Origin of the sequence: Candidatus Chromulinivorax destructor (genome assembly GCF_003366055.1) — a bacterium.
GTDB lineage: Bacteria > Babelota > Babeliae > Babelales > Chromulinivoraceae > Chromulinivorax > Chromulinivorax destructor.
Map to the genome: position 1 here is coordinate 865,073 of NZ_CP025544.1, position 115,343 is coordinate 980,415.

The window sequence follows — 115,343 nt, forward strand, 5'->3', positions numbered from 1 at the left end:
AAGAGTTTGTTAAAATGGTAGAAAAGCATCGTAATTCTAAAAAAATTACTGATGAACAAGCCAAAGAGATGATAGCTTTTTATAAGAAGGACAATAAAATTGAGTAAAAGTCATTGTTTTTAGTTGTGTACGTAAGTTGTAAAATATTTCAAGGTAGGAAAATTAAAAAGATCCTACCTTTTTTTGCGGCCTGATTCTTTGCCAACCATTGCTATTTGTCTTTTGTTTTTGATATTTTTAAATAAATTAAAAATGCTATTAAAGTAAAAAAGGACAAAGCATGAAGTTAAAACAAGTGATAATGCTCGTCTTGATTGGGTTGCCTTTAGATGTATATTGTCCAGCTGAACCGGCAGCTCAACATGAAGTTTCTTATTCTCATGAAACAAAATCATCGGCATCGCATACAACTGCAGCAGAAAAATCGCAACAAGCTGAGCAACAAAAAGCTCAAGATCAAAAAGCAAGTCAAGAAAAAAGCAGTCAGACTGATACATCTGCAGTTCCTGTTAAATCAAGTTTAAAGTCGAGTTCTACTAGCAATAAATCTAAATCGGTTTCTTTTGGAGATGATTCGACTCAAACTTTTACTGTAGAAGAACCAACTGCTCAAGATGTCCAAGATCAAGATTATGATGCAGGTACCCGTATTACTGATAAACAGATTAATTCACCTTATGATCAAGCAACTGATGATAATAATTTTCACAATCAATTTACGACTCATCTTACTGCTGAAGAATTTTCTAATTTAACACTTGATGAGCAAAATGAGTATTTATCAAATGCTAATAAAAATCTTTGGGAAGGTGAAATTGCTTCGTATAAAGCTGTTATGAAGTCTCAAAAAGATGCAGCTATCAAGTTGGCAAAAGATCTTGAAACTGAAGCAAAGTCTGCTAAAACAGATGAAGACGTAAAAATTATTATTAAAAAAATTGACCCTCAAGGAAAACTTACTCCTGAAGTTATAGATGAAGCTGTTCAGGCTTCAAAAATATGGAGAAATCCTTTTAATGGCTCTGCATGGGAGCGTTTTGTAGAGGTTTTAAGCAGAACTGTTTCTTATGCAACTAAAGGAAAGCCTTTTAGTAAAGAGTCTGTAGAGTCTCTTAAAAAATTAGTTACTGACCATGCTGATTCAATTAAAATTGATAAAGATGCAAAGCATGCAGAAGAAGTAAAGCAGGCTAAAATACAAGAGTTAGATAATCAAATTGCTGTAAAAAATGATGATTTAGAAGCAGTAAATAAAGATATTTCTGATATTCAGACCCAAATAACAATCAAGCAAAATGATATTGAAACTCATGTTCAAACAAATTATATAATTAAAACTAGGTCGTTAGGTGATTCACAAGCTGTTATAGAGCTTGAAGCTCAAATAACTCAATTGCGTAGTAAATTAATTGAATCTCAAAAAGAAGCTTCAAAGCTCTTGCAAGATATGCGTCAATTAGAAGATCAAAAAAACTCTATGAGTTCTCAAGAAGAGCTTTTTAAAGAATCAGAATCATCGGATGTTTCAACTTCGTCTGAAAAAGAAGAGTCTTTGTGTGATACGGTTGAGGCATGTGTTGAAAGAATAAAAGATCCAAAAGATTCTAATTCTTTGTCTAAAATTCTTACAAGAGTAGGAGAGTTAGCAAAAAATCCTGATGTTATGAAGAATTTAACGCAGGATCAAATAGATGCAGTTAATTTTTTCGTAAAAAATGGGGATAAAATTATTAACAATTTTAAAAGTTTAACATGGTCTGAAACGTATAGTTTAATGAAATATAAAGATTCATTACCTACACTGAAAGGTTCTAAGCCTTTAGATACTTCTGTGTTGATAAGCAAAAGTAGCAAAGAGTCTGAGCTTGTAAAATCTGAACAGCAACAAATTATAACACAATCTTCATCTTCGTTGTTTGCATAAAAGAAATTAAAAAGGAATGGAAAATGAAAATTAAAAAAATAGTTATGTTGATGAGTGTTATGATTGGATTTTGTTCATGTCATATTGATGCAGCGCCTGTAGATGGTGATGTAAGAATGAAATCTGAAGACGTTCAATCGGGTGTTCATGATGTTCATAATGAAGTGCCAAAATATGAAAAATCACAGAGTGAAACTGAAGCAAAACTAAATCGTGATAAAAAAAATGAAGACAAATCTTTAAAGTCTCATGATAAAAAAGATGAATCGAATGTTGCAAAATCTATAGATTTAGGTGATTTTTCAGAGCAAGAAGGTTTTGTAGTTGATTCAGGCAAGGATGCAGTTCAAGATAAAGCATTGATGCAAAAGATGTATGAATACGTTAAAAGTATTTTTGATCAAATTGGAATTGCGTTGAAAGATGTTATGTCATCGTGGTCAAAGATGACACCTAAACAAGTTGATAAACTTGTATCAGATATTGATGCAATAACCACTATTGATGCAATAGCAACTTCGCAGAGTAGATTTCCAGGAAGTAAAGCTAAGGCAGATGCTTTTTTAAATGCATCTAAAAAAGCATCTCAAGATATTAACACTTTGTTTGAGCTAGATAATAAAATTGAAAATATGCCAGAAGGCCCAGATAAAGTGCAGATGCAGGAAAGTATTGATACAGCACTTGCTATCGTTATTAACGACATTGCTAATTTAGTTTATTTTAAGCCTGAATCAGTAGATATTTCACCAGTATTGGCTGATTTGCCTGAAGAGGCCAGAGATGCTGTAGATAAACTGGTAGATTGGAAATCTCAAGAAGCTGCAAAAAAAGCAACATATAATTCTCAAGAACCAGGTGCTTTTGACAGATTGTTAAAAGAGCAACAAAAAACTGCTGATGAAATAGCGTCTAATCATGCACATAAACTTCAACTTAATAAGACAATTGCAGCTGAAAAAAAAGTTGAGTCTGATATGAAAGAAAAATCAAATTTGTTTGAGCAAGCTGATACGCAAGTAGATTTTAGTGCAGTATCTGCAAATGCAAAGCCATCTTCTATTTCAGGAGGAGATATTGGTGGCAGGTCTGATCAGCCTGAAGTTAACGTTGCTAATGAGTCGCCCAAGTCGGCACCAAAATTTTTAAATGATGTGGTAGCAAAAGGTCAGTCTGGTTTAAAGCCTGTGGTTAAATCAGTTGAAAGACCCGTTAGCCAATCTAATTTGGGAAAAAAATTAGCTGAAAGAAGAACTAATATTGAATCAGATGATGTTGAAAAATTAGATATGGAAGATGAATTATTGAATGAAAATTTACCATCTCCAAAATCTGTTTCTAAGAAAACGGAATCGAAATCTTCATCGCCATCTCAAAGTTTGCCATCTTCACCTCGAGGGGTCGATGTTTCGCAAGTAGAATCTGGATTTAATACAGGTCTTCTTGATAAAGCAAAAAAAAATAACATCGATTTGTCAGTAAAAGAAGAAGATTCTGATACAACAGATGATGAGTGGGAATAGTATTATTTTTTAGAAGTGAAAAGAGGAGGAGTGTCGTAAGTAACACTCCTCCTCATCATATTTAGAGAACAGATTTAATGAATTGTTCCATTTGAAGTTTGTATGCTTCTTGATGTTTTAAGTGATGAGCTGCATGTGTTGATTCTTTGATAAACCATGAAGTAGGTTTTTTTGCTTGTGATACTAAAGAATGCACATGATGAATTGGAATGTACGTGTCGTTTTCACCGTGAATAAACAAAATTGGTTGATCGATTTCACCCATCGCCTGGGTGATTGGTTCTTGCGAACAGTGGTATTCTTTAAAGAAGTAATTATAAATCCCAACAAGGCTCCAACTGAGGTAGGGTGCACAGCAAGAAATGTTGCAATCAGAGCATCGCTTACAAGATTCTGATGTGAGTGTAGTTTCAGCAATTGATGGAACGCTTGGCCATCCGCTATCAAATATAATTCCTTTTACACTATCGTAAGCAAGTGTGTCATGTTGCCGTAAGTAATTCATTGCTTTGATGGTGTGAAATGCCCCTGAACATAAACCATGAACGATAATATTTTGTTCAATGTTGTGCTCAATGTTGTATTGCACCATGAATTTGACTGTTGCAACAATGTCTAAGTAGTCAAATTCACCGTAATGTTTGATTCCTTTGTAGGTTAAAAGCTCCCCTTCACTTTTTCCATGACCTCGCATGTCTAAAAATAAAAAGTTGTACGGATTTTCTTTGAGCATTGCGTACAGTGTTGTCATGCCCTCTTTTGCGCCTGGAACAAATCCTGGGCAAGAAATGAGCGTTGCTTGCACATGTTTTTGTGGGCTTTTATCAAGAATCGTTGCCGAAAGTTTTAGTTTATCTTCTGTCATGATCTCTACATCAAAAAAACCTTCTTGTCGTAGAATTTTTTCTACTGCAGGGCTGTTGCGTAAAAATGTTGTGTTGTAAAAATCTGTTGCAGGATCAACTTTTTTTGAGTTGAAGTAGTATGCAGCACATAAGCTGCTGAGAATAATAAGTGCGATATATTTTTTCTTCATGAGTACTCGAGTTTTATAAAGATAGGTTTATTGATGTCTATAATTAATTACAAAGTATCGATTTTTAACTGTTCGCGCCTTGTTGGACTAAATAGGTTTCTATGAAATCCATTAAATCACCATCTAATACTAAATCGGGTTGAGGACTTTCGCAATCGGTTCTATGATCTTTTACCATTTTGTAGGGATGAAGTACATAAGATCTTATTTGAGATCCCCATTCATTTTTTTGTTTGTCAGTTCGTGTCTTTTCAAGTTCTTCAGCATCCTGTTTTTGCTTGAGTTTAGACATGAGCATTTTCATTGCAACTTCTTTATTTTGATGTTGCGAGCGCTCGTTCTGGCATTGAACTACAAAATTTGTTGGCAAATGGGTGATGCGAACTGCTGAGTCAGTTTTATTGACGTGTTGACCGCCAGCCCCGCCAGCACGGAAGGTGTCGATGCGAAGGTCTTTTGGGTCAATTTCAATTTTTTCTGCAGGTGGTAATTCTGGAATGATGGTCACTGCTGCAAATGAAGTGTGTCGTCGCTTGCTTGCGTCAAAAGGAGAGATTCGTACAAGTCTATGAACTCCGTGTTCAGATTTTAATAACCCAAATGCATTGTTACCTTTAATGTATAAAGTTACGGCTTTGATGCCAGCTTCTTCACCGTCTTGGCGTTCAATAATCTGTACGGTAAAGTTATTACGCTCGCAAAATCGAATATACATACGGCATAAAATGTCTGCCCAGTCTTGTGATTCGGTTCCACCAGCACCAGAGTTTATAGTGAAAAAGCAGTTTGATGCGTCATTTTCATTATGGAGTAGTAAGCTAACTTTGAAATTTTTAGCCTGTTTTGCCAGAGCGATGATATCAGGTTCTATTTTTGCAAGTTCTTGTTCGTCATCTTCAAATAAAATCAGGAGGTCTTTCATTTCGTGGTAAGTTGTTGTAATAGATAAAAATGCTTCCCGTTTAAGCCTGACTTGTTGAAGCTTTTGTGATATTTCTGTTCTGTTTGGATTCTGCCAAAAAGATTCTTCATTGCTTTGTGATTCAAGCTGTTGAAAGAGCTTTTCAAGCTCAGCAGTCTGCCAATAATTTTGAATGATCGTGATATTTGGTTCTAAGTCTTTAAGTCGTTGTTTAAGATCGTCAATAATCATAAGTATAGATTTCCTTTTCCTTATATGTTTATACTAAGATAATACTAAATTAATAACTACAATGAAAATAATTGCTTGAGGATCTAATACGTGGAAAAACAACATGGCAAGCTATTTATAGTTTCTGGACCTTCTGGAGTCGGTAAAACAACGGTCGTTACTCAGTTTTTAGATCAGCATCGACATCTGTTTGATATTGATAGAGTTGTTACGTTTACAACAAAACAGCCGCGATCAACTGAAGTGCATGGAGTTGATTATCACTTTGTTGCTCAGCATGATTTTGATGCAAAAGCTCAAGAAGGCTTTTTTTTAGAAAAAAGTGGTGAGTATGGAGCGTCGTATGGAACCCCTATACATATAATGTATGAATTGCCACGCGGGAGCTCAAAAATATTGGTTATTGACAGAGTTGGTGCAGCTCAAATTATGCAAAAGCATCCTGACGTTGTTCTTGTTTGGATAGAGGTCTCCTCATTGTCTGTCTTAGCAGATAGACTTTCTAAGAGAAGTACTGAATCAGTTGAGCAGGTTAAGCACCGGTTGCAGTTAGCTGAAAAAGAGATTCAAGCTGAAAAAAATGCCCCTATGTATCATCATTATATAGAGAATGATAAGCTAGATAATGCTATTACAAAGCTATTTGATATAGTTGCATCATATTGTGATAATAAAACTACATTAAATATGTAGTTTTATACTGATTTCTTGTTGACAATGTTAGTTGTTCAGGTTATTATTTAAACATGATTTAAGTTTGAAAGTAGCAATCACCAATTAAAAGCAATCAACTCATTGAGAGGTTCTTTTAAGAGTGTGAAAATAAATTAAAAAGTTTTAAAAAAAGTTTGCAATTTGTTTTTATCTGGTGTAATCTTGTTTCACATGGCAATCATGGTTTAAGTTTGAAAACAAAAATGCAGTCGATCGGTTTTACAGCTCTTTTTAGGGTCTGCAAGTCGAAAGAATCATGTGTCTGAAATTAAAAAGTTTTCTTTGCAATTCTCTTTCATTTGTTGTATGATAGTTTCTCTGGTTCGGAGGTTTGGTTACCTTTCGAGTTAGAGCTTAAATTTATCTTTGAAATTTCATAAGAAATTTGGTAATAAAATTTCCAAGTTTAGGATTTTTTGTCAATTTTAAAATATCACAGAAAATTTTGTGATGAAGAGTTTGATCCTGGCTCAGAATGAACGTTGGCGGTGTGCTTAACACATGCAAGTCGAGCGAGAGAGTCTCTTCGGAGATGAGTAAAGCGGCGAACGGGTGAGTAACGCGTGAGGATCTGCCTTTAAGTGAAGGATACCCTTGAGAAATTAAGGTTAATACTGCATACGTCCGTCATTAACATGACGGAGAAAGATGGCTTAGGCTGTCGCTGAAAGATGAACTTGCGTTCTATTAGCTAGTTGGTGGGGTAAAGGCCTACCAAGGCGATGATGGATAGCCGGCCTGAGAGGGTGAACGGCCACATTGGAACTGAGAAACGGTCCAGACTCCTACGGGAGGCAGCAGTGAGGAATATTGCACAATGGGCGAAAGCCTGATGCAGCGACACCGCGTGAAGGATGAAGGTCTTAGGATTGTAAACTTCTGTTAAGTGGGAAAAAAGAATCGCTTCAAATAAAAGCGAGAGATGATGGTACCACTAGAGAAAGCACCGGCTAACTTCGTGCCAGCAGCCGCGGTAATACGAGGGGTGCAAACGTTATTCGGAATTACTGGGTGTAAAGGGTACGTAGACGGCATATTAAGTTAATTGTTAAATTCCCCAGCTTAACTGGGGGTAGGCGGTTAAAACTAATAAGCTAGAGGATGAGAGAGAGAAGTGGAATTCTCGGAGTAGCGGTAAAATGCGTAGATCTCGAGAGGAACACCGATGGCGAAGGCAGCTTCTTGGCTCATTTCTGACGTTGAGGTACGAAAGCGTGGGGAGCAAACAGGATTAGATACCCTGGTAGTCCACGCTGTAAACGATGATCACTAGACGTTAGGCTTGCTTGCAGGCTTAGTGTCGCAGCTAACGCGATAAGTGATCCACCTGGGGACTACGGTCGCAAGATTAAAACTCAAAGGAATTGACGGGGGTCCGCACAAGCGGTGGAACATGTGGTTTAATTCGTCACTACGCGAGAAACCTTACCTAGGCTTGACATGCTTTTGACTGCTGCAGAAACGTAGCTTTCTAGACTTCGGTTTAGACAATTGCACAGGTGCTGCATGGCTGTCGTCAGCTCGTGTCGTGAGATGTTTGGTTAAGTCCTCTAACGAGCGCAACTCCTACCGTTAGTTGCTATTCCGTAAGGAAGCACTCTAGCGGGACTGCCTGGGAAACCAGGAGGAAGGTGGGAACGACGTCAAGTCATCATGGTCCTTATGCCTAGGGCTACACACGTGTTACAATGGTCGGTACAGAGAGTTGCAAACTAGTAATAGTAAGCTAATCTCTTAAAGCCGATCTAAGTTCGGATTGAGGTCTGCAACTCGACCTCATGAAGTTGAAATCGCTAGTAATCGCGCATCAGAACGGCGCGGTGAATTCGTTCTCGGACCTTGTACACACCGCCCGTCACACCATGAGAGTTTTTCATACCCGAAGGCATCTTAGCTAACCATTTATGGAGGCGGATGACTATGGTAAGGGAAGCGATTGGGGTGAAGTCGTAACAAGGTAGCTGTAGGAGAACCTGCGGCTGGATCACCTCCTTTCGAGGGAGATAAAACAGTTTGTTTTTATATTGGTGTGCAAAAATTTAACAAAAAATTCTAAACTTGGTACTAAACTTTTCTGGGCCTATAGCTCAGGTGGTAGAGCGCTCTGCTGATAACGGAGAGGTCAGTCGTTCGAGTCGACTTAGGCCCACCATTTGATTATAGGTGTCAGTGTAAGGGGATGTAGCTCAGTTGGTAGAGCATCCGCTTTGCAAGCGGAGGGTCAGCGGTTCGACTCCGCTCATCTCCACCAATTAAAAATTCTTATGAAATTAGTAAAAGACGTTCGTGTTGGTAAATGGAGTATAAAAAATTTTCTTGTGATCTTTGAAATATTTGTAAATGTAGTTAAGGGTAACTACAATTTCGACTTAGATAGTAAAATATCGAGTCGCTTTAGTTTGTATAATATTTAATATTGTATAATAAATTTTGACTAATTGAAAAGGGCATTTGGTGGATGCCTTGGTATCAGGAGGCGATGAAGGACGTTATAGCCTGCGATAAGCTTCGGGGAGCTGGCAAATGAGCTTTGATCCGAAGATTTCCGAATGGGGAAACCCTTCTTGGCAATCCCAAGAAATCTTTATCTGAATATATAGGGTAAAGAAGCGAACGGCATGAACTGAAACATCTAAGTAGTGCCAGGAAAAGAAAATGAATATGATTCCCGTAGTAGTGGTGAGCGAAATGGGAAGAGCCTAAACCCATGTCATGTTAAAGCTTGTATGCGTTGTGATGTGGGGGTAGTGGGAATATATGTCCGAAAGATACAAATTTCGGCTTGTGGTTGCATACGTCAGTAGAACAGCTCTGGAAAGGGCGGCCATAGAAAGTGACAGCCTTGTAGACGAAGGCCTATGCAAAACAAGATTATATATCCCGAGTATCATGGGACACGTGTAATCCCGTGAGAATCAGTCCAGACCATTGGATAAGGCTAAATACTACCTGATGACCGATAGTGAACAAGTACCGTGAGGGAAAGGTGAAAAGAACCCCGGGAGGGGAGTGAAATAGAAACTGAAACCAAATGTCTATAATCTGTGGAAGCGATGTATACGTACGCGCAACCATGTGCCTTTTGCATAATGAGCCAACGAGTTATTCCTATGTTGCAAGATTAAGTTTAGAAAGAACGAAGTCGTAGCGAAAGCGAGTCTGAATAGGGCGTTTAGTAACATGGGATAGACCCGAAACCAAGTGAGCTTTCCATGTCCAGGATGAAGTTTTAGTAAAATAAAATGGAGGTCCGAACCGGTGTAGGCTGAAAACTGCTCGGATGAGGTGTGGAAAGGGGTGAAAGGCTAATCAAACTTGGAAATAGCTGGTTCTCCCCGAAATATATTTAGGTATAGCCTTGCGCGATGAATTATAGGGGTAAAGCACAGTTGAGATTTTGGGGTCTTCACGATTACCAGGTCTTTACTAACTCTGAATACTATAATTTTAGAACGCAGGAGTCAGACTGTGGGAGATAAGTTCCATGGTCGAGAGGGAAACAGCCCAGATCGTTAAATAAGGTCCCTAAGTATTCGTTAAGTGTGAAAAGAAGTGGAGACGCACTGACAGCCAGGAGGTTGGCTTAGAAGCAGCCATCCTTTAAAGAAAGCGTAATAGCTCACTGGTCAAGTGTTTCTGCGCTGAAAATAAACGGGGCTCAAACGAATCACCGAATTTGCGACTTGCACTTTACTGTGCAGGGGTAGGGGAGCGTTCATTGATAGATACAAGCTTGACCGTAAGGACAGGTGCCGTGATCAATGAAGTGAGAATGTTGGCATAAGTAACGAAAAAATAGGTGAGATTCCTATTCGCCGAAAATCTAAGGTTTCCGTGAGATCGGATTATCCACTCAGGGTTAGTCGGCCCCTAAGTCGAGGCCAATTGGAGTAGACGATGGGAAACAGGTTAAATATTCCTGTACCGCTAAAAAGCGTTTGAGTGATGGGGTGACGCAGGAAGGTAGGCTGAATTGATGTATGGATGTCAATCTAAGCACAAAGATAGGTCTTGTTGGCAAATCCGCAAGATCGTTGATTTGAAGTGTTATGGGCATTCTGATCCCTAGTGGAGATGTGTGTTCAGCTGATCCTACGCTGACTAGAAAAACCTCTAGCGAGCTTTATTAGCGACCGTACCGCAAACTGACACAGGTAGATGGGTAGAGTATACTCAGGCGTTGAGATAACTATCATTAAGGAACTCGGCAAAATAGCCCCGTAACTTCGGGAGAAGGGGTGCCTGCGGCGTGAAAGCGCTTGCAGGTTTCAATAAAATGGACCAACCGACTGTTTAGCAAAAACACAGGGCTCTGCAAACTCGTAAGAGGAAGTATAGAGTCTGACACCTGCCCAGTGCTGGAAGGTTAACAGGATGGGTTATCCGTAAGGAGAAGCTCAGAATCGAAGCCCCAGTAAACGGCGGCCGTAACTATAACGGTCCTAAGGTAGCGAAGTACCTTGTCGGGTAAGTTCCGACGCGCATGAATGGTGTAACGAGTTGGACGCTGTCTTGATGATAGACTCAGTGAAATTGTAGTTCCGGTGAAAATGCCGGATACCCGCGACTGGACGGAAAGACCCCGTGCACCTTTACTATAACTTGACATTGATCTTTGGATAGGTTCGTGTAGGATAGGCGGGAGACTGTGATACTATGGCGCCAGCTGTAGTGGAGTCATCCTTGAAATACCGCCCTTATTCGTTCGAAGATCTAACTTTAAATTTCCGTAATCCGGATAAAGGACATTGTCTGGTGGGTAGTTTGACTGGGGTGGTCGCCTCCTAAATTGTAACGGAGGCATTCAAAGGTTCCCTCATGACGAATAGAAATCGTCTGTAGAGCGCAAAAGTATAAGGGAGCTTGACTGCAAGACATACAGGTCGAGCAGGTGCGAAAGCAGGATTTAGTGATCCAGTGGTTCTGTATGGAAGGGCCATTGCTAAATGGATAAAAGGTACGCCGGGGATAACAGGCTAATCTCTTCTGAGAGTTCATATCGACGAGGAGGTTTGGCACCTCGATGTCGGCTCATCGCATCCTGGGGCTGAAGAAGGTCCCAAGGGTTTGGCTGTTCGCCAATTAAAGCGGTACGTGAGCTGGGTTCAGAACGTCGTAAGACAGTTCGGTCCTTATCTGTCGTGGGCGTAGGGTATTTGAGAGAGGCTGTTCCTAGTACGAGAGGACCGGAATGGGCAAACCTCTGGTGTTCCAGTTGTTCCCCAAGAGCAACGCTGGGTAGCTAGGTTTGTAAGAGATAACCGCTGAAAGCATCTAAGTGGGAAACTCGTCTCAAGATAAGATACCCCGTTATAGTCGCAAGACTATAACATTAAGATTCCTTGTAGACTACAAGGTTGATAGGCTGGATGTGTAAGCACAGTAATGTGTTCAGCTAACCAGTACTAATAAATCGAATGTTTTAGCCAATCTATAAAAAAAGCTAAAGACGTGTAGTTATTTAACAACAACATTTACAAATATTTCAAAGCATCCAAGAAAAAAATTATTAAAAATTTCTGGTGCGTATAGCTTTGGGGCAACACCCGTTCCCATCTCGAATACGGTAGTAAAGTTCAAAGCGTCGATGATACTTGGCTGGAGACGGCCTGGGAAAGTAGATAGCGCCAGGATTAAATTTTAGGACTTCATACCTCAAAATATGAAGTCCTTCTTTCTTTAAAATCATCCATCCAGCATACATTTACACAATATTTTAAAACACACATGCTCAAAAGTTTGATTATCAAAAATTTCCGGTGCGTATAGCTTTGGGGTAACACCCGTTCCCATCTCGAATACGGCAGTAAAGTTCAAAGCGTCGATGATACTTGGCTGGAGACGGCCTGGAAAAGTAGATAGCGCCGGGATTATAAATTACACAAAAAAGAGCTCCATAGAAATATAGAGCTCTTTTTTTTCGCCTTTTTTAAAAAATTCAGTTATTTTTTATACAAATTATATCGTGCATTGATAAATTAATTTACTATTTCGTTCGTTATATCGCATGTATGAAATTATTTATAATTAATAACTATCAAAATTAAGCAATATAGAATATATTTTTAAAATAGTCTTGTTAGCAATAAAAAAATTCTATATTTTTCATCTCTCTTTTTAGTAAGATATGCAACACCTATACAATTAAATATATACTATGTACAATTATTACGATCTAATGGAACAGTTATGCGCGCTACATTATATACATTAATGTTATTATTTTTGGTATTTTTAAATTTTTCTATTTCATTTGCTATGTCTGATCAAGCAAATAAACGTGTTATGTTTCAAGGCCAGCAGTACTACATTATGCACTTACTTATTAAAGGTTGTCGTCATAAATCACATCCATTTTCAGCAACACCTGTTATAAGAAAAATAGATAATGCGTTTTGCTATAAGAGTCAAGATGATGTGCATAATTTGACTGCAGATGATTTTATAGATATTCATAAAGGCAATTACATATATATAGACAATTGTACAGTACATACTACGCGTTTAAGTCAAGGAAAGATTGTTCCAATAAGTTTACTTGTTCTTGGAACCAATGATGAAAATGATTTAGAGTTGTTTGAAACGTCTTATGACCCAAGTAAAATAATTCTTGTTGATAACAAGAGTATTAAAATACCATTATCATAATTAGAGTTAGTCGATAGTTTATATTTCAATATATAATATAATTTTTCTATGTAAATAAAGGGTTTTGATATGAAAAATAGTTTGTTTTTGGCTTTTTCTTTGTTATGTATTTCACAATTATCTCTAGCTTATGTAGAATCAAAAAATACAGAAGCATATCAAACTCATTTTTTTATGGGTTGTTTAAAATTTAATGATAATAATGAAAATCGCAAGGCAGCTGACATTTTTAGTCAAATTTGCGATAATCAGGAAGAGTTAGATGCGATAAGAGTATTATCAAAAGATGTTGATATAAGATTATTTATGCATAATATTAATTTGATACTATTATTAGAAGATTTAATTCATAATAATAAAGAATCAGTAGGGCAAGATAACGTAAATATTTTATCTTTCCTTACTCAATCAATCAAAGAATCTTATGTAGATAAGCTTGAAGATTCAAAGCAATTTTAAAAGAATGCACTTATTTTAAAAAACAAAAAGCAGCGACTTTATAAAAAGATCGCTGCTTTTTTTATATTTAATACGATAGCGTATTAGCCAACTTTTGTTCCAGGCGCAACTTGTTCAACTAGGCCAACAATTTTAAGCCCTGATAATTCATCAAGAGCAAACAGCATCATGCCATGCGAATCAAAACCCATCATTTTACGAGGTTTTAAGTTTACAACAAACAAACCTTGTTTGCCTTTCATCTCCTCTGGGCTGTAATGTTTACGGATTCCAGAAAGAACTTGGCGCATACCAAGAGGTCCAAAGTCAACTTGAGACTTTAATAATTTATCTGAACCAGTTACAATTTCGCAATCAATAATAGTACCAATGCGTAAATCTAATTTTATAAAATCTTCAATACCGATATTTTCTGTACCATTTTCTACTGGTTTAGCTGCAGGAGTTACACTTGCTTGTGTTACTTCTGGAGTTTTTATAACAGCTTGTTGAGCAGGCTTTACTTGTGGTTGAGCTGCTTGAGTAACTTCTTCAATATCTTCTTTTTTAATTTCTGACTTTGCAAACAACGTTGCAATTTGTTGAATAATAAATGAATTTTTCCACGACATAGTTTTCATGCTTTCTTTATAATTTATAGATGTATCAAATGGACAGCCTAAGCTATTAAGCATAAGTTCCATTTTTGCTGGCATCACAGGCCATAATAAAATGCCAATAATTTGTAAACTATGTACAGTTGCAGACATAATTTCTAAGAATTTTTCTCGATCATGTTTGATAACTTTCCAAGGCTCATGCTCATGAAAATAAGCATTTACCAAGTTAATATAATCCCAAATGCGAGCAACTGCACGATATAACATTCCTTGATCGACAAGTGACCATACATCATCACAGATAATTTGACACTGTTTTTGTAGCTCTAATGATGAATGAGACCATTGTGCAGGTGGGTTAAGATGTGTTGCTTCATTTTTAACAACAAGTGTTGCCATTCGGTTGAGTAAGTTACCAAAAGCATTTGCAAGCTCTGCGTTAATCGATTGTGATATATCTTCGAATTTAAATTCTGAGTCTTGGGTTATTGCCATTTTTCGTGTCAGGTAATATCGCATTTCATCAACACCATAATCTTGCGCAAGTTGCATTGGATCAATAGCATTTCCAAGTGATTTTGACATCTTTTGATCACCGACTTTAATCCAACCATGAACCAATAATTTTTTAGGCATTGCTAAACCAGATGCCATTAAAAAAGCAGGCCAGTAAATAGCATGGAATCGAACAATGTCTTTACCCATAATTTGTAAATCTGCAGGCCACCATTTGGCTAATTCTTGTGCGCGCGAATCATCACCATAACCAATTGCGGTGATATAATTATTTAACGCATCAGCCCATACGTAGGTAACGTGTAGATTATCATCAGGAAACGGAATGCCCCAAGAAACTGTTGTACGAGAAATGCTGAGATCTTTTAAGCCACCTTTAACGAAATTGACAATTTCAGCCATGCGTTCTTTTGGGGTAATAAAATTTGGGTTTTCTTCATAGAATGCAAGTAAGCGATCTTGGTATGCAGAGAGTTTAAAGAAATAACATTCTTCAAATACTTCACCAGTTAACCGTGAACAATCTGGGCAGGTAAGAGCTTTACCTACTTCAGTTTCTTGGCTATCTTTTTCGGTAACAAACGATTCACATGGAGTACAATACCAACCCTTATATGATCCTTTGTAGATATCGCCTTGCGCAATTAATCGTTGCAACCATGTTTGAACGCCTGCGATATGTTGCTGATCAGTAGTTCGTATAAAATAATCATATGCAATATTGTATGTATTCCATACTGATGTGTAATCATCAATAAAACTATCAGTAAACTCTTTTGGTTTCATACCAGCTTTTTCTGCTGCTTGAGCTACTTTTTGCCCATGTTCATCAGTACCAGTTAAAAAAAATACTTCTTGACCAGCTACTTTATGGTAACGAGCTGCAACATCAGCAAGTAAGGTTGAGTATAAAGATCCTAAATGTGGTCGAGCAGTCACATAATAAATAGGTGTGGTTACATAAAATTTATTATGCTTTTGATTGCTATTTTGCATAGTAATGAATTCCTAAAAAGATTTAAATGCGATCCAGATGTCATTAATTTGTTTTTGAGTTAATACATTGGGAAAAATTTGTAATTTTTTAAAGTTTTTCTGCCCAGGCAAGCAGTCTTGCACGCCAATATATTCTTGTGGTAGCTCTTCTAAAACATCTTTGACCGTAGGCAAAAGACAAAATTCTTTGCAACTCAACATCATCATTTCATGGTTATAGATATAGTTAATGAACTGATAAACTAAATCATCTTTTTGCGATGAAGCACAAATAACAATATTACTAATCAATAAAAGTGTCCCTTCATCGGGAATCGTAAAAGCAAGATCATTATCAGTAAGCATTTCACGAACAATACGTTCTCTTTGCCCTACAACAAGTGGATAGGTTTTAGATGTTAAGAAATATCCTTGTTGAAAATCTGTGTATGCTCCAACCCAAGATTTTTGTGCAAGAAATAATTCTTCAATTGTTTGTAATTGTTGTGTATTGAGTTGAGTGCTGTTCCATCCTAAATATTTTAATGATAGGAAAATTGCTTCTCGTGAATCATCAACCATGCTAATTTGCTTGCAAGGGACTTGCTTTTTATTAAATATAAGATTCCATGAATTAGATGGTAAACCATCTTGAAAATAACTATGAGTGTAGCCAAGACCAAGAACATCCCAGTAGATTGGTAAAGAGTATTCATTTGCAGGATCAAACGACATATTCATAAACTCAGGATATAATCTATCGATAAAATCACATCGAGAATGATCTATTTTTTTAAGAAACCCTTGTTGAATTAAAGGTTGAATGATGTATTCTGATGGCAAAATGATATCACAATTGAGGTCTTTTGCGATTTCAAATTTAGTGATAAGTTCTTCATTACTTTCGTAATAATTAACATATATTTTAATACCCGTGTCTTTTTCAAATTTTTGAAGTATTGATTCATCGATTTTATCTGACCACATGTAAATTGATAATGAACGTTGTGGTACAAAGTAGTGTGATACGTAGGAAAGTAGTATAAATCCTGTAATGCAAGATAACCAAAACAAAATAAATAAAAGCCGAATGTTAATTTTCACAAAAGATAAAATATAACTTTGTTTTTCAGAATTGTTATGAAATTTTTTCATCATGTGCCGCCAATCGAGCTTGTAATAATGATATAGCTAATACAAAAAAACTACTGATTAATAACATAATTGTTGAAAGTGCATTAACTGTTGGTGATATGCCAGATCGTATCATGGTAAAAACATACAATGATAATGTTTGAGCTGATGAACCTGCACAGAAAAATGATATAACAAAATCATCAAAAGAAACAATCATAACGAGCAATGTTGAAACTAAAATTGCAGGATATAAAAAAGGCATAACAACATGACGGAAGGTGTACCATGATGAAGCCCCTAAATCTAATGAAGCTTCTACTAAGCGGTGATCAAGTTCATCTAATCGTGCTTTTAAAATTGGAATAGTAAACCCAAGGCCAAGCAGTGTGTGACCTATAATTAACGTGATAACACCAAGTGGTATCATAAAATAAGAAAATAGACTGAGCATTCCTACAGCGATAGCGATATCAGGAACTAATATATTGCTATAAAAGAAATAAGAGACTTTGGTTCTCATTTTTTTAGCTCCATATACCAGCATAAGACCAAGCAATACGCTTAAGCAAGCTGAACTAATTGCAACCGTAACTGAATTTTGAAAAGCTCTCCATATTTCAACCGAATGGAATAGTTCGTAGTACCAACAAAATGATGCGCCTGTCCACTGAGCAGGAAAACCACCCTTGTTAAATGAATACATGGTGAGAATAATAATTGGGAGATACAAAAAAATGCAAAAAATTCCTACATACAAAGGTAGAAAAATTTTTTTTAGTCTTAATTCCATAGCAAACCCTAACGCATAATTTTGGACTGCAGAGTTATTTTATTAAACAACCAGTAATAGGCAAGAGCCGATAAAAACAACATCCCGCAACTTAAACAAATAAATGCTGCTCCAAGATGCCAATCTTTTCCAATAAAAAAATATTCCGAGATTAATGTTCCTACAAAAAAGAGTTTCATACCACCAAGTAATGATGGAATTACATATTCTCCAAATGAAACAACATACACTAAAAAGAATCCTGCTTGAACACCTGGCATAGAGAGTGGTAATATAATACGCCAAAATGTTGTACGAAATGAAGCACCTAGATCATATGACGCTTCAATTAGCTTGGTATCAATCTTTTCTAAGGATGAATATAACGGCATGATCATGAATGGTAAATAAACATGAAACATAACTAAATAGATTGCAAAATAACTATTTAAAAAATTAAGTGGTTTTTGTATAACGCCTAAAAACATGAGTGTATGATTAATCACACCATTTTTCTCGAGGATGAAAAACCATGCATACACTTGCACTAAAAGATTAATCAAAAATGGAATTGATAATAAGAACAAGAAAAAAAACTTAAATCGTTTTACGTACAAAGCTAAAAAATATGCAATTGGGTATGCAATTAAAAGACTGGCGATTGCAGTTGTACTTGCAAGCATAATTGATCGCAAGATAATTCGTATATGTGATAAATCAATTATTTCATAAAAATTATTAAGCGTAAATGATTGGACCAGTTGAGATCCTTGACCTTGCGATAAGCTTAAAATAAGAACAAAAATAAGTGGTAACACTAAAAAAGCAAATTGCCAAATAAAAGCAGGAGTTACAAGAAAAAAGTATGTTTCGGCTTTTATTAATTTTTTAATCTCTTCAAACATTATGACCCTAATTTTTTAACAAGACGCTGTTTTCCTTTTGCCAGTACACGTTGACTATTTCATCATAGTCGATAGTCTCTTTTGGAAAATGTTCTTCATTTTGCTCAAAGACTTGCATAACGCTTCCATTAGGCAGTGCTATGTTGTACTGAGTTGATCTTCCATGATAAATAATTGCGCTGACGGTTCCTGTTACATGGTTAGAAAAACCAACTAATAAACGCTTACTAATTTCAACTTTTTCAGGTCGAATGCTTAAATAAACTCTTTTTTGCTGCAAAAGATCTTGCCAGTTTCCAACCATTGGGACCAATACACGATTAAATTCATCGATATACAAATACAATTCTTCTCGTTCTAGCACAAGATGTCCATGAAGAATATTTGTCGACCCAACAAAGCGTGCAACCATGGTTGATTGAGGGAATTCATAAATTTCTTTTGGTGTTCCAACTTGTTCTATTTGGCCATTTTTGCCCATAATAGCCATTTGATCAGCAACCGTTAAAGCTTCTGTTTGATCATGGGTAACATAAATAAATGTCATACCAAGTTCTTCTTGAAGCTCAATAAGCTCTACTAAAACTCTTTCACGTAAACGTAAATCTAATGCTGCTAAAGGCTCGTCAAGTAGCAATACATCAGGTTCGTTAATAACAGCGCGGGCAATTGCAACTCGTTGCTGTTGTCCACCAGATATTTGACGAACTGATTTATGTTTTAACTGTTCAAGCCCAAACAATTTTAACATTTTAGCAACTTTACGTTCGATTTCAGCTGCTGGAATTTGTTTAACTCTCAATCCATACGCAATGTTATCAAACACATCAAAGTGAGGGAATAAAGCATAATTTTGAAATACAGTGTTTACTTGTCGTTGATTAATAGGTAAATGAGAAATATTTGTATTACCTAAAAAAACTTGCCCTTGATCAGGTTCTTCAAAACCTGCAATCATGCGCAAAACAGTTGTTTTACCACAACCACTTGGTCCAAGTAATGCAAAAAATTTACCACTAGGTATCTCAAGATTAAAGTTATTTAAAATTAAGTCAGACCCAAATGATTTTGTTACATTTTGTAGCTTTATGCTTTTCATAATCTCACTCCACTGTGTTATATATTGCAAACCTTTTTCTTTTCTGAGAATTTTGCAAAAAATATTGGTGCTATGACATCAGCTAAAGTGCATGGCAAAACAACAGCAATAATCATTAACAAAAAGAATAGTCCAAAGTGTGAGTAAAAATCTGACAATCCATGACCAACTGCATAAAAAATAGAAGCCATTGCGCTAATAAAAGTATGCAAAAAGTGTAAAAGTAATGAATTTTCTTTTGTTCTAAATTCTGGTAATTGAGACATCACCCAACCATTAAATAATCCAACAAAAAGAAATGGTAAAATATTTGGTAGCTCTGAAGCAAAACAAATATGAAGATCCATTTCGATACCTAACATAAGACCTGCAGCATAAGGAAGCAAGACATCAGACAATGTACAAAAAATCATTGATGAAACTGTTCCAACCATTAAACCAATCCATACTCTTTGTGAATATCTGCGGAAGGTTACAATTGTACCGCTTGTTGCAAATAGAATATGAGCAAAATGGAACGAATGGAAAAGAACATCTAATCCTGCTGTCTGAGTTGTTACTTCATGATGTCCACCGCAACATGTTGATGCTACCGTAGCAATAGCTTCTGGATTTGAATAAAAAAGAACATGAATCATGGTTAAAAGCATTAATGCTAAAGCAACAGACATTGTTGCATAAGGAAAATGATGCAAAAGTTCATGATAAAAAGATTGCCACATTGTTCTTTTTTCATGATTATGAGTTTCTACGCACATAGTAGCCTCCATAAAATTATTAATATTTCTTGATTTTTATACTTATAAGTATAGCAAAAAAATTCAATTTTAATAATAAATTAAAAATGGTTAATATTGCTATATATGTATATTATTTTTATTTATATACTAATAAAAAATCTAGGCATTATTCTAACTTTTTAGAATCTCATAGTAAGGAAATTGTTATGGCTCATAATAAAAATTATATACCTGGAAGTTTTTTACAATTTTCTCCAAGTATTGTTTTTGTCTTTACTTTTATGCTGTTATATCTATTTTTTGCATCCTATTATACATCAATTTTACCCATTATTCTTATGAGTTTGCCTCTTTGCACTGTTTTAATAACAACGGCATACGCTTTTTTTACTTTCAAAAAAACAACTTCAGTATATGAAAAAATAAGAATTTTTTTAGTGGATCAATTAATCAGTCAACATCATATTTTTATGCTAGTTTTATTGGCTCAGCAATATTTTGCCATGCTCTTGCCATAACTGGTGGAATTGTTACGGCAATTAATCTTGGCGTTCTTGTATTACCAGCTCAATGGATACTACCAGTCATGTTTTTAATTGCAATTGGGTTATCTATGGTGATTAAGTCGTGGACTGTATCTGTTGTTGTATTTATGCCAATCTCTTACGGCATTGCTCAGTGCTTACAGATCGATGTAGCTTTAATGGCATCAACTATGCTGAGTGGAATTATCTGTGGATATCAGCTATCAATGTTTTCAGGGGTTATGAATCAGTATGAAAAAATAAAAGAAATTTTGTGGCTTATTGTTCCTGCAGTTGGTGGAACATGTATTGTATTATGCATGTATCGTTATCAATTATTTGACCATTCATTTTATCAAGCATTAAGATCATCTTTATTTGTGCAAGATTACATAACTATCGTACCGCTTTTATTCTTTATAGTTGCAGCAACATTACACGCAGATCTTATTATGAACATATTTGTTTGTTCTTGTTCATCGTTGGCCATAGGCATTTTTCAAAATAAAATATCATATGCAGATGCTGTTATATCACTGTTTGAAGGGTACTATTCTCAGCCAGAGATGATTAAATTAATGATTTTATGCATTTTATTATCAGGTCTTACTAACATTGTTAATTATAATCATGGATTTCATTATCTTGTTGATCTTGTTAAACAGAAAAATAAAAATGGATATGTACGACAATTTTTTATGATTTTTATTTTAATAATTATTAGTACAACTATTGGTTTAGATACGGTATCAATTAACGTTTTAATGCCGATGATGAAAAAAATAAGTGACCGATATGCTGTATCATACCAACGAGCGTTGGCACTCTTATATGTAATCAGTACGACCGTTTGTTGCTTTTTGCCATACGCATCTTGCATGTTGCTAGCTAGTTATCTTGGAAGAGCTTCTATCATGAGCATGATTCAGTATATGTTGTATCCTGCATTCATAATTGCATGGTCTTTTATTTCAGTATGTATCGGTAGCTATCAAAAAACATCTAAAAAATATTTTTATCGATCAATAAATTAAATAATTTGTTATATACCGTTATCAAATGTTTACCTATTCTCAATTAATTTTTTTATAAAAATAAGTGTTGAAATTACGATGATTACATTTGTTAGAATACTAAAAAAGAATTGAAGTAGTATTTTATACGATAAAGGGTTTGTTATGTCGATGCACCACTATACCCAGAAAGAAATATCACAGATAAAGCGCAACTGGCTGCAAGCTTTGTATATATTTTTTGGATGGGATTGTATCAGTATATTGTTTAATATTACAACAGAGATAGTTAATGAATATTCTTTCATTCGGGCTTTGTGCATTGCAGTCATCGCATATAGTTTGTTGTTTTTTTTCTATTGGTTAAGTTACTATTATGGATATAAAAAACCATGGAATAGTTTTTTACTTGTTAGTGCATTGTTTGGATTTTTATTTTCGGTGTGTGGTATAATCTTAAAACTCTCTCAAATTGGCATGATAATTATCGAAGGATCATCTTTCGATGGAATATTGCTTATTAATGTATTGAGTTCATTATCTCTTTTTGCAGTGCGAATTTATTATTATTATATGAGCTATAAGCTTTATTGTGTTTATGATTTATTTAAAATGTCGAAAATAGATATATTTACAATAATTAAGTAAAAAAAGGTGAGCGTAATGCTCACCTTTTTTTATATCTTGAACAAATGTTCAATTACTCAATGATTTTGTTATCACGGATTAATTCAGCATTTTTGTTACCAACATAGATCGCAGCGATTAACCAAATAGCAATAAAGCCAAGGCCAATCATTATTCCAAGTGCCATTAAATTAGCAACTTTAAACGCTTGTTTAGCACCAACGTTTAATGAATTGTTAATTGCAGAACCAGCAGCTTTACTTCCACGTGATCCAACAGTATCAGTAATACCTTTTATTTTGAATTTAGCGTCGTTGCTTGTTGGAATGTGCATCATTATTTATTAGCAAGTATCAAAAAACATCTGAAAAATATTTTTATCGATCACTCAGTTAAACAATCTTTGATACCTGAAATGGGCAATTCTTTTTTCGATATTTTTTGTAAAAATAAGTATTGAAATTACGATGATTAGATGTGTTAGAATGGTAAAAAAAGAATTTTAAAATTATCGTATATGTTTTAGGAGTTTTTATGTCAATGCATCATTATACTGACAAAGAAATATCTCAGGCAAAGCGCAACTGGTTGCAAGCTTTATATATACTTTTTGGATTCGCTTGTGTGGGTATATTATCAGAGACATTTAATAATTATTCTGGTCTACTGACTTTGAGGACTGAAGCAATAGCCTATATTGGATTGTTTTTATCATATGGATTAACTTATTATTATGGATATAAAAAACCATGGAAAAGTTTTTTATTGGTTAATACAGTATTAGGATTTGTAGTCTTGCTGTGTAATATTGGTATAAAAATTTATAATATAAGCAGCATGTTTATGCAAGGATCACGACTTACTACATTGATTTTGATTACATTGAGTTCATTATTCTTTTTTGTAGTAAAAATTTATTACTACTATATGAGTTATAAACTTTATTCTGTCTATGACGCTGTAGACTCTCAAAAATAAAATAATCTGTACAAAAAAGGCTCGAAATTTTCTCGAGCCTTTTTTATTTTTATAGCGGTTATTTTTTATAAAAAATATTAAAAATAACAATTACTCAACATCAAGATTATCTTAAGTAATTTTTGTTATATAAATTAAATTTAATTCACTATCGTTATAATCAAACGGCTGAATACATGCTTTATTGTCAGGCGGCAGTACAAATGCTTTTTCTTTTTCTTGAAGAATAATGGTTCCGGCTTTGCGTCTATCAATTTCATGAAATTCTATGAATGATGCTGCAAGTTCTTTATACATATCATCATAACCTTGAGTGATATTGGTAGGAATTTTATTGATAATTCTTATACTTCCGAGAGAACATTCAGCAATTGTAGCAGGTTGCAAAGATGCAAAAGATAGTTGATTGATAAGGGCGAATAAACAAAATAATAGTATTTTTTTCATGAGACTTTTTTTTAAGAATGTTGTTTATAATTTTTAAAATAAAAGAAGGTGAGCATCAAGCTCACCTTCTTTTATATATCTTGAACAAATGTTCAATTACTCAATGATTTTGTTATCACGGATTAATTCAGCATTTTTGTTACCAACATAGATCGCAGCGATTAACCAAATAGCAATAAAGCCAAGGCCAATCATTGTTCCAAATGCCATTAAGTTAGCAACTTTTAATGCTTGTGTAGCACCAACGTTTAATGAATTGTTGATTGCAGAACCAGCAGCTTTACTTCCACGTGATCCAACAGTATCAGTAATACCTTTTACTTTGAATTTAGCGTCGTTGCTTGTTGGAATGTACATCATTTCTTTTGTTGGGTTGTTAACTGCGTATGAAATTGCAGTTACTAACATCATAACGCCAAAAGTAGCCCATAGTAAGCTTTCTGGAGATGGATTTGTTAGCGAGTAAATGTACAATGAAATTAATGAAATACCAAACATAACTGGGTATAACATAATACAGAATTTTAATCCGTATTTTTTCATGATGTAGCTTGTACCAAGTAAAGCCATTGCAAATGCTAATAGATTTGTCATGAAACCAAACCAACCTAAGAACACGTCAAAGTTAAGACCTGGAATAACTGAAGCTTGTGATTTCATTTGGAAATCAACGATAGTTTTAACAATTTCATAGAATGTTGAAACTATGAATACAGCTAAAAGATAAGGTTTTGTTAATAAAAGACGAACACCAGCCATAATATCAGGCTTTTGTTTCTTTTCAATTTTATCGCTTACTAATTGAGAAGCTGGAATTTTAGTTACGATTTGGTTAATCATTACCATTACTAAAATAGTAGTTACTGTACAAAGAGCATAAATAGCCCAGCTTGGAATACCAAACACAAGTAAAGAAGAACCACCAATAGTACCGATTTGAGCAACTGCAATCATGAAAGGGAATGCTCTTTTAGCTTCATCAGTTCTATTGCAACTTACAGCAAATGACCAGAATAAAGCAATAACTAAAGAACCAAAACTTTCTGTAGCAAAATATACAGCAACACCAAGTGCAGCTAAAGGATATGCTCCAATGTACGCTGGACCAAAGTTTTTAAGAGTAAATAATGCAATAGATGTTAAACCAAACAAAAATGCATAAAATGAACAGAAAACATAGAATAATTTATGCTTTTCCATAACATCAAGTAGACGAGTGTAAAGAACTACAACCGCAGCTACGATGAAAGGAGTAATCATTTTTAGTGTTGGAACAAGATCTTTACCGTATCCATCAGCCCAACCTAAAGATGTAGGGAATGCGATTTTGAAAACTAAAGAATCTTTTAGTAAACGTAGCGCCCAATATGAACCAAGAATGAAGAATAAAGCTACAGCAAAAAGACTGAACTTTAAAACTTCTTCCTTCTTAATATCAGGATAAAAAAAACGAACAATCGAACTTACCATATAAGTACCTTATGTTATGGTTAAAAAATGATTTTATTAATATAATAGACCAAATATTACTGTATAATAAAAAACTATTTTCGTATAGGCTTATTTTTTCTCCATATAATTGTTAGTAATAATGATATCACCAAAAAGAACTGATAATACAGATAGGGTAGCAAAGATATTGTTGATACATGTGCCATTGATGCTGCTAAAAGCAGTTGAGGCGTGTAAGGCAATAATCCTTGTATTGTACATGATCCTATATCAAGGATGCATGCTGTCTCTGCATTATCAATTGCATAATCTTCACCAATCTCTGCTGCTATTGGTCCAGCAATAATAATTGCAATTGTATTAATTGCAATTGTAATATTAATGAATACAACAAGAAGCAGCATTGCAAGTTTTGCATAACCAGGGCTTGATATTTTGTGTCGAAGTTTATTAATAATATAATCAACACCACCATTGTAGGTAATAATGCTTGATAAACCTGATAACAAAAGAACAAGAATAAATACGTTGACCATTCCTTTTGAATTATAAAATCCATCAAAAAGAAGATTAATTGCTGCCAGGATTGTGATATTTTGTAAAATTACTCCTAGACCTAAGGCAAAAATAATTCCTAAAACAAGTACAATCATGATATCAATGCCAGTCAAAGCAAGATAAAAAGTTGCTACATATGGCAAAGTTTTTATGATATCTATCAAAGAAACAGCCGCTCTATAATGTATATCTATAGCTGGCACCATGACATAATTTTTATACGCTAATATAAAAAGAGAAGCAACAAAAGCAGGTAATGCAATTTTACTATTTAAAAGAAGCTTTTTTGTCATCGTTGTATTCGTAACTTTGACTGCTGCAATAGTTGTATCTGATAATATTGATAAATTATCTCCAAACATAGCACCACAAACAATTGTTGCTGCCATAAGAGCAGGGTCTAATGTTAGATGAGTAGCAATGTTAACTGCAATTGGCATAAATGCTGCAATTGCACCCATAGAAGTACCAACAGTAAATGAAAATAGTGATGATACTATAAACATTCCTGGCAAAATGCACCACGTTGGAATAATTGATAAACAAATGCTGACTGCTGAATCTATACCACCAGTAGCTTGAAGAATCGTTGTAAACACCGTGCTTAATAAAAATATATAACACATGTGAATAACGATTGAATTACTTGAACCGTGTACAAAAATTTCTACTTTTTTATTCCATGATTCTTTTTTTCTAAAAGTGAAAAATGAAGATATCAAGGCTATAAAAGCAGCGCAGATAGCAAAGTTATCTCTGATAATTCCATCGGCACTATACACTATGTTTAAAAGTGCAAAGATTGCTAAAAAAACAATAAATGGAAGTAATGAACTAAATTTTGGTTTCATATTTTCTCTTATTGATTTGTTTCAGGGTCAAGATGTAATTTATAATCACATGTTTTTTCTGAGCAACTAATATTAGTTCCAGCTTTCGTTACTTTTTTCAACAGATACGGTGCTTTGCATGTTGGGCATGGTTTATTTTCGATATCAGCAAAAATTGCAAATTTACAGGTTGGATATGAAGAACAACCCCAGAACTTTCCACCACGCCATTTACGTTCAATAACATTACCTGCGCATTGAGGGCAAGGGAAAGGTGCAATATTTTGTTTAATATACTTACATGTTGGGTAACCAGAGCACGCAGTAAATTCTCCAAAGCGACCTTTCATGAGTCGTAAGTGACTGTTGCATGAAGGACAAGTTTCTTCAAGTAATTGGGGTCCTTGAGCTTCTACTAAAGAAAGTGTGCCATCTTCAGAACGAGCAAAATTGCTGGTGAACTTACATTCAGGATAACCTGGACATCCAATAAATTCGCCTGTTTTACCAATACGAATAACTAATTTGTGAGCATTGCATTGAGGGCACGTAATATCAGTCGGTACAACATTTTTACGAGTTGTATCTTCTTGAAACTTTGTTAAATCTTGCGAAAATGATGTGTAAAATTCACGCAATAAAACGTCACGATCCATGTCACCATGAGCAACTTTATCCAGATCTTCTTCCATAATAGCAGTGAATCGAGTATCCATAATTTTAGGAAGATTTTCAGATAACATTTCTGTTACTCTGCTACCAAGCTCTGTTGGTGTAAATCTTTTTTTATCAATAGTTACGTAGGTACGAGCTTGAATAGTCGTTAAAATTGTTGCATAGGTACTTGGCCGACCAATTCCTAATTTCTCAAGTTCTTTAACCAGTGTTGCTTCAGAGTAGCGTGGAGGTGGTTGTGTGAAATGTTGTTTAGGGTCAATTTTTGTCAAATCTAAGCTATCTTTTTCATTGATGCTTTGTGGAATTTTGACATTTTTTTCAGACTCTTCTTCATCATCAGTTTGATACGCTTTTAAAAACCCATCAAATAATAAAGTTGAACCCGTCACTTTAAAGGTGTACTTACCACCAGTAATCACAACTTGGCGTTGGGCGTAGAGAGCAGGTTTCATTTGGCATGCAATGAATCGAGTCCAAATTAAGTTATATAATTTGTAAATATCTGATTCAACGTATGGCTTAATGTCTTCTGGCTTAACATTGACATCAATTGGACGAATTGCTTCGTGGGCATCTTGTGCGGCATTTTTTTGTGAATACATATTTGCTGATGCAGGTAAGTATTCTTTACCGTAGGCTGCAGGAATAAATTCACGAGCTTGATCGATTGCAGTTTGAGACAGTCTTGTTGAATCTGTTCTCATATAGGTAATTAACGCAACAGGGTTTTTTGCATCACCAAGTGCGACACCCTCATACATATTTTGCGCAAGTGACATAATTTTTTTAACAGCAAAGTTTAATTTATTAGCACCAGCTTGTTGTAAAGAACTGGTAATAAAAGGAGCAACTGGATTTTTAGTTCTCTTTTTATCGTTAATGCTATCAATTGCAAACTGTTCTTGTTTAAGAGCTTGAATAACTTTATCAACTTTTTCTTGCGATTCAAGTTCGATGGCTTTTTTATTAATATGTGTTAATAAAGCGGTCATGGTGTCATGAGTAGGAGTTTTAAATGTTCCTTCAATTGACCAATATTCTTCAACCTTAAAGCTTCTAATTTCTGTCTCTCGTAAACAAATAATTTTAAGAGCTACCGATTGTACGCGCCCAGCAGAAAGTCCTTTGGTAATTTTTCTCCATAAAATAGGAGAGACTTCATAACCTACCCATCTATCTAAGATACGACGAGCTTGTTGTGCAGCAACTTTCTTAAGATCAACTTTTGATGGATTATTAATAGCTGCAGTAATAGCGGGTTTAGTAATCTCGTTAAAGCTGATTCTATGAATATGTTCAGGTTTAATTACTTTTAAAATTTCTTGTTCTACGTGCCACGCAATAATTTCACCTTCACGATCAGGATCTGGTGCCAGATACACTTCGCTTGAATTTTTTGCTTCTTTAACAAGGTCTTTAATAACTTTGTCTTTTTTATCAATTGCAACATATTCAAGTTTAATGGTATCGCCCATGGTAATACCAAGATTTTTTTTAGGTAAATCTTTAATATGCCCGACTGTCGACATGATAGTAAAATCATTGCCAAGAAATTTTGCAATGGTTTTTATTTTTGCAGGTGACTCAACTATGAGTAATTTTTTTTTCATTTTTTGTTGTTTTTAAGCACCTAAATAGTTGTTTTCAATATTGTAATCATAGTTTATTTTTTTAAGATACATGGTTTTTAGAAAAAAAGTCAAATCAATAGATCTTTCAATTTATAATATTTCATGATAGATTACTCGATATTAACTAACTATCAGTAAGCAAAATATTAAAAAAGGAGCAGCCCCTTGCATCTACTTTTTAGATTTGCGTATGCACATTGGTTATACATCGCAATTCCTCTTTTTATTCTCATTATACTTATCAAAAGATACTATACGCGTCAGACGCTGTATCAATATCCTCTTGTAAATTTCATTATACATCACGCTCAAAAGGTATCATTATTACCTGTTAAAATTCTATATATGGTAAGATTTTTAATTTTATCGCTCATGATATTATTATTAGCAAAACCTCAACTCGTAGATCAAAAATCAAAGGTCACTGTTGAAGGAATTGATATTATGATGGTGCTGGACGTTTCAGGTAGTATGAATTTTTTTGATGATATTAAGGATAATAGATCTCGTCTTGATATTGCAAAACAAGAAGCGATTAATTTTATAAAAAAACGTCATAATGATGCCATTGGTATTGTTATTTTTGGTCAATATGCAATGACTGCATGTCCGTTAACTCTTGATAAAAAGATACTTGAATCAAGTATATCATCTCTTTTTATTTCTCAACATGATTCCATTCATAGTGGTACGGTGATTTCGCAAGCAGTAATTACTGCAAGTCGACGTTTACAAAAATCAGAATCAAAAAGTAAAATTATCATTTTATTAACTGATGGTGATCCTTCTGAATACGATTTCCCTATTGAAGATAGTATTGAAATAGCAAAATTACTTGGTGTTAAAGTGTATACGATAGGAATAGGAAGTCGCGGTGTTGCCTATCTAAAAGGGCCATTTGGAATGACTTCTGTGCCTAATCAATTTAATATAGAGCTGTTAGAAAAAATTGCTGAAGAAACAGGCGGTAAATGTTTTAGTGCAAAAAAATCACAAGATATTGCAAAAATTTATAATGAAATTGACGCTCTAGAAAAAAGTAAATTTCAAAGTGATATCTATACAAAGTATTATGACTATTTCATTCCAATTGTTTTTGGATTGTTATGTTTGATACTAGCAGAGTTACTAATATCAACATGTATATGGGCTATATTATGACGACAACAATATGGGGAATTAATTTTGCAGCAATTGAAAATATTTTTTATTTTTATTATCTGATACCTTTATTTTTTTTGTTGCTTTATCAGTTACATTCTTATCGCAAAAGATCAAATTTGTTAGTGCATCCTCTGTATAGATCAAATCTTTTACGTAACTATTCGTATCAGATGAAATTATGTAAGATGATACTCCTATGTATAGGAATGGTTGCTATTTTTATAACATTACTTCGTCCCCAATGGGATAAAAAAGAAGAAAAAATTTCTCAACAAGGTCGCGACCTTTTAATAGCTATCGACATTTCTCGTAGTATGCTTGCGCAAGACCTTAAGCCAAACCGCCTTGAATTTGCAAAAGAGAAAATAAAAAAACTCTTATTTAATCTTTCTTGCGAGCGAGTTGGTCTTATCATTTTTTCAAGCTCTACATTTATGCAATGCCCACTTACAACAGATTATGGAGCATTTCTTATGTTTCTTGATAAGTTGGATGCTGATACAATTTCAAGTGGCACAACAGCTATAGATCAAGCAATTAAAGAAGGATTACGTGTTTTTGAATCAAATCCAACACAAAAAACAAAATTACTTGTTGTTTTTACTGATGGGGAAGATTTTTCTACAGATCTTCAAGGTGTTAAAAATCAAGCTGCTCAAAATAGATTATCAATATGTACTGTTGGTATTGGAACACCTCATGGAGCACCCGTACCGATTATAGATAATCATGGAAAGCAAACTGGTTGGGAAAAAGATGAGCAAAATAATGTTGTTATGTCTCGCTTGAATGAAGATCTCTTAATGAATATTGCTCATCAAACAGGTGGAAAATATGTCAGAGGTGTTCAGTCTGATGATGATATTATATCTTTAATTCGCATGATTAATAAATTTGAAAAAGATTCATTTGAGGATAAAAGCTTTGATGCATATCAAGAGCAGTATCCCTATTTTATTGCGATAAGTTTCCTATGTTTTGCCTTGGAATGGATTTTATGAAAAAAATATATGTAGCGTTATTGTGCTTTTCTATTTCTTTTTCTTTAGATGCCGGTATTGATACATGGCAAAAAAATCGTAAAGCTGTTGAATTGTATAGAGCTCAGAAATATGAACAAGCGCTTGAACTTTATAATGAGTTGATTGTCAATGATCCTTATAATGCAGTGTATAACTACAATATTGCAGAAATTTTATACAGACAAAATCAGTATGAACAGGCAGCTCAATCGTACAAGCGAGTGCCAATGTACGCATTGAAAAAAAAACAGCTTGCAGAGTATGCATGGTACGGAGCTGGAAATAGTTTTTATCAGCTCAAGCAATGGCAAAATGCTATTGAAATGTATGAACAAGCGTTAAAAATAGATCCTGAAAATGAACAAACTCGCCATAATCTTTGGCTTGCTCAGCAAGAATTAGCAAAAGAGCAATATGAAGACCAGCAAGATGATTCAAATAGCTCTGGAGATGAGTCGAATGGTACTAAAGATCAATCAAAGCAAGATCAAAATAGTAAAAATTCTAAAAAAGAAAATTCTAGCGATAAGGCTAAATGGAAAGATGATCATGAATTAAATAAAGGATCTTCTCCAAGTGAAGAATCATCTAGTTCTGAAAAGCAATCATCAGGAGATGATGAAGATAGTGATAATGATTCGTCTGAAGCATTTGAAAAAGGCAAATCATCACAAGAAAAAAATAGTGATGCAGGTGATGAAAAACAGAATGAATCTTCTGAGAGCCAAGGCCAACAAGATGATGTAGATTCACAGGGTGAAAAGTCATCTGATGAAAAAAAATCTCATCAAGAAAAAAATGGTAAACGAGAAGAACGAGATCAACTTGATGAAGAAAATGCATCTGCTGAGAAAACAGATAATGGAACAAGCCAAAAGGGCCAAGACAAAGATGTATTGCAGGATGCTCAAGAAAAAAATTTGGATGAAAAATTACAAGAACATCAACAAAAACTTGATGATGTAGCTGCTCATGTTGAAGAAAATATTACACCATCGCAAAATGAGCAAGCAGGGCTAGAAGAAAATAGCAATAATTTAGAGCATGAGCAGAGCAAAGAAAATGCATCATCTCAATCAGAAGATTTGCAAGATTCTACACAGAATAGTGAATTAAAAAAGCCAGCAAGTACGGGTTCTCAAAAACAATCATTAAAAAATGATTTGCAAGAATTGTATGAATCAAAAAGCTCAGAAGATGACAGGTTCAATTCACATTATGCAGAAATTATGCAAGCACTTGAAAATCACGAAGAGCAAATACAACGATACGTTATTAAAAATAAAGTTGCAGAAAAAATGGTGGGGCAGCATGGAAAAAAAGGTTGGTAGCTTTATAGTATTTTTATTATTACTTTGTACATCAATTGTTTATGCATCAAATCAGTCAATTGTTGTATCTGTGTATGATACGCATAATAATTATTTACAGCAAGCAATGGTACAAACTGAATTTGTTATACAAGTTGTTGTACATAATATTTCGATGGGTAATACTATACCAGCTCTAAAAGGTCTGGATCAATTTCAATACTCTTTTCAAGGCAGGTCTTCAAATTATTCGATGCATAATGGGCAATCGAGTAATAAAACTATCTATAAATTTATAGCAAAAGCTTTACATCATGGTGTGTATACACTTGGTCCTATTACTTATACTGATTCATCAGGAAATATTTTTACATCAAATTTAGTAGAAATTGTTGTTGGTGATCAGCAGATTAAAAAACAGCAGCATGGAAGTAAAGATAGATTTCAGTGTTCAGTACAATCTGATGCATACGAAGTATTTGTGGGTGAAAAAATTCGCTTGCAAATTGATTTTTTAGATTACGTTGGAATCAATCAATTCACTCCAAGCTTACCTACATTTCAAGATATCATAGTAACAGATGTGACTCAAACAAAAAAACAAGAACGATCTTTTGATAAGGACAATCAAGAACATCTTCATACGCAATGGGTGCTTGATTGTTATCCAAAACAAGTTGGCTTTTCTGTTATACAAGGTATCAAAATTAGATTAATAGAGCCTAATGAACGAAATGATTTTTTTGGATTTATGAGTTCTATGATGAGTGCTGAAAAAGAATTAGTAGCTGAACCTATCGGTATAAAAGTTTTGCCATTACCGCATTGCCAAGATCTTGAAAATATACAAGCTGTTGGAGAATTTTCAAAAATAACTTTATCAACAAATATTGATACTGCTGAGCAAGGGCAAGGATTTACCTTGCGAGTTGATATTTTTGGCAACGGTAATTTAGAAATGATAGACTCATTTTCTCTTGTATTACCGCAAGAATTTAGTAGTTATACTACGCACGCAGGCAAAATAGATAGAGATCGTACATCAAAGAGATTTGAATATATTATTCAAGCTCAAGAATCTGGCACATACGAAATTCCAGCTCAAAATTTTACCTATTTCGATCTTAATTCTGGTGATTATGTAACATTGCAGAGCAACCCTAAGACAATGACTATTACAAAAGGCACACATACCTATAGTGATCAATATAAATTGTATGAAGAAAATGAATTAGATACAGAAAGTGAAAATCAAATAACCGTTTCTGCGTATACTATTTTAGATACTTATGATGAAAGAAATTATTGGAAAGGTATTTCGCTTTCGTTATATGCCTTGGCGATACGAGTTATTTTTTTACTATTTTTATTCATGATAGGGTATCGATATTTTTTGAAAAAATATGTTTTATCTCATGACAAGCTTCAACATTTTTTACTATTTTTAAAAGCTCATAGAGCATTAAAAATTGCTGAAAAAAAAGAAAATATTGCGACTTTATACAATGTATTTATAACGATTTTTGTCGGTCTTAACGTTGGCAGACGTGGAGAGATTAATGAAAATCTTATTGAAGGGTATCTACAAAAAAAATGTTTTTCTGTAGATCAAATAAAAAAATGGAATATTTTTTATCATAAATTATTACAAGCATCATTTTCTCAGGGTGATAAAAAAATGAGTTTATTACTTGTGCAAGAAGCGTTTGTTTGGCTTTCTTTATTAAAAAATAGATCATGAATATGTTCAAGCAAAAGATATGTTTATTGAACGTTATTGTATATTTTTTTCTTGTAACATCAAACGACTCTATGTATGCAACAAATTTTGATATGCATGTATTGAATGTTTCTTTAAAAGATATGAATTATTGTACTATTGACCAGATAAAACGACAAACACCATGTATATTGCAAATAGATTTTATATCTGATAAAGGGGGCGAAAAAGAGTTTGATCTTAAACCTATTACTGGGTTAGATAATTTTAAGCATTCTCATTATGAAAAAACAGTTATTATATTCATGGATAATGGAAAATTATGTTATAAACATATCTATAAATATATTTTAGAAGGTCATAGAAAAGGAGTTTATTCAGTCGGACCCTTTATTGTAAAAAATTCATTGGGAAATATTTTAAAATCATCTCGAATAAGCGTTGTCATTGGAGATGAAACTCTTGTTTGTGCCGATCAGGTTTGTGCCGTAAAATATTTTACGCAAGCTGAACTTGCAGCAAAGAGCGTATATTTGTATGAAAAAAACATTTTGAATATACATTTTTTTGATCGCATTGGGGTTGCTGGCACAGAAATTGTTTTTCCAGATTTTAAAAATATAAAAATCGTAGACGTCCAAAAAACTAATATTGCTGCCATTGAATCTATTGATGGGTACGATTATGTTAAAACAACATGGACTGTTGAATTTTATCCTATTGATCAAGGTATTATCCCTATCGATGAAGTTAAAATTAAATTTTTAGATCAACAATTAGAGAATAAAAGTCATGCTCGTGGAGCATCCAGACGATTTGGTTTTATGATGAAAGTAGAACGATCGGTACCTGCTCCTTTCGTACATCTAGCAGTTAAACCATTGCCTTTATCTCATTATCAATTGCAAGGCATGTCAGCTGTCGGTCAATTTTCTCAATTAATGATTACTACTGATACATCAACAATATTGCAAGGACAAGGTATTGCACTGACCTTAAAGTTATGTGGTTCAGGTAATTTAGAAATGATCGATTTTAATAGATTAATATTACCAAAAAGTTTTCAATATTATCATGCTGATACCAAAGAATCCACGTATAATAAAAATTGTAAGCAGTTTGAATTTATAGTTCAGGCAAATGAGCATGGTATGTATCAAATACCTTGCCAAGAATTTTTTTATTTTGATCCAGCTGATGCTACGTATAAAATATTAAAAAGTAATGTAATTGATATTATGGTTACATCTCATTATCTAGATAAAGATAAAGAATATGAAAAAAAAACTATGCAAGATGACGGTTGTATTGCATTTGATTGTACAAATATTAACGATTACATCTTTTTAGATGAAACACCTGGTCAATCTTCTATCATGAGCATTTCTTTAGTATGGTATGAGCGTTATTTGCATCTATTGCTATTGTTATGCATGATGACTGGGTTGTATGGATATGTTTTTAAGCAGTATCTGTTTACACATGATACATGGAAACGATATTTTTTATTTTTAGTTGCGTATAAAAATTGTAGACGCGCTCAGTTGAAAAATAATGCAGGTGGATTGTATGCTATATTTTTAAATCTATTTATTGCGTTAGATTATGCTCACATGAGTATTATGAATGAAGAAAGAATAGAAAAATATTTAGAAAAACATCATTTTTCTGAGCAAGAAATTATACGTTGGAAAATTTTTTATAGTAAGCTATTGCAGGTATCATTTGCTCAATCTACTACCTTAGATTCTAAGATTTTATTTCAAGAATCTTTTATGTGGTTACAACAATTGAAAGAAAAAATATGATAGTAAAAAAAATATTGGTAATGTTTTTTATGTTTTATGGAATGCAAATTCAATGTGTTCAAGATGATGTAAATCTTTTTTTACGTGCAAAAGAATTATTTAGCCAAGAACATTATCAAGATGCTTTTAATGTTTTTCAACGAATTGAAAATAAAAGTTTTGCTGTTTTTTATAACATGGGACTTTGTTGTTTACGACAAAATAAAAAAGCAGAAGCTTTACTTGCTTTTAAACGAGCTGAAAAAAAAGCTTTATCATATCAAGAACATACTCTTGTTCAATCTGTTACAGATTTTGCTTACGGCAAAGAAAGCGAAGATATAAGCTGGTATGACCAGATAGCAGTTTTTTGTAAAAAGAGTATACTTTCGACTCCCATATTACTATTTCAGCTCTTGATTCTTTTTGGATTAATATTTTTAATGGTTTCTTGGTATAAAAGGTGGTATGAAAAATATAAGGTGAGTTCATGTATCGCATTGGCATCTTGGTTTCTTCTGTACTTTATGTATTGTTATAAAGTTGATGAAATAACCAAACAGTATGCTGTGGTAATAAAAGAAACAACACCCATATATTCTGGCCCAGATAGTTCATTTCATAAACAATTTGATCTTGAGCAATCTCAATTAGTAGATATTATGGCTGAATTAAATGGGTTTTTAAAAATTAAAGTAGATAATCATGTTGGTTGGATAGACAGCCAAAGTGTCGAACTTGTATAATGCATAAAATCATTGGAGTTTGCAATTAATATATTTAACCGTAATTTTGAAAAAATATTATTTTTATTTTTATCCTTTGTTCTCTCTTCTATTTTTGTGGTATTGGTAATTCAATACAACTTTTTTATGGCTGAAGCTGAAAAAATGATCTTAGTCCGACAAGAGTATCAACAAGTTATTGGTATGTTAAAACAGACTCTGCAAAATAAAAACTCTGATGAAATAACTGACGACTTAGATTCTTTAGATGAGATTAAAAACGAAATAGATACAAAAGATAGTGAGCAAAATATTGTTTTGATTGATGAAGATATCGATGATGATGTTGAACATGTTAAAGAAGATGCGCCAGAAGAAGTTGAAGAACTTGAAGATGAAGAATCCAAAGATTTTCAGTTTATATCAGCAGAAGATGAAAAACAGTTAAAAGATTTACGTAAGCAAACTCGCCAAAAAGTTCAAATTGCTAAAAAAATAAAAAAGAAGCCTTTAGCTCAAAAACAGATTAACCAACTTAAAAAAACAACCAAACAAACATCTATTCAAGATTTTACATTTCATTGGCCTTTAGAATTACATCATTTTTGGATTAGTTCATTGTTTGGTGCTCGTAAGAAAGCAAATGGCACTCCAGGATTCCACTATGGCATCGATCTAGCTGCAATGAAGGGGACAACTGTCAAGGCTGCAGCTGCGGGCGTTGTGATTCAAGCTCAGTACCTTCCTGGGTACGGTAATAATATTTTAATTCAACACAATAAGTATTATAGAACAAGGTATGCTCATTTACATACAATGAATGTTTGCGAAGGTCAAACTATAGCGATTGGGCAAAAAATTGGGACAGTGGGAGCCACTGGCTCAGTCCGTAAGAGTGGTCGTGATGCATCGCATTTGCATTTTGAAATTTATCATAATGGCAGCCACGTTAATCCACTTCGCTATTTATTTAATTAAGGTTATAACAAGACATTTATATATCATGTTTAAGAAAGGTGAGTTTGTATGGTACAAAGAATTATTGCATGGTATAAGCGACCAAATAAGTCGTTTATTGCAGATACGCTTGAATCTTTGCTGGTAATTATTCCTATTGTTTTTTTAATTAAAACATTTGTTTTTGGATTATACCAAGTTCCAACTTGCTCAATGGAGCCGACAATGTTAGTAGGAGAAAGATTTTTTGCTGAAAAGTTTACGGTATTTTTTCAACCTCCAAAGCGTGGCGATATCATTGCTTTTAATAACCCAGTGTATCGATATTCTAAGAGCCCAGTCGTTAATCTATTTGAACGTTATGTATCATGGAAAGTAGTAAGCTGGACTAAACGTGTTATTGGTGTTCCTGGAGATCATGTACAAGGTAAGGTTGAAGGCGGAAAAACAGTTGTGTATCTCAATGGTCAAAAACTTGATGAGCCATATGTTAATCAATATCCGATTATTGAGCTATTCAAGAAAGAATTGGTTGTAGGCGATAATATTTATTCAGGTTTATGTCGCAGAACATTTGACCCATCAAAAAAATGGAATGAGCAGCCGTTTTACAGAATAAATCCTACAGAAATTATACGGGCAAAAGAATTTTGTCCTAAAAATATTTTTTACCCATATGAGCCAACAAACAAAGATATTTTTGATGTGCAACTTGGGGAAAATCAGTATTGGGTTATGGGCGATAATCGTCAAGGTAGCAGCGATTGCAGATCGTGGGGAGCTCTTGATGGTAAACTTATTCATGGCAAAATTGTATTGCGTCTTTGGTCATCTGACAGTGATGAATCATGGTGGATGTCTGATTTGTTAAAACATCCAATTGATTTCTGGAGTCGTATGAGATGGTCAAGATTCTTTAATTTTGTCTATTAAATTAGTAAATATATATTCTAGGCTGTGTTAATTAAATATTTATATTGATATAAAATTACGTTACAGAGCCTAGAAAAAAGTAAATTTGAAAATAAAAGTATAAAAAAGTTGCATGAAAAGCATTTTATGGTAAATTTTATAGTAAGAGCAGTTAATTTAAAAACAGTTTCTTTGATATCGTTTTGTTTGCTATCATTAGTTGGATGTAATTTTTCAAGCTCAGCGCAAAAAAAACCACAGTTAATTGTCATCAATGTTCTTGATAAACAAGAATTTGATGATTGCCATATTGCAGGTTCAATTAACATTCCATTTGCTGAATTTGAAAATAAAGTTGCATCATTTGATAAAAACAATCATTATGTTCTATATTGTGCAGATTATGCGTGCATGTCGAGTGGTTATTGTGCTAAACTATTACGAGATCAAAATTGTAAATATGTTTGGGAATATGCTGGAGGCATGGTTGACTGGTATAAAAAAGGTTATCCAACGCAAGGTCCTGCTCAAGAAGAATATTTGAAATCTGAAAATATTAATTACAATGATGAAGAAGATACATCTCATACAATTACAGCTGAAGAGTTGCTTGTTAAGATAGAAGAGTTTTCATCACGTATCTAAAAAAATTATAGGGCGGCATGGCCAAGTGGTAAGGCGTGGGTCTGCAAAACCTTTATCCTCGGTTCGATTCCGAGTGCCGCCTCCATATTTTTATAGATATTAAGTATATTAATTATAAAAAATTTGAAATTAAAAAATTTATGCATTATTATTAATAACGTATAAATTTAACTTTGAAAAAAATATTGATGCCGAGGTGGCGAAATTGGTAGACGCAAAGGACTTAAAATCCTTCGAGCTTTACGCTTGTGCCGGTTCGAGTCCGGCCCTCGGCACCAAAAAAATATATATTTATCAGAAATTTAAAAAAGTTTCTTGACAAATATTCAGTACTGACTAATTTAACCATTAGTATAAGTTTTTTGGCCTTAGTAAATATAAATACTTGAGGAAGTTATATGAATAAGGCGCAAGTTTTAGAAAGTATGGCAAAGCTAACAAAGATGTCTAAATCATCTTGTAAGCTCGCTCTAGAAGCTTTTGTATCAACAGTTGGCGGAGCTTTAAAACTCAATAAGTCAGTTGTTTTAACAGGTTTTGGTACTTTTGTAGTTATGAAGCGTAAAAGCCGTGTAGGTGTAAATCCTGCAACTGGAAATAAAATGCAAATACCTGCAAAAAAAGTTCCAAAATTCAAGCCTGGAAAAGCTTTAAAAGACTTAGTTGGCTAACGGTTAAGTTTCAAAAAGTTAAAAAGGATGTCTTTCAAGGCATCCTTTTTCTTTATGCATTTCTTCTTGATTTTCCTTTGTAAAGTTTCGTATACTATCAATAGAAGAAATAAAAGGGAGAAATGTAATGCGCAATTTTAAAGCAGCTGCCTTTGAAAAAAAAAATCAATTAGAGATATGGCTACATGATCTTAATTTAAAATCATCAGATTTTATTCGTTTAGCTTGTTCTTTTGGAATTGGTTTCTTATTCGGTCTTATAGTTAAGCGATGGTGTAAATATATTGTTTTAATAACTATTTTTACTATTATTTTATTAGCTGTTCTTCAAAATTGTGCAATTATTACTATTAACATTACAACAATTCAAAAAATCACGGGGCTGCAAGGTGTAACAAATCTAAGCAATCTGTTTTTTGCTCTCGTTCAAGAGTCAAAAAAACATGTATTGATTTTTAGTTGCAGTGGCGTAGGATTTTTTTTAGGTTTTAAAACAGGATAGGGGACGATCATGAAAAAAGATGTTTCATTTGTTCAGCGGTTAACAACTTCGTTACTTGCAAATCAAGCTATTACACAAAAAGAAGCTGATTCTCTGGTAGCGATGTTTCATGATCGTGCAAAAGGAAGAGTCGATAGTTTTTTACTTGATGAAGGTATGGTAGAACGAGAAGATTTATTAAAAGCTTTAAGCGCTATGTACCAAGTGCCGTACTTTGATGTTAACGGTTATTTTTTTGAAAATGAATTATTACAAACATTTCCACGAGATGTCTTAATCAACAAAGGTATTATTCCTTTGCAAGTAGATGAAGATATTTTAATTATGGTAGCAAGTAACCCAGAAGACCCTGAGCTGCTTGATATTATTGGAAATTCAGTTTCATATGATGTCCAGTTTAACGTTGGTTTAAAACGAGATATCATGGATGCTGTAGAAGAATACTATGATCCTTCGATTCTTCTTGAAGATGAAGATCAATTTGATGATTACGAAGATGAAGATCTTGAAAACAATGGTTATCAAGAAGAAGATATTTTTGGCGATGAATACTAATCGTCAATAGGTATGTAGATGTAAAAAAAGCCGCTTAAAGATAAGCGGCTTTTTTCGTAAGATAGATTCTAATTTTAAATTAGCTGTTCTGATTTTTGTCATCAGATTTTTGATCTGAAGAATTATTTAAACTGTTTTCTTCTTGAACTTGTAAAGCTTGTATAAGAGCTTTAATACGTTCTTTCTCTTGAGCTGAAATATCGTATATACTTTTTGTGCTTATAGGATTTGTAGTACGGCAAACTGGGGTTTCAGTTTTTACCGGTATAATTTTTTCAGGAGTTAGCTGTTTTTCTATCGGAGTGTTTTTTGGTTTACATGTGTTTTCTAGGTGACGATTACCATTCATTGATTGTAGTAAATATATGAGCGTTGCTTCATTAAAATAAATGACTCCATTCACATCGCAACCATGGAAATAACAGTCGCATTTTACGTGGCCTTGCAAAGAAGGTGTTAATTGTTGCAATTTTTCTTTTTCAGATTTTTTAAACGATGCTGTTCTTTGGTCGCAAAGATCCTGCAATGTTGTAATTTCTTCAAGTTTTGCATATTTCGAAATGTTTTGAGGTCCTGTTTTTATATAGCTTGCTAATTGCGAATGTGCATCTTTTTTATCAGCATATAATCCTCGACCGACTATTTTAGCTTTATATTTACCAAGAAATTCTGTTGATTCTTCTATCGTTATGACAAGCTCATTAGGAGTTATTGCAGCACCGTTATAAATCATTGCAGATGCAATAGCTAGGGGATCATTCCACCCAAAAGATTTACTTTGGCTTAGAATGGTATGAATATTTTTGTTTTCAGCTACAAATTCAGAAATAGAGCTCATAGGTCTCTTACTTGTTAATTTTAATCGAGGGTTGTTGTCAATTTCTTCATCAATTTTGATAATTTTTGTTAAAAGCCCTGCTAAGTATCGATCATCTTCACTGTCAGAAAATGGCTGTGGTGTTATAGGAGCAAACTGAAGGGCTATAGTTGTATCTTCTGGCGACATTTTATTTTCATGTCTGTTTTTTGCATAGGTTACAGTTGTGTTGATCAGTAACAGAGCAGATAAGGTTTTTTTATAGTATGTATTCATAATTTTAATTTCGTAAAAAATAGAGTAATGTTGATTATTATTTTTTAGATAGAGTATTGTTCATATGCATTCTGACTAATTCATCAGTTAATGGTTCTCGAGCATGTGAAATTTCTTCATTTGTATAGCTTTTTCCTTCTAGTGCTTGTAATTCCATGTTAGCTAAATTGTCTAATTTTACTTTTAATAATTGTTTTCTTTTTCGTTCAAAGTCTGTTTCAGTACTATTTTTTAATAGGTTTACATTTTGATGAGATTGTAACGGTTGCGAATTTTTTCTATTACATTCAATTGTATGGCTTGGCGCTATTGGAAGATCTAATTGAGACTCAGGCTTAAAAACTTTTTGCGGCGAATGTGAATTTTTATTTTGAGCCAATTTTCTATCAGCTATTTCAGACATAACATCTATTTGGTTTATTGTATTATTATGCTTTGCAGTTAAGAAAGCAGCAAAGCTTTGCATAATTGACATAGATTTTTGATCTTCTGCTTTTTTTGCATGAGCGTGATGAATATGTTGATTAATTTCTTGTCTTGAAATTTGACTTGTCATATCGTGTAGATAACTATGTACATGATCTTTTTCTACTGGTTTGTATGCCACGTGTGATGAGTTAGCTGCAAAAATCCATTGATACCATGATAATTTTTTTGCATTCATTTTATTTTGATTTTGTACCTGTTTTCCTATGTAGGCAGATATTTCTTCTGGTGTTTGTACAGGAGGGTGCATAATAATAAAATCTTTTGGTTCAGATTGTTTTTCTTTTGGGTTTATAACTCTAAAACCATTGAGTGTTGCAGGTGCATGTTTATCATCAAGATTTCCATAGGTAAACCCTTGAGTTTTTCCTAATTTTTTAGCAGGTGTATTGGTGATGATTTGTATCTGAGGGTTTTGTTTTCGTATTTCAGTTAAAGCTTGTGCGACAGTTCCTTGATATAAATTATGAGCTTGCGCCATTTGTGGACTATAAACAGGCTTTTCTAGTTCATTTTTATTAAAATCAATATACACAGTTGCAGTTTGACCTCGAGGTGTTTTTTTAGATATTTCAGAAATAGTGGTTTGCAATGATTTTAAATCTAGTTGAGGTTCAAGTTCATTTCTTCTAATTCTAAAATAATTGCTATGAGATGCACGTGCTTGCGCTTGAGCAAATAATACTGCATCTTCTTCATTTGTTTGGTCAAGGTGCATATGTGGTTTTTGGTTGTTATTTTGCTTTTGACCAGATAAAGCAGTATTAATATTTTTTTGTATAGAACGTGATCGTAGTTGCAAATATTCATCATTGTTGAGTTCTGATAAAGATATAGATTCAACACGATATTTTGATGGTGCTTTTGAGCCGTTGAGCATGTTGTTCATGTACTCATTTGCAGATTTAGAAATCATATTACTCATTATATTTAAAGAAATATTGGTAACAATTTGCATAACGATTGGAATAATTTTGTCTGGCCCATAAGGTCCATTATTATTGTCAGAAGTTACAGATAGCGGCGTATAACAGATAGCTATTGCAAAAAATAGCGTTAATTGTGTGTGTTTTTTCATAAGTATAAGTTCTTTTTGTATGTAAGAATAAAACTATATATGGTACTTCACAGAGTACACTAATTGAGATTTTAATCAACCGCGACAATGCTTTATATTTCTATTAGGATATGTATCGCGATAGCACTGTTTTGATATATGTGACTGCATAGATACTATGCTTAAGCCATTAAGTTATAAAATTAATGAGTTATTTTTTTAAAAAAATAAAAAGCCGCTTATTTTTAAGCGGCTTTTTTCGTAAGATAATTACGACTTTTTAAATGACTTGTTTTTAGTATTCGTACTATATTATTTATTTTGAATTTTAAAAGCGTTAAGAGCATTTTCTATTCTTTTTTTATCTTCAAGAGAAATATTATACATATCGTCTGTTTCTTTTTTTTCTTCTTGATTATGTATGTTTAAAATTGCTTGTAATGGATCTTTTGTTTCTATGCTTTTTTCTACGAGCTTAGATTCTTCGTTTTTTAATAATGTATTGAATTTTTGTTTTTCAGAGACTATTTGGCCAGATTCAACTCTTGTCACAGTATTGTTTTTATATCGAGCGCTATTTTGTTGTTGAAGCAGATATGCAAGCACTATTTCATCAAAATAAATAACACCTTGAATATCGCACCCATGCGCATAACATGTACAGGTAATATCACCTTGTAGTGACGGCGTTAATTCTAAAAGCTTTTTTTCTGCTAATGCTGGCTGAGAAATAAAATTATCAAAGCTCATGATATCTTCTGTTCTTGCATATTTTGACATGCTTGTCGGCCCTGATTTAATATATTCAGTTAGTTGGCGATGGGCTTTTTTACTGTTTGAATATAAACCTTTACCTTGAATCGTCGCTTGGTATTGACCAGGAAACTCAGTAGATTTTTTTATTTCAATCGATAATTCATTGGGAGTTTCAGGCGTGCCGGTGTATACTACGGCGCTGATAATTGCCAATGGATCATTCCAGCCAAAGGAATGGTCTTTGCTTTTTAAAAAATAGCAGGAATCTTTTTTATCCTGAGCTATAAAATTTGTAATCGATTGATTTTGGGGTAAGGTAAGATTATGAATTTGAGACTCAGTTGGAGAAAATTTTTGAGTTTGAACTTTATTTTGATCTTGTGATTGCACTTGAGTTTTTTCGTCAGATTCAGCATAAGTTTCACCTCCTGACTGTACTATTTTTTGATTTTGCAACTGTTCTTTGGTAATAGTTGGGCTTTGTTCTTTCGACTCATGGATAACGATTACCTGTTTTATTTGTCGGCTGACCTCTTGGTCAAGTTGAATGATTTTAGTTAAAAGTCCTGCAAAATATTGATCATCTTCATTGTCAGAAAATGGCATTGGCATGGTAGGTGCAAATCGCAAACTTAAAATTTTTTGTTGTGGTGTTGGCGTTGCATGTGCAGCAGCTGAATATATACATAGGACAAGAGATAGTATTTTTTTATAGAATGTAGTCATAATTTTTATTTCTTTATAATAATTATTAATTTTATGCTAGATCGACGTGTGCAGGAGCTTTTAGTTTTAGTTTTTCGATATTTTTTTTCTGTTCATATCTTTTTGCCATGCTGTAAATATCTGTTATTGGTTTTGCTTGAGGCCCATTATTCGGAATATCTTTTGCCGCAGCTTGCACCATGTTATGAGGCTGAACTTTTCCAAAAGGTGCTGTTATCGTAAGTTCTTTTTTTTCAGATGGATTTTTAGGATTGTAATCAATTGTTGTCAGGCTAAAAGTACGATTTATAAGATCTACTTTATATGTAGAATCATTATTTGTAGCATGTTTTTTCATCCGTTCAATTTGCTCTAACTTATCTCGTCGAGCATCTTCAGTTATTTCATTTAATTGTCGATATCGCAAGCCATTGGTAACTGCTACAAATTTGTTAATTTCTTTCTCTGTGGCATGAGCTACGTCCCAATTTACAACCGGAGTATGATACCCTTGCGATTGTAAATTTGCAGCTTGTACTCGTTTATTCCATGTCGATACCCACTTACTTGGCCAAATGTATGCAGATAAAGAATGAGGAGTTATCATTGCAATTTTATCGTCGTGTTCTTTTTTGCAAGCATCATGCATTGCGTTAGTAACTAAAAATGTATCGGTAAGAAATTTGTTGCGATTCTTTTGATTTTTTTTTGATGCCGTTTGAAACTCGGCATGTTTTGTACCTTGATTTTTAAGATGAGCCACGCATGTTGTCGTGAGAAAAACTTTTCGAGCAACATCATTAGGTGCTTGAACGTTGATAATATGTGCACGTTCATTTGCTATTGCACTATTAAATGGTTTTCCATCTTGTCCATAGTTTGAGCATGCAACAACGCGAACTTTTGGATAATTTTTTTCAAGATCCTGCAATAAACTTTTCCATGTGTTTTCGTTCATACCATGTTGAACAGATTGAATTTCGTTACCGGTTGATAATCCAAACTGTTTTCCAAATTCTTCAAGATGCAGGGTAGAAACTGTTCCATCTTTTGTTTCATCAGCTATGCGTTGAACGTAATAGCGTAAAAAACGAGCAACAGTTGCATCTGAATAATTATCAAAATCTCTTTGATGTATATGATAGTAATTACCTTTTGTATACAATGCAATCTGCTGAGCTATTGTAGTTTTTCCGGTTCCCGGTTTGCCATACAGCAGGAGCATCTGATGCTCACCAGTTCCACTTATTTCTTCTTTGTGTAAAACTGATTGAACTGCTTCTGGAAGTGATGCAAGCGTATCGATATGCAAATCTGGGCGCAATTTTAATTGTTCATGTGTTATGGTTGCAAGCTTTGGTTTTGATGCAGTAAAATATTCCCAATAACTTTCACTGCTTTTTTTACTTCGTCTCCAGCTTTCAACAAATTCAGTCGTTATAATATGAGATACTGCTGCAATAGTGGATGCTTTTAAAAAAGTTACGATTGCAGGAATAAGTTTTGCAGGTGATCCGGCTCCATTATCATTATCTGATGCTATAGATAGAGATCCGTTCAGGATAACTATTCCAAAGATGAGTCTTAATTTTGTATGTTTTTTCATAGATATAAGTTTTTCGATATATGATAATAAAATTATACAGATAAAAGACTTGGTTGAGTGAATCAAATTTTTACGAAAGAGGCTTGCGCTACGTTTTCTACAAAAATTCTGGGAATTTGCTGACCGGTGAGCCTGATACACTTTTTATTTAGATAAAAAAGCGTAAAGTGGCCGCCGCCACCAATATTTCCTGAGATGAGCACAGCGATATCGTATGATTGAAGAGTACTTTTAAATTTGGTTTACACAGCTTTAGTTGTTTATGATATATTATAAATGCATTGTATAGAATATATGTTGTAAAAACTTAATCAAGGTCGTTGGTTACTTATATTTCTATGAGAAAGGTTTTGTTTGTATGAAAATTTTATATATCAGTTTGCTTTTGAGTTCTTTTAGTTGTATGTATGCAGGTACTTTACCAGCAGATTTTCATTTTAAACCTGCAGGCAATAAACGTACAAGTTTTATAACTCAATATAAAGAATATGAAGAAGACAAAGTAGAGCATCATAACGAGCTTGAAGCTTTTGAAGTAGTAAAACAAGAAGCTACGGATATTGATCAATATGACGCTCATGAATTGAGTTTATTTGAAAAATGTAAAAAACTTATTGTTGAATTCATTGCTTTTTTATCAATTAAACAAAATTAGTCTGATTATTCCATTCAAATGGCATTGTCCGTGTTGTTTAAAAAATAAAAGCTCTCAAGAATTATATTTCTTGAGAGCTTTTGAATAGAATTAACAATTATTTACAGTCTATTGATAGATTATGACACCTTCTTTTGTAGATTAGGTAGCATGTATTCTACACTCTTCAGCGCTTCCTCTACCCATCCGCGATTATCACTTACTGCTTCACCAACTAAAAAAATATGTGAATGTGGATAGCGTGTTTTTACTAACTGATTCATTTTATGTTTGTATAAAGCTTTTCTCACATCTTTTTCTTGCATAAAATGGGGGATAATATCTTTTGAGTGCGGGGGTAATAAATAATGTGTTCCTTCTTCCCAGTTAAAGCATTGTATTTTTTCTAGGCTATCTTTTAAGCTGCCAGTGGGCATATGGAAATTTTTTTCAATTTCTTGTTCAAAATATGCATGATTTTTTTCATTATTTTTACAATATGCACTGAGCATGTCAGCATCATCATTGTCGCTGCATGCTAAAAGATAAACACCCTTATCAGCATCCATTGGAATAACATAATGGAGTGGTGAAAACACAATAGAGTGGTGTGGAATATATTGTTTTAATAATTCACGAACGGGATGTTTAAAGTGTCCATACACGCGTAAAAAATTTTGTGGGACAATGTATTCAATTGGTTCAAGTACTGTTTGTAGAGTAGGAGAATTTTTTAATATAGAATTGTAGGCGTTCATAGGCAGTGCAAAAATTATATTTTTTGCAGTAAAGATTTGTTCTTTTTTGTGGTCATTTAAGACAACAATTTCAAAAAGGGGATCTGATGTTTTTTGTATCATATTTACTTGAAGAGCAGTATTTTTTTGTTTTATATGGTTCATACCTATTGCATGCGTAAGCGCTTCATGGAGTTTATCCCATGATAATTTTATTGCAGTCCAACCTTCTTTATTATCTTCCATGCCATAATAAAAAAGTACCTCGTGGGCATCTTCTTTTTGGTAATCTGTATATCCAGTTGCGTGAATAAAGTAGTTATATTTTTCAGGGCCAAGTATGCGTGTTGCAAATTTTTTAAATGTGGGAAAGTTGAATGATTCTTTTTTTTCTAAGGCTTCATGCATGTGTTGTATATATTGCTCCTGCAAATATATTGTTGTGTTCATAATAAAATTGGGATCTGCATGGTTAAAGTCTGGTGTGTAATGATATTGTACAGTAAATAATTTATGAGCAACATTGAGTTCTTGTATCAGATTATATAAAAGAGTATCTTTTCCGTGCCTGCCAACATGTGCGGCTTCTACAATTTCAGTCCCGCCAAAAAAGCTGGTGTTTGTACGTCCGCCCATCTCTGCATTTTTTTCTAGAATTAAAAATGATGTTTTTGGATTTTGTTTTTGTAATTTGTATCCGCTATATAGCCCTGAAATACCTCCACCAACAATGATATAATCATAAATCATTTGTTTTTTTCCTTTTTTTGATAATGCATTTTTTGTCAGTCTATACACGGTGTCATGAAAAAAAGCAATACATACAATAGATATAACATGATAATTCATCAGCAAATTGGCATAAAGCTCAAAAAGATTTTGCTATTTTTGTCCAACAAATTATGTAGTTTTAGAATAAGCTCTTACGATGAAATTGAGTTCATGAAATCTGAAAGCCTTTTTGTTTTTAGGCTTTTTAAAAGTTGTATTGTATACTTAAAAATAAAAAGGTCTTATGTCTCCTATGTTATCTTTACAAAATATGACTGTTTGTGTTGATCAAAAAGTCATATTACATCATCTCAATTTGCAAGTTTCTCCTGGTTGCTTACACGTGATTATGGGACAAAATGGTTCGGGAAAAAGTAGTTTTGCACATATGCTCATGGGGCATCCGTTGTATGAAGTGACCGAAGGGTTAATTTTGTACCAAGGTCATAATTTAGCAGAAATATCTGTTCAAGATCGTAGTAAACGTGGAATATTTGTAGCATTTCAGCAATCAATTGCAATTCCTGGGGTCACGGTTTTTCAGTTTTTAAAAGAAATTTATGCAGCAGCAGGCAAACCGTTATTACCGGCTATTGAATTACAAGAACTTTTAGAATCTTTATTGCAGCAAGTTGCTTTAGATATATCATTTTTACAACGAGGCTTGCATGAACATTTTTCTGGTGGCGAAAAAAAACGGCTTGAAATTGTTCAGATGCTTTTATTGCAACCTCAATTAATTGTTCTTGATGAGATCGATTCTGGTTTAGATGTTGATGCGTTAAGAATTATTGGTTCAGTTGTTCAAAATTATCTTCAACAAAATTCTCAGGCTTCATGCATTATTATTACGCATTATCGAAGAATCTTAGATTATTTAAAACCTGATTATGTTCACATTATGCATCAAGGTACTATCGTTCAAACTGGTGACGTACAGTTGTCGCATGACGTAGAAGAAAAAGGATATGATGTCTATTCACGATGATGTAAAAAAAGATGACATATTCAAAGCTTTTAAATCTGAAAAAGGTTTAAATAAAAAAATTGTTACTGATATTTCTGAGCGTAAAAATGAACCAGCATGGATGCTTGAGTATCGTTTAAAAGCATTAGAAATTTTTGAACAAAAACCTATGCCAACATGGGGCGCAGATTTATCACATCTTGATCATCATGATATTCATTATTATGTTCAGTCTGTTCAAGGCAAACATTCATCATGGGAAAATGTCCCTGACGATATAAAAAATACGTTCGATAAATTAGGTATACCGCAAGCAGAACGAGAAATGCTTGCAGGTGTAGGTGCTCAATTTGAATCTGAAGTTATATACAAACGATTAAAAGATAAGTGGGCAAAAAAAGGGGTAGTTTTCTTAGATACCGACTCTGGTCTTAAAGAATATCCAGAATTATTTAAAAAATATTTTGCAACGGTAATTCCCGCGCATGATAATAAATTTGCAGCACTTAATTCTGCGGTGTGGAGTGGTGGAAGTTTTGTGTATGTTCCACCTGGTGTCCAGATTGATTTACCATTGCAAGCATATTTTAGAATAGAATCATCTCAAATGGGCCAATTTGAACGAACATTAATTATTGCAGATGAGGGAAGTTCTATCCATTATGTGGAAGGGTGCAGCGCACCTGTATCGCGTAACAATTCATTGCATAGTGCTGTTGTAGAATTGATTGCGTTGCCAGGTTCTCATATTCGTTACACGACAATCCAAAACTGGTCAAATAACGTGTATAACTTAGTGACTAAGCGTGCAATTGCTCATGAACGAGCATCAGTTGATTGGATTGATGGAAATTTTGGAAGCAAAGTCACGATGAAATATCCAGCAATTATTTTAAAAGGTGAGCATAGTCGAGGGCAAATTGTTTCAATTGCTATTGCAGGAAAAGACCAACAGCTTGATGCCGGGGCAAAAGTCATTCATTGTGCGTCAAATACCAGCTCAAACGTTGTTTCAAAATCAATCAGCAAAGATGGTGGCAGGACTACGTACCGAGGACTACTTAAAGTACTCAAAGGGTTGCATAACATTACCTCTCGAGTTCAGTGTGATGCATTGCTGATGGATGGATTATCACGAACTGACACGTATCCAACAGTTGATATAAAATCTGATCAGGTAGATATTGGACACGAAGCATCAGTGAGTAAAATTAATGATGAGCAGCTATTTTATTTGATGTCTCGAGGCTTGTCATCGCAACAAGCTCAGGCAATGATTGTAAATGGATTTATCGACTGTTTTGTTAAAGAATTGCCAATGGAATATGCAATCGAAATTAATCGACTTATTGCAATGGAAATGGAAGACTCAATTGGGTAGTTAAGTTAGCCTGTGTAAATCAAATTTTTACTTTAAAGATTTACCCTGTGTTTTCTACCAAAACTCCGGGAATTTGCTTGCCAGTGGGCTTCATGTACTATTTCTTTACATAAAAAAGCGTAACGAGGCAGCAGCCACCACTGTTTGCCAAGATGAGCGAAGCGATATCGTAGGTTTTTGTGCACATATTTTTTTGTTTCAATTAATTATTGTTATCATCATAAGTTTTGTTATGCATTGAAAGTAATTTTCTTAATTATTGACTATCTGAACTTTTTTTCTGTATCATTAATAAAAAAACATACATACAATTAAAAAATTCAAAAGAAAGTTCATTCTATGAATAAAATTATTATACATGTTTTCGCATTACTATTTTTATCATCTAGTATGTATGCAAGTGTTGATGAGGCTGCTGCAAAGAGAATTTTGAGTAAAAGAAAAAACAATTCTCAACATTCTTCTTTAAAAAGAACTAAAACGTATCAAATTTTACATACGATTGATAATGATAGTTCTTCTGAGGAAAATGGGCTTATAACATTTAAAGAGTATCTTGATAGATTAGTATATGCTGATTTTTGTGAGGCATTACGAACTGCAGATACTAAGAAAATTACTGCATTAATAGAGCAAGGCGTTGATGTTGATAAAAAATATGAAGATGTTATACCATTGCATCTTGCAGTTAATAGGGGCGATCTAGATCTTGTTCAGCTTTTACTTGCGGCTGATGCAAATCCGAATATTCAAAATTCAGACGGTCATTCTCCATTACATATTGCAACAGCACAAGAATCTGCAAAGATAGTCCGTGTTTTATTAGAGCATGAAGCAGATGCTAACATTCAGGATAATGAAGGCAAGACTCCACTTCATATTGCAGTAGAAGATGATTTGCATGAGATAGCTGAATTACTGATAATAGGAAATAGTAAAACTGATATTGAGAATAATGAAGGCAAGACGCCACTTGATCTTGTTCAATCAAAAGAAATGAGAGATATTTTAGCTTAATTACAGTTGTGTTTGTAGGTGTAATTTTAAAATTACACCTACAAACTTATGATGTTACTGAGAGCTCATCTTGAAAAATATGTGTGGCAGCTGCCACTTTATATTACAATATACAAATACACATGAATTGCTTAAAATTATTGTATCGTACAATTTTAATTGCCTAGGAATTTTATTAATAATTTATGCACAAAAGTTGATCATGTTCTTTCTGTTCATACAGCTTTAGATGTGACTTTGCAAGACCAACAGATTACAGAATATACGGTAACAGAATCTTCATATTGTTTTATTGCTCCACAAGGAATTACAGCAACAATGACATTGCTGATCACAACATCGATTGCAAGCAATATACATATACAATGTGGCAACAACAGTAATGTAACTGTGCGCTTTATTATGTTATTTCCGGATATAGCAGATATCACGGTGCATACCTATGTATGTGCTGATAATGCTCAGGTAACAATTCTTGGTATGTATGCAATTACCGATCAGCAATCAGTATCTTTGCGTAGCAAACAAATTCATTGTGGTAAAAATTCTACGAGTAAATTTATTATACAAGGTCTTGTAGCTCAACAAGCTAAGTTTTTGTATGATGGAACAATTCGTATCGAAGAGTCTGGATCAGGGACGTATGCTATGCAGCATAATAAAAATATTTTATTGTCCCACACCTCCAGTGCAATTTCTATACCAAATATTGAAGTTTTAAACCACGATGTGCAATGTTACCATGGAGCTGCAGTTGGTAAATTTGATAAACATCAGATACAGTATATGCAGAGCCGTGGTCTTGATGATGCAATAATTCAACAGTTGTTGATAGAGGCTTTATTTCAAGAACCATTGCAAGGGTATGAAAATAAAGAATTAATCCTTCAACGTGTTTATAAAAAAATATGAAAAATTTAGCTCAGTTACGTTTAGATTTCCCAATATTTGACCAAATAATTAATAAGTATCCGCTCATTTATTTTGATTCTGCAGCTACCGCACAAGTTCCTTTGGCTGTAGTCGATGCAATGTCATCATTTTACATGACCTATAAATCAAATGTTGATCGCGGTTTATATTCATTTGCAGAAAAAACAACGTCAGCTTATGAGCAAGCTCGCCAATCTATTGCTCAATTTATCAATGCATTGCCAGAAGAAATTGTTTTTACGAGTGGAGCAACCGATGGAATTAACATGGTTGCAGCAATTTGGGCAGCTTATCAGCTGGAAGAAGGGGATGAAATTATTATTTCTCAAGTTGAACACCATTCAAATTTTTTGCCATGGCAACAACTTGCCTTACAAAAGAAATTAATCTTAACAATTATTCCGATTGATGAAACAGGCGTGCTTGACATGCGAGCTTATTTTGCAGCATTATCATCAAAAACCAAGCTTGTAGCGATTGTACATACTTCAAATATTTTGGGTACAAGCAATGATATTGGGTTAATTGTTGCAGCGGCGCATCAAGTTGGAGCAAAAGTTTTAGTCGATGCTGCACAATCAATTGCTCATCAAAAAGTTGATGTGGTTGAATTAGGCTGTGATTTTTTAGTTTTTTCTGGTCATAAACTCTTTGGCCCAACTGGAATAGGCTGTCTTTTTATGAAGAAAAATATACAGAAAGACTGTCAGCCATACCGCTTTGGTGGCTCAATGGTGTATAGTGCAGGGTATGATGAATCTTATTGGAAAAATGCTCCCTACTGTTTTGAAGCAGGAACACCACCAATTGCACAAGCCATCGGTCTTGGAGCAGCTGTTGAGTATGTACAAAAAAATATCGATTTTGATATAACAAAAGAGCATGAAGAATCACTTGCTGTCATGGCAGCTACAGGTTTACAAGAACTTGGATTTCATCTTTTGCAACCAACTGGTTCTGGCCATATTGTAACTTTTTATGATGAAGAAATTCACGCTCATGATATTGCAGCATATCTTAATTCTTATGGTATTGCGGTCCGTGCAGGTAATCATTGTGTTCAGCCATTTCATGAAAAAAGAAATATTGAATCGACAGTTCGTCTAAGTTTTGCTTTTTATAATACCGTCAGCGAAGTCCAATTTTTCTTGGATATTATGAAACTTTTATAAATTTTATTTCAATCCCGCTATAAATTTTAGCCTGTTTTATCTATATCCAGATATGACAGGCTAATTTTATTGACTATTTGAAACGTTTTAATGTATCGTTGATAAGGTGCATCGTGTGTATTGTATAAATTTACGTAAGGTTATTGGTATGAAAAGTTTAAAAATATCGGCTTTGTTTTTTATGATGATATGGAGCTTTTTGTATGATTCAATCTATGGAGCAGAAAAAACATTCAAATTATCAGATAATAAGTTTGTTATTGCTCAACAAAATAAGCCATTTTATGAGGTAAGTCCTTTATCGTTAGAGGCGGTAGAAAAAGAAGCACAAAGATCTCAAGAAATTCAAGATATTATAATTCATTTTCCATGGGTTGAAGAGGGTTTTAATCTGTTAAGAAACCAAGAAGTTGCAATTGAATCTTTTTATGAAACCTTTGATAGGCTACTTGTTATCGACTTGCTTGATAGTCAAAATAGAGTAATTGGTCGTCAAGGCCTTGCTTATAAAGATGTCATGCAGAAAGTTATTCAAGAGTTATTTGATGCTATGAAAGAGCCTTTTATTAATACATTATTTGATGCTTTAGGAACTTATCAAAATGAATCGTATTTTAATTGGGCTACTTTACATTACATGTATCATCATCCTAATCAGATGTATGATACAATATTTCATTATGTTCTCAAATATAAAGATAGGTATTTACAAGATGAGCTTAATCAATGGTTTGATGAGTTGCTTAATAATCCTATAATATATCAAACAATAGACTTTCAAACACTATATAAATTTGTATTTTTGCTAAATGCTTCTATAGATAAACAGATAATAAACCACTCTGATGATCAAGGGTTAACATTTTTAGATTATGCAATAATGGATAATAATGTAGCGTGTGTAAAATATCTATTACAAAATGGAGCTCAAGTTCTTGAAAAAGATGGATTTACGAACGTTTTGCATATCGCTGTTTTGCATGGCTATCAAGAAATTGTGTATCAGTTACTGTTGAGTAATCCTCATATTGTTAATAGTTTAGATGCTCAGCAAAAAACGTCTTTACATCTTGCAGCTGGGTATGGTTTTTATAATATTGCAAATATATTGCTTAAAAATGGTGCAAATCCAAATATATCTTCAGATGATGATGGTGTAGAAACACCACTTTTAAGTGCAATACAAAATAATCCTGTTTCAATTAAGATGATAGAGTTGCTTTTGGATTCTGGTGCAAAAATAAATAATCGTGTTGATCATCAAGGAATTTCTCTTTTGGGTTATGCTATAAATTACCCTGAAATTGTAAAATTATTATTACAAAGTGGCGCAGATGCAAATCTTCCTGATCTGGATGAAGATGGCTTAATTAAAATACCTTTATTGCATAAAGCTGTTCTTAATCAAAATGTGTCGGTTATGAGAATATTATTAGATTATCGTGCTGATATTAATGCATTAGGTGGGATTACTGGTGGAACAGCTCTTCATGAAGCCGTTGAACTTTGTAGCTTGAAAATAGTAGATTTTTTATTGCAATATGATGCAGATAAAAATATTTTAGATGATCAAGGTGTGACACCATATGAACTAGCAAAATATAAATTAGATGATCTGCATAAAGATTTAGATAAAGCTCGTAAGATGAAATCTTCTAGTCAAGTAATTACTCAAGTAGAAGATGAAATTAAAGAAATTTTAGCCATTATAGATCGGTTATCATAAAAAAAGGGACTTTCTAATGAAAGTCCCTTTTTTATGTATGTTTATTTATACTTGAATTTTATGTTTGCCTAATTCAGTTTTTAGCTGAGATGCGCTTTGCCCTTGAATAAGCACTGATGTCATACCAATTGTTTTAGCGCCTTGTACGTGTTTCTTTTCTGTATCAATTACTAAACATTCTTTTGGGTTAACATTACAATGACAAACTAATGCGCTGTAATATCCATCATTAGGTTTTAGTTGTTGTAATTTGTTTGAGAAAATACAATTTTTGGTATCAATTGATAATTGAGTTTGTAACAATTTAATTAAAAATGGTTCAGACTCTTTATCCCAGTTTCCAATAATACGAACCGTATATTGACTGCTTTGTAATAATTTTTGAATCATTTTAGCAACATCTTTTTTTACCAGCTGGGTACCAACGAAAGTTTTTGGTGTTACCATCATCGTTGCAATGTTTTTATAAATTGTTTTTTCAATGTTTGATAATGAGCTTTTTGTCAGGTGGTTAAAAATAGTAGTTTTGACCGTACTATTTGTCTGTAAGCCAAGTAACCAATCACATAATATTGGTGGCATAACAAGATCTTCATTATACGTTTGTTGATCAGATTGCGCAGGGCAATTTTTTAATGATTTAAAGTAATCTGCTTTGTTTGGAGTTTTTCCCATGTAGGTTGTGTATTTCGTGCTATCCCAAATTCCAACTTCTTTTGTTGCAGCTTTGGTGCAGGTTTCGAGCAATAAATTAACATCAACAAAGATGTTTGTAATTTTTGCATCAAGGTTATACGAAAGAGATAAGAATAAAAGAGCAGCTATTTTGTTTTTCATAAACATTATTTCCTTAGATAAAATATACAATATACAAGAACTGGTTGTCAGCTCATATTGTAATATACAATTAATAGACCATAGAATTTCTAGAAAAAATTTAATTTTTTTTACATCAACATTAATATTTTAGCTAATAAAGCTTATTTTAGACTGCTTTTACAATTTTATGATAAAAAAGCAGCAACATAAAATTGTTGATGCTTACGCTTGACCTGTTGGAATGTGTAATTCGCGAGCTGTATTGTGATGTAAAATTCCATAAAGAACAAGCTCGTTACGAACATGAGCTAAATCAAAATTAGAGCATAAAATTGTTTTAGATATACCAGCTGCTTGTGCTCCATCTAAATTATCTTGTTTATCATCAATAAATACACAATCACTTGGTTGTAAATTATACTGTTGAGACAAATAAGTAAAGATTTGAGCATCAGGTTTTTCATAAGGAGTCAGAGAGCTAATAACAATATCATCAAAAAAGCTAAACAAGGAAGCAATTTCTGGTTCTTGTTTAATGCTTTCATAACGGGCAACTGACATATTAGATAAAACAAAAAGCTTATGTCCTGCAGCTTTGCATGCTTTTAAAAGAGCAAGTGTTTCTAAAAAATTAATAACAAGCATTGATGAAGTTGATTCAGGGTTGCGGGCTAGTTGTTCTGCATTTTTTTAATTAAAAGAACGCCGCTTAAATCAAAAATGATAGATTGCGTACGTTGTTTTTGCACCGGAGCATGGGAATTACTGCTAATAGTTTTTTTCATCATGAGCTATCTTTCTTTACAAGGTAGAGGCTTCATGCTTTTTTTATTATGTGCAGAAGCGATATTTAAATTTAAATTTTATAAAACTTTAATTTATATTAGTATATCATAAAAATAGTAGATTTATTTTGAATTTATAAAATCAGTTCAATAGTAAGGATAGATCGATGTTAGATAAATCAAAAATAGTTGCAGCCTTGCAAGGAGCATCTAAAGATCTTTTTGTTGGATTTATCCAAGAAGTCGATATTGTTAGTAAGGTTTGGGAAAAAATAGCTACTGATGATACGTTTTTAGCAAAAGTTCATGCTCGTAAACAGCCTATTTTGGTTCCATTGTGGAAAGGGTTGCTTGGTATAGTTTTTGACATTACACTGCAGACATCAAACTATTCAGTTCTTTCTGTTGATGGTTCTCAAATATATTATGATAAACATCAAGGGCCACCATGCTTTTTAATTAATATTGGTTTTATTCAATTGCGTTATGGCCTTTCTGGTAAAGCCGTTGCGTATGGTTCTCATCCTATTTTAACAACACAGCTAGGCGCTGAAAATGATTATGGTTCACCAGATTTTGTAAACATGCAGCGAGAATCTCATGAATTTATAGCAGCTTTTGAGCAGATGAAGCAACTACAAACTGAACTTGGATCACATGATTCAGTTTGTTTATTTGATGGATCCCTTATATTTTTTCATCTTGATACCAAAGACATGGAATTAAAAGAACAATTTTTAGATGAATATTGTCAGGTTCTACAAAAGTTTCATGATCACAATATGCTGGTAGCAGGGTACATGAGTTTGCCTCGGACAAAAGAGCTTGTTAATTTATGTAAATTAGAATTAGCTCAGTTTGATGCTGCAACACTTGAGCATACTTCATTAATAGACCGTCTTACTGACGTTGATATTGTAGATTTATATCTTAAAAAAGGTCAACGATCAATAATTTTTAAGAGCTTAGCGTCAATTAGTTATTTATATCCAGAAAATTTAAAACCTTATTTTTGTTATCTGCATGTAGGGAGCGAAATAGTTCGTCTTGAGTTTCCTGCATGGATTGCTTTATCAGATGAGTTAGTTAATAAAGTGTGTTCAATTGCATTTGACCAAGCTCAAAAAGGGCATGGCTATCCAGTTTGTTTATTTGAAGCCCATGAACAGGCTGTTATTAAGTCAATTGATCGTGAATTTTTTTATCGAATGATCGAAAAATTAAGTCAAAAACAAGCGAAAAGTTATCTGATTTCTCAAAAAAGTATAAAAAAACAGCAACCAATATTGTAGTGATCTTACTTACGATTTTAGGCTGTGTGAACCAAATGTACATGTGGATAAAAACCTACGATATCGCTGCGCTCATCTCCGGAAATAGTGGCGGCGGCCACGTTACGCTTTTTTAGTTTTGAAAGGCCCACAGGCAAGTAAATTCCCGAATTTTTCATAGGAAACGTAGAGCAAAACTGCCTCGTAAAAATTTGGTTCACAGTATCTAAGTTTTTTAATAAAAATTTTTATAGAGCATGTTAGCCTATGGTTTTTACAAAACTTCCGGAATGTTCAAGCCTGTGTGCCTGATGTATCTTCCTATGGGATTTGTATTTCAATCTTTTTTACATTGAAAAAGCGATTTGCGGCCGCCGCCGTCACGTTTTCGGAGATTTTGTGATAACAAAATCGTAGGTCTATTTTATTTTGTAAAACCTATAAGCGTAAAATTTTTGTTGTATGAGCTAAACTATACTTTTTTGTTGAGTTTGGTACCTTTGAACAAATTTATAATTCTTTGGTTGTCTATCATAAGGTATGATCATGAAAAAAATATGTATGAGTCTTGTTTGTATGTTTTCTATGTTGCAGCTGTCTGCAAGTCAAGATAATTCTATAGTCTCAACAATGGTATTTACGACTTCTGTTGCTTTTATTGCATGGATACAGCAGCCTGTATGGGTAAAGCAGTTAGCAGCAAGTATAGAAAAAACATTTGAAAACAATGATACAATAATGAACGTTGAGCAACTAAACGTAGATGATACTGATAAAACCCTCTTAACCAGTCAAGATCAAGAAATTGAAATGGATGCTGTACCTCATCAACAAAAAAGTGATGATGAAAGTCAAAATTATTTATCGAATCATTGTGCTGGTGATGATGCTTGTTTGAATTTTAAAAATCAAAATTATCTTGATTATGATGAAGAAGTACATTCTTTATTATCATCGTCAATGGTATATGTTACGCCTTCACATTATTCTGAAGATATTCGCTCATAAGCTTATTATTAAGAATATATTGTTTATTTGTCATGTTTGTTATATAAAATTCAATAGTAATAACTCATAATCTATTTTTTATTACTATTGAATTTTATTTTGGAAGAAATATGATAGTAGCCGGAGTAGGGATCTTATTATAAAAAGGATTAAAGTCATGAGAAAAATGCTGTTTTGTTTGTTGAGTACATGTTGTTTTTCTGGTCTATTTGCTGCGCCAAGCCCAGCAGCGACTAATTTGATTGGGCAAAAAGAAGTAATGGCTGCATGTGCAGTTAGCTTTTTATGTAAGCATCCTGATCAACCATTAACTATCAATAATTTATTAGCTGATAAACCAACATTAGCGCGTACCGTATCAGGAATTATTGCAGCGACTGATAATTTATCATTGCATACAAATGAGCAACAGCTTATTCATCTTTTAGCCCCAGAAGATTGTCCTGTTCCAACAAGTCCAAAAGTAAAAAGAAAAAAAATAATGATTGCTCCTGCAGATTGCCCTGTTAAAAATACTCCGCCACCATCTCCAAAAAATAAAAGAAGTAAAATTGGACCAGATCCTGTAGAAATAGCATCAGGTAAAATCAATAGACTTCATCGTCAATGGAAAAACAGATGGAGCAGCGACGGTGATTTACAAGCAATGGTTGATCAATCAATACACCATAATGATTCTCCGGTAAGAAAAAGAGCGACTTCAAGTTCTCATTAAAGACGTTATAAAGATATAAAAAAGAAGGAGCCTGTTGTATAAAAAGACAGGCTCCTTCTTTTTTGTTTAAAATAGTATTGCTGCATTGTGTAATTCAGGTAGACTTACTTATGAAAGTTTTTTTAAATAAAATTCAAAGCTGGTAATAAAAATTGCCAGCTTTTTTATTCTCATAAGGTTTTTTTTATGAACAAAACAGTATTCTTTGTATATGTCATATTGTACACAACTGCGCTTGTAGCTAAAATTGATATTCCTGTACAAAATAATTTAGAGATTATTTCGTTTGATTATCAAGCAGCTGATTTTAATGACGATGATACTATCCCGACTGAAGAAGAGGTTGATTCAATTCTTGAGCCTAGCATAGTAGAACATAGTGAACGATATGAAACTCAAGAGGTCATTGGGCAAGGAGAAGGTCCAGATGCTTTGAATCCTGTCAATCCTAACTCATTAAATAGGTCGAGAGCAGGTTCTTTTACGGATCAAATAGCTACGTATCATAATCAAACAGTTCATCAAAATCCTATTGTCATATTTCAAGATCAAGAAGATGAAGAAATGGAAGTAGAGGATAGTTGTTATCATAGGTATGTTTCTGAGCAAGAAGACTATCTTGATTTACATGGCCGCTACCAAAACGATGAAAGTAATGAAGAAAATGAAATAGGGTGGGACTATAGTAATTACTATAATTCCAACCATAGTGATCTGCGTGGATAAAGTTATAATAACGTTATGAAGAGGGGGAATGTACATTCCCCCTTATTTTTTTAGCCTAAGAATTTTTTGAAAAATGAACTGATAAATCCATCTTCGCTTTTGGTTTCTGTACCAACTGCATCAGAATAGTTTTTTAAGAGTTCTTTTGCTTGATCATTCAGCTTTTTTGGAATTTGGCATTGAGTAATAATTACTAAGTTACCAGATCCAACGCCGCGTAATTTTGCAAATCCTTTGCCATGAATAATAATTTTTTCACCAACTGGGCATGCTTTTGGAATTTTGATCGATTCTTGTGTTCCATCAATCAACTCAACATTAATTTGGCATCCAAAAACAAGTTGCGGATATGTTAACATAACGGTGCAAACAAGATTATCATCTTCACGGGTAAATTTCTTATCAGGTTGAATGATAATATGTAAGAATAGGTCACCACTTGGTCCACCATATACACCAGCATCACCTTTACCTGGAACACGAACGTCTGCATTATGGAATATTCCTTTAGGAATAGAAACCGTAACCATTTCTTGCTCTTTACGACGAGATTGACCTTGGCAATCTGTGCACGGAGTTTTAATTTTAAAACCTTGGCCTTGGCAATCTCTGCATGGTTGTGCAAATGAAAAGAAACCTTGTTGTACTTGCACTTGGCCGTATCCATGACATTTTTGGCACGAAACAATATCAGATTTGTTTTTAGCGCCTTGACCTTTACAGGTCGTACAGACAAAATAGTGAGAGTAAGAAATCTCTTTTTTAACGCCAAGGTATGCTTCTTTTAAGGTAATAGAGACATCTTTTTGCAAGTCTCTACCTTTTTGAGGAGCTGGTCCGGATGGTTGCTGGCTGCGAGATGATCGTTGACCTTGACCATTAAACATATTGTTAAATAAGTCATTAAAGATATCAAAATCCATGCCGCCGCCATGACCATGGCCACCGCCTTGTTGCATGTTTTCGTACGTGTCATGACCAAATTGATCATACTTTTTACGTTTTTCAGTATCAGAAAGTACTTCGTATGCAGCTGCAGCTTCTTTAAACTTAGCTTCAGCTTCTTTGTTGTCTGGGTTTCTGTCTGGATGATATTTGAGTGCAAGCTTATGGTATGCTTTTTTGAGTTCTGCTGTTGTTGCAGTTTTCTCAACACCTAGAATTTTATAATAATCTTTTTTGCTCATATATATTCATTATTTAATTTAAAATGTTGATATTATATTAGATTTTTTAGGTACATAGTTAAAACATTCTATACTCAACTGACTAAAAATAAGCTGCAATTATGTCAGAAAAATTATTATAAAACAATTTTCTGTATGTTTTTATAAAAGTTCTGGAGATCAGTATGATGTGTATATTTGATACATTTTTTACTATATACCAAAATTGTATCGTACATGTCAGAAACTATATTTTTGCACATATTACATAACGATATTGCAAGCTTTTGTTTTTAATATTGTTTGTATAGTCTAGGTTGTGTGAGCCAAATTTACACTTTAAAGTTTTACCCTACGTTTTCGATGAAAACTCCGGGAGCTTGCTGGCCGGTGGGCTGATACACTATTTCTTTATATAAAAAGCGTAACGTGGCCGCCGCCATCCATTTTCCGGAGATGAGCGAAGCGATATCGTAGGATTGCACGCTATTTTTTAATTTGGTTTACATAGCCTAAGACTATTTTAGCATAATTTTTGGATATTTTGATTATCTATTTTTATTTTAATATACCACAAAAAGATAGATTTTAAAAATCAGCTCTTTTTGTGGTATGTCATGTATCTAGATTTCAAGTTTTCCTGGTCGATAGTAACCATACGAATCACTTGTTGGAGCAAGCCATGAAGAAGGCATAGAAAAAGGGGCTTCAATATATTTAGGAATCGGCGGGCAGTCACCTAAGTATTGCAATACACTCATATGAAAGTCGTCATAACTTTGCACGCCAGAACTTTGTGAACGAACAAGTGTTACTTTTCCTGAGCGCTCAATAACCATCACAATAATACTATCACGTACAGGTATTTGATCTTTCTTTAAGATATATTTTTCAGGGTATGAGTTCCATGCATTTTTATGCATAGTTCCTACTTGATTCATATAACTTGCACGTTTTAATCCCATAGCATTATCATGTTCAGCATTTCCATCGCTTGAAAATTCTGCATTACCTTTTCGCACAAATTCAGAGAATCCTTTTTGCATGTTAAGATCTTGCAATGAAAATTTTTTCTTTTGCGGAATAACATTTTCAGCAACATCTTTATTTAATTCTAGCTTTGACTGGTTGATTTTTCCTACTTCAATGGGGCGATGTTTTTTTGAAGCAACTCTTGGTAACGGTTGTTCAGCTATTTTTTTTGCTAGTGCCAATACAGCCATTTCGGGTTGTTTTTTTGATGGGATTATACCAGTTTCTTGCAATCGATTAAACTCTTGTAGAGGTTCTACTTTTTTTGATCAACTTCTTGCATGGTGATATTTTTGTCTCCTGAAATTTCAGGAGTATCTTGTATAGCTTGCTCCACAATTTCTTGTGTTTGAGCAGAAGTATCATCCATATCAGTAATTTGAGCTGCACTGACTTTTGCTTGAATGGTAACATCAGCTAAAGGTTGATCTTCAATTGTTGTTAAGTCTGTTAAACCTTTTTTAAATTCATCCGTTAATGCTTTGGTTGCAACATCTAAAGTTTTATCTTGCGGAGTTATTTCAGCAAGGTCATCTTCATGATCTTGCGCTGTATCAGTCAAGCTTGTTTGATGTGGTGACAGATGATCGAATGATCCCTGATCGCTATTACCAGTTGTTGATCCTTGCGTTTTTTTTGCAAGTTCATACGGTTCAACTTCGTCATTGTCGTCAGACGTTGGTTGTGCAAGTTCAGGTGTATCTGTTAAAAAAATAATTTGAGTAGGATCAATCTGCGGTAGGGCAGGATCAGGTTCGGTTAATTGAGATGAGCTGGGTTTAATTGTAAGCATGATGATCACCAATAGTAAATGTAGTAGTAATGAAATATACAGCCAGATAAAATAGTATTTTGCTTCGTTTTTGTTTTCCATAAGCTCCCTTGAATATCAGAGAGTATGGAAATTTTATTTGAAAATTCATAGATTTTTATCAATTTTTATTAATTTTTCAATCGAGAAGTAATTTTTATCTTTTTTTATCAGGCAATTTTGATACAAAGTGTGTTTATTCTTGCTGCTTTTTTTTAAAAACCTCATAATTTCGTTGAACAATTTTTGGCTTGGGGTAAAAGAAATACCACACATAATTAAAAGTCGTAATAAGATATTTTGTTGTGCAACGGTGTGAGTATCTAAAAAAAGTGCAATATTAATACCTTGAGGAGTTGTCATGGTTTGCATGATTTTGCAAGTTTGTTGTTCTATAAAATCATGTGCAAGTGATAATTGCGACATCGTCGAAGTTAAATTTTTTTCAAATCGATTGTCAGTTGCATGAAGAGCTGGGATCACATGATTACGAATTCTATTTCGTAAGTACGCATCGCTTGTATTTGTTTGATCAGTATAGTAATTCAGGTTGTTTTCATGCAGATACTGCATGATTTGATTTTTTGACCAGTGCAAAAGTGGACGAATATATAAACCATCTTTTTTTTGTATGCCCGTAAGTCCTTTCAGTGAACTTCCACGAAGTAATCGAATAAAAAATGTTTCGTGTTGATCTTGTTCATGATGAGCAAGCGCTATTGCATGAGCTTGATACTGTTGCGCAACTGATTGAAAAAAATGACGACGCATAAGACGTCCAACTTCTTCTTGTGAACCGTTCCATTTTACATCAAATTCAAGCTCAGATAGTTTTTTAATGACTAAATCTACACCTAGATTGTTACACATGTTTTTGCATAGCTCTGCGGCAATTTTTGAGCTTTCTTGCCATTCATGGTCAAGGTGTGCTGCAATAATTTGTAGATTAAGTTCTTTTTTTTGTGAGCATAGCACATGAAGCAAACATACTGAATCAGGTCCGCCTGAAAGGCCAACTATGATTGTTGTATGAGGTTGAATAATAGAATTGGGATCAGGAGGTAATGGATCGCTCACGTGTCTTCTAGATAAAATAAGGGGATAATGTGTGAATTATTACTAATTTTTAATGTAACAAACTTCTTGTAAATGTAAATAAAAAATTGCATCTCAGATCTTAATTGGCTGAGATGCAATTTTTATTGAATTGAAATTGAACGAACTTTTTTATTTCGTTCAATGAGTTCTTAATTTATTTTTGTTCTGGAAGATTTGCATATATTGTATCAAATGATTTTGTTGTGTTTTCAAATCCTAATGCTTTCTCTTGCATTTTTATAATCTCTTGTTGTGTGGCTATTACTTTTGTTTTTTTAAGTAATTGTGATGTTGCATGAGTAACTAAATCATGAAGTTGCTTGTTTTGTCTTATAAGATCAGCATTTTGTTTTTGCAAAGTAGCAACGTCTTGATATGAATATTCTGTTTGAGTTGTTGCATTCAGGGTGTGAGCATTGAGTATTTTTAATTGCTTATTTTTTACAGTTTGACTGCTTGAATTGCTAACTTTTGGTGTATTATTAAGAGGTTTTTTAGCTGGTTGCATCCAGCGATACATACCATACAAAGTTGCAGCACTTGCAACTGCAATTGTTGTATACACAGCAACGTCTTGTGAATTAAGTGTATTAAAACTTGGTAATTTCCATGCGTGAGTTTGCATGCAACTATACTGAGAAAAAAAAGATAACGGTATCCATTTTTCACTGGTGTGAACAGCTTGAGTTGATAGTAAAATGATAAAAAATGTGCGCAATACAGACGATATTTTCATGGTATTTGTTCTTTTTTTGTGAAAAGTATGATTTCTATCTGTAATCATAGCAGCTGTTTGAGCAATATAAAAGATCGTTTTACAATGTTTATGGGTTGTACAATGATCTTTTTATTTAATCTTGCTTGTTATAAAAATTAGATAGTGCTATGGATATAAAATTTTTATGCAGGTACATGATTTTATTTTGATAAAATTTTTATTAATTTGTTGCGAACTGGAGCAATATCTTGAGGATTACAATGGATTGTATTCATTTCAAGATTGTCAGCAGCTTGAATGTTTTCAATGGTGTCATCGATAAAAATTGCATGTGCTGGTGTGATATTAAATTCTGTTAAGCATTTTTCAAACATAGAGCGTTCAGGCTTTAAGGTTCCAATTTTTCCTGAAATCATAATGCCATCAAACATATTTTCATCATTATGGATAAAAATTTCTGGAAATTTTTTCTGTAATAAACTAAAAGATGCTGCATCCCAGTTTGATAATACATACAGTTTATAACCAGCTTTTTTTAATTCATGTAATAATGCAACACCTGCGGGAATTGTTTTTCGTGTTTTAATAAATTTTTCTGGATTGGTCATCATAGCAGTTGTCTGGAGCAATAAATTTTTTTCAGCATCAGAAATTGCAGAATTTTTAATGTGACGATTCATTGCAAGTTGTATAGAAAGAAGACTTTGCGATGAGCATTGCCAATCGACCATAATTTGTGGCATTAAAATGCCTTGATTATATGCTTGAAACTTTGACTCAGCAGGTACGCTTTCAAGAATTTGAAAAAGACGAGCTTGTGATGGCAATTGCCAGTTCGTTGCAACATACTGCAGTATAGTTGCCATGCCGATTTCTTGAAAAGCTTGTAACTTATCAGTTGTCAGCACCACGCCATCAAGATCAAAAATAATTGCGGTATCATTGCTGGAGCTAGGAATTGTGTCAACTATTTGATTCTGCCAAATATATGAAGAGATATAGGTCATCATGGTTTGATATTCAGATATATGGTTTTCTTGAGCTTGCAATGGTGATACATAGTTTATATTAATCAGTAGTATTGCAAAAAATATAAAGTTTTTCATGAGCTTTTTCGTAAGTAAAAGTAATATAAACTAACTATAAATTTTTTTTTGGTATTCGTAAAATGCTAAATATTTTTTTATTGTAACTAGTGAAAAAATAATATGTATTTTAGGCTGTGCAAACCAAATTTAAAAGAACGATACAATCTTATGATATCGCTCCCCTCATCTTTCCAAATAGTCGCAGCAGTCGCAACTTTACCCTTTTTCATGTGAAAAAGAGCGCATCAGGGGCCAACCGGCAAGCAAACTTTCGGAGTTTTCATACAAAATGTAGGGCAAGACTCTCTTGTGAAAATTTAGTTTACTCAACCTAGAGGAATAAGTTTGAGCGCTTTATAATTGTTTCTATTTGAGTAGTGTTGTAAAAAGTACTTAATTTAAAACTAAAATTTATTTTGTATAATTTTTTCAAAATTTAAATTATTCTATTAGTCCATTACATTTTGTGAATATAAGGTACTAATATAACATCGAAAATATAAAATTATGATGACTTTGAATAAATATACTTTACTGTTGATATTGTTTCAGTTTAGTTGTGTTTACCCTATGAATTTAGGGCATATTATTAATTGCCATGTGTATAATGGTGATAAAAAATATACTGATATTGTTAAAAATTCTGAAAATGGTGTTATAAGTGCAGTAAATATGCATCACAGAAAAACAATATTTCCAGAAACAATGAGAAAAAATAGTTTAGAAAAGGACTTGTTATATACTTGGCAGCGCGGTGAAGTATTAGCTGAAACACCTACTATAAAATATATACGTCGCCCATATTCAAATCTTGTTATTGGTATGGCAAAAAATTCATCAGGCAATATTGTGACTGCTTATCCTGTTTTGAAATATATCCCATTAAGTTTCATGCATGGTGCTAATAAAGATTTGCCAATATATATTGCAACTGTTTACGATGAAAATAACAAGAAAGCAAAGAATGTATCCAGTAAGGTTAGTGAAATTGAGAAAATATGCCCGCAAGGAGTCCTTGTTGGGTTTCGCTGGACAACAGATAATGAGGGAATTGGAGTTATGGATATTTCATCATATTATACAAACGAAATATTTTCAGGAATTGAAAATGAGCGAGGTTCAATTTTAGTAGAAGTTGAATGTATACTTATAAAAGAAAATTTAGTTGAGATAAAAAAAGCGCCTTGAAATTCAAGGCGCTTTTTATGTACTCATTAATTATATAATCAAGATTTAGATATCAAGATTTTTAACGAATTTACCATTTTCTTCGATAAACTGTTTTCTACCAAGAACGCTATCACCCATCAAGTTACTAAACCAAGCGTCAGCTTCTAAGCCGTCTTCGATTTTAACTTGTAAGAATAAACGAGTTTCTGGATCCATAGCAGTTTCCCACAATTGTTCAGGGTTCATCTCCCCAAGACCTTTGTATCGTTGAATATACATGTATGGTTTGCTTAATTGACCAATAGCATACCCCATGCGCAAGATACCTTGATCTTCGATGCCCTTTTCTCTGTTGCCAAGGAACAGTACCCATCTATTTTTTTCAAGCATAAATAATGGGCTCATCGTTGCAACAAGTTCAACTACTTTTTCTGAAGTAAAGAATTCAAGTGGCAGCGTCCATGAAATATTTGATTTAGTAAAAATCAGAGATTTTTCTAAACCGTCTACTTTTTTGTATTCAGTTTCTACTTCATCTTCTTGAATGATTTCATGTTCTGTATGCTTGATGTCATGTTGAATAACATTTTGCACAGGCGCCATATCAGGTGCTTGTAACGTAATTGCAAAATCAGGGAAGAATGGTTGTAGTTGAGCAATAAGTTTTTCTGAATTATCAAGTTCAATATTCTGTTCTTGATGCATGAATAGTGCTAATTGATGGCAATGTTTGTATTCAAGGTTAAAGTTAACGCTGATTGCATGATTTTTAGTTTCATATACTAAGACATCATCTAAAAGTTTATGCAGATCAGTTGGGCTTTCTGTTTTATTAACAAAAGCTAATGAAACGTTATTTTTAGCCCAATCAAAAACAAAAGTTTTTAAACTGTTATCATCACTTAAATACTGAGATTGTTTGCCAATTTTAACTTTATACAATGGTGGTTGCGCAATGTATAAGTAACCTTGTTCAATTAATGGGCGCATGTAACGGAAGAAGAATGTTAATAATAGTGTGCGAATGTGTGATCCGTCAACGTCAGCATCGGTCATTAAAATGATTTTATGATAACGAGCTTTGGTATGATTGAATTCTTCTTGGTTTTCGATGCCACAACCAACAGCAGAAATTAAAGCTTTAATCTCTTCGTTGATTAACATTTTATCAAGACGAGCTTTTTCTACGTTTAAAATTTTACCTTTTAATGGCAAAATTGCTTGTGTGAATCGATCACGCGCTTGTTTTGCAGATCCGCCCGCTGAATCTCCCTCAACGATGAATAGTTCAGATAATGCAGGGTCTTCATTTGAACAATCTGCTAATTTACCTGGTAAAATTGTGCTTTCTAGGGCAGTTTTACGACGAGTTAAATCACGAGCACGTTTAGCTGCATCGCGAGCACGACGAGCCATTTCAGCTTTGAGTAAAATCTTTTTAGCTATTGCAGGATTTTCTTCAAAGAACGTATCAAGTGCACCAAATGCCCATGAATCAACAATACCTTTTACTTCGCTGTTACCAAGTTTTGTTTTTGTTTGGCCTTCAAATTGAGGTTCTGGGGCTTTTAAACTGATAACAACAACAAGACCTTCACGAACGTCTTCGCTGGAAAAACTATCACCGCTTTTAATCATGTTCATAGCAAGAGCACGTTTGTTACATGCTTTTGTGAGTGCAGATTTAAAACCACTGACGTGCGTTCCGCCTTCAACGGTATTAATGTTGTTAACAAATGAGAAAATCTGTTCTTTAAAGCCGTCGTTGTATTGTACTGCTGCTTCAAGAATATATTTTTCATCTTCTTTATAGATGTAAATAATTTCAGAAAATAAAGGATCTTTTTTATCGTTAATTGATTGTACAAAAGAGACAATACCACCTTCAAAAAGGAATACGTGGTTTTTATTTTGTGCTTTATCAGAAATGGCGATTTTTAAGTTTTTATTTAAAAAAGCAAGTTCACGTAGACGTACTGATAACGTATCGAAATTAAATACTGTCGTCTCTTGAAAAATTTCAGCATCTGGCGTGAAGCGTACGTAGGTTCCACGTTTTCTTGTATTTCCTGTGATTGTTAAAGAATCTTGAGGAATACCTTTTTTAAAATTCTGTTCGTACACGTGGCCATTTTGGTAAATTTCAAGATGTAAATCACTTGATAAAGCGTTTACAACAGAAATACCTACGCCATGAAGACCACCAGAAAATTTGTATGAATCTTTATCGAATTTTCCACCAGCATGCAGTTTTGTTAAAACAACTTCAGCTGCAGAAATGCCTTCGGTTGGATGAATATCAGTTGGAATACCACGACCGTTATCTTCAACTGAGCATGAACCATCAACATGTAAAACAATTTTAATGTCACTACAGTGACCGCCAAGTGCTTCGTCAACTGAGTTATCAACGACTTCATAAACAAGATGATGAAGACCGCCTATGCCGGTGTTTCCGATATACATGGCAGGGCGTTTACGAACTGCTTCCAGTCCTTCCATGATTCGAATCGAACTGGCATTATAATTTTTTAATGCATCGTCTTTGTTTGAAGGATTGTTTGCCACAGGTAACTCCGGAAAATGGTGTTTGATTTTTTAAATTCACAATATTATATAAATATCGAAAGACTTTTTTGGTAACTATAATAAATTACCCCTACATTTTTATAAAAACTCCAAAAATTCTGATTTGAACGAGACTTATCAGTTTTATACGACATAAAATCTTGCACTATCATGTTTTAGGAGACGACCATAGTGGTGTGGTAGGTTATTATAGATGCTTTATTGTAACACGTTGGTGTTATATTATTTGTATGTTTATTTTACATCATTTCAATATAGTATACAGTATTAACTTAGTTTAATTTATAAAACAATATTTTTCCAATACTTTATACATGATTAATGGTAAAAGGTTTTTTTGTGAGTGATGATATAAAAAACTTTAAATTTGATGATTTTGGTATGAAGCATGCGCTCAAGCAAGCTGGTAAAGCTTTTGCATGTGATGAAGTACCTATTGGTGCTGTTATTTTGAATAAAGATGGAAAAATCATAGCACGTGCTTATAATCAGGTAGAAAAAAAACATACGCAATTAGCCCATGCCGAGCTACAAGTTTTGCATAAAGTTACGAAAAAATTAGAACGCTGGCGTTTAAATGATTGCACCTTGTATGTCACATTGCAGCCATGTATTATGTGTATGGGGGCGTTAATTCTTTCTCGTATTGGTCGAATTGTATATGCAGCAAACTCGCCATTATTTGGGTGTAATGTTGACAAATATGAATGGTTTGGGATATACAAAGATTCTTTACCACTTATTGAATTTCAAGAAAAAATGAATCGATAAACTTATTAAAAAAATTTTTTAAAACGCAAAGGAGCCTGAAGCATGTTAGCTCAGAGCCAGTTAGATAAAATTAAAAGCGAGTTACTTATAAGAAAAAAAGAGCTTGAAATTGAGCTTGATCGATTATCAAAAGAACCGGTATCTGATAATCAATCACAAGATGATGGCGATCAAGCAGTATCTTCGACGCTTGAAACATTACGCAATTCTATTCAAAATGCTGAATACGTAGAATTCGTTATGATTGAAGCTGCACTGCGATCAATTGAAGATGGTCGTTATGGCATTTGCCAAGATTGCGAACAAGAGATATCTGAAAAAAGATTAAAATATTATCCAAATGCACAACGTTGTTTGACATGCCAAGAGGCTGCAGAAATTACTGCATTTTAAATAATAATCTATAACTATAAAAAAATAGATTTAAATACATACAATTTTGGTATACTAAATAAGTGATAATAAACAGCAGCAATTTTTAATGTTTTTTAATATATTGAATGCATGCTACTGATCTAAAAAATCATCACATTATTATCAATAATATGTAGTTAAAAAAACTGTAACCAGTTGTAGTAAAAAATGAATTTTTATCTTTGTTTGCCTATTATTTTTAGCAATATTGATTTTTGACTTTTGTATAAATCCACTATAAAATAAGTATTAAAATATTAAGATTATTTTGAATACTGAAAACTTAAAAGAAAGGCTTTGTGCTCATGACAATAGCTTCAACAGCAAAAACAGCGACGACTTCTGCTAAGCCTCGTCCATCTGCATCAAAAAAAACTGTAAAAAATGCACCAATTGCAAGTGGTACCGGACGTAGAAAAAGTGCTGTTGCACGAGTTTGGCTACGTAAGGGCAAAGGCACTATGTTGATTAACGGCAGAGATTTTAACGAATATTTCACTGTATTAAGTGCTAATGAAGAAGGAAGAAGTTCTTTTGAACGTTTCCAAATCACAGAAGGCATTTTAGCAGATGTAAACGTTAAAGGTGGCGGTTACACAGCTCAAGCTTCAGCAGTTAAGCTTGGTGTTGCTCGTGCATTACTTATGCTTGACGAAACATTACGTCCAGAATTACGTAAACTAGGCTTCTTGACAGTTGATGCGCGTGAAAAAGAGCGTAAAAAACCAGGTCAAAAAGGTGCTCGTGCGAAGTTCCAATTTACAAAAAGATAGAATCTATCGATTTATATCGAAAAAAGCGTTATCACTGTTTGGTGGTAACGCTTTTTTATTTTAAGAGACAATTTATTCTATATTTTTACGTTTAAGAGTTTTATGTCTAAAAAAAATATTTTCACATTCATTTTGATATTTTCGTATATTGCAGATCATGACAATCTTGTTGCAAGTGATAACCAAGATAGTATCTTCAATGATTTTACAAAAAATTTAGGTAATTTATCCTATGAAGAAATTTCTGTTATTGCAGTTACTGCAGGTATAAGTATGTATGCAGGTTGTTATGCACGTCATCATTTGTATCATAAATCTTGTGTTCATGATGTAATACATGAAGAAAGTGAATGCAGTGGCAGTGAGTTATTATCAAGTGAATGCTTATTTACATTTGATAAACATGCTTTTGGAAAATTATCTGAAGATGGGAGCCAAGATAGTTTACCTGATTTACAGGTTATTCCTGGATGTGAGGAGCTTGATGATTTATATGAATGGACGAATGCTATGAAAAATCAAAAAATTGATTCTCCAAAATCGTGTCGAGTCATACCGCCGGTAAGATATTCTCATAATGAAAGTGATGGAAATAAATCTTCATGCCAAACGATGAAGCCATTTTTTAAATAACTTATAGGGTATAAGGAGATAGATTTTCTTCTACCTGTTAGTAATTTTATAGATTAGTAATTATCCATCATTGAATGACGACGGACTTGCTGTTTTGATGGCATATGAGTGTGTGTTAGAACAAAAAAAAATAAAAATGTACACGATGAAATGACAGAAATAATAATTCGGTCTTTTATTTTACGCCGCACAAAAAATCCTTCTATGTGAAAAGTAATATATTAATTATTCTCATATTGTATTTTTATTGTCTCTTTTTACCGTCAAAATGTCAATTTTATGCATGGAGTTATTTTCTAAGCTCTGTGAACCAAATTTTCATGTGCACAAAAACCTACGATATCGCTTCGCTTATCTCCGGAAACAGTGGTGGCGGCGACCAATTTACGCTTTTTTATGTAAATAAATAGTGCATGAGGCCCACCGGCCAGCAAATTCCCGGAGTTTTCATAGAAAACGTAGGGTAAATCTTTAGAGTAAAAATTTGGTTTACAAAACTTAGGTGGTGTCAACTAAATTTACATCTGCATAAACATCTATGATATCGCTTCGCTCATCTCCTGAGGTTTAGTTGTTCATAAAACTGAAAATTTTCAGAATTTTATAAAAAATAAAGGTACCACCAGTTGTGGTTAGATTTCACTATGTTAAAATGATTATAAGATATAAGTTGTTAGCAGCTCATATTATTGTAATGTAGCTCCTTTTTTTGCGGCAGGTCTTTTTTAAGGCCTGCCGTTTGTTATTCTAAGCTGTGTGAACAGAATTTTACAATAGCATAGAATTTGGGATATAGATTTGCTCATCTCCAGAAATATGGGTGACGGTCACTTTACGATTTTTCATGTAAAGAAAGAGTGCAATAGGTCAATCGGTCAGTAAATTATCGGTTGAGTGGACAATGTCATGTAAAAAACTTATTTTCATGATCTACCAGGCAAAACGGTAAGAATTTGATGTATAGAATATAGCATGGCAAGACCATAATAAAATTTTAGAAGGAAATTAATTAATGAAATATCACACTACAATTCTTTGTATGTATTTGTGCTTAAGTATTATGCTTATTGGTAGATTATTTACAATTGACAGTCAGTTGTCCTATGAGATTGTGCAATTTGATTATTTTGATACGAGCATGAGAAATCAAATGTACGATATGATTTTTCATGATGTAGAAATTCAGCAAAGAATTTTTTTACCTAAAGAATCAATAGATACATATTTATCAGATTTAAAGGTAGTACATGATCTAGAGTGTTGGATTTGTCGATCTCGTACAAATCCATCTCAAATATATTGCTTTATCACCTATCTTCAACGCGATGAAGTATATTGTTTTAAAAAAACTAATGGACCAAGAATTACACATAAATATGATAAGTATGCTGGTAATTATCCATTGATAGAAACAATAAAATTTGTTGGATGCATTCAAGATATTGCTGTACATAAAGATTATCGTCGTCGGGGTGTAACGCAAGCATTATTGAGTCATTTTGAAGATACTTGCAAAAAAAATAGCATGGAAAAAATGTTTATGTATGTTGCTGCTGATAATGAAAAAGCAATTCATGCATATAATAAAGCTGGTTTTTTGATTGATTTAGCATATACGCCTCAGAAAGATTTTTTTGCAATGTTTAAATTGATTAAATAGGCTGTATACAGCAAATTTAAAAATAGCATAGAACATTTAATATCGCTTTGCTCATCTGCAAAACATGTACGTCGGCGACTTTACGCTTTTACATTTAAAAAAAGTGCATCAGGCCCACTGGCCTACAAATTCCCAAATTTTTCATAAAAACGCATGGCAAAAATTTATAATAAAAAATTGGTTCACGTAGGCATGTTTATCTACTATAGAATCTATAAAAACATATTTTATAATTTACTTCTCTGCTATGTTTGTGCACAATATTAATACGATTTTTTAAAAACTGTCATGAATAAAAAAGAGATGAGTAATGAGATATTTTTGGAGTCGATCTATTATTCTGCTTTTATCGCTTGAAGCAGTAGCTTTTATTGCAAATTATAATTTTGGTTCCTCAGGATTACAGGCCTTGCAGCAATTAAAAGCAAGTAAAAAATTATTACAAGATGAGATTGCAACATTACAAAATGAAAACAGTTTTTTACAAGAACAGATAGATGAATGGTCTGCAGGACTGTTTTTACAAGAAAAATTTGCTCGAGAAAAATTACAGATGCAAAAAAAAGATGAAAAAATTTATTTACGATACATTTTAAAATAATATTTTTCTAGGATCTTGAGGCCGGCAAGCCTCATCAGCTTGTATGTATATGTATAATCTAATACTTTAAGTTATAAATTAATTTGAATTATGTAATAAGTTTAAAATGGAGATAGGCAATGTTTAAATTAGATTCTTTACTGTATAGCTATGATGCATTACAACCGTATATTGATGCGTTAACCATGGAAATTCATTACACCAAACACCATCAGACCTACATTGATAACCTGAATGCAGCTATTGCAAAACATCCAGAATTACAAAGTAAGTCGGTGTACGATTTATTACTCACACCAGATGAGTTGCCTGCTGATATTACAACAGCGGTGATTAACAATGGTGGTGGACATTATAACCACACGTTATTTTGGTTAATGATGTCACCTCAAGGTAAGTTACTTGGCAAAGGTGATGTGTTAACTGCTATAGAAAAAACTTTTGGATCATTTGAACAGTTTAAGCTATTGTTTGAAAATGCTGCAAAAACTCGATTTGGTTCTGGTTGGGCATGGCTTGCTGTTGACAGGTCAACAGGAGCATTAGAAATTGTTTCGACTGCAAATCAAGATTGTCCAATTTCTAATAATAAAGAAGTCATTTTGGGGTTAGATGTGTGGGAACATGCGTATTATCTACATTACCAAAATCGTCGTGCTGATTACATTGCAGCATGGTGGAATGTGGTTAACTGGGGTTATGTCCAAGACCGATACAGTCAGATCTTAAAAAGTTTGTAAGTTTATGAAGTTTATAGCAGATTTCCATATTCACTCTCGTTATTCTTATGCAACGTCTAAAACGATGGATTTACAACAGCTTGCAATCTGGGGCCAATTAAAAGGCATTGGTTTGATGGGGACGGGTGATTTTACTCATCCAACCTGGCAAAAAGAGTTGCAAAGTATGTTGCAGCCTGCAGAGCAAGGTCTCTTTTTATTACAGTCACATTTTCAATCGATGGTTGATGCGAGCGTGTATGATACTTGCAAAGGTACGCAACGATTTTTATTAACTGCAGAGATCGCAACTGTTTTTAAACGAAATGGAAAATGTTATAAAACTCATTCGATTATTTTTTCCCCATCACTTGAAGTTGCATTCAAGATCAGTCAGAAATTAGCGACCATCGGTAACATTGCTTACGATGGTCGCCCAGTTTTAAGTTTAGATGTTCAAGACTTACTTAAGATTGTGCTTGATATTTCACCTGATTGTATGCTGATTCCTGCTCATATTTGGACGCCACATTTTGGTCTTCTTGGTTCTAAATCAGGATTTGACTCGTTTCAAGAATGTTTTGGCGATATGATCGAACATATTTATGCGTTCGAAAAAGGCTTGTCATCAAGTTTTGCGATGAATGCACAATGTTCGCAGCTCGATCGTTTTGCAATTTTGGCAAATTCTGATGCACACAGTGTGCAAAATTTAGGCCGAGAAGCAAATATTCTTGATACTGATCTATCATATTTTGGTATAACGCAAGCGTTAAAAAATAACAATCCACAGCAACTGATTGCCGGGATAGAATTTTTCCCTGAGATGGGTAAATATTATGGCTCGGGCCATCGAGCATGCAAGGTGTACATGACGCCTGAGCAGTCTAAAGAAAATCAAATTTGTTCAGGTTGTGGCAAAGGTGTTACGATTGGCGTTGCACATCGAGTTGCACAACTTGCAGATCGAACAGTTGAGCAAGCACAAAAATACATTCGTAATCGGTATGCAATTGCTCCCTTGCAAGATATTATTGCCGATAGTTTACAGGTACAAACATCGAGCAAAAAAGTTCAAAAATTATATCAGTCTATGCTAGAAAATTTGGGAAACGAATTCTTTATTTTATTAACTGCAAAGATTGAAGACATTGCGATCCATAGTAATTTTAAGATAGCCCAATCAATTGGTGCGATGAGAAGTGGCAATGTTGCAGTAACTCCTGGGTACGATGGAGTGTATGGGACGATCCGTTTTGATGTTTAAAAACATGCATAATTTTATAACTCTACGAAGTGAAAAATAGATAATTGAACTCGTCTTATTTGTAAATTATGAAGCATTATCTATACTTACTAAGAGTATATTACACACTTTTTAAAAGGTTTTTGTATGGTAAAAAATGTATATAAGTACATGATTTTTAGCATGGTTGCTGTATGTTGTTTTGATGCGCAGGCAAGTCAAGCTGATAAGGATTTTGTTAATCGTAGTATGGATAAAAATGATTTTGCTATGAAAGAATTTGAGAAACTTTTAGATAAGCAAAAGCTTTCACTTTTTGAAGAAAAATGTCTTATAGATGCATATATAGCTAAATATGGATTAGAGTTATCTTTTGGTTTGAAATGGATAGCTGTTTATGATGCGTATCATCAAATTAATGAACGTAATAGTATTCCTTGGGAAAAATCATATAGAAATAACTTACATAGAGAACTGTCAAAATCAGCTGCAATACAAAATCTTGCGGCTTTACAAGCGATACAAGATAAAGCTTGCCAATATCGTATTGAACCGGTCAATGACATGTTGTCTCGATGGAACCCTTCTTTTAAAAATATTTATTTTGATGAAGAAACTTTTGAGGGAGATGGTTTTGATCGGGGCTATATTTATTCGTCTAACCATGATGTTGATATCTCAATGAGTGAAATACATCACAAATATGGATCGACTGCTTCACGGCATGTATCACTTGAATTTAAAGAACGTCATGATGCTTTACAACAACATGTAAAAACTCCTTGTCATCAAGTTTCAATCGATAGCAATGGATTATTTGATATTCAGGATGATAATCAAACAATGATCAGTGAATTTGAATATGTAGAAAAATTACGTAGCGAAAATCCTATTGATAATAATCCTGAAACTAATAAATTTATAAAATGCTTTGACCAAATTGCATAACTGTAAGATTCAGAAATTTCTGTGAAAAATAGAAGGCGTATAAGTTGTTTATAACTTATACGCCTTTTTAATTTTCTCAACGTGTCAGGAGCTTTCATGCAAAATGTAGGGCAAAATTCTTTTGTAAAAAATTGGTTTACTCAACTCAAGCAACATGCATTACTTTATATTTACATGCAAAACAAGACATAATTCAACGAGCTTCATTTGTAAATTACAATGCATCATTTATACTTAATAGTATGATATACCACACTTTTTTAAAAGGTTTTTGTATGGTGAAAAATGTATATAGGTACATGATTTTTAGCATGGTTGCTGTATGTTGTTTTGATGCGCAAGCAAGTCAAGTTGATAAGGATTTTATTAATCGCAGTAAAGATAAAAATGCTTATGCTTTTCAACAATTCAATAAAATTTTAAGTAATCCACATCGTTCAGAAGTTGAAAGAAAATGTTTATTTGATGCTCGTATGGCTCAACTTGCATTAACATATACTCGCAGATTTCAATGGTTAGCTGGTTTTATGGTTCATAATAATAATCTTGATCGTCGCTATCGTATTAAAGAATTAAGCAATCCACAATTAGAGCAGATAGCACAAGATGATCTTGCGGCTTTGCAAGCTACTCAACTAAAAGCTTCTGAGTATAAACTTCAACCGATTGATGATATGTTAGATCAATGGAAATATTTTCGTGAAAAATCTATATTTGTTTGTGGGGATGAATTTTTGCCAGACTATCCTTTTTGCTCTGGTGACTGGGTTGAAAATTCAATTAATAAAATATACAAAAAATATGGATATTTTAGTTTTAAAAAATTGACTGGTATATTGAAAATGCGAAATGATGCATTGAATAAACATGTCAAAGCTCCTTATAAAGCATCATCACAATTAATTCTTGCTCAATCTTTTAAAAATAATAATGACAAATTAGTTTGTCATCAGCCTGCTCAAAAGTATCTAGATCAGCCAATCATGAGTGAATTTAAATACGTAGCAAAATTGCAAAAAGAAAACGGTGTTGATAAAAATCCTGCAACCAATAAATTTGCAAAGTTATTCGACCGAATTGCATAGTCATAAGCTACAAAGATATTTATAAAAATAGAAGGCGTATTCGTTATAAGTAACGAATACGCCTTCTATTTTTTGTGAAAAAATTTTTCACAAGAGAGTTTTGCCCTACAAAACTCGCGCAATTTACTTGTAGGCCAGTAGGCCTGATGCACTATTTTTAAAACTAAAAAAGCGTACAGTGGCCGCCGCCACCCTTATTTCCGGAGATGAGCGAAGCGATATGAAAGGCTTGTATTTTAATTTTTACATTTAGTTCACACAGCCTCATCTGTTGTATGCAATTGAGGTTGATTGTTAATCTTATTTTCTCTATTTAGTAAGAAGAGTTGATACATTTGTTTGCATCTTCAATCGTATAAAATGATTGAAAAGCAATGTTGTGTTCTTTATTTTCATATAAAATAACTGCTTGTGGTCGATTATCAAGAATGGTATGCCATTGGTACAAAACTTGTAGAAAACTTGCCCGGTCAATGGTATATGATGCAAATACATTCTGTTTAAGCTGTTCTACAAAACTATACTCTGGAGAAACATACGGAATAGAATCTTCAAATGTTTGATAATCAGTAAACGAACTGATGTAGATATCAGTACGATTGCTAAGATCGATGCACACTGTTCTTCCATTGCCATGTAACACGACTTCATCATCTTTTTCTTCATCAATAATTTTTAAATTTTCAACAATGTAGGCAAGATCTGTTCGTGTGTATTCAAAAAAAATATATTCCAAAAGGTGCGTAAGATCACCTGCTTTTGTTTTGTTACGGATTGCGTAAAGCGATCCTTCTTTTTTTGCTTTTAGTTCAAGAAGGAGGTATTTTACTATTTTCATAAAGGTTGTTTTCGATGGGATTTAAAAAAAACTTACGTATTGAGTATGGCACACATTGAGCAATTGAAAAAGGTGAGTACATGAAATTGGTCAATTTCCATAATATTTTTTATACTAAGTTGTGTGAACTAAATTTAAAAACAGCATAAAAACCTACAATATCGCTTTGTTCATCTACAGAATAATAGTGGCGGCAGCCACTACATGCTTTTTGTCAATAGAGAAAAAAGTGCATAAGGCCCACCAGCCAAAAAATTCCCGGAGTTTTTGTAAAAAACGGAGGGTAAAATGTTATATAAAAATTTGTTGTATATCCTAGAAGTGTTAATTAAAAATTAATCAAATAGTCGTAAAAATTATTAGTTTTTACCGGAGAATAGAAAAGATGGAAGATAAAAAAAATATGAATGGCGCGCCAGTTGCCGATCACGTAGAATCAAGCTCACAAGAACACGAAATTCGTGTAGAAAAAGTTGCTAAAATGCGTGAAGCGGGCATCGAGCCGTGGCCAGAAGTTAAGCATGCAACAGCAAGTTGCCAACAAGTTATCGATGATTTTGTAGAAAATGCAGAACCGGTACAAGTATATGCAGTTGTTGGGCGAGTTGTATCAATTCGTTTACATGGTAAAGCTGCTTTTGTTCATTTACAAGAACAAGGTAATAAGTTACAAGTGTATTTTCAGCAAGAACGCATTGGTGCGGTAGCTTTTGAGCAACTACAAAGTTTTGTTGATATCGGTGATTTTTTATGGGTGAAAGGTTTTTCTTTTAAAACTCAACGTGGAGAAATTACCTTAAAAGCTGATGTGTATGCGATTCAAAGTAAATGCTTACATCCGCTACCAGAAAAATTTCATGGTTTAGTTAACGTAGAAACTCGATACCGTCAACGATATTTAGATTTAATCAGTAATCCAGAAAGTCGTTCTGTTTTACAAAAACGTTCATTAATTGTACAAGCTTGCAGAGAATTTTTAACATCACATGGCTACCTAGAAGTTGAAACTCCGATGTTACATCCAATTGCGGGTGGAGCAGCAGCAAAACCTTTTTCAACGCATCACAATGCTTTAGGCCAAGAGTTTTTCTTGCGTATTGCGCCTGAATTGTATTTAAAACGTCTTGTGGTTGGTGGGTTTGATAAAGTGTTTGAATTAAATCGTAACTTTAGAAATGAAGGGGTTTCTCCTCGTCATAATCCAGAATTTACGATGCTTGAATGTTATACAGCTCATGAAGGTTTTGAATATGGTATGGATATTGTAGAGCAGTTGATTCAAGCAATGGCTGCTAAAGTTTCTGATACGGGGATTGTTGCCTTTGGTGAACATGTCATCGATTTATCAAAACCGTTTGCAAAAATTTCTATGAAATCTGCGGTTCAAACTCGTCACAACTTATCAGATGCTGATATGAATGAATCGACAATTGATGCGTTATTAAAAAAACATCATGTTGCATTGCCAAAATCAAATATGACCATCAACGAAAAGATTTATCTTTTGTTTGAAGAAACTGTTGAATCAACATTAATTCAACCAACATTTATTATCGATTTCCCGATCGAAGTTTCACCCTTAGCAAAACGCCATGCACAAGATGCAACGCTTGCAGCTCGTGCAGAGCTGTTTATTGTGGGTATCGAATTTGCAAACTTATTTAATGAGTTAAATGATCCGTTTGATCAAGCAGATCGTTTTAAGTCACAAATGGATGCACATAAAGCAGGCGATGAAGAAGCGCATCAATATGATGCTGACTTTATTTTAGCTTTAGAACATGCTTTACCACCAACAGTTGGTTTTGGTATTGGGATTGATCGATTGATTATGTTGATCACCGGTTCAACATCAATTAAAGATGTTATTTTATTTCCGACATTAAAAAAGAAATAAGATTTACATAGATTTTTAAAGAAAAAGGCGCTTATACCAAGCGCCTTTTTTGCTACTGCCTATCTAAAAATGCATTTTTTATACGGTACATTTAATTAGATTTTAAACTAATCTAAGAATCCTACGATATCGCTGCGCTCATCTCCGGAGACAGTGGCGGCGGCGGCCGCTATACGCTTAAAAGTTGACTAATTTTGATAGATTTACAGCTGTGATATCGCTGTGCTCATCTCTGGAGACAGTGGTGGCGGCTGCGACTATACGCGTTTTTAACATAAAAAAGTTGGGCAATTTTACCAGATTTACAGCTGCGATATCGCTCTGCTTATCTCCGGAAACATTGGTGGTGGGGGCCACGATGCGCTTTTTTAGTTCAAAAAAAAGAGAGCATCAGGCCAACTGGCCAGCATATTCCCGGAGTTTTTGTAAAAAACGCAGGGCACATTTTAACAGAAAAAAAATTGATTTTTTCAAACCTCATTATGCTCCAAGCGTCTTACTGATACTCATTGATGAGGTCATAATATCGAGCATGAGTTTTGTTTCATTCATGTTGTTCATTGCTTGTAGTGCCATTGCACCTTGATAGCGAGTCGCAAAATAACGCATAACCATAAATTGCATAATTTCAACAATTTCATGTGCTTGAGAAGTAATTGCGTGTTCACCTTCATTTTCCATTTTGATTGCTAAAGCATTAAAAAAATCATGAAATTCATGTGGTGTATAGATTTGATTAATTTTCCAATTTTTTACAAAGTCACAAACTGCGTTGTGGGCAACGTATACGTCTATAAAATTATAAGCAATTTGATGTGCACATGTTGCTGTGCAAAGACCTGCAAATACAAGGCAAATAGACGCAAAGTTTGATTGAACTTTTGGCTTTTTTATTGGATGTTCTGCCATGAGTTCTTGTGCAAGTTGCTCGCTACAGATGCCACAATAATTTACATATGCAGCCAGTGCGCAAGTTGCAGGGATGATTGTTTTAAGGTGTGTCCAGATGTTATTTCGCTGTGTGTAAACATTGGTAATATACATTTTTTCTAAAAACATATATTGAGAATCACGATTGGATGGGTCAAAAACAGTTCGTGTGTCAAAAGCGGTTAGAGTATTGAGTGATGCTGTTATAACAGCAATAAGATATAGTTGCTTTTTCATATGATTCCTTTTTTTATACCCTGAGTTTAAAACCAGGGTGCATTACTATCAGTATCTATTGTTGGTAGGCTGTTTCAATCAAATGTAACAGTAGCCTGCAATCCTACGATATCGCTTCGCTCATCTTCAGAAACATTGGCGGCGACGGCCACTTTACGATTTTTTCATCTAAAAAAAGCGCATGAAGCTCATCGGCTAGCAAATTTCAGGAGCTTTTGTAGAAAATGTAGGGCAAAGCTTGAGAGTGAAAATTTGATTTGCACCGTTGAGTATAGCATGTTATGTATCGCTTTAATATTTAGTTGCTCATGTACTAGGCTGTGTGAACCAAATTTAAAAGTTGCGTACAATCCTACGATATCGCTTCGCTCATCTCCGGAAGCATAGGTGGCGGCGGCCACGTTACCCTTTTTTAATGAAAAACTACGTCAATCTATGCAAAAAACGAAGCAAACTTTGAAAAATTAAACCTGGCTAAGATTTAAAAAGAGTGCATCAGGCCCCACCGGCCTGCCGACCCCCGAAGTTTTCATAGAAAACGCAGGGCAAAACTCTATAGTAAAAATTTGGTTCACACAACCTAGGCAATATGAGTTACTGAATATTGTTGCTTTACAACAAAGTTGAATACTTCTCTTTAATTACTTGTATTTCTTAATTGCTAAACTGTAATTTAGAAGTAAGTCATTTTATTAAAGGAGATTCAGTATGAAGCGTTTTTTAAATTTTTTATGCATGATATCGATATTTTCGATGCATGCTTGCATAGGAGCAGCGTTAATTCCTGGCTTAGTTCAGGATGAAGAGACATCGCATCGTGATACGGTTGCTTCAATAGTTATTAAAGTTTATGGACAAGTCCAACAAGATTTTAATAAGGAAATAGTTGTATTTTCTCAAGCATTGCAAGACAGTTTCCAATCATTAACTGATGCTGATGATGATCAGGCAGTTGATTCTATTGAAAAATTTAATGCAAAAACCAATGCTCAATTACAAAAATCAATCAAAGTGATTAACCGAATATCAGATAACTCATTAAAGCAATATTATGATGAGATGAAAAAAGCAGGGATTTCTTTTACGCTTGGAGTAACAGATCCTGTAGCAAGAAAACTGCAAAGAGATCTTAATTCTATTGAGTACGATGTTATTTATGACATGAAAGTTGCGGTAGAAAAAGTACAATTTATTGATACATTAGACGAAATTAATCAAGAAATTCAAAGTGCAAAAGCTGCATTTTTAAGCAAAGCGGAACAAGATTATGCTCTTGCTCAAGCAGCCGCATCTCAAAAAAGAAAAGTAACAGCATGGAAAGAGTATAAAATTGCGGGGAAAGATTTTTTAGGAAGATTTCAAGATGCAGCTGAACAGGAGTGTAAGGCTGCAGTTGTTCAGGCTGTTAATGAAACATTAGATCAGCTAGGCCAAGCAGCAATGGATGCTTTAACTGATAATGTTGATAAATTAGCAAAACAAACCATGGAAAGTATAGCAAAGTCAATTAAGTTTGATATGGATTTTGGGACAGATTATCTTGGGGAGCAATTATCTGCAAAGTTACAAAAATATACATCACAACAGGTACAAGATCTTGTTGAAAAATTGCCAAACTATCTAAAAAAAGAAGCATTTAAAAGAGCTGGAATTAATGAAGATGAAGACACCATGGTTGGTGCATTAAAAGCGGTAATTCGTAAACAGTATCCAGTTAAACAAAAATTTGATGGTTTACAAGTTCGTCAAAGCACTGCTTTAGCTGAGCAAGAGATAGAATTTGTTAAAAATCGTATGCCAAAAGTGACTGCAGCATTAGAAAAGAATTTTGATGTAACAGCCCCTTTAAAAATTGGATTATGTACCAGTGGAGGTGGTAACCGTGCAATGCTTGTGACGCTTGGATTCCATTTAGGTGCGCAAGAGATTGGGTTACTTGATTCGATATTGTACACTGCAGGTGTATCTGGTTCAACATGGACTATTTCTGGGTGGAGCTATTTGTATGCATCAATGGCAATGTCGTTAGAAGATTTTAAACAACAGATTGTTAATGGGCCAATCAGTAAGTCGATGTTAACGCTTGCAGGAACCTCAATGCCGCCATTACCAGATCAAGATCAGTTAGCAGTCATGGGAATTAATGCAGCGCGTCATTTTGCGTATGATCAAACAATATCTGCAATTGACCTATATGGTGCATTTATTGGTAACTACACTTTATTACCAGCAGGTAAAAAAAGATTAGATGTAACATGGTCATCAGTTGCTGATACGATTATGAAGGGTGATATTCCTTTACCAATGGGCTCTGCTGTTTCATATAAACTAGGACAACAATTGAATGGTAAAACTGAATATTATTGGTATGAAGTTGGTCCATTTGAAGTAGGGAGTGATCAGGTTGGAGCGTATGTTCCGGTATGGGCATTTGGTTCTAAATTTGATAAAGGTAAGCCAGTTGATGGTTATCAAGGTAAGGCTCCTGAGTATCCAATTAGTTACTATGAAGGAGTTTTTGGATCAGCTTTTGCGGCAAGTGTAAACGAAGTGGTTGATCAAAAATTAGTTAATCCAAAGTTTATGTTGTTTGACCAAAAGATTACCGTACCAGTTGATACTTGGATAAAAAATAGTTTAACAGAAACGACTCGTGATAGTCGTATGTATCCTGCAACGTTTCATAATTACACTGCAGGAATGAGCAACAGCCCGATTGCCAATGCAGTAGATATTCGCTTGTATGATGGCGCAATGAATATTAACTTTCCATTGCCGGTGTTAATGAGACCAGCTCGAGAACTGGATGCTATTTTTGTTTGTGATTCAGGTGTTGATTTAGCTTCGTTACGAAGCGCAGAGTTGCATTTTAAAAGAAATGGACAAAAATTCCCAAATATCAGCAAAGTGACGAAAAAGATCTTAGCTGCAAGTCCGTTGACGGTATTAAATGACCCGCGTAAAGAAGGGTATGATAAAGATATCGTAACAATTTTCTATTGTCCGTTTGTTAAAAATACCGGGTACTTAGCAGATTTTGATCCTGAAGTTTGTATGAGCAAGGGTGAATGCGCAACATTTAATTTTAAATATGAAGCACAACAATCAGATCGAGTTGTAGAATTAATGCGTTATAATGTTAAGCAGATTCAACCAGAGATTAAAGAAGTCTTACAAGCTTTACAAGTTGCTAAAACTGGAATTAAATTACCAGTTGCACCATTAATAAAAGAGGCCTTGCAGCAAGCACAGGCTGCTGTAGCGTAGAAATAAAACTCTTTATAATAAAAAGAAGCGGAATGTACTTAGTTGTACGTTTCGCTTCTTTTATTATAAAGGCAGCGTATAAAAATACCCTCCACCATTTGTCGTAATATGTAGGTGTGCTAGAATAAGTATAAGATATAAGTTTTACGTAACCATATCTTCTTAAACGTAGCTCCTTTTTTAGCGGCAGATCTTTTTATAAGGTCTGCCGTTTTTGCGTTGTAATTTTTTGCGTAGCATGTACCAATGATTGAATCTTCATAAAAAAGATGATTAGGTTGGCTGGCCTTATAATTACCGTAGCTCATCAGACCGAAGGGCGCGCATTAAAAATTATTATAAATATAACGTTATTTTTTATAATAATTTAAAAAATAATTTTAATTGCCTTGAATTTTATAATTCAATCTGAAAATATTTATAGTAAAAACTATTGATATTAATGATTTGTTTTTGGTATTGTAGATTTTAAATGAAACGTTAAAAAAATGCATTTAAAAAAAGGATATTATGAAAAATTTAAATTTTAACCATTTATTGATGGTATTAATAGTTTCAACATCAAGTATATCTGCATCATCAGGAGTTGAGCAAACTAACTCTGTAGAAAACTTAAATCAAGATAAAGCACAATTCATGGCTCAAATGGATCTTGCTATGAGCAAATTTAATGCTATGAAACGTGAAGAACGTGCTAAATATAGGTCTGAAAAACCATATAGCATCGAAATGGATAATAAAAAAATGCAAGTTGGAAAAATTAACTTTAATTCAAAAAATAGTAAAAAATCAGTTCCAAATAAAAATTTACCAAAATCGTCAGCTTTAGTTGAATCATCGACAGTGTTATCAGTGGATGAAACTCCTAATGCATCTTAATATTGTTATGGATAAACTTGATAATATAAAAAATTAAGAAGTTGCGAAAGATATATGTAACAAGAGCATCAATACATTGAGTGAAGGTTTATATTTTCTTTATAAAGTAAATACATAGCCTTAAAGTTTTTAATTAGTTTTAAATTGTTAACAGCAGAAACAAATTGGCGTAAAGCTAAAAAAGTTTCTGCTGTTTTTTATTTTTGATATTCCTTAATTTAATTGTGTAATATTAAAAATAAATTTTTGATCAGTGCTGTTTATCTACTTGCGTACATAGGTTATCATCTTGGAAGATGTATTTTTGTAAAAAAATACTATATTTTTACATGATTACTCAATTCTACATTGACGTATGAAATGTCTATGCTGTGTGAACCAAATTTAAAAATTAAGATACAGGCCGGCTTACGATATCGGTTTGCTCATTTCAAGAAAAATTGACGGCGGTAACTTTACGCTTTTTCATCTAAAAAAGAGTGCATCAAGCCCACCGGCCAGCAAATTTCAGGAGTTTTCGTAGAAAGCGTAGGGTGAAACTTTAGAGTGAAAATTTGATTAACTCAACTCATAATAAAATTGGCAGAATTTTTATTTCCCTATCCCAGAATGGTGTAGGGCTCAAGAAATAGTTTATGAACTATAAAAAATGATGAATAAGTAGTACGCATACTTAATTTATACAAAACACCTTCCACCATTTGTAGTAATATGTAGGCATGATAGAATAAGTATAAGATATAAGTTTTACGTAACCGTATCTTCTTAAACATAGCTCCTTTTTTAGCGGCAGATCTTTTTATAGGGTCTGCCGTTTTTGCTTTATAATTCTGTGTTGAGCATGTACAAACGATAAAGTTATTCATAAAAAACCGAATAATGCCTACAGACTTTTTTGTTCTTCTCGTCCGTCAGCGCGCAGGGTCTATTTTGTAAAAAGTAGAAAGCATAGTTTTTGCATTGGCAATCTATTTGTTTTGCATTATAAAAAGAGCGAATTAGGCTGGCTTAGCCTATCAGGGCCCAGCAGGCGTTTCTGTAAAATAGAAAGTATCGTTTTTGTATAGGTTCTGTTTTGAATTTTTTAAAAAAGCGGATCAGGCCCGCCGGCTTCTCAATTCCCGTAGCTCATCAGAGCGAAGTGCACGCATTAAAAAATTATTATAAAAATAGCCATTATTTTGCACTGTAAACTTCTATAAAAACTTTTAATGTAATTTTGTTAAAATCCTATAAGAAATTAATATTAAAATGACGCTATTTTTTTATAAAATTTAAGGATAATTTTCAAAAAACAAGGTGAGAATATCCTTTACCTAAAGCATTTTAATGCATATTGAAAATATTTAACTGTAAACTGTTGATAGCAGTGAGATTATTCTGTTATGATAAATTCAAGTTAGAAGTTAAAAAGTAAAAAGATACAGTTAAAAAACAAAAAAGGAGAATGTTATGAAAAATACAAATTTCAACCGTCTATTGATGGTATTAATGATGTCAGCGTCAGTTGCATCAGCACGTGTTGCACAAGTTCAAGAAGTTACAGTTACTGAAACTTCATCGCCAGTAGTATCTAAAAAATTATATCCTCTTGGACTTGAAAGTCATTATCAAATCGAAGAAATTGACAATGGTCCAGAATACGTAATTACTGAAGTAGATAAAGCTCATTATCGTGAAGAAGCTGCTCCTGTTGATTTTACAATTGAAGCTCCTTCAGCTGTAAGAGTTGGTGAAAATCCTAATGCACCTTTAATGGGTCAAATTGATGTTGCTATGGATAAACTAAAAAATATGAAACGTATTGAAGATGCTAAAGATTTATCACTAGTGGTATTTGAGCTAGAAATGGCTAATCACGAAATCCAATCTTTACCTATTCTTGAAGGTAATCCTAAAGAATATGACAGAGCTGTAATTCGCGCTGAAAAAAGATTGCGTGCAGCTGAACATGCGTACCGTAAAGCTACTCATGGTTCACGTTCAAAAAACTAATAATCGCTTGTAGATTATAATAATTAAAGGCGGCTCAAGAATTAATTTTCTTGAGCCGCCTTTTTTTGTGAATTTTTTATAAGAGGTAACTATTTTTGGCTTTTGCCTAATATTAATTTGTCAATTTCTTGATGTTGGCAAATGTCGTAGACCTGAAATAAAAGATCAGGTGATACAGGATAATAACGTTGAAACCGCGGTTGTTTTCCAAAACTTTTTAAGCTTCGAGTTGCCCCATAAAAACATTCTGTTTTGTCATACGGTTTATTATCGTGATGTGATAAACCTAAAGCAATAGCTGATTCTATAAGTTGTTCTGTTTGTGCGTCAGTAATTTTATGAAAAGGTTTTTTTGCTTTATTGTGTTGTCGTATTTGATGCATTGTTTTTGCGTATTGAGCATAATCATTTGCAGCGTGACTGTCGTGAGCTTGTTGTGCTAATTGAGCAAGAGGAATATGATTATCGCAGCTTTGTATTGCCGTAGAAAGTAATAGGGTAAACCCTGCCAAAATTATATTTTTTGATGGTAATTTCATAAGAGTGGAATCCTTGTAGAAGGTTGAACTGATGATTGTTTTACTTATAATTTATTATAAAAACAGAGAACTGTAAAATGGTGATGGGAGTAATCACTGCATGTGGTAAGAATGTATAGTATGCAACAGGTCTCTTGTATTGCATGAGTTTACATGTATGGTCAGAGAAAATAAAAACTATATTTTTAAAAAATTGGATGAGGCTGCGTGAACCACATGTACATGTGGTTAAAAAACTAGTTTCCGGAGATTTTGTGATAACAAAATCGTAGGCAGTTTTTACTTTTGATAAATTTTCAAAAGTTATGGCACGCCGGTGTCCCATTTCTCGTAGTTTGAGCATACAACGCAGGGCTCTAAAAAAATATATGCTTAATTATTTGTATGTACACCTTGTTTTTTAACCATGGAAGTGCAATTTTAACTATATATTTCGACCATGAATCGGCATTTTATGTATAGCTTTTTAACCATGAACTTAATTAAAACGTTTATGATAAAAGCATTTTATAAAAATAATTATTTATTGATGTTATTAATATGGAAAACAGGCAAAAATATGATAATTTTTTATTAAGACGACATGGCATTTTATTACAAAAAAATCGTAGAAATGCTTTAAGTTATTTCGCAGAATACAAGCAGTGCAATTTTGTTGTATTTTTATAAAAAGCAAATCAGGGCAGCTGCCCTCAAGTTTCCCCGAAATTGCATAGTAATTAAATAGAAATAGTTGAAACTTTTTTTGAGTTTATGAATTACATTGTATTATTCTTCTGTTAAAGCGTATCAGGCTCGCGTCCTGAAATTTCCCGTAAATTGCACAGCAATTGTAGGGTGTATTTTTTGTCATCTCTTATATACTTATATACGTACCCCTATTTTTCTTTAGTAACCAAAGGTTTTTATGCAACAATCTATGATTCAAGGCAAAAAATATTTGTGGAAACTCCCACAGACCGATCATGATATTGTCATGAAAATCGCTGCTGACTATAATTTATCATTCCCGCTAGCACAAACATTAGTTGCACGTGGTTTTATCGAAAAAGAGCAGCTGCAAGACTTTATCTTAGTTTCTAAAGAAAAAAGTGTTCATGACCCAGCGCTTATGAAAGATGCAAAAAAAGCTGTTGATCGATTAATTACAGCAATTGAACTACAAGAAAAAATTCTTATTTTTGGCGACTATGACGTTGATGGTATTACTTCATCATCGCTGGTCATGATTGCTATGCAGCCACTTGGTGCTCAGATTAACTTTTTCTTACCAAATCGTGCTCGTGATGGGTATGGGTTATCGGTAAAAATTGTTGAACGTGCTGCAGAAAATGGGTACAAAATTATTATGACGGTGGATAACGGAACAACAGCCTTTGCTGCAACTGCGCGAGCAAAAGAACTTGGTATCGACGTTATTATCACCGATCATCACCGTCCGCATGGACATATTCCAGAAGTATTTGCGTTAGTTAACCCGCATCAAGAAGATTGCAACTATCCGTATAAATATTTTGCAGGCGTTGGTGTTGCATTCAAACTGATGTCGCTGTTGTACCAAGAAAAAAAATTAGAACTACCAACCAAAGTGATTGAACTGTTACTGCTTGGTACCGTTGCTGACGTTGTGCCATTGACCGGCGAAAATCGGTATTGGGTTCGGTATGGACTTGCCCACATCAACAAGCACGAAAGTTATGCAATTAAAGTCTTAAAAGACAACAATAAATTTGTAAAACCGATGATCGGTTCGCTTGATATTGGGTTTACGATTACCCCACAAATTAACGCGCTTGGCCGTCTTGATGATCCAAGACAAGGAGTTAAGTTTTTAATTGGTGGCGATGAGCCAGAAACTGACCGTATTGGTAAAGTTTTATGGCAATTAAACCAAGCTCGCAAAGACATTGAGTTAGATATTTTTCAGGAAGTAAAAGCAAAGATCGAATCGAATGCAATTGATTTGAGCAAAGAAAATATCATCATTGCTGCAAGTGCTAACTGGCAGACTGGGGTTATTGGATTAGTTGCATCACGATTAGTTAGCGCGTACGGTAAGCCAACCTTGCTGTTTCACTTAACCAAAGATGGTGTTGCAAAAGGTTCATGCCGGTCGATTCCTGAATTTTCTATTTTTGATGGGCTGGTTGAAAGTGGGCATCTGTTAGAGTCGTTTGGTGGGCATGCTCAAGCAGCAGGGCTTGCAATTAAAGTTGAGCATTTACCACAATTAAAAGAAAATTTAGAAAAAAAGATAGCCGCAGAATTAACAGAATTAGACTTAGTACAAAAATTACGCATCGATGCTTACGCAAAACTGCCAGATTTTTCTAATAAATTTATTGCAGACATGGCACATCTTGAACCATTTGGTCACCAAAATTCACAGCCATATTTTTATATTAAAGATGTTGTGCTCGTACAACGCCCAACACTCATGAAAGATTTACATATTAAATGTGTGGTCTTTGCTGATGGCGTCATTAAATCGCTCATATTTTTTAACCGACCAGAGCTGTTTGAAGCGTTGGTTATGCAAGGTGATGAGACGTTTGATATCGTTGCGCAAGTCATGCAAAATTATTGGAATGGCAAATGCACGGTAGAGTTACAGGGTGTTGATATTGCGCGGTTACGACAAATTGAGGAAAATTTATAATGATTATTACGCTTGATGGCCCATGTGGCAGTGGTAAGTCAACCCTTGCCCAATTATTAGCAAAACGACTTGGTTTTTTTTATATCAATAGCGGTTACTTATACCGATCCGTCGCATACGTTTTAGTCAAAGATTTTGGGTATGACTATCAACAGTTACAAGCACCAGATGTTGATCATATTCATACCATCTTGCACGCAGACCACTTTGTATATCAATACGCTGACGGTATTGCACGAGTTTATTTTAAAAATATCGAAATTACTCATCACTTAAAAGCAAGTACTGTATCGGATCATGCTTCATTAATTTCATCGCATCTGCATGTTCGGCACATTATTGTTGCAACACAAAGAAGACTTGGATCGATGCATCATCTGATTACCGATGGACGTGATGGTGGTACAGAAATTTACCCTCAAGCAGATTTTAAGTTTTATGTGATTGCGGATGATGCAATTCGTGCACAGCGCTTACAAAACGATGCAGCACGAATCGGAACAGTTTTAACTTTTGAGCAAGCTTTGCAGATGACGCAGATGCGTGACCAACGAGATATGAATCGTTTAATTTCCCCATTAAAAAAAGCTCATGATGCAATTGTGATCGATACGTCATTACAATCTGTTCATAAGACCTTAGATGCAATGATACAGATCATTCAAAAATCTTCTCGTTCTGTTGAGTATCAAAATTTTTTAAGAAATTAGATACATTTTAGGTTAAGTGAATCAAATTTTCACTCTCAAGTTTAGTCCTACAAAACTCCGAGAATTTGATGGCCGGTGGACCAGATACACTTTTTTTAAAAACTAAAAAAGCGTACAGTGGCCGCGGCCACTCATATGTTATGACCAGGTAACTTTGTATTAATTTTTCTATAAAAACATGATGAGCCTTTTATCGTAAAAGATAAAGGGCTTATCTGCATAGTACTCCATTGCTTTGCGTATCACTATTTTAAAAAATAAAAAATATTGGGTGAGAAAAGCTTTATTTTTAAAAAAAAGAATATAGGATTCAATGCACATTCAGGAGATGTTTTTAATAAACCAATTATAAGGAGTTAGTATGATTCATACTATGATAAAAAATCGCTCGAGAATTCGAACGATTTTTTTTGCTATCGGATTGCTTTTTTCAAGCGCAATCATGCCGTCATCAACTGTCGGTAAGCTTGATACAGTAGATAATGGAGGCACTGGGTACGGTACAGCAACACAGGCTGATGCTCTTGGTTATATTGTTACCGATGTTGGCAGTTCAACAACAGATCTTTGTTGGGGTTCAGCAGTGCAGCCCGATGGTAAGACGGTGACCGTTGGCCAAAGTGGAACTTCTATGGCTATGACTCGTTATAATATTAATGGTACGTTAGATACAACATTTGGTACAGGTGGAAAAGTTACGGTTGACTCATTTACAGGAACAACAAATCCAATCGCGAATGCTGTCACTGTATTACCAAATGGTAAAATTGTTGTAGTTGGGACATGTACTATTACAGCTACAACTAAATCAGGGTATTTCGTTGCTCAATTTACGCCAGCGGGTGTTCTTGATACGACATTTGCTAGTGGAAATGGTTTTGTAGCAAGAAACGTTATTATTAATGGTACAACAAACTCATCAACTGATATTGCCAATACAGTTACGGTTGATACTGTAGGAAATATCTATGTCATTGGTACAAGTAATCAAACTGCTTCGACTCAATCTGGCGGTATAAATATTTTTGCTGCAAGTTACACATCGGCAGGGATATTACGAACAACTACTTATAATAGTGGAGCTGCTGTTGGCCCAGGAAGCGGATCTTTTATAGGTGTAACAACTGCAGGTATTGGATTAATATCTACGGTTGGAGCATCTCCAGGAAGTATTCTTGCAGGGTATGGTGCACGAATTGATAGTTCGGGAAGACTTGTTGTTGTTGGTTCTGCTGCAACAAATACGCAAATGCTTATTGCTCGATTTACAACAGCAGGTATTTTAGATACTACCTTTGCTAGTGTTGGTGTTACCACATCAGCTTTAGCTAGTGGAACGACCATTGCGTATGGCATCGCTTTTCAATCAAGTGGTCAAATTATTGTAGCTGGTCTTACAGGATCAACTCAAGCAGCTTTTGTTGCAGCATTTAGTTCTGTTGGAGTATTAAATACAAGTTTCTTTGGAACTTCATCATCAGGTTATATTACGTCACTACTTGGTGGAACAGCTGCACTAGCGCGTGGTCTTGTTGTGCAGCCAGATGATAAAATTGTTATTGGTGGTTATGCTACAATTTCAGCTGTTAATAATCTTGCAATCGCTCGCTTTACGTCAAATGGTTCAGCTTTAGATACTACTTTTAATACTCTAGGTTATACAACAACAAACATAGGATCAGTTCAAAACCTTGGCAATGCGTTATCAGTACAACAAAACGGTTCATTTATTCTTGCTGGTACAAATAGTGGGGTTGATTTTGTAGCGGCTCGTTATTTAAATATCATCTCTCAAGGTTCGATGGACTATACTTATAATCCAGCAGTTGCAACTAGCCCAGGGGCTCCAGGATATACAATCTATCCAACGGTTGCAACAGCGACAAACAAGCCGCAAGTTATGGCGTTGCAAGCATTATCAGACAGCAGCTTGTATGTCGTTTCACAAACAACTGCAGTATCGATAGGCTCTCAAATAGCTAAACGAACTTCAACTGGCCAACCAAGTATTTCTTCTATAAATTTAAGTCAAGTTGGTGTAGTTGATGTGGTCGTCGATTCACAACAACGTGCTTTAGTTGTTGGGACGAACGCAACGCCTCGTGGTTGGTTGTACAGAACAACATCTTCAAGCTCATTAGCACCATCATTTACAACGGTCGTTGAAACAAATTCAATTTCATTTGCAAAAGTTGCAGAACAAAATCTTGGTCGTATTATTGTGATCGGGCAAGCGCCTCAACAAGGTGGGCAAAATATTGGCCTGTTGATTGCGTACACAGAATCTGGTGCGTTAGCAACAGGCTCAACAGCAGTACCATTTGGTACAGGATCAGCTGGAGCCCAGACTGGTTTTATTACCATGACAGGTGCTGAGTTTACAGATATGCTGATCGACAGTACTAATAATATTTATGTAGCATATAAAACTTCTAGTGATGGTTTTTTCCGTATCGCTAAGTACTTAGCAAATGGTTCAGCTCTGGATTCAACATTTGGTACGGGAGGAATTGTTAATACTGGTTTGTTAGCTGCCAATTTTTTCCAACCTCTATTATCATTTGATACTGCTGGAAATATTGTAGTTGCTGCTTCATCAGGAGGTGCTGCTGGAATATCTTTTCAAAAATATGATTCATCTGGAACTATCATTGGTTCAACAACGACAATTACTCCAGCAACCAGCTTGTTGTCATCTCCTCAACTAACAAAATTACAATGCGATACGAACAACCGTTTAATTTTTACGGGGTATGATACCAATAATTTCTTTGTTGGTCGTTGCGGAGCAGGAACATTTACGCTTGATACAACTTTTGCACCGTATTCATCATCTCCTGGTATTTTAAAAACCATGTACTCAACAAATGCGAATGGGAATTCTCCAGCACACATTTCTAATGGTGTGTGTATTGCTCCAACCACTGGTAATATTCTTTTTGGTGGATACGAAAACACCACGACAACAACGACAACTTCATTAGTTGGTCAAGTTGTTGGTAATACAGGTGGAACAGTTTATACACAAGTTAATCGTTTCCCGGTAGCTGTTGGAGCTGTTGCAGGCACGGTCAACTTAGGCATAGGATCACCTGCAAACCTTGCAAACGGTCATCCGCAATCGATCTATACCTTTGGAACGACAGGGACGTATGCAAATAATACGTTAGTTGCAAATGCAACTGGTTCAAGCACAACATTATCAATGTTAAATTCTTCATATGCACTGAACACTGCTTTTAGTACTGATGGTTCAATTACGCTAGCAGGCCTTGTTAGTACCAATAACATTATGGTTAATCCAAGCGGTACGATCTATGTAACTGGTGCAACTGCGACTGATCCTGCGGTATATTCAGTAGCTTCTGACGGTGCGTCAGCAACCTTGCTTAATCTTCCAGAAGCAACTGCGCAAGGTGGTTTAACAACTATCTACGGTATTGCTCAACAAGCATCAGGTAGATTGTTAATTGCTGGGTACAATAGCTTTGTAGGCTCTGGTGTTATTATGGCATTTAACCCGGTAGCAAATGCAGTTGATACATCATTTAATGCAAGTGGAGTAATTCCTGGTTATTGGTTTGTTGGTGTAGCTCATCCAGTTACATCGATCTCAGTTGCGACAAGCGCAACACTTGCTGATAAAATCTACTTTGCATACCAAAGTGGTTCAACATCAGTTCAAGTTGATATGGTATTAGAAAATGGAACACAACTTGCTCCATCGTCGATATTCACTCCGATTTCAGCAGTCTTAACTGCGACGTCAGATACAGCAATTGCGATGAAGTTGGATGTAAACGGAGCAGTGGTTCTTGCCGTGCAAACGTCGGCAGGTGTTGTTGCAGGTCGTTATGCTGCAAATGGTGCTGTCGGTGTTGCTCCAGCTACTATAATCCCGGTAGGATCTGGCATAGCGTTCAAAGAACTTTTAACATTAAGTGATAGTACGACGTTAATTTTAGCGCAAAGCGGCGCATCGTCTCCTTATTCATTGAGTCTAGCACAGTTGAATCCATCATTTACATTTAACTCAAGCTTTGGAACTGCAGGAATTTTAACAGCAGCAGTTTCTCCGCAAGTTGAATTCTTTGCGGTTGATGTGGTCAGTGGCAGCGATGGTATTATTGTATCGGGTGACACCAACGCAACTGCAGGTTCTGCTACTCCATACTTCACGCAAATTAGTAATACTGATGCGCCAACTGCACTTACCAAAGTATCACAAAGTGCAACGACGTTAGGCACTCCAGGGACTGTTGATACAACGTTTAACAGTGCAGCTACACAGGCTGGATTCATGAACTTGAATACGGTGGTAACTTCTACATTTACAACAGTTATTCCTGGTACAGCAACGGTAAAATCATTGTTACAAAATGATGATGGTTCATACTATGTTGCTGCTGATGATGGAACAGATACCTACCTTACTGCAATGAGTGCTGATGATGTTCAAAATACATCATTTGGGACAACAGGTTTACTGACTCTTGCAGGACAAGCAAATGTTTCAGCAATGTTACTTGCAGAAGATGGCGGATTTTATGTTGTCGGTGGTGAAGGTTCTACAGGATCAGCTGCGGGTTGGATTGAATACCTTGATGGATCAACAGGTGCTGCGATCTCTGGATTTGCTCCAACAGCAACTATGGACAGTCATTTTGCTATTACTCAACAGGCGCAAGGCCGAATCATCGTTGCAGGTATGAACGATGGTGTGGGTACGTTGATTGCGTATAACCAATTAACAGGTGCTGTTGATACCACCTTTGGTAATGCTGGTTACTATGTATTGACTGGCTATTCAGCAATTAACTCAGTGGTGGTCGATTTAGTTGGGAATGTGTATGTGATTGCAAACGATGCTGCAAATAACGCAACAGTTATTTGTTTAGATGAAAACGCAACCACACAACAGTGGAGTCAAGTCGTCCTTGCAACAACAAGTACACTTGCAGCAAATAACCACCTGACGTTTAATCAAGTGGTCAACCTTGTGGCAACAGCTGTTAATACAACAACTGGTGCTATTATGCTGAAAACGTACAGTTTAGGTACTTCTGGTGGAACGCTTGCAACTAATGTGATTCTTGGTTCTGGCGGTACTGCAACGGGATTAACAACTGCATCTGTAACGTCAGTTTCAGTTGATTTAAACGCATCGCCAGGCAAAGTTCTGTTGACTGGGTACGATGCAGGTGTAACGCCAAACGTTCCGTTTATTATTCGTACAACATCAGCAGAAACTGGTCTGGATACAACATTTACGTCAGGTTCTGGAACTGCAGGTGTGGTAACGACGCTTTCAACTGCTGGTGATACACGAGCTGCTGCGTGGAATGACTTGATGATTAACAACAACGGTAAAATTACGGTTGCTGGTTTTAATACATTGACTGGTCCGACGGTAGCTCCGTACATGATGCGTGTCTATGGTGATGCATTTATTGGGCAATATGACCCAGAAATTCAAGCACCGATGCCAGATGATCTTAATCCTCAATTTGGCGTTAACGGTCTTGCCTACACGTCAGTGATTGCAAATTTAGTCAATGGCGGTTCGACGATTGTTGATCATCAAAACCGTATTGTTCTTGCTGGTACAGCAGATACTGGAGCTAATGGTGCATTTGTAGTAGCACGATTCTTAGCTGATGGAACGCTTGATACCTCATTTAGTACCGATGGAATTGCAAGTTCAGGTGATATTTCTGCTTTAAATGAAGCAAATGGAGCTTACGTAGCTGTTGATAGCAGTAATAACGTCTATGTAGGTGGAATAGATGGTGGAAATAGCTTAGTTGTAGCTAAGTTCTTAGGAACAACTGGAGCGTTAGATACATCATTTGGTGGTGATGGTATTGTGATATCACCAGCTATTGCTAATTTAAATCATGGTGGTTATGTCGCGATCGATTATCTTGGTAATGTTTTGGTTGGTGGAAGTACATCAGGTCTTAGATTATCTGTAGCCCGATTCACATCAGCAGGTGATTTAGATACATCATTTGGGACTGCAGGTATTGCACAAACTGCTTCAATTAGCAACCTTCGTGATGGTGGTTTTGTTGCAACTGATGCTATCGTAGCTAACGCCGATAACAGTGTCTATGTTGGTGGGTCAACAACAGATAGCAAGTTAGTTGTTGCTAAATTTACCAGTGCAGGTGTTGCAGCAGCATACGGTACGTCTGGTATTGCAACAACATCGGCTATCACTAACTTAGCTGATGGTGGTTCAATTGCGTTGGATATCAATAAAAGAATTGTTATTGGTGGGTACACTTCGAACAACACCTTTGTTGCAGCTCGATTCACAACTGCTGGTACAGCTCTTGATACAGCATTTGGTACATCTGGTATCGCGACAAGTAACGTACTTGCAAGCGGAACGTTGAATGCAAGTCCAAATCTTGTGATTGATAACAGTAACAATACCGTCCTTGGTGGTCTGACAACTCTGTCTGACGGCGTATCAAGAAACATGGTAGCAGCTCGTTTTACAACGACTGGTGCAATCGACACAACATTTACGACGACTGGTATTGCATCGACCAGCACCATTGCTGGGTTAACATCAGGTGGTTTTGTTGCAGTCAATAGCACAACAACTCCGTTCCTTGGTGGTTATGTGATCAACTCAGGTAGTGCACGACTTGTGGTAGGGCAAATCTACTCAGGTTCAGAAATCATTATTCCAGATCCTGCAAACTTACAAGGAGCGGCATTTAGTGTGTACTGGTATGGTAGCAATCCTGCAATTTTTAAAGATTTCTTTAGTGTTGATTTTTATGCAAATGTCATTGTCAATGCAACAGCTCGTGCAGCTACGATTGAGGCGGTTAATGCTTCGTTAGATGCGTATGCAGTTGCGTATGCAGATCAGCCTGAATTTAATCTTGCAGCTTCAACGACGCCTGGTTGGGATGTTCAGTTGGCTGCAGTACAAGCGACGCTGGTTGCAACGTATAGTACAGCACAACAAGTAAATCAAATTAATGCGTTCTTCACGAACTTTAATGCGCGTAGAACAGCAGTACGTAACACATTGTTAGTATATGCAAGTTAAGTAAAATCGACGGTGGGCATTTTGTGCAAGGTGCCCACCTTGTTTGAATATATTGATAGATGCCCTACATTTCCTGCGGAAATTTCGGGAATCGTGAGGCCGGCGGGCCTAAACCGCTTTTTGAAAAAGATTGTATACATAGTTTTTAGATAAGGGTTATGCAGTCGCTGTCACTCTGTTTTCTGAAGTGAAGGGTAGCTGAACCGTAGGTTGTATAAAAAGTTTAAAAAAGATACGTGAAAATAGATGAATGTATGTAGATTTTAGATAAGCGTTATGCGGCCGCCGCCGCCCTGTTTCCGGAGGGTAAGCGTAGCTGAACCGTAGGTTGTATAAAAAATTAAAAAAATAAAAAGGTTATCTATGAAAAAAATATGTATCGTGGGATTGCTGATGTTTGCATCACCATTACATTGCTATGCAACGATTATGAATCACCGTGAAGTAACATCCAATCCATTGTTATTTAAACAAGATGATTACAGTTGTTTTGATGATAAAACATTAAGTTTTGAGATAGTTCCATGGGGTTCTGGTACGTTTGATCCAGCTCATACGATGGCAAATTTGGGTATTAATGGAACTGACACGATGGTGTTAAACCAGCAAGGTGGCGGGGATATTAATCCAGAGTTAATCTTGCTTGGTTCTGCAAACGTTGATCGTGATTATCTTTCGACTGTTACCTTGCAACCAAAAATGTACATGTTTGGTGGTTTGTTCCATCTGTACAAACAGTTTAAAATATTTTTCTTGGATCTTAAAACATCATTGATTAATTGTAGAACGCAAATCGTTATCGATGAAGTTGGCGGCGGTAATGGTGGCATGACGCAACCAGATGGAACAATAATTACCAATGCATTGCAAGCGTTTAGCCAAGCGGATTGGAGCTATGGTAAATTTGGCACGGTCCAAAATAAAGTAGGTTTAGATAACGTTCAGTTTATGTTTGGTGCATCAAAAGAGATGGAATCATTTTCATCTGCTTGCTGGCACAATTATGGTGCAGCTTTTATGCTATTAGAGCTTCCGACAGCAAAAGGTTCTCAAGCTGAATGGTTATTTGAACCAATGGTTGGAACAAAGCATTGCGGATTAGGTTTTGGTGCAGATTTTATGAGTGTGACTGATAGCCAATGGTCATTTGTTGGTGGTGGTAACTACCGTTATTTATTTGCAGCAAACGAAGTTCGTTCATTTGATCTAGCTCCAAATGGCGCATGGTCACGTTACCTTGGATTGCAAGAAATTGCTCAAATTGGCAGTGGTCCAGTTAATCCATTACCAGGCATTAATTTGTTTACGCAAGATACGCATGTTGATGGCACAAGCCAAATCACGATGTATGCTCGTCTGCAAAAACGTTGGGAACACTGTTTGTTTGAGGTAAGCTACAACTTCTTCCATACGCAAGCAGAAACGGTAAGTCTTGTTAATGAGACAATTTCAGACCAATTTGGTGTGTATTATGTTACTGACTTTGGTGGTGTAACAACTGCAAGTAACGCAACAATTGCACAAGCAAATCCAGCGTTTGACTTGGCCCCGGTAACATTGCTAGCAACTGATTTAAACGTAGCGACTGGTGCTGCTGGAGCATGGACAAGCAACATGGTTGCAGGGCGCTTCCAGTATCAATTTGACAAAATAAGCTGTGGGCTTGGTGGGTCAGTTGAAATGGCTCATTCTGTACAGGCGCTGTCAAGCTGGTCTGTATGGTTGAACCTAGAAGTATTAGTATAGAATTATTAACGTGAGTATATCTTTCTCACATTATATACAAAGTGGCTTTCGCAAGAAGGCCACTTTTTTTATATAAAAACTATATTTTAAAAAACAATGTATGTTTTACTCAAAGAATAAAGGGCTGTTTTTAAAAAACTATAATCTATTTGCTCTTACAAGGAAGAACGTATGAACTGGTATATAAAATTTTTACGTGTACATGTTTGGTTAGCAATGTTGAGTCTTACGTTGGCAAGTTGTGTGCAAGCGCATGAGAATCTGCTTGGAACATTTGATTGCACCTATGGTGTAGATGGTGTTAGCACAGTGTATGCAGGGGAAGCATCGGTAGGCCAGCAAATTCGAGCTATTGCACCATTGAGTACGGGAACCAAAATTATGGCAGTTGTTCAAGATGTTGATGGTTTAAGCTCATGGACAGTTCGATTATTAAGCGATGGGACTCCTGATCCAACCTACACCATCGGTGGGCAAGGTCATGGGATTGCAATTGCTCAGATATCTGGAACCGAAGTTGTTCATGGCATGGTATTTGATGGTGCTGAGAACTCGATTGTTTTTGGAAGTAATTGTAATGCTGGTGGGTATATAAAAAGTGTTATGCCAACAGGAGCTATGAATAGGTCTTTTGGGTGCAATCGAATTGCAGGAACTGTTTATTTATCACAAATTGATGTTGTTAATGCCGTTGCGCAATTGAGCAATGGTAACTATATTTTTGTTGGCTGCAAAGGTGATATTGGGATGATTGGAATGCTTAATTGCAAGGGGGTATTGGTTACAAATTTTGGTACTGCCAGTGGGTTTATTCCGGTCGGAACAAATGTAACATCGGTGTGCGTTGATGCAGATGATAGTATCTATGTAGCTATCAGCACGGTCACCGATGAACAAGCGCATGCATCGGTTGCAAAATATAATTTAGAAGGTGTATTAGTACAAGATTTTGGTGTCGATGGAGTTGCTTGCCAGGTACTGACAAACATACAGCATGGTGCACATATTGCTATGGTCATTGATGCAGCAAAAAATATTGTTATTGCTACATCTGGAAATGAAGAACAAGGTTCTGTTTGTCTCGTTCGATTAAACCAAGATGGTTTGGTTGATACAAATTTTCATGATGGTGTTTCATTGCAGATTGAATGTGCAGGAGTAAAAACTGCTGTAGTAACAAACTTAGTAGCATTGCAAAATATAATGGATAGCTCCTGTTCTCACTATCTAGTTGCAGGGCATCAGCTTCATCCAGATTATCAATTCGTTGCGGCAGTTACCCCAGAAGGAAACCTTGATCAAGAGTTTTATGCAGCTGGTTTAACTCCTGGCATACATGCTTTTTACGTTGCATCAGGTCAACAGGTTGTAAGAAATTTGTGGGGCATAAGCGTTCAAGATAATGGACAAATTCTTGTTGCGGCAAGTGAAGAATCAACGCATGCTCTTGACACGCCATTGACGATTCGTATCAATGGGTATCACAAAACGAGAGCTGTTCCTCAATATATTGGTAAAGTTATTCCTCTTCCAGATAGAGTAAACCACGATTTTGGCATCAATGGTATTGGATATGCAGATACCAGCAGCTTGTTTATAGATGGTGGCGATACGGTTATTGATGGTCAAGGGCGTATACTGGTAAGTGGAATAACGACAAGCCAAACTATGCTTGTCGCAAGGTTTTTACCAGATGGAACTCCAGATTATACTTTTGGTGGTGTTGGTTATTCCCAAACTCCTATCATACCAGGGTTAACTGGCAACTGTTACGTTGCTGTTGATAGCTTGCATAATGTGTATGTTGCAAGCTGCGTTGCACAAAGGTTTGTAGTTGCTCGATTTGTAGCTGCAGATGGGTTACTTGATTCCGTTGGATTTAATGGTGCTGGCGATGGAACAGGTGTTGCTGGTCTTGCACAAACAGATTGTATTGAAACATTAATAACTGGAGGTTATCTTGCAGTTGATGCAGCTGATCGTATTGTAATAGGTGGACATACCTGTGATGGTAGAGTAATAGTTGCTCGATTTACGACCCTTGGAACAGTTGATATTTTTGGAACAGCAGGGATTGCCCAAACTACCGTTATCCCAACACTGCGTTCAGGCGGTAATCTGGTAACTGATGCTGACAATAATGTGTATGTTGGAGCAAGTACGTTTACCGGAAATTTAGTCGTAGGTAAGTTTGATGCTGCAGGCAATTTTGATACAACTTCTTTTGCAAATAGTGGAGTTGCAAAAACATTACCAATTATGAATTTAGCAGATGGGGGCAGCTTAGCTTTTGATAGCTTGCAGCGTATTGTCATTGGTGGTTATACAACCGATAAAACATTTGTTGTGGGGCGTTTTACCATCACTGGGATAGTTGATGATACATTTGGTCATGGTGGGATTGCTGTCAGTCATGGTTTAACAGGCCTGTATGCATGTAAAAATATTGCGATTGATGGGAGTGATGCTATTTTGATTGCAGGAACATTACCGTCGGTCAATGAACTGACGAACCAGATGGTTATAGCTCGGTTTACATCGACAGGCGGTATTGATACTACTTTTACCTCAACTGGCATTGCGATAATTGATACAATTTCTTTATCGTCAGCAGCCACTGCTTGCGTAGCTGTTAATAAGATTAATTATCCATTGATCAGCGGATGTGATGGAAATCAGTTGATGGTTACACAAATCTATTCTGGTGATCAAATTATGATAAAATCGCCTGATGCTTTGCAAGGTGCTGCATTGAGTATGTATTGGTATGGAAATAATCCTACAATTTTTAAGAATTTTTTTAATATCCCATTTCATGCTTGCGCTATTACTGATGTAGCAGCTCGATCTGCTACGATAACAGCAGTACACAATTGTTTAGATGAATATGCTGCTGTATATGCAAATCAACTACATCTTAATTTAGTGGCATCAACAACCCCAGGATGGGATCGTCAGTTTGCTCTTGTACAGCAAAAGCTGACACAAGATTATCCTGATAGTGCAGATAATATTCATACATTTTTTACTAATTTTAATGCCTGTCGTATAGCAATACGAAAAACATTGTTAGGCTGTGTAAACCAAATGTAAATATTAAGATAGAGGCCTGCGATCTCACTGAGCTCATCTTGGCAAACATGGTTGACAGCTGCTACTGTACGCTTTTTTCAGGTAAAAAAAAGAGTGTATTAGGCCTACCGGCAAGCAAATTGCCGGAGTTTTGATAGAAAACGGAGGGCAAAACTCTTTCGTAAAAATTTGGTTTTCGCAACCTCAATAAAAAAGCTCGTAATATACAAAAAATTTCCAAGTGCTTACAGATCGTAATAAACAGTTGTTTTCCAGGCTAATTATTGACTATCAGAAACTATATTTTGTAGTATAAGTACTAAATATGTATTGTTTGTTAATTTTTTGGTTAAAATTGGAGATATATCATGATGAAAAATAAGATGTATGTGCAACAAGGATTTAGTTTACTTGCTGTTCTTGTGGCGTGCATGGCATTATTTTTTGTAGTGCGACTATGGAAAACAGAAGTTGTTATGAGTGATGAAGTTCAGTTAATTCAATTACCATCACGAGCTGCATGCAAAAATTTACTTGTTCAAGCCTCATTAGATCAAATCGCTGAAAAAACAACACTGCTAAAAAGTTTATATGGAACAAAGTTACCTCATGAAAAAGCAGAACCGTTATCTTTAGATGATTTTATTGAAAAAGTTAATAGAGCATATGAAGAATATGCTGCAAATGAAGGCTATGATGCAATTCGAGTTCGCTTAGTTAGTAAAAGTAAGCCTTTGTTATATGAAGTATTATTAGAAAATTATCCAGATGCACTTGATGAACTGCGTGTTCGTAAAATTATTTCGTAAAAATTGAAAGCCATTGTGATGAAAATAATTCAGGTAACTAAAATTTTATTATTTCTTTGTATTTCTATACAACTACCAGCTATGGATGAAAAAATCAAAATAGCTGAAGATAATGAGAAAACTATAGAATTAACGCTACACAGATTACCTGATATGATTCAAGGTTTTGAGCTTATTCGTCTTGTTGATAATCGTTACCCAACTTTTGAAGAGTTTTTGCAAGAAAATTTAGAAGTTGGTGAGGACGGCGTAGACCCTGATTATGGTCAAGTTGTTCAAGAAGCTTTTGTTTCTATTATTCATGCAATGCATTTACATTATATACCAAGATTTATAACTTCAAACATAGATATAATGCAAGAAAATGACCCTTTTATTCGTTTTATTACTTATGTGCAACAGCATAGAGATGGTTTTATGGTATATGCTATTCCAAAATGGATGCGTGAAATTAATTTATTAGGCGAAACATTATTGCATAAAGTTGTTATGAATTGTAATTCATCAACTTATAGAACATTGCTTTCTTTTGGGGCAGATATTAATGCTCAAAATAATCGTGGAAGAACACCTTTGCATGTTGCTGTTATGAATAGTTATCATGATGAAGTTGTTAATTTAATGACCTTAGGTGCAAATTTTACGATGCAAGATATTCATGGCAAAACGCCGCTTCATCATGCTATTTCAAATGAAGATCAACAGATGATACATATTTTATTGCAAGCTCATGCAAATACGCAGATTGCTGATAATCATGGAGATAATGCGTTTGCGTTTGCTGCAAGAATAGGAAATGACGATATTAAAAATATGATTCAAGCTCATAATCTACAACTTAATATCGGAGCTACGCCTATGCAAGTATTTGATTTTGATGGAAATATTGTTAACGCTGGATTATAAAAAAATATAAAAAAATTTTAAAAAGAATTGGAAATATGAATATACAATATCATAAAAAAATGAGACATTTTCTAGCATTGGTAGTTGCCGGTATGCTTGCTTTTTGCATCATGAATATATGGAAAAAGGATGTTCTTGCAAATGCTCATGAGCAAGAGGAGCTTATTAAGTTACCGCCAAAAATAGAATTTATATATTTTTTACGAAATAACGCTTTGTTTGAAATTATGAACAAGACTGCCATTATAAGTAACTTATATGGAGATAATTTTGATGATGTATTTGTATGCTTGCAACCATTTGAAAATATTGTACGTGCTGTAGAGTCAGCATACGCTGAATATAGCATTGTAGAAGGGCATGAGCCATCAAGAGTTCGTTTAGCAAAAAAAACAAAACCTATTGTGTATGAAAAATTATTAAAAAATTATCCTAAATTACTTGCTCAAGTACCTGTGCGCAGTAAAGAAATTTGCCAACGGTATGGTATTTATTAAAAAATAGTATGAATCTTTGCTTACAGATCGATGGCAATTGCCATTAAAATAATAAAGATTTTAGTTTTACGATAGAAGCCCAAGTTTTTATACTCGGGCTTCTATTTTTACGTGGAGATAATTTTGTTGCTATGAGCTTGAGTAACCAAATTTTTACCAAAGAGTTTTGCTCTACGTTTTCTATAAAAACTCCGGGAATCTGCAGGCCAGTGGGCCTGATGCACTTTTTTTAAACCTTAGCCAAGTTTAATTTCTCAAAGTTTGCTTGGTTTTTTACATAGATTGACGTAGTTTTTCATTAAAAAAGCGTAACGTGGCCGCCGCCACCACTGTTTGCCAAGATGAGCGAAGCGATATCCTAGGTTTTTATATTTATTTTTTATTTTTGATTTTTTCCGCAGTCATTATTCCTGTTGCTATTATTTTTGTAAAATCAGCAAGTTGCGATGGAGTTAATGGATATACTTCCATTTCGTTAAATCTCTCTTCAATAGTATATAAAACATCATAATTATCTTCTTCAGATTCAAATTCAGGTGATATATAATTTGTATTAAAAACAGATTCTATATTTTCAATAAGACGTTTCCATTTACGATCTGCTTGGTCAGGTATTGATGCTTTTGCAAATAAATTTTCAATAATAGGTTTCATGATTGTTATGTTCGTATGATTTTCATCGGTATAAAGATGTTCAATACTCTTTGAAAGGCTTTGTAAGTCATCTTTCGTGAGGAGCCCTTGTGTGCTGATAGGGGTTATTTGTTTTTCCATTGGGTACATCAGATTGCTCAGGTCTAATATGCCATTATCAGTATGAAGTTTGAATAATATATGTAATATTTTAAATTTATTTTGTAATGTTACTTTTTGCTTGAGATTTTTTTGAAAATCTTTTGCTTGTGCATCTGTTGCATAAGGGTGTTCTTCAATAAAATTGTACATTTCATTTTTTAAAGTTGCTGCTTGTTCTGCACAGCATGTATCAATAAATTTATCAAAATTTTTATATTGTTCTTTGATTGCAGCATACAGTTTTGGCTCAATCATAAGATACCACTTGAGTTGTATACCATCTTGTAATAATTTGTTTTCAACTGCTTCAATTTTATTGTAGATCAGTTCAAATTTTTCTGCAGGTGTAGTTTTAAGGTTTTCAAGGTTTAAAGCTTCCAGATATTCTTCAAAAAGAACTTTGCAGGTAGCGTGATTATGATCGACAAAAGAATTTTTACTTTTTATGGTAGAGCTTAATTGAGCTTCAAGTCGAGATTGTTTAAAAAATATCCATGCTAGATAGTCTTTATTATAAATATAATCATGAACATTTCCCGTTGCTTTTTCAAACAATTGGTCAAAAATATTTGAGTACTGTTTTTTTGTAATAGCTTTATTTACTTGTGTAATTGTTGCAGTTATATTCTCATTCATACGATTTGCAAGTTTTATTTTCGTCAACTCTTCATGCATAATTTCAATTGTAGAATGTACGTTTTGCAGTTGATTAATCAGAGTTTGTAGTTGCGCTATTTCACGACCTTGAAGAATTGATGGCTGTAATGTTGTTATAATACTATGAGTTGCATTATAAAAATCATGGTAAAATTCATTAATTTTATTATTTTCTAACGTTGCAGCAGCAACTAAAGCAAAAAATTCTTCGTCATCGATATCAGTATTGTCTTTTTGTGTATTCTTTTTTTGATTTTTTTTATTTGTTTTTTGAACTTGAGCAGCTGGTTTCTTACTAATTAATTTTTTTTCAGAATTTTTTGCTGCAGCTATTTCTTCTTGTTGTTTTTTTTCTAAGGCAACTCGTTCTTTATCTCGTCTACTTTGTTCAGCTCTTTTTTCTGCAGTATGCACGTCAGATGCTTGTCTTTTCATAATTTGTGCAGAAATGACTGCCGAAGTTTTAGATTTTTTAGCAGATGATTTTTTATGGGAAGTTATAGAAACTTGTTGTTCATCTTTTTGGTCCCCACTGTTGTGTGTAGCTTGACTTACCGGGGTGTTGTTTGTTATTTCATCGTTATGTGTCGTATCTTGCAAATGTACTTTTTCAGTCAGAGCTTGTATTGTATCTTGAACTTGTTGTAATAGGTGTCTATGCATATTGATGTTATAACTTGTAATTGCAAGAATATTTTGAAAATTCATGATCAAGTTGAGCTTATGAATAAATTTTGCTTTTTCATAGAGCAATATGACAGCGCGTAAAGTATCTTCGTGGCTTTCTTTGTAAGGGTTTGTAAGGTACAAAGAAAATCCGTATTGATTTGGGAGCAAAAAATTAATTTTATTACGGATAATATTTTTACGTGCATCTTCTATGGTGTTATGAGATACAATATACTCTTGCGCTAATAATAAAAAATGAAGGGACTCAGATTCTGGTGCAATTCCAGCTGCCAGCAAAAGCTCTCGATTATTAAATAACTCTTGGCCGCAAGGTTGTATCCCTGGTTGATGCGCTGCCGTAATATGGTAGAAGGTATGTATTTTTGAATAAAACTCTTCTTGGCTTTCTATGGTGCGCACAAGTGCAGTTTCTCTTAGTATGTTGCTTTCTAATTCTTGATGACAATGTGCTGAGTCATTTTTTGAGCAGGTCATTTCCATTGCATAGAGATTGTGAGATAAAATTGCTATTGCTACAAATGTATGGAGTATGTTTTTCATAATATTTTCTTATAAAAGTTTGAATAAAATTTACTTATTTTTTTGATGAGATAATAAGTTTAATGAGCGTTGATGAGACTGTTGCATAAATTTTTGAAAGATTTGCTTTCTGTTCATCAGTTATATGCGTGCTATTCATTTCATTATCTATTTGCAAACTATAAAATATTTTAGAAGCAACTTCATCAAGTAAAGATTCTCTACTATCGCAATAACTGTCGTCTTGTAATGTTTTTGTGAAAATTATAATATCATTGGTCATGCCTTTAATCCCAGGTGAAAAGCCAGCTTGCTTGAGCAATGTGTTAATAATCTCTTGAATAAAATATAAATCATCAATCGACATGGCTGGATCATATTGTGCTTTAATGGCATTTTCAGCTTGGGTTAACTGATCATTGCTTAATGTTGCAAGTCTATTAATACTTTCAAGACTTGGCATTTGATATAAAATTCGAGTGATATCAAGCATTCCATTACGAGTATGAATTCTTTTTAATATCGCAAGAATTTTATTTTGATCAGATGTTGTGTCTAAAGAACTATCTTTCTCCATGAAAGCAATCTCTCTTTTTCCAGAGCTAGGAGTTTGTAGAGCAGCTTTCAATGCAATGTATTTTGATTTGATATTTTCATGAAGAGGTGGATAGAGAAGAAGGTACCATTTTAAATGAACACCTTGTGACGTCAGTAATCTATTTATTTGTGTTTGTAAGTTTTTTTCTAGTTCTGTAAATTTTTGAACTGATAGATCATCAATTGAATTTGTCGTCAGTACCTGGCAAGCATACCAGTCGAGAAATTTTATAGCCTGTTGTTCATGAGTATCAATGATAGGAAATTCTATTGATAATTTTTGTTGAAGTTTTTTTCGTTCGTCATCTCGATTTTCTGCTTTTACTCTACATAATTTTTTATTGATTTCTGTCAGACCTTTTTTTCTTTGTGCTTCTCTTTCTTCTATTTTATCTTGACGCATTTGAGCAAAAGCAAGAAATTGTTGTGTTTGCTCAAATGCAGCTGAATCATGCGTAAGTGTTACGGTAGAATAATTTGCAGAAGAACTATTTTCCAACGCAAGAGATTTTAATTCTTGTTCTTTATTAAAAGCAATAGAAGCATCTAAAATAGCATCATCTTCATCTGGAGCATCAAGAGAAGATTTTTTCTTTTTTTTCTTAGTTTTTTTTGATTGTATAGTCTGAGCAGGCTTTTGTTCTAAAGTAGAAAACAATTGATTATTTTCTACGACGTTTTCAAATTCTTGATCAAAGTTTTCGATTGGCGATTCATTGTTGTTCACGATAGAATCTTGATCAATTTTATTATTGAGTTGATCTGCACAAGAATTTGTTAGCTCCATACTATAACAATGATGAGAGCTGTTTATTATAAAAAAAAGTGCAAAAAACAGTATGTTCATAAAAAATTTTCTGTATAAGGGTGTGTAAGGAGTATCAATCAAATTAAAATACAAGACAAATGTTCAGGCTGTGTAAATCAAATGTGGCGAAGGCTATTTTACAGTTGTGCATCTTGAAAAAAGTTATCAGCACCATCGGTCTGCAAATTCCCAGAGTTTTCAGAGAAAACGCAGGGCAAAAATGTACAGTTACATTTGGTTTACGCAACCTACAATATGACTGAGTTTTATTTTGAGAAAGTTGATTACGATGTGTGGTACACGGTAAACAACTTTCTCAAAAATTTTATAAACAATGAAGGGCACAAAGTACCATAGTGAAAAAAGTTGACAAAAATGGATGTTATACTTGTATAATATCGATTAAAGCACGCATAGCAGCAGCTTGAGACTTTGCTATATCAGCCATTGCATCATCGGTTAAAGAAATTATGCTTAATTCATTAGATATTTGTAGTACATTAAAAATTTCAAGATCAATATTTTGTAAAACTTCTTTTTTTACATGTTCTAATTCTATACAACTAATAGCTGCAGTGTTCTTAATTATTTGACGGATCATATGTATAGGATAACTCTTAATCTGTGCTTGGCGTAATAAATTTTCAAGAATAGGCTCTATTCTTGTATAGTCATGGCAAGTTGTTTTATCCGTAAATAAAGCTTTAATATCTTGTTGTGCTGTATGGAGCGTCAACGGTTGTAACGACCCTAATGCATCAAGCTCTTCATGTGTTATGATTGGATACAAAAACTTACTAATATCAAGTACGCCATTGTTTGTATGGAGATGTTCTAATATTTTAGCCACTTTTTTTTGTTTATATAATGGATCTTGAGCTGTTATTGTTTGGTCAGTAGATTTCATTATTTCATCTTGAATTCTTGATGATCGCTGCACAATCGTCTGGAATTTTATGTACTGTTCTTTCATTCTTTTATAAAGATCTGGGAATGCAGCAAGATACCATTTTAAGTGAAGTCCTTGTTGAGCTAAATGAAGTTCAGCCTTCACTATTTTTTTTTCCATGACTTCAATATCTTCTAAAGAAGTGCTGTCAATAGCTTGTTTATCAAGAGCTTTTTCAGCATATACAAGAAGTAAATTTAAAACTTGTTGTTCTTCTTCGCTGAGCATAGAATATTTTTTTGATAAATTTGTATCGATTTTTATTTGAGCAGCAGGGCGGTCTTTGTATGGTAATTTTTTTAGTTTTTCATATTCGTTACGAGTTTCGATTTCTTTTGCTGTTTGTAATTGACAATATTTTTTATTACGAGCCTCTATAAATTCAAGGTAGTCTATAAGCTCTTGATTTTGTTTTATCATTGGGTGGTTATTTTCTACTGATTTTTCAATTGCAGTACCCTGCGCTGCAAGCAGTTCATGAAGTTTTATTGCTTGTTCAAGAGCTTTTGCATCTTCTGCTTTTTTGTTTTCTTCAATAGCAGCTTGTAAAAGTGCATCTTCTTCATCAAAAACAATTGGCTTAAAACTATGTTGAGGATTTGGTTTTTTTGACGCAGATTTTTTTTGTTTTATGGGAGTCATTGTTGATGATGCAATAAATTTTGCAACAGCAGCAGATCGTTCATCTTCTTGCTTCATGCTGCGACGCTCTTTATCAATTCGACTTTGTTCAGCTCTTTTTTCTGCAGCAACTAAAGCAGCTTGTTGTTTTGCAGAGAGCACAGGAGCTTGTGGGACAGATTTTTTAGCAGATTTTTTCTTTTTGGTTGTTTGTACTTGATCTTGTGTTGAGTTAACAGCCGGTTGCTCAACTAATAGTTCAGATTCAACAGGTGTTGATTCTTGAACTATTTGGATAGGTTGTGTTGCAGATTGATTTTGTTCATTGATTAACGCTAAAGCTTCAACATATTGATTTTTTTGACAAGCAATATTATTACGAGCTTTTTGTAGATTATCAAACTCATGAATAATCACATTTCGTTGTAATTTTGCTTTGTTAATTATGCTAAGTAATCCAGATGTTATACTAAATTTATGATTATTCCATGCTCTACCATACAGTATTGGAAGCATGAGTGCTAAATCGTCAAGATTTTGAGGGTTGTATTCTATAAGCTCAGCTTGCAGTCCAATTTGATATGGCAGTAACATATTGATTGTTTGAAGAATTGTCTGTTTGTATTCATGAGACATTGCATCTTGTGAAGAAATATATTTTTGAGCCAATAATAAAAATTGGAATGAAGGAGCTTGGGGCGCCATTGCTATGGTATGAAAAAAAATTGGATTATTGACCAGCTCATCATATTCTGTTGGGTCGATAGTTTTTTGTTGAGCGATATCGTGCAAATCAGATATTTTTTGAATGTAAGCATCTTGAGTTGATAACTTATGTAACTGATGTTTTAGATAATCTTGGTACAATACTTCATATTGATTAATAATTGCAAGATCAGCTTGGAGCTTGTTTTTTTGTGCCGCTTTATCTTGCTTGTAAAAGTCACTTATTGTATCGGTAATGTCGTGTGAAAATTCTGGAAAACATGTAAGAGCATCTGATTGATTATGCAAGTCTACTCTATGAGTATACGTCGGTTGAGATTTGCTTGTATCTTGCATAGCTTGAACATAAGGTTGAAATACAAAAATTGCAAAAACAATAATAGGTAATTTATTCATACGACATTCGATTTTAAAAAATTATACATGACAAAGAGACTATTTCAATATGCCACAAAATACACATATTGAAAACTTTTAAATTGTTTTTTTAGAATTTAAATACTTGTATATTCGTATGCATTATGATGTGGCCAGGTTGCATCAACCAAATTTTTTACTATAGATTTACCCTACGTTTTCTACAAAAACTACGGGAATCGGCAGGTGGGCTTGATGCACTATTTTTAAACTAAAAAAGCGTAACGTGGCCGCCGCCACCAATATTTCCGGAGATGAGCGCAGCGATATCGTAGGTTCACACAGCCTAGTTTTGCATATTTTTTTACAGAGCTTATGGTAGTTGTAAAATTTTTACTAAGCTACGTATCACAACAGCATAAATTTTTGTTAGATTTGCAGTAGTATGTTCGGTAAAATTTAAATCACTCATTTCGGTAACTTTTTGTAGCGTCTTAAAGGTATTGATATCAAGCTCTTGCAAACTTTGATTTTGTTGATTAGTTTCTTGTGCCGATATTTTTTGAGCTTCATGCACCATTTCATCAATAACACCTAATGGCTGTGTTTTTATTTCAGCTTTGTGTAATAATTTTTCTATAATCGGTTGTAAGAGTTGATGATTGTTTTGTACTGGTACGTTTGCATATAATAATTCAATGTCTTGTTGTGCTTGTTTTAAAACATTATCAGGCAATGTTGCAAGTTGATCAATTTCATCGTTTGTTTTTATTGGATAG

The 115,343-nt window shown here is 34.3% G+C and carries 90 protein-coding genes, 4 tRNA genes and 4 rRNA genes (2 of these 98 running past the window's edge); 64 read left to right on the plus strand and 34 right to left on the minus strand.

Annotated elements, in window-relative coordinates:
- From C0J27_RS04250 to C0J27_RS04260, 3 genes are all read left to right on the plus strand, one after another.
- Nucleotides 1-107, plus strand: partial view of a hypothetical protein gene (locus tag C0J27_RS04250; protein WP_115585939.1) — the 3' portion only. The gene continues 193 nt to the left of window position 1, outside the view; the window shows 107 of its 300 coding nt (coding positions 194-300); the start codon falls outside the window, past its left edge; it ends in the stop codon at nucleotides 105-107.
- Between the two features lie 173 nt (nucleotides 108-280).
- Nucleotides 281-1,924, plus strand: a complete 1,644-nt coding sequence (locus tag C0J27_RS04255) for a hypothetical protein (RefSeq protein WP_115585940.1) — start codon at nucleotides 281-283, stop codon at nucleotides 1,922-1,924.
- A 23-nt stretch (nucleotides 1,925-1,947) separates the two neighbouring features.
- Entirely contained in the window at nucleotides 1,948-3,447 is a 1,500-nt protein-coding gene (locus tag C0J27_RS04260; RefSeq protein ID WP_115585941.1) for a hypothetical protein, read from the plus strand.
- Between the two features lie 61 nt (nucleotides 3,448-3,508).
- Here C0J27_RS04260 and C0J27_RS04265 read toward each other — a convergent pair whose 3' ends face one another.
- Together C0J27_RS04265 and prfB are read right to left on the minus strand one after the other, a co-directional pair.
- Complete coding sequence (locus C0J27_RS04265) at nucleotides 3,509-4,483, minus strand: alpha/beta hydrolase (protein WP_115585942.1); 975 nt, start codon at nucleotides 4,481-4,483, stop codon at nucleotides 3,509-3,511.
- Nucleotides 4,484-4,547: 64 nt separating this feature from the next.
- A complete protein-coding gene (gene prfB / locus C0J27_RS04270; RefSeq protein WP_115585943.1) occupies nucleotides 4,548-5,636 on the minus strand; it encodes a peptide chain release factor 2 in 1,089 nt (362 codons plus the stop codon).
- A 90-nt stretch (nucleotides 5,637-5,726) separates the two neighbouring features.
- Between prfB and C0J27_RS04275 the strand changes: the two genes are divergently transcribed.
- The 9 genes from C0J27_RS04275 to C0J27_RS04315 all read left to right on the plus strand — a co-directional run bounded on the left by C0J27_RS04275 (nucleotide 5,727) and on the right by C0J27_RS04315 (nucleotide 13,457).
- Complete coding sequence (locus C0J27_RS04275) at nucleotides 5,727-6,329, plus strand: guanylate kinase (RefSeq protein WP_115585944.1); 603 nt, start codon at nucleotides 5,727-5,729, stop codon at nucleotides 6,327-6,329.
- Nucleotides 6,330-6,797: 468 nt separating this feature from the next.
- Nucleotides 6,798-8,345: ribosomal RNA gene (locus tag C0J27_RS04280) — 16S ribosomal RNA — on the plus strand.
- 81 nt (nucleotides 8,346-8,426) lie between these two features.
- Nucleotides 8,427-8,502: transfer RNA gene (locus C0J27_RS04285), tRNA-Ile, on the plus strand.
- Between the two features lie 23 nt (nucleotides 8,503-8,525).
- Nucleotides 8,526-8,601 (plus strand) — tRNA-Ala (locus C0J27_RS04290).
- A 181-nt stretch (nucleotides 8,602-8,782) separates the two neighbouring features.
- A 23S ribosomal RNA gene (locus C0J27_RS04295) occupies nucleotides 8,783-11,780 on the plus strand.
- Between the two features lie 88 nt (nucleotides 11,781-11,868).
- A 5S ribosomal RNA gene (gene rrf, locus C0J27_RS04300) occupies nucleotides 11,869-11,983 on the plus strand.
- Nucleotides 11,984-12,105: 122 nt separating this feature from the next.
- A 5S ribosomal RNA gene (rrf, locus tag C0J27_RS04305) occupies nucleotides 12,106-12,220 on the plus strand.
- The 16S, 23S and 5S rRNA genes sit together here with 2 tRNA genes alongside, the layout of an rRNA operon.
- Before the next feature lie 319 nt (nucleotides 12,221-12,539).
- Entirely contained in the window at nucleotides 12,540-12,998 is a 459-nt protein-coding gene (locus C0J27_RS04310) for a hypothetical protein (RefSeq protein ID WP_162801796.1), read from the plus strand.
- A 69-nt stretch (nucleotides 12,999-13,067) separates the two neighbouring features.
- Nucleotides 13,068-13,457, plus strand: a complete 390-nt coding sequence (locus tag C0J27_RS04315; protein WP_115585946.1) for a hypothetical protein — start codon at nucleotides 13,068-13,070, stop codon at nucleotides 13,455-13,457.
- A gap of 83 nt (nucleotides 13,458-13,540) precedes the next feature.
- Here C0J27_RS04315 and metG read toward each other — a convergent pair whose 3' ends face one another.
- From metG to C0J27_RS04345, 6 genes are read right to left on the minus strand one after another with little or no spacing between them, the layout of a single operon-like run.
- Nucleotides 13,541-15,568: a methionine--tRNA ligase gene (metG, locus tag C0J27_RS04320; protein WP_115585947.1), complete on the minus strand. Its 2,028-nt coding sequence runs from the start codon at nucleotides 15,566-15,568 to the stop codon at nucleotides 13,541-13,543.
- A 12-nt stretch (nucleotides 15,569-15,580) separates the two neighbouring features.
- Nucleotides 15,581-16,705, minus strand: coding sequence for an ABC transporter substrate-binding protein (locus C0J27_RS04325; RefSeq protein WP_115585948.1), 1,125 nt, complete (start codon nucleotides 16,703-16,705; stop codon nucleotides 15,581-15,583).
- Entirely contained in the window at nucleotides 16,686-17,474 is a 789-nt protein-coding gene (locus tag C0J27_RS04330) for an ABC transporter permease (RefSeq protein ID WP_115585949.1), read from the minus strand. The genes C0J27_RS04325 and C0J27_RS04330 overlap by 20 nt, the downstream gene beginning before the upstream one ends.
- 8 nt (nucleotides 17,475-17,482) lie before the next feature.
- The gene (locus C0J27_RS04335) at nucleotides 17,483-18,358 is read right to left on the minus strand and encodes an ABC transporter permease (RefSeq protein ID WP_115585950.1); all 876 of its coding nucleotides are present in this window, start codon (nucleotides 18,356-18,358) and stop codon (nucleotides 17,483-17,485) included.
- Between the two features lie 7 nt (nucleotides 18,359-18,365).
- Nucleotides 18,366-19,457, minus strand: coding sequence for an ABC transporter ATP-binding protein (locus C0J27_RS04340; RefSeq protein WP_162801797.1), 1,092 nt, complete (start codon nucleotides 19,455-19,457; stop codon nucleotides 18,366-18,368).
- A gap of 17 nt (nucleotides 19,458-19,474) precedes the next feature.
- Nucleotides 19,475-20,215, minus strand: coding sequence for a hypothetical protein (locus C0J27_RS04345; RefSeq protein ID WP_115585952.1), 741 nt, complete (start codon nucleotides 20,213-20,215; stop codon nucleotides 19,475-19,477).
- A 188-nt stretch (nucleotides 20,216-20,403) separates the two neighbouring features.
- On the opposite strand from C0J27_RS04345, the gene C0J27_RS04350 reads away from it, so the two are divergent.
- From C0J27_RS04350 to C0J27_RS04360, 3 genes are all read left to right on the plus strand, one after another.
- The gene (locus tag C0J27_RS04350; protein WP_115585953.1) at nucleotides 20,404-20,715 is read left to right on the plus strand and encodes a hypothetical protein; all 312 of its coding nucleotides are present in this window, start codon (nucleotides 20,404-20,406) and stop codon (nucleotides 20,713-20,715) included.
- Nucleotides 20,716-20,810: 95 nt separating this feature from the next.
- Nucleotides 20,811-21,755: a hypothetical protein gene (locus C0J27_RS04355; RefSeq protein WP_162801798.1), complete on the plus strand. Its 945-nt coding sequence runs from the start codon at nucleotides 20,811-20,813 to the stop codon at nucleotides 21,753-21,755.
- 144 nt (nucleotides 21,756-21,899) lie between these two features.
- The gene (locus tag C0J27_RS04360) at nucleotides 21,900-22,382 is read left to right on the plus strand and encodes a hypothetical protein (protein ID WP_115585955.1); all 483 of its coding nucleotides are present in this window, start codon (nucleotides 21,900-21,902) and stop codon (nucleotides 22,380-22,382) included.
- Between the two features lie 52 nt (nucleotides 22,383-22,434).
- Here C0J27_RS04360 and C0J27_RS04365 read toward each other — a convergent pair whose 3' ends face one another.
- A complete protein-coding gene (locus tag C0J27_RS04365; protein WP_115585956.1) occupies nucleotides 22,435-22,698 on the minus strand; it encodes a hypothetical protein in 264 nt (87 codons plus the stop codon).
- A 197-nt stretch (nucleotides 22,699-22,895) separates the two neighbouring features.
- On the opposite strand from C0J27_RS04365, the gene C0J27_RS04370 reads away from it, so the two are divergent.
- Nucleotides 22,896-23,339 carry a hypothetical protein gene (locus C0J27_RS04370; RefSeq protein ID WP_115585957.1) on the plus strand — a complete coding sequence of 148 codons (444 nt, stop codon included), beginning with the start codon at nucleotides 22,896-22,898 and terminating at the stop codon, nucleotides 23,337-23,339.
- A 111-nt stretch (nucleotides 23,340-23,450) separates the two neighbouring features.
- Here C0J27_RS04370 and C0J27_RS04375 read toward each other — a convergent pair whose 3' ends face one another.
- The 4 genes from C0J27_RS04375 to topA all read right to left on the minus strand — a co-directional run bounded on the left by C0J27_RS04375 (nucleotide 23,451) and on the right by topA (nucleotide 28,914).
- The gene (locus tag C0J27_RS04375) at nucleotides 23,451-23,786 is read right to left on the minus strand and encodes a hypothetical protein (RefSeq protein WP_115585958.1); all 336 of its coding nucleotides are present in this window, start codon (nucleotides 23,784-23,786) and stop codon (nucleotides 23,451-23,453) included.
- Nucleotides 23,787-23,882: 96 nt separating this feature from the next.
- Nucleotides 23,883-25,256: an NTP/NDP exchange transporter gene (locus tag C0J27_RS04380; protein ID WP_115585959.1), complete on the minus strand. Its 1,374-nt coding sequence runs from the start codon at nucleotides 25,254-25,256 to the stop codon at nucleotides 23,883-23,885.
- 74 nt (nucleotides 25,257-25,330) lie between these two features.
- On the minus strand, nucleotides 25,331-26,647 hold the full coding sequence (locus C0J27_RS04385) for a Na+/H+ antiporter NhaC family protein (protein WP_115585960.1): 1,317 nt from the start codon (nucleotides 26,645-26,647) through the stop codon (nucleotides 25,331-25,333).
- 8 nt (nucleotides 26,648-26,655) lie between these two features.
- Nucleotides 26,656-28,914: a type I DNA topoisomerase gene (gene topA / locus C0J27_RS04390; protein ID WP_115585961.1), complete on the minus strand. Its 2,259-nt coding sequence runs from the start codon at nucleotides 28,912-28,914 to the stop codon at nucleotides 26,656-26,658.
- A gap of 366 nt (nucleotides 28,915-29,280) precedes the next feature.
- On the opposite strand from topA, the gene C0J27_RS04395 reads away from it, so the two are divergent.
- The 14 genes from C0J27_RS04395 to C0J27_RS04465 all read left to right on the plus strand — a co-directional run bounded on the left by C0J27_RS04395 (nucleotide 29,281) and on the right by C0J27_RS04465 (nucleotide 40,905).
- On the plus strand, nucleotides 29,281-30,096 hold the full coding sequence (locus C0J27_RS04395; protein ID WP_115585962.1) for a vWA domain-containing protein: 816 nt from the start codon (nucleotides 29,281-29,283) through the stop codon (nucleotides 30,094-30,096).
- Nucleotides 30,093-31,100 (plus strand): VWA domain-containing protein, encoded by a 1,008-nt coding sequence (locus C0J27_RS04400; protein WP_162801799.1) that lies wholly within the window; start codon nucleotides 30,093-30,095, stop codon nucleotides 31,098-31,100. The genes C0J27_RS04395 and C0J27_RS04400 overlap by 4 nt, the downstream gene beginning before the upstream one ends.
- On the plus strand, nucleotides 31,097-32,452 hold the full coding sequence (locus C0J27_RS04405; protein ID WP_162801800.1) for a tetratricopeptide repeat protein: 1,356 nt from the start codon (nucleotides 31,097-31,099) through the stop codon (nucleotides 32,450-32,452). Before C0J27_RS04400 ends, C0J27_RS04405 begins: the two co-directional genes overlap by 4 nt.
- A complete protein-coding gene (locus tag C0J27_RS04410; protein ID WP_162801801.1) occupies nucleotides 32,433-34,172 on the plus strand; it encodes a BatD family protein in 1,740 nt (579 codons plus the stop codon). The genes C0J27_RS04405 and C0J27_RS04410 overlap by 20 nt, the downstream gene beginning before the upstream one ends.
- Nucleotides 34,169-35,959: a BatD family protein gene (locus C0J27_RS04415; protein ID WP_115585966.1), complete on the plus strand. Its 1,791-nt coding sequence runs from the start codon at nucleotides 34,169-34,171 to the stop codon at nucleotides 35,957-35,959. Before C0J27_RS04410 ends, C0J27_RS04415 begins: the two co-directional genes overlap by 4 nt.
- The gene (locus tag C0J27_RS04420) at nucleotides 35,956-36,684 is read left to right on the plus strand and encodes a tetratricopeptide repeat protein (protein ID WP_162801802.1); all 729 of its coding nucleotides are present in this window, start codon (nucleotides 35,956-35,958) and stop codon (nucleotides 36,682-36,684) included. Before C0J27_RS04415 ends, C0J27_RS04420 begins: the two co-directional genes overlap by 4 nt.
- A 126-nt stretch (nucleotides 36,685-36,810) precedes the next feature.
- Nucleotides 36,811-37,641, plus strand: a complete 831-nt coding sequence (locus C0J27_RS05715; RefSeq protein WP_162801803.1) for a M23 family metallopeptidase — start codon at nucleotides 36,811-36,813, stop codon at nucleotides 37,639-37,641.
- 48 nt (nucleotides 37,642-37,689) lie between these two features.
- Nucleotides 37,690-38,553 carry a signal peptidase I gene (lepB, locus tag C0J27_RS04435; RefSeq protein WP_115585970.1) on the plus strand — a complete coding sequence of 288 codons (864 nt, stop codon included), beginning with the start codon at nucleotides 37,690-37,692 and terminating at the stop codon, nucleotides 38,551-38,553.
- A gap of 126 nt (nucleotides 38,554-38,679) precedes the next feature.
- On the plus strand, nucleotides 38,680-39,177 hold the full coding sequence (locus C0J27_RS04440; protein ID WP_115585971.1) for a rhodanese-like domain-containing protein: 498 nt from the start codon (nucleotides 38,680-38,682) through the stop codon (nucleotides 39,175-39,177).
- Between the two features lie 11 nt (nucleotides 39,178-39,188).
- Nucleotides 39,189-39,262: transfer RNA gene (locus C0J27_RS04445), tRNA-Cys, on the plus strand.
- Between the two features lie 105 nt (nucleotides 39,263-39,367).
- Nucleotides 39,368-39,455, plus strand: a tRNA-Leu gene (locus C0J27_RS04450).
- Between the two features lie 120 nt (nucleotides 39,456-39,575).
- Complete coding sequence (locus C0J27_RS04455) at nucleotides 39,576-39,848, plus strand: HU family DNA-binding protein (protein WP_115585972.1); 273 nt, start codon at nucleotides 39,576-39,578, stop codon at nucleotides 39,846-39,848.
- Nucleotides 39,849-39,975: 127 nt separating this feature from the next.
- Nucleotides 39,976-40,350 (plus strand): hypothetical protein, encoded by a 375-nt coding sequence (locus C0J27_RS04460; protein ID WP_115585973.1) that lies wholly within the window; start codon nucleotides 39,976-39,978, stop codon nucleotides 40,348-40,350.
- Nucleotides 40,351-40,359: 9 nt separating this feature from the next.
- Nucleotides 40,360-40,905: a GspE/PulE/PilB domain-containing protein gene (locus C0J27_RS04465; RefSeq protein WP_115585974.1), complete on the plus strand. Its 546-nt coding sequence runs from the start codon at nucleotides 40,360-40,362 to the stop codon at nucleotides 40,903-40,905.
- Between the two features lie 79 nt (nucleotides 40,906-40,984).
- Here the strand turns inward: C0J27_RS04465 and C0J27_RS04470 are convergent, their stop codons facing one another.
- The 4 genes from C0J27_RS04470 to C0J27_RS04485 all read right to left on the minus strand — a co-directional run bounded on the left by C0J27_RS04470 (nucleotide 40,985) and on the right by C0J27_RS04485 (nucleotide 46,608).
- A complete protein-coding gene (locus tag C0J27_RS04470) occupies nucleotides 40,985-41,998 on the minus strand; it encodes a hypothetical protein (RefSeq protein WP_115585975.1) in 1,014 nt (337 codons plus the stop codon).
- A gap of 37 nt (nucleotides 41,999-42,035) precedes the next feature.
- Nucleotides 42,036-43,562 (minus strand): hypothetical protein, encoded by a 1,527-nt coding sequence (locus tag C0J27_RS04475; protein ID WP_115585976.1) that lies wholly within the window; start codon nucleotides 43,560-43,562, stop codon nucleotides 42,036-42,038.
- 291 nt (nucleotides 43,563-43,853) lie between these two features.
- On the minus strand, nucleotides 43,854-45,023 hold the full coding sequence (locus tag C0J27_RS04480) for a hypothetical protein (protein WP_115585977.1): 1,170 nt from the start codon (nucleotides 45,021-45,023) through the stop codon (nucleotides 43,854-43,856).
- A gap of 31 nt (nucleotides 45,024-45,054) precedes the next feature.
- Nucleotides 45,055-46,608 carry an AAA family ATPase gene (locus C0J27_RS04485; protein WP_115585978.1) on the minus strand — a complete coding sequence of 518 codons (1,554 nt, stop codon included), beginning with the start codon at nucleotides 46,606-46,608 and terminating at the stop codon, nucleotides 45,055-45,057.
- 358 nt (nucleotides 46,609-46,966) lie between these two features.
- Here C0J27_RS04485 and C0J27_RS04490 point away from each other — a divergent pair, with 358 nt between their 5' ends.
- On the plus strand, nucleotides 46,967-47,263 hold the full coding sequence (locus tag C0J27_RS04490) for a hypothetical protein (protein ID WP_115585979.1): 297 nt from the start codon (nucleotides 46,967-46,969) through the stop codon (nucleotides 47,261-47,263).
- A gap of 119 nt (nucleotides 47,264-47,382) precedes the next feature.
- Here C0J27_RS04490 and C0J27_RS04495 read toward each other — a convergent pair whose 3' ends face one another.
- Entirely contained in the window at nucleotides 47,383-48,729 is a 1,347-nt protein-coding gene (locus C0J27_RS04495) for an NAD(P)-binding protein (protein ID WP_162801804.1), read from the minus strand.
- Between the two features lie 274 nt (nucleotides 48,730-49,003).
- Here C0J27_RS04495 and sufC point away from each other — a divergent pair, with 274 nt between their 5' ends.
- The 6 genes from sufC (at nucleotide 49,004) to C0J27_RS04525 (ending at nucleotide 55,946) form a co-directional block, all read left to right on the plus strand.
- Entirely contained in the window at nucleotides 49,004-49,738 is a 735-nt protein-coding gene (gene sufC / locus C0J27_RS04500) for a Fe-S cluster assembly ATPase SufC (protein ID WP_115586220.1), read from the plus strand.
- Nucleotides 49,719-51,098, plus strand: coding sequence for a Fe-S cluster assembly protein SufB (sufB, locus tag C0J27_RS04505; RefSeq protein WP_115585981.1), 1,380 nt, complete (start codon nucleotides 49,719-49,721; stop codon nucleotides 51,096-51,098). Before sufC ends, sufB begins: the two co-directional genes overlap by 20 nt.
- 339 nt (nucleotides 51,099-51,437) lie before the next feature.
- A complete protein-coding gene (locus C0J27_RS04510; RefSeq protein ID WP_115585982.1) occupies nucleotides 51,438-52,115 on the plus strand; it encodes an ankyrin repeat domain-containing protein in 678 nt (225 codons plus the stop codon).
- A 159-nt stretch (nucleotides 52,116-52,274) separates the two neighbouring features.
- Complete coding sequence (locus C0J27_RS04515; RefSeq protein WP_115585983.1) at nucleotides 52,275-53,027, plus strand: SufD family Fe-S cluster assembly protein; 753 nt, start codon at nucleotides 52,275-52,277, stop codon at nucleotides 53,025-53,027.
- The gene (locus C0J27_RS04520; protein ID WP_115585984.1) at nucleotides 53,024-54,220 is read left to right on the plus strand and encodes an aminotransferase class V-fold PLP-dependent enzyme; all 1,197 of its coding nucleotides are present in this window, start codon (nucleotides 53,024-53,026) and stop codon (nucleotides 54,218-54,220) included. The genes C0J27_RS04515 and C0J27_RS04520 overlap by 4 nt, the downstream gene beginning before the upstream one ends.
- Nucleotides 54,221-54,368: 148 nt before the next feature.
- A complete protein-coding gene (locus tag C0J27_RS04525; RefSeq protein WP_115585985.1) occupies nucleotides 54,369-55,946 on the plus strand; it encodes an ankyrin repeat domain-containing protein in 1,578 nt (525 codons plus the stop codon).
- A 45-nt stretch (nucleotides 55,947-55,991) separates the two neighbouring features.
- On the opposite strand, the gene C0J27_RS04530 is transcribed toward C0J27_RS04525, so the two are convergent.
- Nucleotides 55,992-56,783 carry an HAD family hydrolase gene (locus C0J27_RS04530; RefSeq protein WP_115585986.1) on the minus strand — a complete coding sequence of 264 codons (792 nt, stop codon included), beginning with the start codon at nucleotides 56,781-56,783 and terminating at the stop codon, nucleotides 55,992-55,994.
- Between the two features lie 204 nt (nucleotides 56,784-56,987).
- Complete coding sequence (locus C0J27_RS04535) at nucleotides 56,988-57,410, minus strand: HAD-IA family hydrolase (protein ID WP_115585987.1); 423 nt, start codon at nucleotides 57,408-57,410, stop codon at nucleotides 56,988-56,990.
- Between the two features lie 307 nt (nucleotides 57,411-57,717).
- Here C0J27_RS04535 and C0J27_RS04540 point away from each other — a divergent pair, with 307 nt between their 5' ends.
- From C0J27_RS04540 to C0J27_RS04555, 4 genes are all read left to right on the plus strand, one after another.
- The gene (locus tag C0J27_RS04540) at nucleotides 57,718-58,842 is read left to right on the plus strand and encodes a DNA double-strand break repair nuclease NurA (protein WP_115585988.1); all 1,125 of its coding nucleotides are present in this window, start codon (nucleotides 57,718-57,720) and stop codon (nucleotides 58,840-58,842) included.
- Nucleotides 58,843-59,367: 525 nt separating this feature from the next.
- Nucleotides 59,368-59,829 (plus strand): hypothetical protein, encoded by a 462-nt coding sequence (locus C0J27_RS04545; RefSeq protein ID WP_115585989.1) that lies wholly within the window; start codon nucleotides 59,368-59,370, stop codon nucleotides 59,827-59,829.
- A gap of 157 nt (nucleotides 59,830-59,986) precedes the next feature.
- On the plus strand, nucleotides 59,987-60,544 hold the full coding sequence (locus C0J27_RS04550) for a hypothetical protein (protein WP_115585990.1): 558 nt from the start codon (nucleotides 59,987-59,989) through the stop codon (nucleotides 60,542-60,544).
- Nucleotides 60,545-60,730: 186 nt separating this feature from the next.
- A complete protein-coding gene (locus tag C0J27_RS04555) occupies nucleotides 60,731-61,270 on the plus strand; it encodes a hypothetical protein (protein ID WP_115585991.1) in 540 nt (179 codons plus the stop codon).
- Between the two features lie 50 nt (nucleotides 61,271-61,320).
- Here the strand turns inward: C0J27_RS04555 and dnaJ are convergent, their stop codons facing one another.
- The 6 genes from dnaJ to C0J27_RS04585 all read right to left on the minus strand — a co-directional run bounded on the left by dnaJ (nucleotide 61,321) and on the right by C0J27_RS04585 (nucleotide 67,201).
- Nucleotides 61,321-62,457, minus strand: a complete 1,137-nt coding sequence (gene dnaJ, locus C0J27_RS04560) for a molecular chaperone DnaJ (RefSeq protein WP_115585992.1) — start codon at nucleotides 62,455-62,457, stop codon at nucleotides 61,321-61,323.
- Nucleotides 62,458-63,059: 602 nt separating this feature from the next.
- Nucleotides 63,060-63,659, minus strand: coding sequence for a hypothetical protein (locus C0J27_RS04565; RefSeq protein ID WP_162801805.1), 600 nt, complete (start codon nucleotides 63,657-63,659; stop codon nucleotides 63,060-63,062).
- Between the two features lie 65 nt (nucleotides 63,660-63,724).
- Nucleotides 63,725-64,261, minus strand: coding sequence for a hypothetical protein (locus C0J27_RS04570; RefSeq protein ID WP_162801806.1), 537 nt, complete (start codon nucleotides 64,259-64,261; stop codon nucleotides 63,725-63,727).
- A 126-nt stretch (nucleotides 64,262-64,387) separates the two neighbouring features.
- On the minus strand, nucleotides 64,388-65,356 hold the full coding sequence (gene tilS, locus C0J27_RS04575; RefSeq protein ID WP_162801807.1) for a tRNA lysidine(34) synthetase TilS: 969 nt from the start codon (nucleotides 65,354-65,356) through the stop codon (nucleotides 64,388-64,390).
- Nucleotides 65,357-65,531: 175 nt separating this feature from the next.
- Nucleotides 65,532-66,113: a hypothetical protein gene (locus tag C0J27_RS04580; protein WP_115585996.1), complete on the minus strand. Its 582-nt coding sequence runs from the start codon at nucleotides 66,111-66,113 to the stop codon at nucleotides 65,532-65,534.
- 182 nt (nucleotides 66,114-66,295) lie between these two features.
- The gene (locus C0J27_RS04585) at nucleotides 66,296-67,201 is read right to left on the minus strand and encodes an HAD-IA family hydrolase (protein WP_115585997.1); all 906 of its coding nucleotides are present in this window, start codon (nucleotides 67,199-67,201) and stop codon (nucleotides 66,296-66,298) included.
- Between the two features lie 552 nt (nucleotides 67,202-67,753).
- Between C0J27_RS04585 and C0J27_RS04590 the strand changes: the two genes are divergently transcribed.
- Nucleotides 67,754-68,371, plus strand: coding sequence for a hypothetical protein (locus C0J27_RS04590; protein WP_162801808.1), 618 nt, complete (start codon nucleotides 67,754-67,756; stop codon nucleotides 68,369-68,371).
- Between the two features lie 45 nt (nucleotides 68,372-68,416).
- Here C0J27_RS04590 and gyrB read toward each other — a convergent pair whose 3' ends face one another.
- On the minus strand, nucleotides 68,417-70,921 hold the full coding sequence (gene gyrB / locus C0J27_RS04595; RefSeq protein WP_252120569.1) for a DNA topoisomerase (ATP-hydrolyzing) subunit B: 2,505 nt from the start codon (nucleotides 70,919-70,921) through the stop codon (nucleotides 68,417-68,419).
- A gap of 360 nt (nucleotides 70,922-71,281) precedes the next feature.
- Here gyrB and C0J27_RS04600 point away from each other — a divergent pair, with 360 nt between their 5' ends.
- The 10 genes from C0J27_RS04600 to C0J27_RS04645 all read left to right on the plus strand — a co-directional run bounded on the left by C0J27_RS04600 (nucleotide 71,282) and on the right by C0J27_RS04645 (nucleotide 79,792).
- On the plus strand, nucleotides 71,282-71,713 hold the full coding sequence (locus tag C0J27_RS04600; RefSeq protein WP_252120570.1) for a nucleoside deaminase: 432 nt from the start codon (nucleotides 71,282-71,284) through the stop codon (nucleotides 71,711-71,713).
- Nucleotides 71,714-71,755: 42 nt separating this feature from the next.
- Nucleotides 71,756-72,106 (plus strand): TraR/DksA family transcriptional regulator, encoded by a 351-nt coding sequence (locus C0J27_RS04605; protein WP_115586000.1) that lies wholly within the window; start codon nucleotides 71,756-71,758, stop codon nucleotides 72,104-72,106.
- A 326-nt stretch (nucleotides 72,107-72,432) separates the two neighbouring features.
- Nucleotides 72,433-72,900 (plus strand): 30S ribosomal protein S9, encoded by a 468-nt coding sequence (rpsI, locus tag C0J27_RS04610; protein WP_115586001.1) that lies wholly within the window; start codon nucleotides 72,433-72,435, stop codon nucleotides 72,898-72,900.
- A gap of 102 nt (nucleotides 72,901-73,002) precedes the next feature.
- Nucleotides 73,003-73,533 (plus strand): hypothetical protein, encoded by a 531-nt coding sequence (locus C0J27_RS04615; protein ID WP_115586002.1) that lies wholly within the window; start codon nucleotides 73,003-73,005, stop codon nucleotides 73,531-73,533.
- Between the two features lie 1,012 nt (nucleotides 73,534-74,545).
- On the plus strand, nucleotides 74,546-75,193 hold the full coding sequence (locus C0J27_RS04620) for a GNAT family N-acetyltransferase (RefSeq protein WP_115586003.1): 648 nt from the start codon (nucleotides 74,546-74,548) through the stop codon (nucleotides 75,191-75,193).
- Between the two features lie 310 nt (nucleotides 75,194-75,503).
- Nucleotides 75,504-75,794, plus strand: coding sequence for an FtsB family cell division protein (locus C0J27_RS04625; protein ID WP_115586004.1), 291 nt, complete (start codon nucleotides 75,504-75,506; stop codon nucleotides 75,792-75,794).
- A gap of 119 nt (nucleotides 75,795-75,913) precedes the next feature.
- Complete coding sequence (locus tag C0J27_RS04630; protein ID WP_115586005.1) at nucleotides 75,914-76,534, plus strand: superoxide dismutase; 621 nt, start codon at nucleotides 75,914-75,916, stop codon at nucleotides 76,532-76,534.
- Nucleotides 76,535-76,538: 4 nt separating this feature from the next.
- Entirely contained in the window at nucleotides 76,539-77,780 is a 1,242-nt protein-coding gene (locus C0J27_RS04635) for an endonuclease Q family protein (protein ID WP_115586006.1), read from the plus strand.
- A gap of 126 nt (nucleotides 77,781-77,906) precedes the next feature.
- Nucleotides 77,907-78,707: a hypothetical protein gene (locus tag C0J27_RS04640; protein ID WP_115586007.1), complete on the plus strand. Its 801-nt coding sequence runs from the start codon at nucleotides 77,907-77,909 to the stop codon at nucleotides 78,705-78,707.
- Between the two features lie 275 nt (nucleotides 78,708-78,982).
- Nucleotides 78,983-79,792 carry a hypothetical protein gene (locus C0J27_RS04645; RefSeq protein WP_162801809.1) on the plus strand — a complete coding sequence of 270 codons (810 nt, stop codon included), beginning with the start codon at nucleotides 78,983-78,985 and terminating at the stop codon, nucleotides 79,790-79,792.
- A 313-nt stretch (nucleotides 79,793-80,105) separates the two neighbouring features.
- On the opposite strand, the gene C0J27_RS04650 is transcribed toward C0J27_RS04645, so the two are convergent.
- Nucleotides 80,106-80,630: a hypothetical protein gene (locus C0J27_RS04650; RefSeq protein ID WP_115586009.1), complete on the minus strand. Its 525-nt coding sequence runs from the start codon at nucleotides 80,628-80,630 to the stop codon at nucleotides 80,106-80,108.
- A 385-nt stretch (nucleotides 80,631-81,015) separates the two neighbouring features.
- Here C0J27_RS04650 and lysS point away from each other — a divergent pair, with 385 nt between their 5' ends.
- On the plus strand, nucleotides 81,016-82,527 hold the full coding sequence (gene lysS, locus C0J27_RS04655; RefSeq protein ID WP_252120571.1) for a lysine--tRNA ligase: 1,512 nt from the start codon (nucleotides 81,016-81,018) through the stop codon (nucleotides 82,525-82,527).
- 480 nt (nucleotides 82,528-83,007) lie between these two features.
- Here the strand turns inward: lysS and C0J27_RS04660 are convergent, their stop codons facing one another.
- Nucleotides 83,008-83,694 (minus strand): hypothetical protein, encoded by a 687-nt coding sequence (locus tag C0J27_RS04660; RefSeq protein ID WP_115586010.1) that lies wholly within the window; start codon nucleotides 83,692-83,694, stop codon nucleotides 83,008-83,010.
- Nucleotides 83,695-84,402: 708 nt separating this feature from the next.
- Here C0J27_RS04660 and C0J27_RS04670 point away from each other — a divergent pair.
- The 3 genes from C0J27_RS04670 (at nucleotide 84,403) to C0J27_RS04685 (ending at nucleotide 89,835) form a co-directional block, all read left to right on the plus strand.
- Nucleotides 84,403-86,961, plus strand: a complete 2,559-nt coding sequence (locus C0J27_RS04670; protein ID WP_115586012.1) for a hypothetical protein — start codon at nucleotides 84,403-84,405, stop codon at nucleotides 86,959-86,961.
- A gap of 510 nt (nucleotides 86,962-87,471) precedes the next feature.
- On the plus strand, nucleotides 87,472-87,840 hold the full coding sequence (locus tag C0J27_RS04675; RefSeq protein WP_115586013.1) for a hypothetical protein: 369 nt from the start codon (nucleotides 87,472-87,474) through the stop codon (nucleotides 87,838-87,840).
- Between the two features lie 1,452 nt (nucleotides 87,841-89,292).
- Nucleotides 89,293-89,835, plus strand: coding sequence for a hypothetical protein (locus C0J27_RS04685; RefSeq protein ID WP_115586015.1), 543 nt, complete (start codon nucleotides 89,293-89,295; stop codon nucleotides 89,833-89,835).
- 89 nt (nucleotides 89,836-89,924) lie between these two features.
- On the opposite strand, the gene C0J27_RS04690 is transcribed toward C0J27_RS04685, so the two are convergent.
- Entirely contained in the window at nucleotides 89,925-90,374 is a 450-nt protein-coding gene (locus tag C0J27_RS04690) for a hypothetical protein (RefSeq protein WP_115586016.1), read from the minus strand.
- Nucleotides 90,375-91,281: 907 nt separating this feature from the next.
- Between C0J27_RS04690 and recJ the strand changes: the two genes are divergently transcribed.
- The 8 genes from recJ to C0J27_RS04730 all read left to right on the plus strand — a co-directional run bounded on the left by recJ (nucleotide 91,282) and on the right by C0J27_RS04730 (nucleotide 107,845).
- A complete protein-coding gene (gene recJ, locus C0J27_RS04695) occupies nucleotides 91,282-93,033 on the plus strand; it encodes a single-stranded-DNA-specific exonuclease RecJ (protein WP_115586017.1) in 1,752 nt (583 codons plus the stop codon).
- Nucleotides 93,033-93,743 carry a (d)CMP kinase gene (cmk, locus tag C0J27_RS04700; protein WP_115586018.1) on the plus strand — a complete coding sequence of 237 codons (711 nt, stop codon included), beginning with the start codon at nucleotides 93,033-93,035 and terminating at the stop codon, nucleotides 93,741-93,743. The genes recJ and cmk overlap by 1 nt, the downstream gene beginning before the upstream one ends.
- A gap of 361 nt (nucleotides 93,744-94,104) precedes the next feature.
- A complete protein-coding gene (locus C0J27_RS04705; RefSeq protein ID WP_115586019.1) occupies nucleotides 94,105-100,815 on the plus strand; it encodes a hypothetical protein in 6,711 nt (2,236 codons plus the stop codon).
- A gap of 363 nt (nucleotides 100,816-101,178) precedes the next feature.
- The gene (locus C0J27_RS04710; protein WP_115586020.1) at nucleotides 101,179-102,561 is read left to right on the plus strand and encodes a hypothetical protein; all 1,383 of its coding nucleotides are present in this window, start codon (nucleotides 101,179-101,181) and stop codon (nucleotides 102,559-102,561) included.
- Between the two features lie 171 nt (nucleotides 102,562-102,732).
- Entirely contained in the window at nucleotides 102,733-105,654 is a 2,922-nt protein-coding gene (locus tag C0J27_RS04715; protein WP_115586021.1) for an NHL repeat-containing protein, read from the plus strand.
- 347 nt (nucleotides 105,655-106,001) lie between these two features.
- Nucleotides 106,002-106,442: a hypothetical protein gene (locus C0J27_RS04720; protein ID WP_162801810.1), complete on the plus strand. Its 441-nt coding sequence runs from the start codon at nucleotides 106,002-106,004 to the stop codon at nucleotides 106,440-106,442.
- 18 nt (nucleotides 106,443-106,460) lie between these two features.
- Nucleotides 106,461-107,348, plus strand: coding sequence for an ankyrin repeat domain-containing protein (locus C0J27_RS04725; RefSeq protein ID WP_115586023.1), 888 nt, complete (start codon nucleotides 106,461-106,463; stop codon nucleotides 107,346-107,348).
- A 35-nt stretch (nucleotides 107,349-107,383) separates the two neighbouring features.
- Nucleotides 107,384-107,845 (plus strand): hypothetical protein, encoded by a 462-nt coding sequence (locus C0J27_RS04730; protein ID WP_115586024.1) that lies wholly within the window; start codon nucleotides 107,384-107,386, stop codon nucleotides 107,843-107,845.
- A 372-nt stretch (nucleotides 107,846-108,217) separates the two neighbouring features.
- Here C0J27_RS04730 and C0J27_RS04735 read toward each other — a convergent pair whose 3' ends face one another.
- From C0J27_RS04735 to C0J27_RS04750, 4 genes are all read right to left on the minus strand, one after another.
- Nucleotides 108,218-110,527 (minus strand): hypothetical protein, encoded by a 2,310-nt coding sequence (locus C0J27_RS04735; protein ID WP_115586025.1) that lies wholly within the window; start codon nucleotides 110,525-110,527, stop codon nucleotides 108,218-108,220.
- Between the two features lie 34 nt (nucleotides 110,528-110,561).
- Nucleotides 110,562-111,950 carry a hypothetical protein gene (locus C0J27_RS04740; RefSeq protein ID WP_162801811.1) on the minus strand — a complete coding sequence of 463 codons (1,389 nt, stop codon included), beginning with the start codon at nucleotides 111,948-111,950 and terminating at the stop codon, nucleotides 110,562-110,564.
- Nucleotides 111,951-112,293: 343 nt separating this feature from the next.
- On the minus strand, nucleotides 112,294-114,603 hold the full coding sequence (locus C0J27_RS04745) for a hypothetical protein (RefSeq protein ID WP_115586027.1): 2,310 nt from the start codon (nucleotides 114,601-114,603) through the stop codon (nucleotides 112,294-112,296).
- A gap of 334 nt (nucleotides 114,604-114,937) precedes the next feature.
- Nucleotides 114,938-115,343 carry the end of a hypothetical protein gene (locus C0J27_RS04750; protein WP_162801812.1) on the minus strand. It continues 1,739 nt past the right edge of the window, so only the last 406 of its 2,145 coding nucleotides appear in the window; its start codon lies off the right edge, out of view; its stop codon occupies nucleotides 114,938-114,940.

What these genes read in the sequence shown, in the direction of transcription:
- C0J27_RS04315 (WP_115585946.1), top strand. Translation starts at nt 13,068, where the DNA reads ATGAAAAATAGTTTGTTTTTGGCTTTTTCTTTGTTATGTATTTCACAA.
- C0J27_RS04395 (WP_115585962.1), top strand. Translation starts at nt 29,281, where the DNA reads ATGGTAAGATTTTTAATTTTATCGCTCATGATATTATTATTAGCAAAA.
- sufC (WP_115586220.1), top strand. Translation starts at nt 49,004, where the DNA reads ATGTTATCTTTACAAAATATGACTGTTTGTGTTGATCAAAAAGTCATA.
- C0J27_RS04375 (WP_115585958.1), bottom strand. Translation starts at nt 23,786, where the DNA reads ATGAAAAAAATACTATTATTTTGTTTATTCGCCCTTATCAATCAACTA.
- C0J27_RS04550 (WP_115585990.1), top strand. Translation starts at nt 59,987, where the DNA reads ATGAGAAAAATGCTGTTTTGTTTGTTGAGTACATGTTGTTTTTCTGGT.
- C0J27_RS04640 (WP_115586007.1), top strand. Translation starts at nt 77,907, where the DNA reads ATGGTAAAAAATGTATATAAGTACATGATTTTTAGCATGGTTGCTGTA.
- C0J27_RS04365 (WP_115585956.1), bottom strand. Translation starts at nt 22,698, where the DNA reads ATGATGCACATTCCAACAAGCAACGACGCTAAATTCAAAATAAAAGGT.
- C0J27_RS04705 (WP_115586019.1), top strand. Translation starts at nt 94,105, where the DNA reads ATGATTCATACTATGATAAAAAATCGCTCGAGAATTCGAACGATTTTT.
- C0J27_RS04675 (WP_115586013.1), top strand. Translation starts at nt 87,472, where the DNA reads ATGAAAAATTTAAATTTTAACCATTTATTGATGGTATTAATAGTTTCA.
- rpsI (WP_115586001.1), top strand. Translation starts at nt 72,433, where the DNA reads ATGACAATAGCTTCAACAGCAAAAACAGCGACGACTTCTGCTAAGCCT.
- C0J27_RS04660 (WP_115586010.1), bottom strand. Translation starts at nt 83,694, where the DNA reads ATGAAAAAGCAACTATATCTTATTGCTGTTATAACAGCATCACTCAAT.
- C0J27_RS04485 (WP_115585978.1), bottom strand. Translation starts at nt 46,608, where the DNA reads ATGAAAAAACATACAAAATTAAGACTCATCTTTGGAATAGTTATCCTG.
- C0J27_RS04420 (WP_162801802.1), top strand. Translation starts at nt 35,956, where the DNA reads ATGATAGTAAAAAAAATATTGGTAATGTTTTTTATGTTTTATGGAATG.
- C0J27_RS04330 (WP_115585949.1), bottom strand. Translation starts at nt 17,474, where the DNA reads ATGGAATTAAGACTAAAAAAAATTTTTCTACCTTTGTATGTAGGAATT.
- C0J27_RS04495 (WP_162801804.1), bottom strand. Translation starts at nt 48,729, where the DNA reads ATGATTTATGATTATATCATTGTTGGTGGAGGTATTTCAGGGCTATAT.
- C0J27_RS04455 (WP_115585972.1), top strand. Translation starts at nt 39,576, where the DNA reads ATGAATAAGGCGCAAGTTTTAGAAAGTATGGCAAAGCTAACAAAGATG.
- lepB (WP_115585970.1), top strand. Translation starts at nt 37,690, where the DNA reads ATGGTACAAAGAATTATTGCATGGTATAAGCGACCAAATAAGTCGTTT.
- C0J27_RS04690 (WP_115586016.1), bottom strand. Translation starts at nt 90,374, where the DNA reads ATGAAATTACCATCAAAAAATATAATTTTGGCAGGGTTTACCCTATTA.
- C0J27_RS04255 (WP_115585940.1), top strand. Translation starts at nt 281, where the DNA reads ATGAAGTTAAAACAAGTGATAATGCTCGTCTTGATTGGGTTGCCTTTA.
- C0J27_RS04525 (WP_115585985.1), top strand. Translation starts at nt 54,369, where the DNA reads ATGAAAAGTTTAAAAATATCGGCTTTGTTTTTTATGATGATATGGAGC.
- C0J27_RS04340 (WP_162801797.1), bottom strand. Translation starts at nt 19,457, where the DNA reads ATGAAAAGCATAAAGCTACAAAATGTAACAAAATCATTTGGGTCTGAC.
- C0J27_RS04735 (WP_115586025.1), bottom strand. Translation starts at nt 110,527, where the DNA reads ATGAAAAACATACTCCATACATTTGTAGCAATAGCAATTTTATCTCAC.
- C0J27_RS04570 (WP_162801806.1), bottom strand. Translation starts at nt 64,261, where the DNA reads ATGCTTACAATTAAACCCAGCTCATCTCAATTAACCGAACCTGATCCT.
- dnaJ (WP_115585992.1), bottom strand. Translation starts at nt 62,457, where the DNA reads ATGAGCAAAAAAGATTATTATAAAATTCTAGGTGTTGAGAAAACTGCA.
- C0J27_RS04350 (WP_115585953.1), top strand. Translation starts at nt 20,404, where the DNA reads ATGGCTCATAATAAAAATTATATACCTGGAAGTTTTTTACAATTTTCT.
- C0J27_RS04385 (WP_115585960.1), bottom strand. Translation starts at nt 26,647, where the DNA reads ATGAAACCAAAATTTAGTTCATTACTTCCATTTATTGTTTTTTTAGCA.
- C0J27_RS04720 (WP_162801810.1), top strand. Translation starts at nt 106,002, where the DNA reads ATGATGAAAAATAAGATGTATGTGCAACAAGGATTTAGTTTACTTGCT.
- C0J27_RS04670 (WP_115586012.1), top strand. Translation starts at nt 84,403, where the DNA reads ATGAAGCGTTTTTTAAATTTTTTATGCATGATATCGATATTTTCGATG.
- prfB (WP_115585943.1), bottom strand. Translation starts at nt 5,636, where the DNA reads ATGATTATTGACGATCTTAAACAACGACTTAAAGACTTAGAACCAAAT.
- C0J27_RS04625 (WP_115586004.1), top strand. Translation starts at nt 75,504, where the DNA reads ATGAGATATTTTTGGAGTCGATCTATTATTCTGCTTTTATCGCTTGAA.
- C0J27_RS04355 (WP_162801798.1), top strand. Translation starts at nt 20,811, where the DNA reads ATGGTGATTAAGTCGTGGACTGTATCTGTTGTTGTATTTATGCCAATC.
- C0J27_RS04630 (WP_115586005.1), top strand. Translation starts at nt 75,914, where the DNA reads ATGTTTAAATTAGATTCTTTACTGTATAGCTATGATGCATTACAACCG.
- C0J27_RS04745 (WP_115586027.1), bottom strand. Translation starts at nt 114,603, where the DNA reads ATGAATAAATTACCTATTATTGTTTTTGCAATTTTTGTATTTCAACCT.
- C0J27_RS04590 (WP_162801808.1), top strand. Translation starts at nt 67,754, where the DNA reads ATGAATTTAGGGCATATTATTAATTGCCATGTGTATAATGGTGATAAA.
- C0J27_RS04325 (WP_115585948.1), bottom strand. Translation starts at nt 16,705, where the DNA reads ATGATGAAAAAATTTCATAACAATTCTGAAAAACAAAGTTATATTTTA.
- C0J27_RS04490 (WP_115585979.1), top strand. Translation starts at nt 46,967, where the DNA reads ATGAAAATTTTATATATCAGTTTGCTTTTGAGTTCTTTTAGTTGTATG.
- C0J27_RS04535 (WP_115585987.1), bottom strand. Translation starts at nt 57,410, where the DNA reads ATGCTTGTTATTAATTTTTTAGAAACACTTGCTCTTTTAAAAGCATGC.
- C0J27_RS04415 (WP_115585966.1), top strand. Translation starts at nt 34,169, where the DNA reads ATGAATATGTTCAAGCAAAAGATATGTTTATTGAACGTTATTGTATAT.
- metG (WP_115585947.1), bottom strand. Translation starts at nt 15,568, where the DNA reads ATGCAAAATAGCAATCAAAAGCATAATAAATTTTATGTAACCACACCT.
- C0J27_RS04685 (WP_115586015.1), top strand. Translation starts at nt 89,293, where the DNA reads ATGAAAAATACAAATTTCAACCGTCTATTGATGGTATTAATGATGTCA.
- C0J27_RS04380 (WP_115585959.1), bottom strand. Translation starts at nt 25,256, where the DNA reads ATGGTAAGTTCGATTGTTCGTTTTTTTTATCCTGATATTAAGAAGGAA.
- sufB (WP_115585981.1), top strand. Translation starts at nt 49,719, where the DNA reads ATGATGTCTATTCACGATGATGTAAAAAAAGATGACATATTCAAAGCT.
- C0J27_RS04645 (WP_162801809.1), top strand. Translation starts at nt 78,983, where the DNA reads ATGGTGAAAAATGTATATAGGTACATGATTTTTAGCATGGTTGCTGTA.
- recJ (WP_115586017.1), top strand. Translation starts at nt 91,282, where the DNA reads ATGCAACAATCTATGATTCAAGGCAAAAAATATTTGTGGAAACTCCCA.
- C0J27_RS04650 (WP_115586009.1), bottom strand. Translation starts at nt 80,630, where the DNA reads ATGAAAATAGTAAAATACCTCCTTCTTGAACTAAAAGCAAAAAAAGAA.
- C0J27_RS04715 (WP_115586021.1), top strand. Translation starts at nt 102,733, where the DNA reads ATGAACTGGTATATAAAATTTTTACGTGTACATGTTTGGTTAGCAATG.
- C0J27_RS04410 (WP_162801801.1), top strand. Translation starts at nt 32,433, where the DNA reads ATGGAAAAAAAGGTTGGTAGCTTTATAGTATTTTTATTATTACTTTGT.
- C0J27_RS04530 (WP_115585986.1), bottom strand. Translation starts at nt 56,783, where the DNA reads ATGAAAAACAAAATAGCTGCTCTTTTATTCTTATCTCTTTCGTATAAC.
- C0J27_RS04510 (WP_115585982.1), top strand. Translation starts at nt 51,438, where the DNA reads ATGAATAAAATTATTATACATGTTTTCGCATTACTATTTTTATCATCT.
- C0J27_RS04730 (WP_115586024.1), top strand. Translation starts at nt 107,384, where the DNA reads ATGAATATACAATATCATAAAAAAATGAGACATTTTCTAGCATTGGTA.
- C0J27_RS04475 (WP_115585976.1), bottom strand. Translation starts at nt 43,562, where the DNA reads ATGAAAAAACACACACAATTAACGCTATTTTTTGCAATAGCTATCTGT.
- cmk (WP_115586018.1), top strand. Translation starts at nt 93,033, where the DNA reads ATGATTATTACGCTTGATGGCCCATGTGGCAGTGGTAAGTCAACCCTT.
- C0J27_RS04360 (WP_115585955.1), top strand. Translation starts at nt 21,900, where the DNA reads ATGTCGATGCACCACTATACCCAGAAAGAAATATCACAGATAAAGCGC.
- C0J27_RS04710 (WP_115586020.1), top strand. Translation starts at nt 101,179, where the DNA reads ATGAAAAAAATATGTATCGTGGGATTGCTGATGTTTGCATCACCATTA.
- C0J27_RS04615 (WP_115586002.1), top strand. Translation starts at nt 73,003, where the DNA reads ATGTCTAAAAAAAATATTTTCACATTCATTTTGATATTTTCGTATATT.
- C0J27_RS04725 (WP_115586023.1), top strand. Translation starts at nt 106,461, where the DNA reads ATGAAAATAATTCAGGTAACTAAAATTTTATTATTTCTTTGTATTTCT.
- C0J27_RS04540 (WP_115585988.1), top strand. Translation starts at nt 57,718, where the DNA reads ATGTTAGATAAATCAAAAATAGTTGCAGCCTTGCAAGGAGCATCTAAA.
- lysS (WP_252120571.1), top strand. Translation starts at nt 81,016, where the DNA reads ATGGAAGATAAAAAAAATATGAATGGCGCGCCAGTTGCCGATCACGTA.
- C0J27_RS04740 (WP_162801811.1), bottom strand. Translation starts at nt 111,950, where the DNA reads ATGAACATACTGTTTTTTGCACTTTTTTTTATAATAAACAGCTCTCAT.
- C0J27_RS04400 (WP_162801799.1), top strand. Translation starts at nt 30,093, where the DNA reads ATGACGACAACAATATGGGGAATTAATTTTGCAGCAATTGAAAATATT.
- C0J27_RS04335 (WP_115585950.1), bottom strand. Translation starts at nt 18,358, where the DNA reads ATGTTTGAAGAGATTAAAAAATTAATAAAAGCCGAAACATACTTTTTT.
- C0J27_RS04460 (WP_115585973.1), top strand. Translation starts at nt 39,976, where the DNA reads ATGCGCAATTTTAAAGCAGCTGCCTTTGAAAAAAAAAATCAATTAGAG.
- C0J27_RS04345 (WP_115585952.1), bottom strand. Translation starts at nt 20,215, where the DNA reads ATGTGCGTAGAAACTCATAATCATGAAAAAAGAACAATGTGGCAATCT.
- C0J27_RS04565 (WP_162801805.1), bottom strand. Translation starts at nt 63,659, where the DNA reads ATGGCTGTATTGGCACTAGCAAAAAAAATAGCTGAACAACCGTTACCA.
- C0J27_RS04545 (WP_115585989.1), top strand. Translation starts at nt 59,368, where the DNA reads ATGAAAAAAATATGTATGAGTCTTGTTTGTATGTTTTCTATGTTGCAG.
- C0J27_RS04520 (WP_115585984.1), top strand. Translation starts at nt 53,024, where the DNA reads ATGAAAAATTTAGCTCAGTTACGTTTAGATTTCCCAATATTTGACCAA.
- C0J27_RS04465 (WP_115585974.1), top strand. Translation starts at nt 40,360, where the DNA reads ATGAAAAAAGATGTTTCATTTGTTCAGCGGTTAACAACTTCGTTACTT.
- C0J27_RS04555 (WP_115585991.1), top strand. Translation starts at nt 60,731, where the DNA reads ATGAACAAAACAGTATTCTTTGTATATGTCATATTGTACACAACTGCG.
- topA (WP_115585961.1), bottom strand. Translation starts at nt 28,914, where the DNA reads ATGAAAAAAAAATTACTCATAGTTGAGTCACCTGCAAAAATAAAAACC.
- C0J27_RS04605 (WP_115586000.1), top strand. Translation starts at nt 71,756, where the DNA reads ATGTTAGCTCAGAGCCAGTTAGATAAAATTAAAAGCGAGTTACTTATA.
- C0J27_RS04310 (WP_162801796.1), top strand. Translation starts at nt 12,540, where the DNA reads ATGCGCGCTACATTATATACATTAATGTTATTATTTTTGGTATTTTTA.
- C0J27_RS04265 (WP_115585942.1), bottom strand. Translation starts at nt 4,483, where the DNA reads ATGAAGAAAAAATATATCGCACTTATTATTCTCAGCAGCTTATGTGCT.
- C0J27_RS04405 (WP_162801800.1), top strand. Translation starts at nt 31,097, where the DNA reads ATGAAAAAAATATATGTAGCGTTATTGTGCTTTTCTATTTCTTTTTCT.
- C0J27_RS04440 (WP_115585971.1), top strand. Translation starts at nt 38,680, where the DNA reads ATGGTAAATTTTATAGTAAGAGCAGTTAATTTAAAAACAGTTTCTTTG.
- C0J27_RS04470 (WP_115585975.1), bottom strand. Translation starts at nt 41,998, where the DNA reads ATGAATACATACTATAAAAAAACCTTATCTGCTCTGTTACTGATCAAC.
- C0J27_RS04580 (WP_115585996.1), bottom strand. Translation starts at nt 66,113, where the DNA reads ATGAAAATATCGTCTGTATTGCGCACATTTTTTATCATTTTACTATCA.
- C0J27_RS04635 (WP_115586006.1), top strand. Translation starts at nt 76,539, where the DNA reads ATGAAGTTTATAGCAGATTTCCATATTCACTCTCGTTATTCTTATGCA.
- C0J27_RS04620 (WP_115586003.1), top strand. Translation starts at nt 74,546, where the DNA reads ATGAAATATCACACTACAATTCTTTGTATGTATTTGTGCTTAAGTATT.
- C0J27_RS04370 (WP_115585957.1), top strand. Translation starts at nt 22,896, where the DNA reads ATGTCAATGCATCATTATACTGACAAAGAAATATCTCAGGCAAAGCGC.
- C0J27_RS04260 (WP_115585941.1), top strand. Translation starts at nt 1,948, where the DNA reads ATGAAAATTAAAAAAATAGTTATGTTGATGAGTGTTATGATTGGATTT.
- C0J27_RS05715 (WP_162801803.1), top strand. Translation starts at nt 36,811, where the DNA reads ATGGCTGAAGCTGAAAAAATGATCTTAGTCCGACAAGAGTATCAACAA.
- C0J27_RS04480 (WP_115585977.1), bottom strand. Translation starts at nt 45,023, where the DNA reads ATGACTACATTCTATAAAAAAATACTATCTCTTGTCCTATGTATATAT.
- C0J27_RS04585 (WP_115585997.1), bottom strand. Translation starts at nt 67,201, where the DNA reads ATGAAAAACTTTATATTTTTTGCAATACTACTGATTAATATAAACTAT.